Consider the following 115,343-nt stretch of genomic DNA (forward strand, 5'->3'; position numbering starts at 1 on the left):
TTCTACACTAGTTGAAAGGATTATAAAACGGATTTTATCCAATCTTCCGCAGATGCCAGCGCCTCTTCCAATTTTTCAGGCTGCTTTCCGCCGGCCTGCGCCATGTCCGGACGGCCTCCGCCTCCGCCTCCGCAGACTTCAGCAGCTTGTTTGACCATTTTGCCGGCATGAAGGCCTTTTTCGATCAGGTCTTTCGTCACGCCTGCTGAAAGGTTGACTTTCTCGTTTTGCACGGCGCCGAGAATAATGACCGCAGAACCGAGCTTCGCTTTCAGATCATCCACCATAGTGCGAAGGTGGTTCATGTCTTTCGCATTTACTTTTTCAGCCAGCACTTTTACGCCGCCGATGTCTTTTACTTTAGACAAAATGGCTCCGGCTTCCACATTGCCAAGTTTGCTGAGCAATGATTCATTTTCTCTTTGCGCTTCCTTCAGCTCTGCTTGAAGAGACTGAATTCGCTTCGGTACGTCTCTTACGTTTGATTTCAGCTCGTCCGCAGCGTGCTGCAGAAGGCTGAGCTGGCTGTTCATTTCCTGATAAGCGCCTTTTCCTGTTACGGCTTCGATTCTTCGCGTCCCTGCGCCGATCCCTGATTCGGATACGATTTTAAACAGGCCGATTTCTGCCGTATTCGTGACATGGCATCCGCCGCAAAGCTCAAGGCTGTAATCTCCGACTTGTACGACGCGGACGATATCGCCGTATTTCTCGCCGAACAGGGCCATCGCGCCCATTTCTTTCGCTTCATTGATCGGTTTCAAATCAATCGCTACCGGAATGCTCTCCCAGATTTTTTCGTTGACGATTCCTTCAATGCGTTCAAGTTCTTCTTTCGTCACTTGACCGAAATGAGAGAAGTCAAAACGCAGGCGATTTTCGGTAACGAGTGAACCCGCTTGGTTGACATGTGTGCCGAGAACGTCTTTCAGCGCCTGGTGCAGAAGGTGGGTTGCCGTATGGTTTTTCACCACGCCGCTTCTCATTTGATCTTCAACTTCAGCCGTCACGCTTGCGCCTTTTTGAATCGTGCCGCTATCCACCGTGCCTTCGTGTACATGCTGACCGTTCGGAGCTTTTTTCACGTCCTTAATGGTTACGACAGCCTGCTCGCTTCTCAGCACTCCTCTGTCACCGATCTGTCCGCCGCTTTCAGCATAGAAAGGCGTTTTGTCGAGAAGGATTTGGACGGTATCCCCTTCATGCGCCTCGCTGATTAATTGCCCGTCATGAAGAAGCTCGATCACCTTCGCTTCAGCTTTTACGGCACTGTAGCCGACAAATGTGCTTTCTGCGGTAATGTCGCGCAATGCGCCGCCCTGCACCTGCATGCTTCCTACATCTTGGCGCGCATTTCTCGCCCGTTCACGCTGTTTTTCCATTTCGGCTTCAAAGCCTTTATGGTCAACTTTCATTTGCTCATCTTCCGCGTATTCCTCCGTTAATTCAACCGGGAATCCGTACGTATCGTACAGTTTGAATACGTCTTTTCCGGAGATGATGCCGCTGCCTTTTTCCTTCTCTTTCTTTATCACGTCGGATAAAATGGCCAGACCTTCGTTTAATGTTTCGTGGAAGCGCTCTTCCTCCGTTTTGATGACTTTGGCTATAAACTCTTGCTTTTCTTTCACCTCCGGATAGAAAGCGTCCATAATTCCTGCAACAGTCGGTACCAGCTCGTACATAAACGGACGGCTGATCCCGATGGTTTTCGCGTATCGCACTGCCCGGCGCAAGAGGCGTCTCAGTACATACCCGCGCCCTTCATTTGACGGCAGAGCTCCGTCGCTTACCGCAAATGCGACCGTTCTGATATGATCGGCGATCACTTTAAAGGCCGTATCCTTCACTGCATCCTTTCCGTAAGCATCTCCGGAAATGCGCTCTGTTGCTTCAATAATCGGCATAAACAAATCAGTGTCAAAGTTTGTCGGGACATCCTGAATCACGGAGACCATCCGTTCAAGCCCCATGCCCGTATCAATGTTTTTCTTCGGAAGCGGTGTGTATGTGCCGTCCGGGTTGTGGTTGAACTCTGAGAATACCAGATTCCATACTTCAAGATAACGATCATTTTCGCCGCCCGGATACAATTCAGAATCTGACGGGTCATTGCCGTATTTCTCGCCGCGGTCATAGAAAATTTCCGTATTCGGTCCGCTCGGGCCTTCGCCGATATCCCAGAAGTTCCCTTCCAGACGAATGATTCTTTCTTCCGGAACGCCGATTTTTTCCGCCCATAGCGTATAAGCTTCTTCATCCTCAGGGTGAACCGTTACAGACAGCAGCTCCGGATCAAAGCCGATCCACTTTTCGCTCGTTAAAAACTCCCATGCCCACGTGATGGCTTCTTCTTTAAAATAATCACCGATGGAAAAGTTTCCGAGCATCTCAAAGAACGTGTGGTGGCGCGCCGTTTTCCCCACATTTTCAATATCATTTGTTCGGATTGATTTTTGCGCGTTTACAATTCTCGGATTCTCCGGCACAACGCGGCCGTCAAAGTATTTTTTCAGCGTCGCAACGCCGCTGTTGATCCATAATAAAGACGGATCTTCATGCGGAACCAATGAGGCGCTCGGTTCAACGGCATGGCCTTTTTCTTTAAAGAAATCTAAAAACATTTGACGCACTTCAGCAGAAGTTAAGTGTTTCATCTATATTCCTCCTTATCACTACCCGAAATTCTCTTTTGCGACAGCAAAAAAGCTCTCTCCCTATGCAAACCATGCGTTCACACAGGGACGAGAGCTGTCTCGCGGTACCACCCTGATTACAGGCCGAAAAAGGCCTGTCACCTTTCATCCCGTAACGCAGGACTGCGGCAGCCTTTAACTGCACTCAGGATTAGCTTCCGCCGATCTTCTGCTGAAGCTCCTTTCAGCGTATCGGAGCTTCTCTCTTAAACAGGGCTTCGGCGTACTCATATCCGTCACTCGAGATTCGTATGTATTCTACTCGAAATTATAGACAAGCAGAACCCGAATGTCAATGTTCCGTCCTGATCCGCAAAAAGTGTATGGCCGTCACTTTTAAAACGGCTGCCGCCGGAACAGCGAGAATCATGCCGGGAATGCCCGCGAGCTCTCCTCCGGCAAGGAGCGCCAGCATGATCACGACGGGGTGCATTCTGAGACTGCGCCCGACAATAAGCGGGCTCAAAATGTTTCCTTCTATAAATTGCAGAATAAAAATGGTGACGATTACGATGATCACAGCTTTAGCAGAAATCGCCAGCGAAAGGAGCAGCGCCGGTACAGCGCCGATAAACGGACCGAAATACGGGATGACATTCGTAATCCCGATGGCAAGACCTAAGATCAGCGGATAAGGAAGCCCGAACAGCCAAAATGAAACGCCGGCTATTAACCCGAGCAAAAAACAAACGAGAAGCTGACCGCGGATGTAATCACCGAGAGAATCGTCCACATCCCGCAGAAATTCACTCCCCCTTTTCCTCCAGGACTTCGGCGTCAAATACCAGACTGTCTTTTTCATGACGTCTATATCCTTCACCATATAGAACACGAGAAAAGGAATCGTCGCCGCGATCAGGATATAATCAAGCACGAAACGGATGCTTCTGATCGTGCTTTCAATCGTGCCGGCAAGAAACGTTTCTGTCTGCTGAATCATTTTGTCCATCCGATGGTGCATGCCGTCAGGCCAATGATCCGTGTGATTGTGCAGATGCTTCAGTATACTGTTGTAGTTTTTGGCAAGACCGGGAATGCTCTCAGACAGATCCTGCAGCTGTTCAATTAAAACAGGAACCCCTTTATAAACCCCCCAGCCGATTCCGCCGAAAAACAGGCAATAAATCAGAAGCAGGCTTAAAGTTCTAGGCATCCCTTTTCTATGAAGCCATTCAGTAATCGGAAGTAAAAGATAAGCAATAAATACTGCGATGAATATAGGAATAAAGAGAGATTTTATAACAAGCCAAATGGGAGACCATAACATATCGAGCATGCAAAAGACATACACTGTTAACAAAACGAGCAGACATACAGCCGTCCACATTAAGAGCTGCAGCGGTTTTTGAAGCATGACGTTTCACCTCTTGCTTTATCTTTTGACAGAAAGCCGGAATTATTCCCGTTTCATAAACTCCGCCTTATGACGCAGACCTCTTGACGGAAATAATTATCAGAAATTACGAAATAATCTAAATAATATTCATAAAAATCTGTATAACCATCGTAATGTGTTAAAGGATTTCAAAAACTGTCCAGTCAATATGACTCATGTTTTTTTAAGGAGGATGGCCATGATTTCATTTCAGGATGTAAATAAGCACTACGGACATTTCCACGTGCTGAAAAACATTAATCTGCACATTAAAAAAGGGGAAGTCGTCGTTATCATCGGACCTTCAGGATCGGGAAAAAGCACGCTTCTCCGCTGCATTAATCAGCTGGAAACAGTTGATGGAGGCGCCTTAACGGTAAACGGCGTCTCCATCCATGACAAGAAAACGGATATAAATCAGGTCCGCCGCAATATCGGCATGGTGTTTCAGCATTTTCATCTGTACCCGCACAAAACCGTTCTGCAAAACATCATGCTCGCACCGATCAAAGTGCTAAAGCAATCAATAGAAGAAGCAAAAGAAACGGCCTTATACTATTTGAAAAAAGTCGGTATACCGGAAAAAGCGGACGCTTATCCTTCACAGCTTTCGGGCGGCCAGCAGCAGCGTGTCGCCATCGCCAGGGGGCTTGCGATGAAGCCCGAAATTATGCTGTTTGATGAACCCACATCCGCGCTTGATCCGGAAATGATCGGGGAAGTGCTGGATGTCATGAAAACACTCGCAAAGGAAGGCATGACCATGGCAGTCGTCACACATGAAATGGGATTCGCAAAAGAAGTGGCGGACCGCATCGTGTTTATCGACGGCGGAGCCATCTTAGAAGAAGCTGCACCGGCTGAATTTTACGAAAGCCCCCGTGAAGAGAGGGCGCGTTTATTCTTAAGCCGTATTTTAAATCACTGAAAAGAAACGGAGGAGCGCTTATGTCACGCGTAACAAAATGGTTGTCATTCGGATTAATATCACTGCTGGCCGTCTTTATGCTGGCAGCCTGCGGAGGGAAAGAAACGTCCGGGGATTCAAAAGGAACGGGAAAAGACACGTTAGCCTCTATTAAAGACAGAGACAAAATCATCTTCGGCGTCAAAACCGACACGAGGTTATTCGGGCTGAAAAACCCAAGCTCCGGTGATATTGAAGGCTTCGATATTGATATCTCAAAACAGCTCGCAAAAGATATTCTGGGGGATGAGAAGAAAGCGGAATTTAAAGAAGTGACGTCAAAAACGAGAATTCCGATGCTGCAAAACGGCGATATCGATGCCATCACCGCCACGATGACGATAACGGATGAGCGGAAAAAAGAAGTTGATTTCTCGGATGTTTATTTTGAAGCCGGGCAATCCCTGCTCGTCAAAAAAGGAAGCAGCATCAAAAGCACCGAAGACCTGGGAAAAGGCTCAAAAGTATTGGCGGTAAAAGGCTCTACTTCCTCACAAAACATCAGAGAAAAAGCGCCTGACGCCTCAGTGCTGGAATTTGAAAATTACGCCGAAGCGTTCACTGCGCTTAAAGCGGGACAGGGAGATGCGCTCACAACCGATAATGCGATTTTATACGGCATGGCAGATGAAAATAAACAATATCAGCTGACAGGCGAAACCTTCACCGATGAACCTTACGGAATCGCCGTCAAAAAAGGCCAATCCGGACTCATCAAGGAAATCAACGCCTCTTTGAAAAAAATGAAAGCCGACGGCAGGTACGAAAAAATCTATAAAAAATGGATTAAAGAAGAACCGGCAAAATAGAAAGGACCGCGGGATGAGCAGCCATGCTCATCCCCGTTTTATAAGGAGTGACATAGATGAACTTTTCAATTTTAACGGAAAACTTCGATATGTATATGGACGGTTTCCTGCACACATTGCTTGCGAGCTTCGTCGCGCTGGCAGGCAGTTTTGCGCTGGGCGTTCTGATCGCAGTCATGAGAATCACGGCTTTCAAACCCCTTCAATGGATCGGCACTGCGTATGTGGAATTTATCCGGAACATCCCGCTTCTCCTCATCACATTCGTTTTTTATTTCGGACTTCCGAACGCCGGGCTGAGACTGGACGGCTTTCAGGCGGGAACGATTGCGCTTACGATTTATACGTCCGCCTTTATCGCAGAAGCCATCAGAGCCGGAATTCAGACTGTCTCCAAAGGGCAGATGGAAGCGGCCAGATCGTCAGGCTTCACCTACAGTCAGGCGATGAGATACGTCATTCTTCCTCAGGCCGTAAAAATCGTGATTCCCCCGCTCGGAAACCAATTTCTCAACCTTGTCAAAAACTCATCAATACTCGGAGTGGTGGCGGGACTCGATTTGATGTATCAGGCGGATCTCGTTTCCTCAAGCACTCTTGTCGTGTTTGATGTCTATATTTTCGTCGCGCTTTTTTATTTGGTATTAACGATCCCGCTCAGCATCGGGGTTCACTATTTGGAAAGACGTCTCGGAAAGAGTTATTAGAAAAGGAGAGTGAAAAACATGGATTTTAGCGGCGCCTATACACCTGACCATCTGCTGTTTTTATGGGACGGCTTTTTGGTCACACTTTATGTTGCGCTGATCTCCATTGTCCTGAGTTTTATTTTCGGGCTTGCCGCCGGCACTTTGCGCTATGCGAAAATTCCTATCGTTTCGGGCAGTATAGCGGCCATTGTGGAAACCATCCGCAACCTGCCGCTGTTATTAATCATTTTCTTTACGTTTTTTGCCCTTCCGGAAATCGGGATCAAACTGGAAATTACCGCGGCCGCCATTACGGCGCTTACGATTTTTGAATCGGCCATGCTGTCAGAAATCATCAGAAGCGGTTTGCAATCCGTTGACAAAGGACAGATTGAAGCGGCGCGTTCTTCAGGACTGACGTACACGCAGACTCTTTTTCTCGTCGTCATGCCGCAGGCGCTCAGGCGTATGGTTCCTCCGATTGTGAGCCAGTTTATTTCTTTATTAAAGGATACGTCACTTGCGGTCGTCATCGCTCTGCCCGAACTGATTCATAACGCGCAGATTTTAAACGGACAAAGCGCTGACGGAGGGTATTTTTTCCCGATCTTTCTGCTGGCGGCCCTGATGTATTTCGCGGTCAATTACAGCCTGTCTCTCGCGGCCAGACGGCTGGAAGCGAGACAAACGTAAAAAGGATACTTCCGGAGAAGTATCCTTTTTTCTGCTTAAAACATTTTCATGACTCGTCTTCTCATCCGTTTCATACCTTTTTTATTCAGCATATCGGACTGAGAAGCCATACGATACATAACGGCTCCAGCTCCTAAAGCCAACAGAGAGGTCATTGTTCTGCCCATCGCGCGTATCTCCTTTCAACTTTAAAAATTGATACTGCGTTCGTCTTCAGAAAACAAATCATCAAGACTGCTTAATGTACCGTCTTCCTCTACTTGATGTGTTGCAATTTTGCCTTTGGCCACCGTCAGCTCAATGAAGCAGCCCCAGCAATAGTATTGGTTTACGCCGATTTTGCCGATATCTTTACTTTTGCAGTTCGGACATACAAGCACAGACTACACCTCTTATCCGTTCAGGACGATGCCTTCTTTCCCCGCTTCAATAAGCGTATCGGCGGCGCGGCGCACTTGGCGTCTGCCAGCCAGATCTGAAAAGAAGCCGTCCGAGAGTTCATATGCTACGATTATGCCCTTGTCCAAACAAAAGTATACATCTTCCAGTAAACCGAACATTTCACCATCAGGCGATTTCACCGGCTGCATCTTAATCTGTTCAAAGGTGAAACAGCTCTTCGGCAAAGGCTGCAAATGAGCATGACCGGAAGCTACGGCTTCTTGTTCCATCTCTTTTATATCACTTGCCTCTAAAAAAAGATGGCGGTTGTGAAACAGGCGTTTCTGCTCCAGAACGAAACCGAGAAACCGGCCGTCCAGAGAGAAACATACATCCGATATCATCCCGAGACTGCGCCCGTTTTCGTCATATACTGTTCGTCCTTCAGCTGCATGGCATGTTCTCAAAGTGTGATCAACCACCTTTTGTTGAACACGTATAGGTTTTGCCAAGAAGCCGGGCAGCATACTTTGAAATGACTTCCACAGGCGAAAACCCGGCGCATGTTTATGCTCCGGGTTTTATTTACGCTTTTTCTTCCATAAAGTCAAACGGCGTGATGCCTTCCATTCCGATGTTCGCATCATGTACACTGAACGGCAGCTCTTTTTGCAGGGCGGCCAGTTCTGCATCCATCTCTTCAGTCTGCTCTGTGAGCCTGTTTTTAAGCGACGTCTGTCTGACGGTGGCATCATTGTTTTTGACGCCCCATTCAAGCGCTTCTTCTTCTCCGCAAAGAATCAGAAATTTTTTCGCTCTTGTTATGGCGGTATAAAGCAGATTTCTCCTGAGCATTCGATAGTAGCCTTTGACGACAGGCAGGACGACAATAGGGAATTCGCTTCCCTGCGACTTATGAATGGAACAGCAGTAAGCGTGGGTAAACTGGCTGAAATCCTTTTTCGTAAAGGTGATTTCGTTGCCGTCAAACGAGACGACGACCATGTCTTCTTTTTCCGTATTTTCTTTGGCATAAAAAATGGACACGATTTCGCCGATATCGCCGTTAAACACATTGTTTTCCGGCTGGTTGACAAGCTGTAATATTTTATCGCCCGTCCTGTAGACGACATCACCGAATTTCAGCTCCCGCCTTTTTTCTTTCGGCGGATTCATGATGTCTTGAAGAAGCATATTCAGCTCGTTAATTCCCGCTTTTCCCCTGTACATCGGGGCAAGCACTTGAATATCCCTGGAGGTATACCCCTTTTTTAACGCGTTCGAAACGACCTGATCCACGACTTCTTTAATCTGTGAAGAATTACAGCGGATAAATGAGCGGTCCTTTGTCGGCGCGGTCAGCCCCTTTGGAAGCAGTCCTTTTTTCATATCATGCGCAAGTTCCACAATGGATGATCCTTCAGCCTGACGGTAAATATCTGTCAGGCGCACGGTCGGCAGCACCTCAGAAGCCAAAAGGTCTCTGAGCACCTGCCCCGGTCCGACTGAAGGAAGCTGGTCTTCATCACCGACGACAATGAGCTGAATGTGCTTAGGAAGCGCCTTAAACAAATGGCTGGCGAGCCAGATATCGAGCATACTCGCTTCGTCTATAATAATCAGTTTCCCTTCAATCGGCTGATCTTCATTGTAGGTAAAGCCTTCAGCGCCATTCCAGCCGAGCAGCCTGTGAATCGTAACAGCCGGCAGACCCGTAGATTCGCTCATCCGTTTTGCGGCTCTTCCCGTCGGCGCGGCAAGCAGCAGCGGAAACGCCTCGTCTTTTTTATAATCACCGGGGTCAAGCGATACTCCGTGCAGTTCACTGTATAATTCCACGATTCCTTTAATAACGGTCGTTTTCCCCGTCCCGGGTCCTCCGGTCAATAAAAGCATCGGTGAAGACAGCGCTTTTTGAATGGCATCCTTTTGGCTTGGTGCGTATTGAACATTCATCCGTTCTTCCAGTTCACCGAGTGCAAGCAGAAATTCCGATTCAGGAAATTGATCGGCATACTCCGTCTGAGCCGCAATGTCGAGCACGCGTTTTGCGACATTTTGTTCGGCGTAAAACAAGGACGGAAAATAGCAGCGCTCTCCTTCAATGACGATATCCTTACTCTCCCCGAGGGCGATGATGCCGTCAGCCGCATCCATTTCTGTGACGCGGCCGCCTTCAGCTGACTGATTCAGGAGCGTTTGCGTATTGATAATCAGCTGCTTTGTCTCTATGTACGTATGGCCTTCTGAAAGACAGGTCGATTCAATCGTATATAAGATTGCCGCTTTGATCCGCTCCGGGTGGTTTCCTGACAGACCCATTTTTCCGCCCAGCTCGTCAGCTTTCACAAAGCCGATGCCTTCAACGTCTTTTACAAGCTGATAAGGATTTTCCTGAATTTTCTCCAGGGTTTCCGTTTCGTAGGCCTGATATATTTTCATTGATAGCTGGGGCCCGAAACCGTATTGGTTCAGAGAGATCATAATCTGCTCCAGCCCCTGATGCCGCTGCAGCTCTCCGGCAAGCTTATCCGCTTTCTTTTTCGACATTTTCGGCACATCGTAAAGCACCGACGCATCCGTCAGAATTTTATTGAGCGCGCCGTCTCCGAGCTTTTTGACGATTTCTTCCGCCGTTTTTTTTCCGATTCCTTCAAACAGATCACTTGATAAGTAGTGAATGATCCCTTCTTTTGTGGTCGGAATTTCTTTTTTAAAGTGTTCAGCCTGAAATTGCAGGCCGAACTTAGGATGCGTGGCGGTTTTTCCATAAAATGTGTAGGTCTCATCTTCTTGCAGCAGAGGGAAGTAGCCCGTTACGGATACGACCTTGTCTTCGATCGCCTCAGACGTTTCTGCAACTTTGACTTTCAGCACTGTATACAGGTTGGTGTCATTATGATAAATGACCGTATGAATGATGCCTTTTACATACGGCTGTTCTTCGATGTTCAGCTGATCCACGAGCCTTCCCTCCTTTTGTTACGACTGGGTGATAAGCTGTTTCGCATGAAGCGCAAGCATATGATCAGGCTGTATGCCGATTGCGCCTTCCAGCATCTCAAGCGCCTTTTCACGATTTTCTTTGTACGCGTAAGCGACTCCGGCATTATAAAATGCGTCCGCGTGGCTTGGGTCCTGCTCGATCACCGTCTCAAACTGCGTCAGAGCTTCATCCAGCATTTCTTCATTTGCGAGACACATTCCGAACTGGAAGCGTGCTTCCGTGTCATTTTCGTTTAATTCAACGGCACGCTGCAAATACGGCAGTGCAAGCTTCGGCCGCTCTAATTTAACGAGAACGGTCCCCAGCATATAAAACAAATCTCCGTTTTCCATTCCGGAGCGAAGCGCTTTTTCAAACATATCCTTCGCTTCGGAAAACGATTCTTTCATCACATATACGTTTCCCGCACCGTAATAAGCGGCTGCCGCCGAATTGTCCAATTCGAGCGCTCTGTTATAGAATGCAAGCGCCCGTTCGAGTTCGTTCACAGAAGAAAGCAGATTTGCGAAGTTGATATACGGCACCGGATCTTGCCCGTTTTCCTCAATCGCTTTCGTAAAAGCCTCTGCCGCTTTTTCAAAATCGCCCTCCTGCATGGCGTCAATCCCGATTTTATTATAATCCATTTTTAACTTCCTTTCGCTAAAAAACCCCAACATGCGAGTTGAGGTTTTTTACATGTGTTATACGTACCACAGTTTTGTTCCGTCTTTATAAACGTCATCTATCGTTCCGCCGCCGAGGCACTCTTCTCCGTCATAAAAAACGACGGCTTGTCCCGGCGTAACGGCGCGTACCTGCCCGTCAAAAATGACTTCCGCTTCATCATCACCCGTCATTTTCACCGTTACTTTGTGATCTTCCTGACGGTAGCGGAATTTCGCCGTGCATGTCATTTCGCCGCCGTCCATCAGACCGGGACGCGTCCAGCTGACATTTGTCGCCGTGATCTTATCGGAATACAGAAGCGGATTATGGAATCCTTGATCAACATACAGAATGTTTTTTTCAAGATCTTTACCGACGGCGAACCACGGCTCGCCGCTTCCGCCGATTCCAAGACCGTGGCGCTGTCCGATTGTATAATACATCAGACCGTCATGACGCCCTTTTACTTCTCCGTCCATTGTCATCATATCGCCCGGCTGAGCGGGGAGATATTGGCTGAGAAACGTTTTAAAGTTGCGTTCGCCGATAAAGCAGATTCCCGTGCTGTCTTTTTTCGCAGCTGTCGCAAGTTCCGCTTCTTTGGCGATTTCCCGCACGCGGCTTTTTTGCAGATCACCGATCGGGAACATGACTTTGCTGAGCTGTTCCTGATTGAGCTGATTCAGAAAATAAGTCTGGTCCTTGTTTTCATCCAGGCCGCGGAGCATGCGCACTGTACCTGCGCTTCTGTCCACGCGGGCGTAATGGCCCGTCGCAAGATAATCCGCGCCGAGTGACAGAGCATGATCCAAGAAAGCCTTAAACTTAATTTCTTTATTGCACATGACATCCGGATTGGGGGTTCTTCCGGCTTTATATTCATCAAGGAAATATTGAAATACCTTTTCCCAATATTGCTTTTCAAAATTGACGGCATAATACGGAATTCCGATCTGGTTGCAGACCCGGATGACGTCTTCATAATCTTCCGTCGCCGTGCAAAAACCGTTTTCGTCCGTATCATCCCAGTTTTTCATAAAGATTCCGATTACATCGTAGCCCTGCTCCTTCAGCAGAAGGGCCGCCACGGAAGAGTCCACGCCGCCGGACATGCCGACTACGACTCTTGTATCCTCCGGCCGTTTTTCCATTTGCATTCACTCCATTAAAAACGTAAGTCCGCCGTTTTAAGCAAGCCGTTTAACGACGGCGGCAAGCTTTTCGGCGGCTGTTTCGATTTGTTCCGCCGTATTGCCGAGGCCGAAGCTGAGACGGATTGACGAAGTCAGCCTGCCGCTCTCACTTCCGAACATGGCCGTAAGCACATGGGACGGAAGAACGGATCCCGCTGTACAAGCAGATCCGCTGGAGACGGCAATGCCTTCCATGTCAAGATTGACCAGCAGCGCTTCCACCGGCACACCGGGAAAGTAAAGGTTTAAAATATGAGGCAGGCATTTCTCGGCATCTCCGTTCACCTCCGCTGTTACGCCGGATTTTTCCAGCGTGCTCATGATAATGTTCTTAAACTCCTTATACTTCGCTGTTTTCTCTTCCCTCTCACGGTTTGAAAGGACGACCGCTTCTTTTAAGCCGGCGATGCCCGGTACATTTTCCGTCCCCGCGCGGCGCTTTCGTTCCTGCTCTCCCCCGAGAAGAATCGGTGACAGCTTCACCTCTTGATTTACATATAAAAAGCCTGTCCCTTTAGGCCCGTTAAGCTTGTGACCTGAAACAGACAGCATGTCAATTCTGCTTTTTTTCACGTCAATCGACATATAACCGAATGCCTGGACGGCATCTGTGTGAAAATAGGCCTGATGCCCGCTTAACAGCTCTCCGATTTCGTCAATCGGCTGAATGGTTCCGACTTCGTTATTGCCATACATGACGGTAACAAGGATTGTATCATCACGGAGCGCTTCTTTCACCTGATTTGCACTGATCCGTCCTGAAGGGCCGGGGATGAGGTATGTCACCTCAAAGCCGTCTTCTTCCAGCTTTTCGCAGGCGTGCAACACAGCATGATGCTCAACAGCGGTCGTAATGATATGCTTTCCTTCATTCTTCCGGGCGGCAGCCGTTCCGAAAATCGCTAAATTATCAGCCTCCGTGCCGCCGCTTGTAAAAATAATTTCCTGTTCTTTCGCACTGATTTCGCGCGCGATGTCCGCTCTCGCTTCATCGACCCATTTCCGGGATTCTCTCCCGAATGAATGAATGCTTGACGGGTTGCCGAAACTGCCGAAGAAATGGGGCTTCATCTCTTCGAGCACACGCTCATCCATCGGGGAAGTCGCGGCATGATCTAAATAAATCCGTTCCATTGTCTGTACACCTCTGGTTTAAATATAGAACATATAAGCTTCCTGCTCGCCGTCCGTGTAGCTCGCAAGGTCTTCTAACGTCGTGCTGTCCAGCACGTCTTTTACAGCGTCGCGGATGCGGATCCATAACTCCCGCTTGGCAGGCTCTTCATCCTCAAGCACTTCTACCGGGCTGATCGGCCCTTCCAGCACTCTGATAATATCTCCGGCCGTTATCTCTTCAGGCTGGCCCCCGAGCACGTAACCCCCGTAAGCGCCTCTGATGCTTTTTACGAGTCCGGCGTTTCTGAGCGGTGATACAAGCTGTTCCAAGTAATGCTCAGAAAGGCTGTTTGTTTGGGCGATGCTTTTGAGCGACGTCGGACCGTCTCCGTGCTTTTTCGCCAATTCAATCATAATGGTGAGCCCGTATCTTCCCTTTGTCGATATTTTCAATATGAACACCCCAGTCAATTCTAATTGTTAATTTATACAAGTAAATGGATATGAATAATCTGTTTAGTATCTTATAGACCAACTGTTATTATAACATAACTTATCCTAATTTTCATTGAAACACGGGGCCCGCCGCAATTCGCTTTTCTAATCGTCCGTTTTCCGTTACCCTGTATATGTAAGGAGAGATGTTCATGAAACCACTGGCGTATCGGATGCGGCCTGCCAATATTGAAGACATTATCGGCCAGGAACATTTGGTCAAAGAAGATAAAATCATCGGCAGAATGGTGCGTGCAAAGCACTTATCATCCATGATCCTGTACGGACCGCCGGGCATCGGAAAAACATCCATCGCCACAGCGATCGCAGGATCGACAAGCATCGCATTCAGGAAATTGAATGCCGTCATTCATAATAAAAAAGACATGGAGATTGTCGTACAGGAAGCGAAAATGTCAGGCCAGGTCATTTTAATCCTTGACGAAGTGCACAGGCTTGATAAGGGAAAGCAGGATTTTCTGCTGCCCTATTTAGAAAACGGCATGATTATTTTAATCGGCGCGACGACCGCCAACCCTTATCATGCCATTAACCCGGCCATCAGAAGCCGTACCCAGATATTTGAGCTTGAACCGTTAACACCCGATCTGATCAAGCAGGCATTGAAAAGAGCGCTCACAGATGAACACCGGGGACTCGGTTCTTACAGCGTTTCGGTGGACGACGACGCGATGGATCATTTCGCACAAGGGTGCGGGGGAGACGTCCGCTCCGCTTTGAACGCACTGGAGCTTGCCGTGCTCTCCACAAAGGAATCAAGCGACGGCACGGTCCGGATTACACGGGAAACGGCGGAAGAATGTCTGCAGAAAAAAAGCTATACTCATGATAAAAACGGCGATGCGCATTATGACGTCTTATCCGCCTTCCAAAAATCGATCCGAGGCTCGGACGCAAACGCCGCCCTTCATTATCTGGCCCGTCTGATCGAAGCCGGAGACCTTGAAAGCATATCAAGAAGGCTTCTCGTGATCGCCTATGAAGATATCGGCCTCGCAAGCCCGCAGGCAGGCCCCCGGGTGCTGAGCGCGATTCAGACCGCAGAACGGATCGGCTTTCCGGAAGCGAGAATTCCGCTGGCCAATGCGGTAATCGAATTATGCCTCTCGCCAAAATCAAACTCCGCCATCTCAGCCGTTGATGAGGCGCTCAAAGACATCAGAACGGGTAAAATCGGCGATGTGCCGAAACATCTAAAAGACGCCCACTATAAAGGGGCCCAAGAGCTCGGACGCGGGATCGGCTATCAATATCCTCACGATTTCGAAAACGGATGGGTCGAACAGCAATATTTGCCCGATCCGTTAAAAAACAAGCAATACTATAAACCGAAACAAACGGGGAAATTTGAAGCCGCCATAAAGCAAGTGTATGAAAAACTGATGAAGCAGAAAAAATAACCGGACAAGGACATCCTATGTGTTCTTGTCTTTTTTGATACCGGCCAAAATCTTTCGTGTAAACGGCGGATTCAAATAAAAAACAGCCTTTCCTGAAGAAGGCTGTTTTTCTTTTTATTTATCTTTAACCCGTTTAATGTCGATGTCCTTTAAGAGCTCCATGACAACATGTCCGCCCATAATCAGGCCGGCCACTGACGGAACCCAGGCGTTGGAAGACGGCGGCATTTGCGCTTTGCGGATTTTCGCTTCATCATTCCCGACTTCTTTTCTGACGTCTTCACGGATGACGATCGGGCTTTCATCAGAAAAAATGACCTGTACGCCTTTTTTAATGCCCTCTTTGCGAAGCCTTATGCGGACGACTTTGGCAATCGGATCGGTATGGGTTTTTGAAATATCAGCAATCTGAAAGCGTGTCGGGTCTGTTTTATTCGCCGCTCCCATGCTTGAAATCAGCGGAACATTCCGTTTCAGACATTCTTTCATCAGATGAATTTTATAATGAATCGTATCCGACGCGTCAATGACGTAATCAAGCGGATACTCAAAGAACTGCTCATATGTCTCTTCTGTATAAAACATTTTTAAGGCAACGACATCGCAATCCGGATTAATATCCGCGATCCGCGCTTTCATCAAGTCTGTTTTCGGCTGTCCCACCGTCGACAAGAGCGCATGCAGCTGGCGGTTTACGTTTGTAATGTCAACATCATCTTTATCGACAAGCACGATCCGCCCCACTCCGGACCTCGCCAATGCTTCGGCTGCGAATGAACCGACTCCGCCGACGCCGAGAACGGCCACCGTGCTGTTTTTTAACGTGTCCAGCCCTTCTTTTCCAATCGCTAGCTCATTTCTGGAAAACTGATGTAACAAGAACCTCACTCCACATTCTGGTTTTATAAACTCGGCTTGTCAAAAAGCCGCTGGTTTTAGCGCACAAAAAATAAAGTCCCAATTGTGCCGTTGCAGCTTTCCTTCGTTTTGAACCCGCTCTCAGCAGGTGGGTGCCCTTTTTTAAATCTTGTAAGTCCTCTTAACGAATGAAAAGAGGCATGTACGCCATTTAAAAATGCGGGCTCCCAAATCAAAAAAATGTTCGGTCAAAACTAGGTGTACAACTAACACATCAGGACTTTATTTAACTTGTCAAAATCATATCACAGCAGATTTTGATTTTCAAGAAACAAACTGCTGATCTTTACTGTTTCACTTTTCTTTTGACAGAAAGGTGAAGTTCTTCAAGCTGGGCCTCGCTCACTTCGCCGGGCGCTTCCGTAAGAAGGCAGCTTGCGCTTGCCGTTTTCGGGAAAGCGATCGTATCTCTTAAGTTTGTGCGGCCTGCAAGAAGCATAACCAAACGGTCTAAGCCGAGCGCGATTCCGCCGTGCGGAGGGGCGCCGTATTCAAAGGCTTCAAGAAGGTATCCGAATTCCTCCTCCGCTTCTTCTTTTGTAAAGCCGAGAAGCCCGAACATTTTTTCCTGAACGTCTTTTTCAAAAATACGGATTGAGCCTCCGCCGAGTTCATAGCCGTTTAAGACAAGGTCATAAGCCTGCGCTTTCATATCTTCAGGCGCCGTTTCAATCAGGTCAAGATCTTCACGGACAGGCATTGTAAACGGGTGGTGAGCCGCATAGAAACGGCCTTCTTCCTCGTCATGCTCCAGTAACGGCCAGTCCACAACCCACAGGAAGTTGAAGAGGCTTTCGTCAATCAGGCCGCGTTCTTTGCCGAGCTTTAAGCGAAGCGCGCCGAGGGATTGAGCCACAACCTCAAACTTATCAGCGCCGAACAGGAGCAGATCGCCTTCAGAAGCATCAAGCGCTTCAGCCAGTTTTGCCTGCTTCTCTTCATCAAAGAATTTCGCAATCGGGCCTTTTACGCCGTCAGCTTCAACTTTCACCCAAGCGAGACCTTTCGCGCCGTAATTTCCGGCAAAAACGCCGAGCGCATCGATATCTTTTCTGGAATAGTCGCCGGCAGCGCCTTTGACATTGATCGCTTTTACAACACCGCCGTTTGCCACGGCTGATGAGAACACCTTAAATTCAGTATCTTTCACTATGTCTGACACGTCCGTCAGCAGCATGCCGAAGCGGGTATCGGGTTTGTCGGAACCGTAGCTGTTCATCGCTTCTTCATATGTCATTCGCGGAAGCGGCAGCGGTACTTCAACACCTTTTGTTTCAAGCATGACTTTCGCCATCATCTCTTCCGCCAGAGCCATGATGTCCTCTTGACTCATAAAGGACATTTCGATATCAATCTGCGTAAATTCCGGCTGGCGGTCGGCACGCAAGTCTTCATCGCGGAAGCAGCGGGCCACTTGATAATACCGTTCAAAACCCGACACCATCAGAAGCTGTTTAAAAATCTGCGGCGATTGCGGAAGGGCGTAAAATTCTCCTTCATGCACCCGGCTCGGCACTAAGTAATCACGGGCGCCTTCGGGAGAGCTTTTTGTTAAAATCGGTGTTTCAATATCAAGAAATCCGTTTTCATCCAAGAAATGGCGGATGGATTTTGTGACTTGATGGCGCATTTGCAATGTTTGAAACATCGCGGGGCGGCGCAAATCCAAATAGCGGTGTTTTAACCGGACGTCTTCAGAAACGTCAGCCGCCTGGTCACTGATCGGAAACGGAGGCGTTTTCGCCGTACTGAGCACCGTCACCGCTTCAGCTTTGATTTCAATTTTACCGGTTTTCAGGTTGGGATTCACCGTGCCTTCTTCACGGGCAGAAACCGTGCCTTCGATATCAAGCACATATTCGTTTCTGATTGCTTCCGCTGCGGCAAGGGCTTCCTTCGATACGTCAGGGTTGAACACGACTTGCACAATACCCGAGCGGTCACGCAAATCAATGAAAATCAAGCCGCCGAGATCGCGCCGCTTCTGCACCCACCCTTTCAGTTTGACGGTTTCGCCAATCGCTTTTTCAGTTATCTCGCCACAATAATATGTTCTTCCAAACATAGCGTTCCTCTCCTTCACTGCTTTTGATCTGCCTTTAACACTTGTATCAGCTCGTCTAACACCACTTCACGCTGCTCTCCTGTTTCCGCATCTTTTACATTGATTTTATTCTGGGCAAGCTCATCTTCCCCTAAAATCGCAATAAAACGTGCGCCGAGACGGTCAGCCGTTTTGAATTGGCCCTTCATCTTTTTATTTTCATAATCGATTTCACTTGAGATGCCCGCTTCTCTCAGTTTGTACACGAGGGAAACGGAATAATCCTTCGCTTTTTCTCCGAGCGTCACGATGTAGCAGTCAATCCCCTGATTGACGGGAAGCTCTGTTTTCTCAGCGTCAATGGCTGCCAGCAGACGTTCGATGCTCATCGCAAATCCGATACCCGGCGCTTCAGGTCCGCCGATCTGTTCAACAAGCCCGTCATAGCGGCCCCCGCCGGCAAGTGTTGTAATCGCTCCGAATCCTTCGGCATTGCTCATAATTTCAAAAGCGGTATGGTTATAATAATCAAGCCCTCTGACAAGGTTCGGATCTATTTCGAACGGGATGCCGAGATCGTTTAAGTATTGTTTTACTTTCTCAAAATAAGCGGCTGATTCTTCATTTAAGTAATCAAGAATGGACGGAGCCGTTTTCATCAGTTCATGCTCTCTGTCTTTCTTGCAGTCAAGAATTCTGAGCGGGTTCGTGTGCAGACGCGACTGGCAGTCCGAGCAAAATTCTCCGATGCGCGGTTCAAAATGTTTGACGAGCGCTTCCCGATAGGATTTGCGGCTCTCCTGGTCACCAAGGCTGTTCAGCACAAGCTTGACATGTTTCAAACCGGCTTTACAGTAAATACTCATCGCAAGCGCAATGACTTCTGCATCCACGGCCGGATCTTTGGAGCCGATCGCTTCAATTCCGAATTGATAGAATTGGCGGAAACGCCCCGTCTGCGGACGTTCGTAACGGAACATCGGTCCGACATAATAAAGCTTCGTCGGCTGCACCGGGTTCGCAAATAATTTATTTTCATTGAACGCGCGGACTGCGGCAGCCGTTCCTTCCGGCCGAAGCGTCAGGCTTCTCCCTTTACGGTCTTCAAACGTGTACATTTCTTTCTGCACGATATCTGTAGACTCACCGACGCCTCTTGCGAACAATTCCGTATGTTCGAAGATCGGCGTGCGGATTTCTTTATATTGATAAGTGCGGCACGTCTCCCTCATAATTTGTTCGACGAACTGCCATCTGTCTGATTCACCCGGCAGTATGTCCTGTGTGCCTCTTGGAATGTGATATGCCATGTTACAGGCCTCCTTAATGTCTTTCTTCAAATAAAAAAACTCCCGCTCCTACTATACATGTATAGTAGGGACGAGAGTTATACCCGTGGTGCCACCCTAGTTGGAATGCCGAAGCATCCCCGCTCTGACCTTTAACGCAGGTTCACGTCCGCTGCCTAATGACTTGCTAAAGCGTTCAGCAGGGAACCTCCGGAGTGTTGTTTCGAGAAAGATGCAGTGCGGATCCGCTTTCAGCCCGGGACGGTTCCTCTCTTCTCCATGCATTCTGACCTACTCTTCTCCATTATCGGTTCAAAATCGTTATCATGACTTATGTACATCAATTTCTATTATAATAATGGGATTGCACTCCCCTGTCAAGTTTTATTCCGTCTGTTTTTCCTTGCGACCGCTTCTTTCGATAAGAGACCGAACTCCGTCGCCGTCTCTTCAAGAAAACCCGTCTTTTCTCTATCGCTCTGATCACTGAAATGCAGATTTCCTTCCGCATCGTGCAGCGCGCGTCCCATTTTTGGTTGATATTTCATGATTTGCACACCTTTTCGCTGTATTTATGACTAGTATAAACAAACCATTTTATTTTTATTTAACATTCAGCAAGGAAAATACGATATTATACAAGAATGTATTTTAGTTAGTTCAGAAAGGAGGACAGCCATGAAGAAGAGAACTCTTGCTCTTATTTTATGCGGCGTCATCATCACAGCGCTTCTTCCGTCATTCCACACCGCAATCGCCGCAGAGGGAGAAGCGGTCATCGCGACAGACAAGATCAATGTCAGAGGCGGTCCCGGCCTGAGCTATGGAATTAAGGCTGAAGTAAAAAAAGGGGAAAGATACCCGATCGCTAAAGAAGAGGGAGACTGGGTGCAGCTTCAGCTGAGCCCCGGTAAAACCGGATGGGTCGTTTCCTGGCTGATATCAAAAACAGCCGGGGGAGCAGACAATTCATCCGCAACAAGCGGAACGGTCACTTCGACCGATCCTGACCTCCGCATCAGAAAAGGCCCGGGGACATCATATGAAGTCATCGGCAAACTTCCGCAAGGTGCACATGCATCCGTGCTGGACAAGAACAGCGGATGGGTGAACATTTCTTATCAAGGCACAACCGGATGGGTTTCTTCCGAATACGTCACCGCGGACAGCGGCGGATCGGATACGAAAGCAACTTCGGCCCGAAGCGGGTCAAAAAGCGGAACGGTCGGCGTTTCTTCATTGAATGTCAGAAGTGCAGCGTCACATGATTCAGCGATTATGACTAAATTATCACGCGGAACAAAGGTTTCCATTTTAAGTGAAGACCACGGCTGGCTGAAAATTGAAGCAAACGGGCAAAAAGGCTGGGCAGCAAGCCACTACATCATAAAGGATTCTGACTCATCGGACAGCGCATCCAGCTCGGGAGACGGTTCTGCGGGCTCAGGCTCCTCGAAAAAAGCGTATATTGTTTACGGCGGCACCAACTTAAGGAGCTCGGCCTCGACTTCCGCTTCTATCGTAAAAAGAGCAGATAAAGGCGCAGCCTACCCGATTGTCGGCTCAAGCGGCAAATGGTATGAAGTCCGGCTTGAAAACGGACAAACTGCATACGTGGCAAACTGGGTCGTACAAACGTCAAAAAGCGGTGAGGTAACAGGCGAAGCACCTTCTCCCAACACGTCAGGCGGCAGCGGCTCACTTAAAAACAAAACGATTGTCGTTGATCCCGGACACGGAGGAAAAGACAGCGGAACGATCGGCTACTCCGGAAAGTTTGAAAAAAACGTAACCATTAAAACCGCTAAGCTGCTGGCCCAAAAATTGCGGGCATCCGGTGCAAACGTGTATATCACCAGACAGGATGATACTTTTATCAGCCTGCAGGCCAGGGTTTCAACCTCTCATTACCGGAATGCGGATGCCTTTATCAGCATTCACTATGACAGCTATGCCGATACGTCAACGCGGGGAAGCACGGCTTATTATTACAGTCCGTCTAAGGATCGCCAGCTTGCCTCAGACGTCCATTCTGAAGTAGTGAAGCGTTCCCCTATCCCGGATCGCGGCGTTCTGTTTGGCGATTATTACGTCCTGAGGGAAAATAAACGGCCTGCCATGCTGTATGAGCTCGGCTATCTCAGCCAACCGCAAGAAGAAACAATCATACATAGCGGCTCTTATCAGGAAAAAGTGACAGACGGAATTGAAAGCGGATTGGAACATTATTTTCAATCATAAAAAAAGCTGCCGAACGGCAGCTTTTTTATTGTTTAGAATCCATAATCAATGTAATCGGCCCGGAATTCGTCAGCTGAACATCCATCATGGCTCCGAATATTCCGGTTTCCACTTTGACTCCTTTTTCCCGAAGGAGCTCGTTCCACTTTTCATAAAGGAGCACTGCCTGATCCGGTTTAGCCGCATTCATAAAATTCGGGCGTCTCCCTTTCTTCGTTTCGCCGTAAAGCGTAAACTGGGAAACGGATAAAATCTCCCCGCCCGTATCCAAAAGCGATAAATTCATCTTGCCGCTTTCATCATCAAAAATCCGGAGATTCACGATTTTATCCGCCAAGTAAACGGCATCTTCTTCTGTATCTTCATGAGTGATGCCGACAAGCGCCATAATGCCGGGTCCGATCCGGCCGGCGACAGCGCCGTCAACCGTCACACTTGCTTCTGTTACACGCTGAACAACTAATTTCATAGCAAGCTCCTTTTAGTTCATTACCCGCCGGACTGAATAGATGTCTCTGATCTGCTTAATCCGCTCGACCACTTTATGCAGATGGTTGATGTTTTGAATAAAAATCGCCATATGAATCGTAGCGACTTTATTGCGGTCGGATTTGCCGGAGACAGAGGAGATGTTGGTTTTCGTCTCATTTACGGCTTGGAGCACCTCATTTAAAAGCCCGAGACGGTCATACCCCAAAATCTCAATCTCAACGTTATATTCTTTGCGTCTTTGAACCTGTGATTCATGCTCCCATTCAACAGGGATCAGACGTTCCTGCGCTTCATTCGTTTTGACGTTCGGACAGTCATCCCGGTGAACGGATACACCGCGGCCTTTTGTAATAAAACCGACAATATGGTCGCCAGGCACCGGGTTGCAGCATTTCGACAAGCGGACGAGAAGGTTGTCAATGCCTTTTACGCGCACACCCGCTTCCCGTTTTCTCCCTTGCGGATAATGTTTCGGCTCTGAAGTGACTTCCTGAACGATTTTTTCCTGCTCTTCCTGATCACGCAGCTTCCGTTCTTTTTCGGTGAGCCTGTTGGCCACCTGAAGAGCGGTAATGCCGTTATACCCGACCGCCGCATACATATCCTCTTCATTAGAGAAATTGAACTTGTCGGCAACTTTTTGAAGATTTTCGAGTGTTAAAACATCTTTCACTTCAAAATCAAGATTTTTAATTTCTTTCTCGACAAGCTCACGGCCTTTTTCGACGTTTTCTTCACGGCGCTGTTTCTTAAAGAATTGGCGGATTTTGTGTTTCGCCTGGGACGTCTGCGCCAGTTTGACCCAGTCTTGACTCGGACCGTATGAATGCTTGGACGTCAGAATCTCGACGATGTCGCCCGTCCGGAGCTTATGGTCAAGCGTCACCATTTTTCCGTTCACTTTCGCCCCGATTGTTTTGTTGCCGATCTCCGAGTGGATCCTGTAGGAAAAATCAATCGGCACAGAGCCTGACGGCAGTTCAATGACATCGCCTTTTGGCGTAAATACGTATACCATGTCAGAAAACAGATCGATTTTCAGCGATTCCATAAATTCTTCCGCATCGGTAGACTCGTTTTGAAATTCCAGAATTTCACGGAACCAGGACAGTTTTTTCTCAAATGTCGCTTCTTCGTTTGCAGCCTTGCCTTCTTTATATGCCCAGTGTGCAGCCACCCCGTATTCAGCGATCTCATGCATCTCAAACGTTCTGATCTGCACTTCCAGCGGATCGCCTTTAGGCCCGATTACGGTCGTATGCAGCGACTGATACATATTCGGCTTAGGCATCGCAATATAATCTTTGAATCTGCCCGGCATCGGCTTCCAGCACGTATGAATAATGCCGAGTACGGCGTAGCAGTCTTTAATGCTTCCGACAAGAATACGGACGGCGAGCAGATCATATATTTCATTGAACTGTTTATTTTGCAGCGCCATCTTGCGGTAAATGCTGTAGATGTGCTTCGGACGTCCTGAAAAGTCCGCTTTGATATTCACTTCTTCGACGCGTTTTTTCACTTCATTGACAACCTCTTCGACATAAAGTTCGCGTTCCGCGCGCTTTTTCTTCATGAGGTTGACGATTCTGTAATATTGCTGAGGATTCAAATAACGGAGAGCGGTGTCTTCCAGCTCCCATTTGATTTTAGAAATCCCGAGCCGATGGGCCAGCGGAGCGAAAATTTCCAGCGTCTCATTTGAAATTCTCCGCTGCTTTTCCTGCGGAAGATGCTTTAACGTCCGCATATTGTGAAGGCGATCCGCCAGCTTGATCAATATGACTCTGATATCCTGAGCCATAGCGACAAACATTTTTCGATGGTTTTCCGCCTGCTGCTCCTCTTGAGATTTATACTTAATTTTACCGAGCTTCGTCACGCCGTCGACAAGCATCGCCACTTCTTCAGAAAATGCTTCCTTCAGGTCGTCGAGGGTGACATCCGTGTCCTCTACCACGTCATGCAGAAATCCGCCCGCAATTGTGGAAGGGTCCATTTCCAGATCGACGAGGATCCCCGCCACCTGAATCGGATGAATGATGTACGGCTCACCTGATTTGCGGTACTGTTCGCGATGCGCGTTTTGCGCATACAGGTAAGCTTTCTCAACAAACGCAATCTGCTCCTCCGGCAGATAAGTGCGCGCTTTATCTATTACTTGCTCGGCAGTCAATACTTGTTCGTTCGCCATGGAATCACCTTTTTTAAATGTAAACTGTATTAGTTTATTATCAAGAAAAAAACGAGAGATGTAAAGGGCAGAAGTTCAAAACACCTAAAGAATCTGTCAGGATGATGAAATAATAGGAAAAAAGCACCCTGACACGAGTGCTTTTTTCCATATGCGGTTAATATTTCATTAATGTTAAAATATCGTAATCGTCAAGCTTGTCTCTGCCATCAAGGTAAGAAAGCTCGATTAAGAACGCAATACCGGCTACGACGCCGCCCAGTTCTTCGACTAGCTTAATCGTTGCTTCGATCGTGCCGCCTGTTGCAAGCAAGTCATCAGTAATCAGCACGCGCTGTCCCGGCAGAATCGCATCTTTATGAATTGTCAGTACGTCTTTTCCGTACTCCAAACCGTAATCGACTTTAATGACCTCACGCGGAAGTTTTCCTTCTTTCCGAACCGGCGCAAAGCCGACTCCGAGAGCGTATGCAACCGGACAGCCGATAATAAAGCCGCGCGCTTCAGGCCCGACAACTAAATCAATTTCTTTTTCTTTTGCATATTCAACAATCTGGTCAGTGGCGTAACGGTATACGTCGCCTTTGTCCATCAATGTCGTAATATCTTTAAATTGTACGCCTTCTTTCGGGTAATCGGGCACAATTGTTACGTATTTTTTAAGATCCATCTGTTCTATGTCCTCCTCGTACTTTCATAAGCTTCTGAACCTTGGTTCATCAGCTTATTCAGCCATTCCTTCAGCTCATGGGCTGCGGAATAATTGAGCTTCTGGTCTAATTCCATCAGCTGCTGTTTTACCTGATAGGTTTGCGAATCTGCCAGGTCGCGTTTTTTCGCGCCGCTCACGACAGACAGCACACCATCTTCTATTTTAACAAAACCGAGATCAAAAAACACCTTTGTCATGAAATTGATTGTGTCAATTGACCATCCTCTGTGTCTCGCAAGCTCTGAACCATGCTTGCCGAAGTCAAAAGCGCCCCTTTTCAAGAGAAATGCGTAAAACCACTTGAAATCATTCCGCGATGGAAATGAGGACAGGAAATGTTCTTCATGATTGATAAAAACAAAATAAATCCGTTCCGGCTTCTTTCCGTCAAGCAAATGCTGCAGGCGATCCGCTGACGGCGGCACATCCAGAAAAACGGCATATTTTCCGTCAAGCTGGAGAGCTTTCGCCTCGGATTCCGATGTGATCCCGGCAAACTCGCCCGACAGCTCTTTTTCACGGAGCTTCTGAGCGGTTTTTTCGTTAAAGCTGATGAGCACCCGTTTTTCCTTCGGCAGCGCGGTGACCGTGTCTTCCCACGTCCGCTTGCCCCTGATATCAAAAAGCTGCCATTCCGGCACCGCAGCATCTTTAATCATCAGCTGGGGCTTCTTTCTGTTGTTCCATTCATTAATGGACATTTCGCCGACAATGGAAATCGTTGATCCGGGGACAACTCCGGCTTCAAGCTCTCCTTTGTTAAAGCCGACGCAGTCAAGGACGGCGGAATCACTTTTCACCGTCATTTTCACGTGGTTTTTATTCGCTCCGATCAGGCGCACATCATCAAGCACCGCATTTTTCACCATCACATGCGGTTTAGGGTTAAGCATGCCGAACGGCGACAGCATATTCAATTCTGTAATGCTTTCAACGGTTATGTCTTCAACGCCGCAGACAAGATCAACCTCCTGAACGGGAATAAAATCCTCTTCCGTAAGGGTTTCTTCAGCCATTTGATTCAGCCTGTCCCTTAATTCCGCCACATCTTCAGCCTTCAACGTCATTCCTGCCGCCATCGGATGCCCGCCAAAATGAGGAAGAATGTCTCTGCACTGTGAAAGGCTCGTAAACAGGTTGAAGCCTCTGATGCTTCGCGCCGACCCTTTAGCGATTCCCTGCTCCTCATCTATCCCAAGCACAACAGCGGGCCGGTAAAAACGTTCAGCCAGCTTCGATGCGACAATACCGACGACTCCCGGATTCCAGCCGGCTTTTGCCACTACAATGGCAGACGGGTTTCCGCCTTGCTGCTGAACCATTTCAACAGCCTCTTCGGTCATGGTTTTCACCATTTTCTGCCGCTCTTTATTCAGCCGGTCAATATCCGAAGCCAGTTCCTCCGCTTCAAACTGATCTTCAGTCATCAGCAGGTGCACGGCGGGATCGGCCTGTTCTATTCTTCCGACGGCATTGAGCCTCGGCGCGACCTGAAATCCGATCGTTTCCTCATCAGCTTGTCCGATATCTCCGCCGGAAAGCTTAATCAGAGCTTTGAGGCCCGGCCGATTTGTCGTCCTAAGCCTTTCGATTCCGAGTGACGCAATTAATCTGTTTTCATCATGAAGAGGCACCAGATCTGCAACCGTACCGATTGCCGCCAAGTCCAGCATAGCTTCCGGCAAAGAACCCGTAAGCGCGTGGGCAAGCTTAAACGCCACACCGACGCCGGCCAATTCTTTAAACGGATAGCCGCATCCCGGCTGCTTCGGGTGGATGATCGCAAATACGTCAGGAAGCTCGGGTCCCGGCTCATGGTGGTCGGTAATAATGACGTCTAAGCCCAGCTCTTTTGCGACTTCAGCTTCATGGACGGCGGCGATTCCCGTATCCACTGTAATGATTAGCGAAAATCCCCGCTCTTTTATGGAGCGGAAAGCTTGTTCATTCGGGCCGTAGCCTTCTGTGAAACGGTCGGGAATATAAAAGTCAACGTCCGCCGACAGCTGTCTGAGTGCCGTCAGCATCACCGACGTGCTTGTAACGCCGTCTGCATCGTAATCTCCGTAAATCATAATCGGTTCCCCTTGAGAAACCGCCAGTTTTATCCGATCAACTGCTTCCCGCATTCCCTTTAATTCATACGGGTCATAAAAGTCTGCATCCTTTGTATGTAAAAACAGCCTTGCGCTTTCGGCAGTATCAAAACCTCTTTTTACAAGCAGTGATGCCACAAGAGGTGTTATGTCCAATTGTTCTGTGAGTGATTTGACTTTTTCCTGATCCGGCTGCTGGATTTCCCAGCGCATTTTTGACGCTAACATAAATTCACCCCTCAACCACCCTATTATACTAGAGCGGACTGAGGGGTTTCAAATGTTATTCTGATCCTTTTTTCTCTTCAAGCATTTCTTCCGGCGGCGCGGCTGTTTTTTGGCCGTCCGAATCAGCCGTCAATTCACCTGCGGATCTGTTTTCTTTCCGCAGCATTTTAATTTCGCGCTTCAGTTTCATCACTTGAAAGATACCGGCTGAAAACACGATCAGCGCTCCCATTAACACAGAGCCTAAAATGACTAAAATCAGCGGCCATTCAGCGGTTCCGAACAGATAATCAACCTCAACCGCCCGCACGTTAATGACAGCAAAGATGGCGACAATCAAAGTAAATAGTAAAGCGAATATAATAGTCCATTGTTTATTCATGCGTCTGCCCCCAATTGTTCATTCTTATCTTTTCCCCCATTTTCCCGGGAGTAAACCCCGGTCTCAGAAAATCCGGGCCGTTAACTGCTCGCGGATCAGCTTTTTCAGTCCGCTTCTTTCTCCCGATATAACGAGGGTGTCCCCTGCTTCAATTACGGTATCAATGCCGGGGCTCAGCTGTTTTTGCCGGTTTTTCTTTACGATCGCAATAATCTGGACGTTGTAATGTTTCTTGATCTCCAAATCTCCGATTGTACGGCTGACAGCCGGTGCATGAGATTCGGCTTTAAACCACTCAATGACGAGGTCATCAAGCGCAACTTCCACAGATTCCAGCGCTTTCGGCTTATACGTCATCCCGCCTAAAATAGCGGAAATCTGTCTCGCCTCTTCGTCGTTAAATTCAACGGATGCCAAGCATTCGTCATGATCATTCTCATCGAAGTAATAGAGCTCTTTTCTGCCGTCATCATGAAGAATAATACTGATTTTATCGTGATTTTTCGTAATGACTTCTACTTTCTGGCCGATGCCCGGAAGCTCCGACTCACGAACGTTCATAAGAACCCTCCTACATGTTTTTACAATGATGATTGATTATGTAAGCGTATGTCATTATAGCAAATGCAGGTTTTAAGTTCAATGCGGCCTGAAAAAACAGGCTGCCTTCTGCAAGACAGCCTGTTCCCATTTTACTCTTCGATTGATTTTTTCCCTTTAAATTCTTTACCTTTCCATACAAGCCACAGCTGCGCGGCGATGTAAAGAGAGGAATAAACGCCCGTCAATAAACCGACCAATAAAGCGACGGAGAAGTTTGTAATTGACGATGAGCCCAAAATGAGCAGCACGACGACAACAATCACAACGGTCAAGACCGTATTGATCGAACGTGTAAAGGTTTGCTGCAAGCTCAGATTCACGATATGTTCCAGATCGGCAAATGACTTCGGCTTACGTTTTTTCATCTGCTCACGTATCCGGTCAAATGTAACGATCGTATCATTTATCGAGTAACCGATTATGGTGAGAATTGCGGCGATAAAGGTGACATCGACCTCCAGCCTGGTAATGCTGAAAAACGCGACGATAAAGAAAGCGTCATACAGCAGGGATACAATTGCGGCGACAGCCATTCTGTACTCGAAACGGATTGACACGTAAATAATAATGCCGATTGATGCAATGGCGACGGCATATAAGGCATTACGGGCCAGTTCTTTTCCGACTGTCGGCGATACCGTGCTGACGTTCGGTTCAGATCCGTATTTGTCCTTAAAGTACGTTTTGATTTCAGCGATTTTTTCTTTAGATGGCTCTCCGACAAACCGGGCCGCGGCAACATGGTTCTCTTTACCAGAAAGCACGATGTTTTCCGGTTCCATGCCGAGAGAGTCAAAGTCTTTTTCAACCTGCTGCGCCGTCAATGCATGATTGCTCTGCACGTCAATCCGCGCGCCGCTTGCAAAATCGATTCCCAGGTTGAGCTTAAAGACCAGTAAGATGATAATTCCCGCAATGGTTACAGCGCTTGAGAAAATAAAGAAATATTTTCGCTTGCTCGTGAAATCCCATTTTTGGAATGCCGTATGCGGTTCAGTATTTTCATCCGTTTTTTGAATGTCCATAATATGTTTTTTCTTGACGCCGAACCAGCCTTTTTTCCGGTCAAGCCATCTGCTTTCCACGAGAAGGGAGAGCAGGAATCTTGAAAGGAAGACAGCTGTAATAAAGCTTGTCAGAATTGACAGAATCAGCATCGTCGCAAACCCTTTTACAGAGCTTGTCCCGAAAATAAAGAGCACGACCGCTGCGATGATCGTTGTGATGTTCGCATCGAAAATCGTCGCGAATGACCGTCTGTTCCCTGAACGGAAAGCTGAGCGGACGGATTTGCCGAGTTTCAGTTCTTCTTTTATCCGTTCATAGGTGATGATGTTGGCGTCAACCGCCATCCCGACACCCAAAATGAGCGCCGCAATACCCGGAAGCGTCAGCACCGCCTGCATCCAGTCGAACACTTGAAGCGTAATATATACGTATACAGAAAGCGTAATTACCGCTATGAGTCCAGGCAGTCTGTAATAAAGCAGCATAAATAAGAAAACAATTGCAATACCGATGATGCCGGCCTCTACCGTATCATGCAAAGCCTGCTGTCCGAATTGCGCCCCTACTGAAGTAGAGTATTTTTCGGTCAGCTTCACAGGCAGCGCGCCCGCGTTTAAAATATTGGCCAAGTCCTTCGCTTTTTGAACGGTGAATTGGCCTTCAATCGTGACATCCTTCGTGTTTAATTCCTGGCTCACATTCGGAGCGGATACATATTTCGGATGTTTTTTGCCGACTTCTTTTTTAAATGAATCGCCTTTTTGGTAATCAAGCCAGATCACAAGCTGATTATTAGGCGCCATTTTCTTGACTTTTTTCGTCACTTCTCCGAACTTATCCGCATCCTTCAGCTTAACGCTGACAATCGGTTCGTTCGTCGTCGGATCAAAGGTTTGCTTCGCGCCGTTTTCCACGAGATCAGAGCCGTTTAACAGCTCTTTATCATTCGTATCCCTGAACGAGAGCTGCGCTTCCGTTGACAGAATTTCGCGCGCCCTGTTCTGATTCGTGACGCCCGCCAGCTGTACGCGGATGCGGTTATTTCCTTCAATCTGAATGTTCGGCTCGCTTACGCCGAGAACGTTAGCCCGGCGGTTCAGCGCCTGCACCGTGCTGACGAGCACGTCTTTTGTGATTTTATCGCCTTTTTTGACGGGCTGCACATCGTACAGAACTTCAAACCCGCCGCGTAAATCCAATCCTAACGTAATATTATTGGCAGCCGGTTTTGTAAAATACCCCAGCCCTGTGCCGATCAATAATACGATCAGGAAAAACGCAATCAAGCGTCCTTTTTTCATTATGTATTTCCTCCTTAAACCTATGCCGTCAAATCATTATCTCAGCAGTTCATCTAAAGCTTCCTGACCCTCATCGCTTTCCAGCCAATTAGACGACTTAAAAGCTTCAACGGTTGCATAGTTCATAAAATCGCCAATTTTAACTGATAAAATATGACCGGCCAATTCATGCAGCGGCAGTTCCTTTTTCTGTTTCCACTTTTTATGTATTAAGTATGACCATAAACTCTCGTGCTCAACATCATCGTATCCGAGGATTTTGAACTCTTCAAGTTTACTGTACAAGAAAGGCCGCAAATGATCTTTGTACATTTCGGCGGGATGTTTCTCCACTGGGCGCTCGCTCCTTTTTCCATTTTTCTCGAAGACTTGTCATGCTCGGACGACATCGGCGCATATCTTTATTGTATATGATTCCAGGTAGTTTGAGAAGGCAGGGGTTTATAAAATGGCAAAACAGACTTTTTTAAGGGGCACTCTTATTCTCATCGCAGCCGGGATGATTACGAGAATGCTCGGCTTTGTCAACCGGGTGGTTATCGCCCGGTTTATCGGTGAAGAAGGGGTCGGTTTATACATGATGGCTGCCCCGACATTTTTCTTGGCCACCACTTTGACTCAATTCGGCCTCCCCGTTGCCATCAGCAAACTTGTCGCTGAAGCAAGCGCGCGGGGGGACCGGCAGAAAATGAAACACATTTTAGTGATGTCGCTTACCGTCACCGGGATATTAAGTCTCATCTTCACGCCGCTGTTTTTATGCTTTGCGCCGATTATGTCCGAAACGATGCTGACAGATCAGCGCACGGTTTACCCGCTTCTGGCGATTACGCCTGTCGTACCGATTATCGCGATCTCCAGCGTGCTGCGCGGTTACTTTCAGGGCAGGCAGAATATGAACCCGCTGGCGTTTTCCCAAGTGCTTGAGCAGATCGTGCGGATTTCACTTGTCGCAGTCTGCACGACGGTGTTTCTGCCGTACGGGATTGAATATGCCGCAGCCGGAGCCATGATTTCGTCTGTCATCGGGGAGCTTGCCTCTCTTATTTATTTATTCATTTGTTTTAAAGCAAATAAAACAATCAGAATCAGAAAACAATTTTTCAAGTCGATTGCAAATGGAAAAGAAACCTTCCGCCAGCTGATGAGCGTGTCGCTCCCGACAACCGGAAGCCGCTTCATCGGAAATTTATCTTGGTTTTTTGAACCTATTGTCGTCGCGCAGAGCCTTGCGATTGCAGGAGTGGCCACCGCTGCCGCCACCAGCCAGTACGGGGAGCTGACCGGATTTGCCATGACGGTTTTGACGCTGCCCAGCTTTATAACCTATTCTCTGTCAACGGCGCTTGTTCCTGCGATCAGTGAAGGGATGGAGCAAAAAAAGCTGCAAGTTGTCGAATACCGTCTGGAACAGGCGATGAGGCTGTGTCTTTTAAGCGGAGGCATTTCGGTGGTTATTTTATTCTCTTTCGCTGATGAACTGATGTCCGTCATGTACGGATCAACTAATGCGGCGGTATTTGTTAAAGTGATGGCGCCATTTTTTCTGCTTTACTATTTTCAGGGGCCACTTCAGGCGGTGCTGCAGGCTCTCAATTTAGCCGGGGCCGCCATGATGAACAGTTTTATCGGCGCCGCTGTCAAAACCGGCCTAATTTTTGTTTTGGCGACCAGGCCTTCCTTGGGCATCATGGGCGCCGCACTTGCGATTGTAACGGGGATGGTCCTTGTCACCCTGCTACATGCGGCCACCGTAAGCAAGGTGCTTCCGATCAGCATTAAAATAAAAGAATACGCGCTCTGTTTTGCCGTCATATTCATTTGCGGTTATGTCAGCCGCATCATCAAACACGCCGTTCATTTTTCAGGGTCAGAGGCTGTTAATCTCACAGGCTGGATTGCAATGACCGCGATTTTGTACATAGCGCTTCTTCTGTTATTCAGGCTGATTAAAAGGGAAGAGCTGATCCGGATTCCGGTCATCGGCAAGTTCGTGACGCGGTAAAACCCATTTATGGCTCCCCTTTTTCATCTTTAAGATCAATAAAAAAAGCGCCGTCCGTAAACGTGCAGAATGATATAACCGAAAGATCGCGATATCCTCTTTTTGCTAAATTTTTTTCGAGCCAGTGTTTATCTTTCCCGATTCTGTCCAGATGCTCGTTCTGAATGACCCCGTCAACGATAAGCGATGTTTCCATCTGCTTATCCTTATTGTTTTTCTTTTTGACGATCGACAGTTTGCCTGAAGACTCCAAAATGGCGTATGACACGTCAGAGATTCTATCGATGTTATTTTCCCTCAGCTGCATAAGAAGATCGTCAAAATTGTAGCGCTGCGATCTCATCGCCCGTTCATCAATTTTTCCCTGTTTTATAATAATGGTGGGTTTTCCGTCAAGCAGCTGCCGTATTTTTTGGCTTTTGAGCGAAATAAAAGCAAGGCTTACTTGAATAATCATTAAAACGACAATCGGCACAATTGTATGCAAAAGCTTATCTTTTACATTTTCAATTGCCAATACGGCAATCTCGGCAATCATAATGGAGACGACAAGGTCTAAAATGCTCAGTTCTCCGATTTCCCGTTTTCCCATCAGTCTGAAAATCACAAGAATGATAAAATAAAGCACAATCGTACGAAACGTAATAATGATAATATCTTCCATATCGCACCTCCAACGGTCATAGCATTTGCCATCGGCTCTGAATTATGTAAGAAACGGGCTGAACATCATGCATTTACGTCTAATTCGAACATTCAGAGAATACATTTAGAAAAAGACGGGCTCCGGCTTGTCATATATCAGGCCGCAGGGCGGAGAGGAGATAAAAATGGAAGAAACGAAACAAGTGGGAAGAGGCGTCTTGTATGGCTTAGTGGCTATCTTTGCGGTGATGCTTCTTACGAGTTTGGCGATTTCGCTTTTACTGACGGTTACCTCAATGGAAGAATCATCTTTCAGCTGGCTGATCACCGCGCTTTCCTTTCTTTCTTTATTTGCGGGCGGTTTTATATCGGGCGGCAAAGCGAAGGAAAAAGGCTGGATGATCGGAGCGTTAACCGCCGTCTGTTTTTCATTAATCATCTTGCTGTTTCAATATTTAGGGTTCGGAAAAACGTTTACATCCGGTCAGCTTTTGTTTCATCTCGGCTTTTTGGGAGTCAGCATGCTGGGCGGCATTTTCGGAGTGAATTTGAAAGGAAGCAGATCAGCGTAATAAAAAAAGAGCGGATTCTCCGCTCTTTTTTTGTATGTATGAGCTTCGCTGTTATTCAGCGGAAGCTTCTCTGATTGCGCGGCGGTCAAATGTTAAACGGGTGTTATCACCTGTTTTAATGACGACCTTGCTTTCATCAATTGAATCAACAGTGCCGTGCAATCCTCCGATTGTCACCACTGTATCCCCTTTTTTCAGTTCTTCCTGCATCTGGCGTACGGCCTTCTGCTGCTTTTGCTGCGGACGGATGAGCAGGAAATAAAGCACTGCAAACATTAAAATAATAGGAACGATTGTGCCTAAAGTACCCATCTATTTCCCTCCTTTCAAGAATGGTTTTATTTAGAAGCTTTTCGCATTTGGCTTATTATAGCCGTAACGCTCAAAGAACTCTTCTCGGAAATCACCAAGACGATCCTCCCGGATGGCTTGTCTGACCTGCTCCATTAAGTGTAACAGAAAATGAAGGTTATGGTAAGTTGTTAATCGAATTCCAAACGTTTCATTACAGCGGATCAAATGTCTGATGTAAGCGCGGGAGTAATTTTGGCATGTATGGCAGCTGCACTCTTCGTCAATCGGACGGAAATCACGCTCATATTTGGCGTTTTTCATATTCAGACGCCCTTCATTCGTAAACACCGTGCCGTTTCGGGCAATCCGGGTCGGCAGTACGCAGTCAAACATATCCACGCCGCGGATGGCGCCGTCAATTAAGGCATCCGGTGAACCCACACCCATTAAATATCTCGGCTTGTCCTTCGGTAAAAGCGGAGTTGTAAACTCAAGCACTCGGTTCATGACGTGCTTCGGCTCGCCGACAGATAATCCGCCTATGGCATAACCCGGAAAATCAAGCGAAACCAAGTCTTTTGCACTTTGTGTCCGCAGATCTTCGTATTCTCCACCCTGTACGATTCCGAACAGCCCCTGCTCATCTGAGCGCCCGTGCGCCTCCAGGCAGCGTTCCGCCCAGCGGCTGGTCCGTTCAACAGAGCGTTTCATGTAATCATACTCTGCCGGATACGGCGGACACTCATCAAACGCCATCATGATATCAGAGCCGAGGGCGTTTTGAATTTCCATCGCTTTTTCCGGAGATAAAAACAGCTTGTCTCCGTTTAAGTGATTGCGGAAATGAACGCCTTCTTCTTCTATATTACGAAACTTGCTCAATGAAAAGACCTGAAAACCGCCGGAATCCGTTAAAATCGCGCGGTCCCAGTTCATAAACTTATGAAGCCCGCCCGCTTCTTTTACAATGTCATGTCCCGGGCGGAGCCATAAATGGTACGTATTGCTTAAAATAATGCCCGCATCCATAGATTTCAGCTCGTCCGGAGACATCGTCTTTACCGTAGCAAGCGTGCCGACCGGCATAAATACAGGCGTCTCAAAGGAGCCGTGGGGCGTATGGACTCTGCCCAGTCGCGCTCCCGTTTGTTTGCATTCCTTTATAAATTCATAACGTATCGGTTGTTCAGCCACTTTGTATGAGGCCTCCTGTCATTCAAATTAGATAATCAGCATGGCGTCGCCAAAGCTGAAGAAACGATATTCCTCTTCTACCGCATGACGGTAGGCGGAAAGAACATGCTCTCTGCCGGCAAGCGCAGAAACGAGCATGATAAGCGAAGATTTCGGCAAATGAAAATTGGTGATCATGCCGTCAATCGCTTTAAATTCATATCCCGGATAAATGAAGATGGACGTCCAGCCGCTTGAAGCTGTAAATACGCCGTCATGCTCGCCGGCAATGGTTTCCAGGGTGCGCGTTGATGTCGTCCCGACCGACACAATGCGCCCTCCCGCCTTTCTGACCTCGTTTAAAGAGGCGGCGGTTTCTTCCGTCATTTCATAAAATTCCGCGTGCATGTTATGTTCTTCCACATCATCCGCACTGACCGGGCGGAATGTGCCGAGTCCCACATGAAGTGTGATAAATTCAATCCGCACACCCTTTTGCTTCAGCTCGTCCAGAATCTCTTCCGTAAAATGAAGTCCGGCCGTCGGAGCTGCGGCAGATCCGATTTCTTTTGAAAAGACGGTCTGATACCGTTCTTTATCATCAAGCTGCTCTTTAATATAAGGAGGCAGCGGCATTTCACCGAGTGATTCAAGCACTTCGTAAAAAATCCCGTCATACCGGAATTCTATTTTTCTGCCTCCGTGATCAAGCTCCTCCGTGCAGACCGCTGTCAGCCGGCCGTCGCCAAATGTCAGGACCGTTCCTTTTTTTACGCGTTTCGCCGGCTTTACGAGCGTTTCCCATGTATCATTTTCTTCCTGTTTTAATAACAGAAGCTCCACTTTCGCTCCCGTATCTTCTTTTGTGCCGAATAATCTTGCAGGCAGCACACGGGTATTGTTCAAGACGAGGCAATCCCCTTCATTAAAAAAGCTTACAATCTCTTTAAATGAACTGTCCGTCAGCCCGCCCGTCTGTTTGTCGAGCACCATCAGCCGCGATGCGTCACGCTCTTTCAGCGGCACTTGGGCAATGAGGCGTTCAGGCAGTTCAAAATCAAATAAATCGACTTTCATCATTTCACCTTAATTCTGTCTATTGTTATTTCATTCTGCCGAAAAAATTAAGCAGAATGGATAGTATCACACTGATCACAATACAAGTGACAACGGGAAAGAAAAACGTAACATTTCCCTTCTTAACGAAAATATCTCCGGGCAGCCTTCCGACAAAGTGCCAGACTGCGCCGGCAAGAAGCAAAACGGCACCGAGAACCATGAGAACCTTCGGAAAGTCAGTCACGGGCGGGCGCCTCCAATCGAAAATGTTCATACACAGCCGGAGTCACGACCCGTCCCCTCGGCGTCCTCTGGAGAAATCCGATCTGCAGCAGATACGGTTCGTACACATCCTCTATTGTATGCGGTTCTTCGCCGATTGTCGCGGAAATCGTATCAAGGCCGACGGGACCGCCGCTGAATTTTTCGATCATGCCCATCAGCAGCTTATGGTCGATATGATCGAGGCCGAGCGCATCGACTTGAAGACGTTCGAGCGCATCGTGAGCGATTTCTTCCGTGATGCGGCTGTCGCCGAGCACCTGGGCAAAATCTCTCACCCTTCTGAGCAGCCGGTTTGCAACCCGCGGTGTTCCCCTTGACCGTCTGGCGATTTCCAGAGCCGGAGCTTCTTCGATATCCACTTCAAAAACGTCAGCCGTTCTTGACACGATATCTGTCAGCTCTTCCTGCGTATAGTATTCAAGGCGCGACAGCACCCCGAACCGGTCTCTGAGCGGTGCGGTCAATAATCCGACCCTTGTCGTAGCTCCTACAAGCGTAAAAGGGGGAAGGTCGAGACGGACGGAGCGGGCGGACGGGCCTTTTCCAATGACGATATCAAGGCAGAAATCCTCCATCGCCGGGTACAGAACTTCCTCAATTGAGCGGTTCAGCCTGTGAATTTCGTCTATAAACAGCACATCCCCTGGTTCGAGCGCCGTCAAAATGGCTGCCAAATCTCCCGGTCTTTCGATGGCGGGACCTGACGTCGTCCGCATCTCCACACCCATCTCATTGGCCACGATAGACGCAAGCGTTGTTTTCCCGAGACCCGGAGGCCCGTATAAAAGAACGTGGTCCAGCGTTTCCTGCCTCATTTTCGCCGCATCGATAAACACGCGCAGATTTTCTTTCACCTTCTTTTGGCCGATATACTGGGCGAGATTCTGCGGCCTGAGGCTTTGCTCGATTATTGATTCATGGCTGTCTGCTTCACTTGAAACGAGCCGTTCATCCATGAACATCACCTTACTTTAATAATTTTTGCAATGCTTTTTTCACATATTGATCTGTTGAAAGCGCCGTTTCCTCTTTTAAGTGAGGAAGCACTTTTTTAATTTCTTTTTCGGCGTAGCCGAGAACCCGGAGCGCTTCAAGCGCCTCGTCAAGCGCCGTTTCAGCCTCTTGTTTTTCAATGCGCGCTTCATGATTGAACAGGTTGTCAATCATTTCAGGCACGACGTCGGCCAGTTTGCCTTTCAGATCAAGAATAATCTGCCGCGCCGTTTTTTTGCCCACACCCGGAAATTTCACCAAAAAGGCCTCATCTTCCTGTTCGATCGCTTCGATGACGGCTCCGGGATCACCGGAACCGAGGATGGCGAGGGCCCCTTTAGGCCCGATGCCGGTGACGTTCAGCAGCTTTGTGAAAAGCGCTTTTTCTTCCCGGGTTGAAAAACCGTACAAAGAAAAGGCGTCTTCTTTTATATGATGATACGTAAAAATGGTCTCTTGATTGCTTACCTTATAAATAAACGGATTCGGAGTGAAGACCTGATAGCCGATTCCGCCGTTTTCAATCACGATGTATTGGGGAGATACATAATCAATCGTCCCCTTCACGAATTCAATCACACCTATTCACCTCTTTGACTGCTTATCATTGTAACACAAAAACAGCCAAAGTCTTATAGAAAAGTTAACGTATGTTCGCTTTGACACCTTCCATTCAGAAAAAAAAGACATGTGTCACATGTCTTGCGTCAAAGTCAGCCGCTGTAAGTCTTAATATGATCGATCACGCTCTCAAACTCCGCTTTTGTCCTGTACGGTATACCGTGTTCCAAATGCTTTTGCAATCGGCTTTCCAGCCGCTCTATATCAATCTGGAAGAAAGACTGAATCGGCTCAGCCAGCGATCCGGGACGGCCGTGAAATGTGGAGATGACGCCTCCGTCCGTGACGCCGATATAACCGTTAACCTTACTGAGCGGGGAAATGTCATCAACATGCTTACGGAAAAGGACGAAGCCTTTTTTCTGCTCAACGAGCGTCCAGCCGGCGTATGCGGCCCAAAAATCCTCCATCGCTAAAACGGTTTCATCCGTATGTTCAATGCCGACATCACCGTCAAGATAGACCTTTTCCAGCTGGACATGCACCCGAAGCGGCCCGTAATGCTCGACCTCCGCCCCGTATGCGCCTTTTCCTCCGCAAATCAGGGCCGCAGCCGATAAGATAAGCATAAACAATAGACGCGCACCGCAAATTCGTTTCACCAATAACACCTCTTTATTCAATCAAACTCTTGATGCTAGTTTGACCAAAGATGCCGGTGCTTAATCGTTTTCTTTCATTTGTCTGTTTCAGGCCGAAAAAAAGCAGCCTCTATATGAGGGCTGCCTCGATGATTATGCCCGGCCGGCTGAAATCAGTTTCATTTGTCCGGGCGTCAGTTTGAGCCGGTATCCCCTTACGGTCAGATACACAGTTTTTGCTCCGCGGCTTTTGTCATGCTCCGTTTTTTTCATCCCGGCCCTCCGTTACGTTTTATTACTTTTATGTTAACACCGCAATATAAAGAGCGTTTTAAGAATATGTAAAGAAATGATGAAGATTTATCCATAAAAATACTGCCGGATGAAATCATCCGGCAGTCCGTTTAACGGCTGTTTCTGTTCATGTCTTGCAGCTTTGTAAAAGTAGCGTTGTCGGTAAACACTTGAATTGTACGGCCGTCCGCGAATTTTTTGGCCGCATGTTTGACATGTTTATCATCATTTTTCGTAAAAGGATGATTTGTTCTGACGGCAATGACGACTCTCGTGTCAGTCACGATGACCTGACTATCCTGTACGCCTTTTACTTTTTTCACGCGGTTTGCAACTTTTGCTGCCAACCTGATGTTTTCGGCGTTGTCATACCCATTATAAGACATTGCTGCCGGCGGCGTATTGACATTTCGGCCGTTATATGTGCCGTCCGTCGTTAACGGAACCCCGTCATTAGGCGCGTACTGGTCGGACACGTTTGTCGTATTATGACGGCCGTTTCGGTTTTCCATCATTTCAGAAACGGGTCCTTGATGGTCCATTCCGTACTGGCCTCTGCCGTTACCATTATCATTCGAATAATATCCGACCGGACGTGTTGACTGATTGTAGCGTCCGTCATTCATGGCATTATTTGCTCCGCATGCCGTTAAGCTTGCCGTCACGGCTAAAACGCCCGCGATCGTCATCAGTTTTTTACCCAATGGAAAAACCCCCCGTGGATTCATCGCTGTTTGAGCGTTTTCCGCTCATGTTTAGGATGTGCGGCGGGCGGCGGGTTTAAGCTTGTCAGTTATGTCCATTCCTCAGTTGGACATAAAAAAAGGAACGACATACATCGTCCCGAAACATTAATCTTCTTCTTCCTCCGGCCGTCCGAATACTTGATTTGGACTCGGCTGATTCGGCGCGACATTGGGATTTCCTCCGCCGTAAGGCATAAAATGTCCTGCGTTTGCATCCATATTCGGATACGGCTGCACAGGCATATTTGCGTGATGGTGATGTGAACCGTGGTGGTGATGATGGTGATGATGTGAATCATGGCAGCCGCAATCATCATCCTTATATTTTCCATCATGATGAGGTGCGTTTGCGTAATGTGACGAATATCCGCCGTAATACGGCATTTGACCGTAAGGAGCACCGCCGAAACCAGATGCAGAACCATCATAATGCTCTGCATTTTCATGGGCCTGGTTTTCATATTCACCGTAACCCGCGTGCGGCCCAAATCCCGGATGATGGAATCCGTACGGTAACGGCATCGGCATTACCGGAAAGCCTCCAAAACCTCCTCCAAAACCGCCGAAACCTCCGCCTACCGGGAAGCAAGGGTGGCATAATCCAGAACCCGGCAGCATCGGTGTCACCGGAACCGGACAAGGACAAGGCATGCACGGCATCGGGTAATGCATAAAAGGCGGTTCAACGGCCGGCATATTCGGAAACGGGACATTCGGAATGTTTGGCATATTCGGCAGATGATAAGCGGCGTTTTCTTCTTCCATCTTTCCGGCTTCAGGCGCCTTTGGCATATTCGGGTAATTCGCGTTTTCCATGTTGATCATTTCCTCCTGTTGTGGAATGTTATTGTCATGCTCTTTTTCTTTCGGCTCGACAAAATGTGTCACCGGTTCCTCCGGCTTAGGAGGCGACCACGGCTGAAACAGCTGATTGGACGGGTAATATTGGTTCATATCAGCTTCCGGCAGCACATTTTCATGCTTTTCAGGGATTGGCGGCACATACGGAATTGACGGCTTTGGTTCTTCCGGTATTGTGTCTTCAATGTCCACAACTGATTTCGGTTTTTCTTTGGCATATGGATGCTCATGCTTATGCGCAGACGTTCCGAAGCCGGCCTTAGGTTCTTTTCTGACCGGAACGGCTTCTGAAGGCACCTTTATCTTCATTCCAGGCATAATTAAGTCTGGATTGCTAAGCTGATGATTCAGTTTTTTTAGCTCTTCAAGATCAACTCCGTATTTTTCAGCTATTTTCCAGAGCGAATCGCCTTTTTGAACGATATGAATTTTCAACGTTTTCCCCTCCTATGCACAAAACGTGAACGGTACATTTGTCATTACAATACGTTTCTTCACACTATATGCCGGTGGACTGGGCATGATGATAAAAAATTTTGGGAAGGAGGGGAAATTTTTATAATTACGTATGACTCAGCATTCTGTTCAAAGCACGAAGCGCATCTGTCCGAACCGCTTCCGGAACTTTAATGACACCCTTCGGCTCGCCTTTTTCAAGCTGCTCAAGCGACCACAATAAATGCGGCAGGTCGATTCTGTTCATTGTCAGACACGGACACATATCGGGATTCAATGATTCAATCTGTTTATCCGGATGCGATTGAATGAGGCGCTGAACAAGATTCATTTCCGTGCCGATCGCCCATTTGCTTCCCGGTTCAGCCTGTTCGATCGTATCAATAATGTATTTGGTAGACCCGCTGTCGTCACTGAGCGAGACCACTTCCCGCGAACATTCCGGATGAACAATAATGCGGATGCCGGAATCCCTCTGCCGCAGCTGAGAAATATTTTCCGCTGTAAACTTTTCGTGTACGGAGCAATGCCCTTTCCAAAGGATAACCTTAATGTTTTCCGGATGGTCAGTAAGCAATCGGTTCTGCACCGGGTCCCATACAGCCATTTCTGTCAGCGGAATGCCGAGGTCATAGGCCGTATTTCTGCCTAAATGCTGATCCGGCAAAAATAAAATTCTCTCTTTTTGTTTAAAAGCCCATTTCAGCACACTCCGGGCATTCGAAGAGGTGACGGTCGCTCCCCCGTGCCGTCCGACGAATGCTTTAATTTCCGCCGTCGAGTTAACATATGTTAACGGAATGATGGTGTTACCGTACAGTTCTTGAAGCTCTTGCCATGCTTTGTCCGTCTGCTGAATATCTGCCATATCAGCCATCGAGCATCCGGCGCGCATGTCGGGCAAAATGACGGTTTGGTTATCATCAGTCAGCATATCAGCGGTTTCCGCCATAAAATGCACGCCGCAAAACACAATATATTCCGCCTCTTTATTTTTTTCTGCCACTTGAGCAAGCTGCAGGGAGTCACCTGCCGTATCGGCGAATTGTATTACTTCGTCTTTTTGATAGTGATGCCCCGGAATGAACAGACGCTTTCCGAAAGCCCGTTTAATGGCGGCGACCCGCTTTTCCATTTCTCCGGTGCTCATGTCTTTATAATGGCTCGGCATCATTTCGGCTGATGCAGTTAGCACGTCAAAAATAGACATCTTAAAAATCCCCCTGTTCCGCAGCCTCAACATCCATGCTGATGTCGGCGCTTTTTACTGAATGAGTCAGAAATCCGAGTGAAATATATTGGACGCCCGTTCCTTTATAAGCGGGCAATGTGTCGAGCGTTATGCCTCCGGATGCTTCCGTTTTGATATGGCCAGGTGTCATGTCTGCAAAACGCCGGACGGACTCAGGCGGACAGTTGTCAAACATAATAACGTCTGCGCCCGCTTCTATTGCCTCAAGCAGCTGCTGTTCGGATTCGATTTCGACTTCCACCGCAAGCATCTGCCCCGCCGTTTTTCTTGCCCGCTCCACGGCCGCCTTTATCGATCCGCAGGCGGCAATATGATTATCTTTTATCATGATGCCGTCATATAAGCCGAAGCGATGATTAAAGCCGCCTCCGACCCGAACGGCGTATTTTTCCAGCATTCTGAGCCCGGGTGTCGTTTTTCTCGTATCACAAATCTTAATGGACGGATCATCAAGACGCCTTTTGGCCTCATCCGTCATTGTCGCAATGCCTGACATTCTTTGTATGAGATTCAGAATGACCCGCTCCCCCGTAAGAAGAGCCGCCGTCTGGCCTTCCATTTCAGCGAGCACGTCTCCTTTTTTCATCCGTTCTCCGTCTTTTTTCAGGGAGCGGATGCGGATGTCATCGTGTAAAAGCTTCCATCCTTCACGGATAACGGCTTCTCCGGCAAACACGCCGTCTGTTTTTGCGATGATTCGCGCTTTACATTGCTGATCAGAAAAAATCGCTTGTGACGTCGCATCACCCGTTCCGATATCTTCCTGAAAAAAATAAGTCAGCATTTGTTTCAGCTGCAGAATGTCCATAGTTCCCCAATCCTTTCGTTTTTTCTGATAACTGTTCCAGATGTTGAATGAATGATTTGTTTTCCGTGCCACTCTTTCTCCGTCCCGGGAAAATCAGCGCGAAAATGAGCGCCCCTGCTTTCTTCCCGAATAAGGGCTGAGGTCACAACAAGTTGCGCAGTCTTCCATAGGCAGGATAGCTCGGCTTGTTCTATTGTGATATCCTTCACATTTATATGACGCACAGATACGTTGTTAAGCCAGGATGCCAGCGCCTGCATGTTTTCTTTATCCCTGACGATGCCCGCTCCGGTTGTCATTTTGGCTTGGAGCACATGAAGCGATGTGTCCGGCACTTCTAAGATGACGTCAGATTTCTTCGGGGTTTTTTTATATCTTCCGTTTAACGGCGTTTGAGTGATATGTTCAGCACATCGTTGCCCGCTTGCCAGCGCTTCCAGCAGTGAGTTGCTCGCAAGGCGGTTCGCCCCGTGCAATCCTGTGCAGGCGGTCTCGCCTATGGCGTACAAATCAGGCACGGACGTTTTCCCCCAGGTATCGGCTTTTACTCCGCCCATTAAAAAATGCATTCCGGGTGCTACAGGAATCCCGCTTTCAAGATCAACACCGGCTGTTTGACAAATACCTGTTATGGTCGGAAAACGTTTCTTAAAATCGGCTATTCTGCTGCAATTTATAAAAACAGGATTTTCTTTCATCATTTCTTCATAAATCGCCCGTGAAACCACATCCCGGGGCGCCAAATCTTCTAGCGCGTGTCTGCAAGCCATGATCCTGCGCCCGAAGCGATCCGCTAAATATCCGCCTTCTCCTCTCACTGCTTCAGAAATCAGGCCGTACACAGTCCCGTTTTTCACAAGGAGGGTCGGGTGGAACTGGGTGAACTCCATATCCGTGATCTCAGCTCCAGCGCGGAAGGCAAGAGCGATGCCGTCTCCCGTTATGGCGGAATCATTTGTGTGATATTGGTACAAACTGCCGCAGCCGCCTGATGCAAGCACTACACAATCCGCTCTTCTGTAAGAAACAGCGCCTGAAGCATCCATTACGGCAACGCCTGCGCATCGTCCGTGTTCAATCAGAAGATCAACAACCGTCTCGTGTTCAATGATCCGTATGCCGTCCCTCAGCTGCTGAACCAGAAACTCAACCAACATCCGTCCGGTCGCATCTCCCCCGGCGTGCAGAATCCTCCTTTTCGAATGAGCGCCTTCCCTGCCGAGACAAAACGTTCCGTCCGACTTCGTATCAAAAGGGAAATGGCCTTCTATCAGCCTGTTTATCATGCTCTGTCCGCTTTTCAGCAAATGCCGCACGGCTGTCACGTCATTGTGTCCGCATCCCGCATACAGTGTATCGTTCACATGGGATTCTAAAGAGTCATCTTTTGCGTATGAAACAGCAATCCCGCCTTGAGCATAATGCGAATTGCTGTTCGTTACGCTTCTCTTTGTGATGACGGTCACTTGGTATGACGGAGGAAATGAGGAAGCACAGGCAAGGGCCGCCGTCCCCGAACCAATGACGATAATTGTTTTTTCAGACATACATCACCCTCCTGTTATTTACACCTGTCTTGACACATATATTTACACAACGATAAAATAAACTCAAGCTTTTTTTTAACATAAACGGATAGGAGACGGGCTGTATGATTTATCTTGATTACGCGGCGGGAGCGCCTTTAAGCAAAGAAGCCGCGAAAGTCTTTCAGCATCTCAGCACAGAGGTATACGGCAATGCAAGCAGCCTTCATGACGCCGGAGGAAGAGCGGCGGACGTGCTGGAATATTGCAGACATTCTGCAGGAAAATTGATCGGCGGAGCGGCAGACGGCATTTACTTTACAAGCGGCGGAACGGAAGCGAACATCTTGGCCGTCCAATCATTGCTGCACGGTCTGCCCGATCACAAAAAACATTTTATTACGACCGCAATGGAACACCATTCGATCCATAATGCCGCGGCGTTTTTAGCTGACCGGGGAATTGATGTCACCATCATATATCCCGACGAAAACGGCCTTATAACCGAAGACATACTGGCGGCTCATATCCGTCCTGACACGGGGCTCGTTTCCATACAGCACGCCAATTCAGAAACCGGCCTCATCCAGCCTGTGAATCGTCTGGCCGCTTTTCTTCACCAGAGAAACATTTTGCTTCATTGCGATTGTGTTCAAAGTTTCGGCAAACTGCCGATTGATGCGGATCAGGCGGGAATCGACGCCCTTTCCGTCTCCGGTCATAAAGTATACGGCCCGACAGGCACCGGGGCTGTTTACATTCGGCCCGGTGTCAGCTGGAACCCGGTTTATCCGCATACCGTGCATGAAAACGGGTTCAGGCCCGGTACGGTGAATGTACCGGCAATCGGCGCTTTTACCGCTGCTGCGGAGTATGCAGTGAAACATATGGAGGAACACCGTGAGCATGCTGACAGGCTGAGGAATTATTTGTATGACCAAATTCGGCGTCAAGGCCTCCCCATTTCATTTTCAGAGGAAGAAACCGGCGGTGAATGCCTGCCCCACATTGTCGGGTGTTTTTTTCAATCCTTTGAAGGACAATATATTATGTTAGAATGTAATCGTAACGATATTTGCATCTCAACCGGGAGCGCATGTTCCGCCGGCAGCCACGGCCCTTCTTCAGCTATGAAGGCGCTGAGAAAAACCGAACGGGAAGCGCGGCAGTTTTTCCGGATCTCATTCGGAAACGAAACAACATGTGAACAGCTCGATATGCTGATACATACATTTACGGCGCTATGGGAGCAAAAGAAAGGAGAATCAGCAATTTGACAGAAGGAACGAAGCTTACAGGGGCGAAAAGACGCGACATGCTGCTTCATTGGCTGAAAGAAGCCGGCTCGCCATTAACAGGAGGCGAATTGGCCAAAAAAGCAAATGTCTCAAGACAGGTGATCGTGCAGGACATATCACTCTTGAAAGCAAAAAACGAGCCGATCATCGCGACGAGCCAAGGCTACTTATACATCAGCATGAATGCCGGCGGCGGAAATAACGCCGAACGGATTGTCGCCTGTCTGCATGGCCCGGAGCGGACGGAAGAAGAGCTTGAACTCATTGTCGATGAAGGCGTCACCATAAAGGACGTAATTATTGAACACCCCGTGTACGGCGATTTAACCGCCGCCATAAGAGTCAGCACACGGAAAGAAGTCAAACAATTCATGGATCACATTAACTCGACAAATGCCGCTTACCTTTCACAGCTGACCGGAGGCGTGCACCTTCATACGTTAAGCGCCCCGACAAAAGAGCGGATTGACCAAGCCTGCCAAGCGCTGAACGACGCGGGTATTTTAATAAAAGATTAAAAAAAAGCCCCCTGAAGGGCTTTTTTTATATCGAATAGGATTGATATGTTCCCAGAAGCTTGACCCGGCAGCCGAGGGCTTCCATCTCTTGAACGGCACCGGGAATGAGAACCTGATCCATCGCCTGTTCAATATCAATAATAAAGAAATAGTTGCCGAGACCGGTTTTTGTCGGGCGCGATTCGATCTTTGATAAATTCAGGTTTCTCCATGAAAAAGCGGACAGCACCCTGTGCAGCGCACCTGATTGGTCATCTTGGGGAAGCGTTACCATCATCGTCGTTTTCGGCCGTGAAGACAGTTTCGCATTCACTTCGAATGAGACGTCTTTTTCAGGTGAAAGAATGACAAATCTCGTGTGGTTGTCCTGATAATCCTGAATATCCCGCTTCACGATGCTCAATCCGTATGTAGCGGCGGCCATTTCATTTGCAATCACGCCGATCGGAAGGTCCGAATGCTCACTGACATACTTGGCAGCCGCACCTGTTGACTTCGCATACTCATAAGGAACGGACGAAAAATGCCGGTGAAGAAATTTGTGGCATTGCGCAATCGCATGGGAATGAGAATAAATTTTCTCAAGCTTTTTCCACTCATTTTCTCTCGAAGGGTGAACGAGCAGATGCTGGTGAATCGGCAGCGTCATTTCCCCCACAATCGCAAGAGGCTGCTCATGAATCAAATAGTCAATCGTTAAGTTAACCGAGCCCTCCAGCGCGTTTTCCAAAGGAACAAATGCAAGATCAACTTCTCCCGCAACCGCCGCATCCATGCATGCCGGTATTGTTTGATAAGGTGCTTGTGTCACGCTGTTTTGAAAGCAGGAACTGACTGCTAGATGTGTAAATGTGGCTTCTGGCCCTAAATAACCGACTTTCATGTCTCTTCTCTCCTTACGCGCCTGACCCTAAGATCTCAACTTTTTCTATAAAATCAAATTTTCTCAGTTTATTCATTAACGTATGAATGTTTTCTTCCATTGCGGACGTACTGATTGAGAGCGTGACATTCGCCCTGCCCTGAAGCGGAATCGTCTGGTGAATGGAAAGCACGTTGCTTCCTGAGTCAGCCACCGCCTGCAAAAGCTGGGATAACGCGCCTGACCGATCCTCCAAATGAAAGAAAAGTGTGATTATTTGTTCTTTAACCATCGTGTAAAAAGGGAAAACCGCATCTCGGTATTTGTAAAAAGCACTTCTGCTTAAATCAACTTTCTGCACGGCATCTGCAACCGATTCAGCCTTTTTTCTGTCCAGCAGCTTTTTGACTTCAAGGGTTTTCCGCATCGCATCAGGCAGAACGTCTTCACGCACTAAATAAAATGTCTCTTCTTTCACCTGCACCCCTCCCTTTTACATCAGAGAGCCTGCAATGCAAGCTCTCCGTTTTTTTAATCAATAAATTCAAATTCAAATTCCAGAAGCCGGATGATATCGCCGTCTTTAGCACCGCGTTCTCTGAGCGCTTCATCAACGCCCATACCGCGCATCTGTCTTGCAAAACGCTTGACGGATTCGTCACGGGAGAAGTCAGTCATTTTAAAGAGGCGTTCCAGACTGTCACCTGAAAGCACAAACGCACCGTCCGGATCACGGGTAATGTTAAATGGAATTTCTTCGTCTTCCATCGTGTACATTACGCGGTTTTCCGCCAGTTCTTCTTCATCATACAGCGGGAATTCAGGCGTTGTTTCCAGCTGGTTGGCGACTTCAAACAGAAGATCGCGGAGCCCTTCTCTCGTCACCGCGCTGATCGGGAAGACAGGATGGTCATCCTGAAGCTTTTCTTTAAACGCTTTAAGATTTTCAGCCGCTTCGGGCATGTCCATTTTATTCGCAACGATAATTTGCGGACGCTCCGTCAGCCGCAGATTATATTCACTGAGCTCCTGATTAATGGTCACATAATCCTCATACGGATCGCGGCCTTCGATCGCTGACATGTCAATGACGTGAACGATGACACGCGTCCGTTCGATATGGCGGAGAAATTGGTGGCCTAAGCCGACTCCTTCATGCGCTCCTTCAATCAAACCGGGCAGATCCGCCATGACGAAGCTTCTTCCGTCATCCGTTTCCACCATGCCCAGATTCGGAACAAGCGTTGTAAAATGATAATCGGCGATTTTCGGCTTTGCCGATGAAACGACAGACAGAAGCGTAGATTTTCCGACGCTCGGGAAGCCGACGAGACCTACGTCTGCAAGCACTTTCAGTTCAAGCACGATATAGCGCTCTTTTCCGGGCTCTCCGTGCTCTGACAGCTGCGGTGCCGGGTTGGCCGGTGTCGCAAAGCGGGTATTTCCGCGTCCGCCGCGTCCGCCTTTTGCGATGACGGCGCGCTGCCCGTGCTCAGTCAGATCGGCAATGACCTGTTTTGTATCGTCATCCGTTACGACTGTGCCGGGCGGAACTTTAACAACCATATCGTCCGCATTTCTGCCGTGCTGGTTTTTAGACATGCCGTGCTCGCCGCGTATCGCTTTGAAATGCCGCTGGTACCGGAAGTCCATGAGCGTGCGCAGTCCTTCATCAACCTCAAAAACGACGTCGCCTCCATTACCTCCGTCACCGCCGGCAGGCCCGCCTTTCGGGACATATTTTTCACGGCGGAACGCAACCATTCCGTTACCGCCGTCGCCGCCTTTTACATATACTTTCACCTGATCTACAAACATAATATCCTCCGTTCTAAACCGTAAAAAACCGCTAGTTCATTCCAATTTCGGCCACACATTCATGGCCGGTCAGCTCAAATTGCATGACATCAAAGTCCTCATACCGGGATTTGCGAAATTCATCAAACACATCTGCATTTGCAATCGTTCCATGAAAATCGAGATATACAATAAGCTGTCTGTCAGGGTGATCCGTCTGCAGCGATACGGTCAGATGATTTTCACTTTCATTGCTTACTGCCAGACCGAACAGATGAAACAGTTTTCTCATCAGGTTCGACAGCTTTTGATCATATGCCGATAAATCTTTAATTTCTCCGAGCACTTCGTATTCGAGTCTCATATAACGGGACTTCCAATTAAATGTAAGAAAGTCAAACGCCAAGTGCGGGGCTTTCAGGTTTGAGAGCTTTGATTCGTGCTTTGCATCTATGACCATTTCGTCAATAATTTCAACGACCCTGTCATACTTCTGCAAACTTAAGTTTCCTTTTATCAGCTGCAGCTTATTCATCCAATCATGACGGAAATGGCCCATTAATTGGATCAGCTCATTGATCAGAGCCGCATCGCTTACAGGTTCTTCTTGTTTCTTCGATACATCCTTCATTTTCGCACTCCCAATCGTTTAATTTCTTTTTAGGAGTCTTGATAAGTGTGTACTATGAATTATAACAGAGAAGGCTTTGTTAAAAAAACACTTGTTTTTCCTGGTTCATCATGTTCCTTTTTCGGATCGCATACAATGCGGATGCCAGGCAGAAACATTTTTGGTATCACTGCTTGGGGAACATATCCAGTGGGTATGGGAAGCTGATGTCCTCATTCAAGGCGGGGTTCACTCACGCATCCTCTGCTTTTCATTCTTGATGTTACTCCGCTTACTGCAAAAAAAACTCCAGTCAACGACCGGAGTTTTTTGTGTCATTATTGAGCTACAGGATATACGCTCACTTTTTTGCGGTCACGGCCGAAACGTTCGAATTTAACAGTTCCGTCGATTTTAGCAAAAAGAGTGTCATCTCCTCCGCGGCCCACGTTTTCACCTGGGTAGATTTTCGTTCCGCGTTGACGGTAAAGGATAGATCCGCCTGTTACGAATTGACCGTCTGCACGTTTAGCGCCTAAACGTTTAGATTCAGAGTCACGTCCGTTCTTTGTAGAACCTACACCTTTTTTAGAAGCGAAAAACTGAAGATCTAATCTAAGCATGTAACTCACCTCCTATATTTGGTTTGCAGTCAACCGTAAGTGTTCACTGTAATCCCGCTCGATCGTTTCAAGAGAAACAATCATGCCTTCAATCAGCAGCTGCGCTTTTTGCAAAGCTTCCTGATCAGCGGCTTCAGGGAATTCAAAGTAGAAATAACCCCCGTCCTCGCCTATATCAAGAATCGGTTCGAGAGGAGCCAGCGCGATAACCGCATTGACCGCTCCGAAAACGACAGCTGTGACCCCGGCACATACGAGATCTCGTCCATGTTCAGCAAAATCGGCATGTCCCGTCATTTCAAAGGACAAAATGCCCCCGTCATTCCGGGATCTTCGAATTGTTGCCTCAATCATGCTTACGCGTTGATTTTTTCGATTGTCAATTTAGTATAAGGCTGACGATGACCTTGTTTTTTATGAACATTTTTCTTTGGCTTGTAACGGAAAACAGTGATTTTTTTCGCACGGCCTTGTTTTTCAACTTTAGCTGTAACTGTCGCGCCTGCAACTGTTGGGTTGCCGACTTTCACGCTGTCTCCGCCAACAAACAATACGTCTTCAAACGTCACTGTTTCACCTGCTTCAGCAGCAAGTTTTTCGATGTAAACAGTTTGACCTTCTTCAACTTTGATTTGTTTTCCGCCTGTTTTAATGATTGCGTACATTCTCTGCACCTCCTATTAGACTAAGACTCGCCAGCAACAGGGGGCTTTAAAGCTCTTATCACCTGTCCCGAGCGGTTGTAGCATTGGTGCTACATCCATAACATTAAAAAATATATCAGAACCAAAAGGATATGTCAATCTATTTCTAGTAAGGCAGCAGCAGGTCTTCCATAGAGGAATCTGTCCGTTTATCGGCAAAATACGCATGAAGCACTTCATTTTCATCGAGCTGGCTGAGCTTTTCGCCGGCTTTTTCAATGATAATGGGGTGCTTGCATCCCCGTTTGAATTCGGCCATGACATGCTTTACTTTGGCATCGGCCGCGACCGTCAAAGGATGCAGCATGGCGACATCACGGTTTTTGCCGTAGTATCTCTCCAAAAGAAACCTCAGCTGAATATAGTGCCGCTTCCGGTATTCATCCCATAAAGAAGCGGTGAGAAAGACGAACAGCACCCATGCGCTGACCTGAAGGGGGACGGCCAGCACAATCCAGCAGCAGAGCAAAAGCGCGGAAACGGCCGATGTCTGCAGGCTGAGGAGATGCGCTTTTTGAAAAGCCATTTGTTTAGAAAAGTATAAAAACACAAACTTTCCGCCGTCAAGCGGCCAGATCGGCAAAAGATTGATGAAAAGAATGGAGAGATTATAAAAGGTAAACATCTCAAATGTCTGCTCACTTGCAAAACCTGACATGAAAAAGAGCCAGGCTGCCGCCTGAAGCCACACATGCTGAAGCGGGCCCGCCAGAATGACCGCGAATTCCTCTTTAAGCGGCCGGTTTCCATGCTCCTCCACCTCAACCGTCCCGCCGAAAGGGAGCAGAAAGATTCGTTTAATGCGCCACGAAAAAAACACAGCCAGAGCAGCATGCCCCAGCTCATGAACGGATACGACCAGCAAAAGACACAGCAGCGCTTTGATGTGCCCCGTCATAAGACCAAGCCCCATGATAATCCAAAGAAAAGGATGGACATGAACTTTGAAAAGGAGGCTGAGCCATTTATTCATCAAAAGTGATCACCTGGATCGGATCTATGAATTTATCGCCATCCTGGATCGCGAAATAGTACTGGCCTTTACTTTTATCGTTGAGCTTGATCGAACCGATCTTTTTCCCTTTATCGACAAAGTCGTACAATGAAACGTTAACATCTTTTAGCCGGCCGTAAATGCTGCTTGTATTGTCGGCGTGCTGCACCTTCACCGTCAGTCCTGTTTTTTTATCTTTGCTCACTTCCATAATGTAGCCTTCTTTTACGCTGTCAATGGCTTCACTGGCAGTTTCGACGACGACGCCCTCTCCGTTATTTTGAAAGTCCTGCTGGATTTTCCCCGCGGCAGGAACAGCCATATCCTGACTGACCGCCACCTGACCGTCCTTCTTTTTCGTTCCCGGCGTAAGAAAAGCGAGCGGGTTTCCGAAGGAAGATACGAACCAATTGCTTACGGCAGCAAACTGAAATTCTTTTTGAAAGGTTTGTGCGATCGCCGGTTTGATCTGACTCAGCGGCTGTTTGTCAGTTTTATAGGCAATAGCGGAGATCAGTACGAGACAGGCGGCCAGCAGGCATTTTAAAATAATAGAATGAGCGCTGATCAATGGATGCCGTCCGTTAAATTCGGGCGGGTGTTCCGTTTGATATTCGTAGTCCGGTAGAAGCTTGTGCTTTTCCTGCTCCTTGACCGTCTGCCACGCGGGAAAATTCTGCGTTTGGGCGTTTTGAACGAAAGTCCGTTTTGATTCAGGCCGCTGTTTTCTTCTTTTGGCCAGTCTTTTTCTAATTTCATCAGCTCTGTGACTCATCGCCATCATCCTTTGCAATCGTTGGGTTTGTACATCCTATGTCTTGTCCATTGCAAATATGCGCTCTTGAAAAACAAAAAAGACCTGATAAGCTGGGCTTCATCAGATCTTTGTATTCTGGTATATATTATGAACGCACGCCGAAAAATGACTTGATTTTCGCCATCATCCCTTTTTGCTGCTCTTCAAGCACCTGCAAAGGAACGGATTCTCCTAAAATGCGCCGGGCGATATTGCGGTACGCAATGCTGGCGCGGTTTTTGGAATTCATGGCAATCGGTTCGCCGATATTTGAAGCCCTGATCACTTCATCATCGTCAGCAACGATTCCGAGGAGATCAATAGACAGATGATGAACAACTTCATCCACATCCATCGTGTCACCGTTTTTCACCAGGTGATTTCTGATGCGGTTCACGATAAGGCGCGGCGGTTCGATATCTTCCTGCTCCAAAAGTCCGATAATGCGGTCAGCGTCCCGCACCGCTGATATTTCCGGCGTCGTCACAACAATCGCCTTATCAGCTCCGGAGACGGCATTTTTATAGCCTTGTTCAATTCCGGCCGGACAATCAATAATGACATAATCAAATTCCTGCTTAAGCTCCTGCACAAGCGATTTGATCTGCTCAGGGACAACAGCCGTCTTGTCGCTTGTCTGGGCAGCCGGCATTAAATGAAGCAGATCATCAAAACGTTTGTCTTTGACAAGCGCCTGATGCGTCTTGCATCTGCCTTCAATTACATCTACTAAGTCGTAAATAATTCTGTTTTCAAGACCCATTACGACATCAAGGTTGCGCAGTCCTATATCTGTGTCTACCAAACAGACGCGCTTCCCTAAAATGGCTAAGGCGGTACCGAGGTTTGCAGATGTTGTTGTTTTACCTACTCCGCCTTTTCCCGAAGTTATTACGATAGCCTCACCCAATTTCACATTCCTCCCTCAAGCCTTGTTAGATCAGGTCTTAAATGAGCCAATTGCTGAAGGCGTTCAATGACCATATTTCCGTCAGTATCTAAATAAGCACATTCCATGTCGTTCCCTTTTTGAATGTGGTCTGGGGAGCGATTTAACACGTGATTGATCCTCAATTGTGTCGGCATCATTTCGGATGCGGCGATCACAGCCCGGTTATTTCCGTTATAACCCGCGTGGGCAATCCCTTTTAATGAACCGAGAACAAATATATTTCCTCCGGCTCTGATCGTACCGCCGGGATTCACATCTCCGATTAAAAGCAAATCTCCCGTCACGTGAAGCACCTGGCCCGAACGGACGATTTTGCAAACAGAAACAATTTCCTGCTCCTCTATCATCCGCTGCGCTTCTTCTTTGGCGATGACTTCACTGTCAATTGAATGCACGACTAAATCTTTCTTTGACGCGATCAGATCAGTCAGCTGCTCTGCCTGTTCCTGATACAGATACCGATGCCCGAGTTTAATATGAACACTGATTTTTTGGCCTTTGCCATCAGTATATTGTTCAATCGACAGCATGTTTTGAAGACCATCGAGAAGCTCATCAAAAGAACACGCATCATCCAGATGCAATGTTAAGCCGTTTTTTGTTCCTTTTATTGTTACATATTGCTGCTTTTTGGTCTTCATCAATGTTCACCTCAACAACATACTCTTTTCGTCAAAAAAAGATAAAATCCTTTTTACTCATCTCTTAATTCTTTCTTCAGACTTATATAAAACAGCCTGAAGGGCAGGACTAATATAACGGCTCCCGCAATATTCAGCAAAGCGGTGGGCAAGAACCGCTGAATGACAAAATCGTTAAACGTCATTGTGCCGCTGCGGATTAACGTCTGAATGCCGTAAACGTAAAATTCAAGCACGCATACGCTCAGCACCGCGACCAAAATGACCATCAGGGCGTTTGTCTGAAGCACTTTAAACGCTTTGGCCGCCAGATAGCATAAACCGGCAAAACCAAACATATAAACGCCTAAAACACCCGTATAATTAATGTCATAAAGAAATCCGAAAATCAAACCGTAGATCACCGCATGCTTTTGGTTGATATAAGCGGACATAAAAATCAGCGCAAGCAAAAGAAAATGCGGAACGACCTGCTGCTCGACGGAAACGAAAGGAAAACGCACCAGATCGGTATAGATGCTTTCCGCACAAAAGACCAAAATCATAATCAAAGGGAGAAGGAAACGTTTCACGATCCTTCCTCCCCTGTTGCTACGCTTCGGTTCACGACGATGACATGGTCAAGATCGTACAGGTCGGCAGCCGGTTTCACGTAAGCGATTTTCGTCAGGCCGTAAGCATCTGATTCTACATCGGTCACTTCCCCGACCGTCAGCCCTTGAGGAAATACGCCGCCCGTCCCGGATGTCTCCACGAGGTCGCCTTTTTTCACTTCACGTTTTTCATCCGGCTCAAGAATGGTCATTTTCAGAGTCTGTTTCTTTTTATCATACCCTTCAATTAAACCGTAGCCTTTGCTTCCCTTTTTGCCGGAGATTTTGGTGGCCACTCTGTTATTGCGGTCAACATCGCTCAGCAGCTGAACGGCGGATGTGAAACTGTTGAGTCCGCTGCTTTTGATCTTCCCGACCAGCGCACCCTTTTCGTTCGTGACAGCCATGTCTTTGGCCACTTTCTGCTTCGTTCCCTTATTGATCATGATCTGCTTGTACCATTGATCAGGGTTTCTGGCGATAACGGTCGCTAAAATCGGATCATAGTCGGAAATTGATTTGACATGCCCGAGTTCATCACGCAGCTTCTTGTTTTCATCTTTGAGTTCTTGGAGCTTCGCTTCATATTGTGTCTGTCCGTCCAGCTTTTGTCTTAAGCGTTCGTTTTCCTTGTACGTGTTTTTCAGGTCTTTTATGTCCCCGAAGAACCCTGCAAAATATTCGGCAGGCGTGTGAAAAATGTTTTGAAATACTCCCGTCGTATCACCGATCAGCTTTTCAGGCCAGGTGGTATTACGGCCGTTCTTCAGCGAGAATCCAATCATAGCCACCAATATGATAATACACAGAAGTAATAGCATTAACCGTTTGTTCGGCATCGTGATACACCTCTTCTATTTAACTCCTGATTATCTTGTTTTTCCTTTGAAAAGATGGATGTGCTCCAGTGCTTTTCCAGTGCCGATCGCAACACAATCCAGCGGATCTTCAGCGATAAGAACAGGCATTTTCGTTTCGTCACTGATGACTTTGTCGAGATTGCGGAGCAGGGCGCCTCCCCCTGTTAATACAATACCTCTGTCCATAATATCAGCGGCCAGCTCAGGCGGTGTTTTTTCAAGCGTGCTCTTCACCGCGTCAACGATTGAGAGAACTGTATCACGCAGTGCATTTGCAATTTCCGTTCCCGTGATTTCGATCGTTTTCGGCAGACCTGTCAGAAGATCGCGGCCGCGGATTTCCATTGACGCATTTTCTTCACCGGTTTCTGCTGAACCGATTTCCATTTTAATAGCTTCCGCCGTACGGTCACCGATCATCAGATTATATGTTTTTCTGATATAGCTGATGATTGAGTCGTCCATTTCGTCACCGGCTACGCGGATTGACTGAGACGTAACAATGCCGCCTAAAGAAATGATCGCCACTTCAGTTGTTCCGCCGCCGATATCAACGACCATGCTGCCCGTCGGCTCCCATACCGGAAGATTCGCGCCGATTGCTGCCGCAAACGGTTCTTCAATCGGATAAGCGTCACGTGCGCCCGCTTGTCTTGTCGCGTCGATGACCGCCCGTTCTTCAACGGCCGTAATACCTGACGGCACACACACCATAACGTAAGGCTTTCTCGCAAACAATCCTTTATTTTTCACAGCCTGATTAATGTAGTATTTCATCATTGTCGCAGTTGTTTCATAGTCAGCGATAACGCCGTCTTTCATCGGACGGAGCGCAACCACATTGCCCGGAGTTCTTCCGATCATGTTTTTCGCATCGTTACCGACCGCAACGATGGACTTCGTATCCGTTTGCAGAGCAACGACAGACGGCTCTCTCACTACGATTCCTTTTCCTTTAACAAACACAAGCGTATTCGCGGTTCCCAAATCTATACCAAGGTCTCTTGTACCAATTCCGAACATATGTATGTATCTTCCTTTCTTAAAGCAAAAATACCCTAAAGGGAAAAACTCATAAAATCTATTATATCTTAAATCAACGAAAAAAAAAGTGTTACAAATATCCTTTTTCCTTTAAACTCACAAATTTTTTGTCACCAATGACCAAATGATCCAGCAGCTCGATGCCGATTAAATTTCCGCACTCAAAAAGCCGCCTGGTTACCTCTATATCTTCCCTGCTCGGTGTAGGATCTCCTGAAGGATGATTGTGAACACAAATGAAGGACGCGGCGGATCGTTTGAAAGCTTCTTTAAACACCTCCCGCGGGTGGACAATAGATGAATTCAGACTTCCGATAAAAACGGTGCGTTTATGAATGACTTGATTTTTGGTATTTAAATATAAACAGACAAAATGCTCCTGGGATAAAAAGCGCATATCCTCCATCACATACTTCGCCCCGTCTTCCGGAGAGCGGATGACGCAATGCTCCCCGGCGGATGTCTTATGAATGCGGCTCCCCAGCTCAATTGCGGCAAGAATCTGAACGGCTTTCACCGTGCCGATTCCGGGAATGCTGGAAAGCTCCTGGGCAGAGGCGCCTTTTAACAGTCGCAGCCCGTCAAACGTCCGCAGCAGCCGGTGAGCGAGGTTCATGACGGACTCATGTTTCGTTCCCGTCCGCAGCAGGATGGCGAGCAATTCATTGTTAGAGAGATGTTCGGCTCCGAAGTGCAGAAGCCGCTCTCTCGGTTTTTCTTTTTCGGGGAAATCTCTTAATTTTAACGGCAGATCACGGATGATCAACCCCTCCTTGTTCCCCTTCCCGGTTTGAACATCAAGCTTTTATATTAAATTCTTTCAAGGCTCTCATTGTTTTAGCGACAGGAAGCCCGACGACAGAATAAAAATCACCGTCTATTTTTTTCACTAAAAGCGCGCCTTTTCCTTGGATGCCGTATGCACCTGCTTTATCCATCGGTTCTTTTGTTTCAATGTAGAGCTGTATGTCGTCTTCACTGAGCGGCCAAAACGTCACTTCCGTCGTGTCACAGAACGTTTCTTTCCGGTCATGCGTCTGAATGCTGACCGCCGTAATGACTTGATGGCTTCGGCCGGAAAGCCTCCGCAGCATGTGTGCCGCTTCTTCTCTGTCATGCGGTTTGCCGAGGCATTCGCCGTCTATGCACACCATCGTGTCAGCCCCGATAACGACTGCATCGAGATTTTCGGCCAATACAGCACCGGCTTTTTGCTCGGCCAAACATTGGACGTTTTCTTCCGGCGAAAGGTTTCGATTTAATTTTTCTTCTGTGCGGCTTGCAATAATGCTGTAAGGAATCTGAAGAAGATTAAGGAGTTCTTTTCTTCGCGGAGATTGTGATGCGAGTATTAAGCGTTTTGTCATGGTTGTCATCCTTTCAGGGTTTGCTTAAGAAAAAAAGATACTTGTCTATCCTACCAAATCTAACGGGCAACCACAATTTCAGAAAAATAACTTTTTGATGACAAAATAAAAAATCCCGCCGGATGACGGGAAATAAGATACTATTTTACAACACTTAAAAGCTCTTTTTGGGCTTTCCAGCCGGATTCTGAACCCGACGTTTCCAGTTCTTTCAGCGCTTGGAGCACGGCCTCTTTCTGCTTTTTGTCAGCGGCGTCTGCGCCGTCTGCCGCTTTTGCCGCTTCAGCTACTTCCGTTTTTGAAAGATCTTTGCCGGTAATCGCTTTGGCGGAGAGCTCAGATGCTTGTTTAAAAGAGTCTTTCAGCCCTGAATCGACCGCAAAGCTGAGCTCTTTTCCGCCCCAAGCCTCAAAATCATGGTCTATCAGCGTCTGGCCCAATTGCTGTGATAAGCTTTTTTCCGCGGCAAGCCCGGCGATCACATAAGTGTACCCGTCTTCTTTTGCCAAAGAAACGGCCGAGTATCCTTTTTCAGTCAGCTGGTCAACAAGCGTCTTCGCTCCTTTTTCTGATGAAAATTTTCCGGCCTGCACCGCATATGTTTTATAGTTTCCCTCTGAAGATTCCGCATCTCCTGTGCCGGCTGTTTCAGATTTGTCTTTAGAAACATCTCCCGCTTTCACCGTCTGCCCTTGTGAACCTTTGTCAGCTGATGCTGGAGCGGCGGCTTCTTTACTTCCCGACATATTTAAGGCGACAAGGCCGAGCCCGGTGCCTAAAACAGCCGCAACGGCAATTGTCGTGACCGCTTTTTTAACTGGAGAAGACGGCTGCTTTTTTTGCGGAAAATGAGGGCCTGTTTTTTTCTTCTGGTATGGCGGCACGACTTTCGGGTCATCTTCAAATACCTCAGAATTCTTCTCATGATCCCAATTGAAATCTTCTTCTTTCGGATCTTCATGGGAGGCGGCGGTCTCCTGCTCCGCCTTTTTTGTTTCTTCCCAATTGGAAAATGTGACGGTCTTCTCCCCGCCTTCATTCACATCTTCTTGTCCATACATCGTTTCTTCTTGTCCGTTAATGGTTACTTTAAGGGCATTGTTTTTGGCTTTGCTGTGCTTTTTGCTCTTCCTTTTTTTCAACGTCTCTTCCCCCTTGCATTCGTCTTGGCCGTACCTTGAACTGATCATGGTTCACACTTTAGCATAGGCGTAAAAAAAAAGAACAAGACTTTTGTCGTCTTGTCCAAAAAACGTTCGCCAAATTTTTTAAGCTCCGCCTGAAGCGAGCTTGATGTAAAACGAAAACAGCTCTTCACCGTATAAATAACTCAAAGCGCTCCCGGCTGAGATGGCCGGCGCAAACGGAAATGGCTGCTTTTTACCAAGCCTGCCCCGGGCTGCGGCGCACATGCCGTATACGGCTCCGATCATAACGGAAAGAAAGAATGCAATGAGCACGAGCTTCACGCCGAGCGTCAGGCCGATCACCCCAAACAGTTTCACATCACCTGCGCCGATGCCTCCTTTACTGACAAACATGATAAAAACAAGCAGAAAAAATCCGCAAACGGCTCCGGCAAACCCTGCATACCATGAATCCAGCGGAGAAAACATGCGGCCGGCGATGAAAAGCGGAAGAAAAAACAGCAGAACTTTGTCAGGAATCAGCATATATTGCAGATCCGTCATAGTAACAATCATGAGCAGAGACAGAAATAACAGCGCGACTAACAGTTCTTTTGAGAAACCGAAATGAATGCCTGCAGCCGTGAATAAACACGCCGTCCAGCATTCCGCCGCCGGATACATAACCGACAGCTTTGCACGGCAGTTTCTGCATCTGCCTCTTTGCAGAATATAAGAAACGACGGGCACAAGCTCCCCCCAGGAGAGCGGCAAGCGGCAAAACGAACAGGCTGAACGCGGCGAAATAACCGAGATTCGAAGCGGGATACGGCACGCTGCTGTATAAAAAAAAGAACCGAAAATCAAACCGAGAAAAAACAGAATCAAAAGCACTCAGACCACACCTTTACTATCAATCTGGCTCAGATTATAGCAAAGAAAAACACCATGACTGAAATGGCTGAAAATATATTTTCAGCATAAAAACACCCGGCAAAACCTAAAAAGGGTCTGCCGGGCATCCGAGGGGCTGTCAGATAAGCCGCTTTCTCATTTCTGAAATAAAATATAAGGAACCGGTAATGATGATGACATCATCCGCCCCGTCTTTTTGTTCTATCCATTCTTTCACACTGTCCGGGTTCTCATCGAAGCTCTTATCCGCTAGACTGCTTGCGTTATAAAGGGCTTCGGCGCTTGAAGCACGCGGAAAGTCAAATGATACAAAGTGAATGGAGTCCGTTTCGGTTTCCAGCTTTTTAATCATTTCCTGATACGGTTTGTCTTTTAATGCGCTGAATACGACATGAACGTTTTTATCGGCAAAGCGCTGCCTGATCGTTTCTGTCAGTGTGTCAACACCTTCTTCGTTATGTGCGCCGTCCGCAAACACTAAAGGGCGGTTTTGAAGACGTTCAAACCGGCCCGGCCATGATGCTTTTTTCAGTCCGTTTCGCATTGCTTCTTCAGAAATCGCTGCGGCTCCCAGACGATTCATCCATTCAGCGGCCAATATCGCCAATGCCGCATTCTGCCTTTGGTGAATGCCGATCAGCGACGTTTGAATGTTTTCATAGCATTTCGTTTCCGTTTCCAGCGAAAAGCTTTCACCGGACGGAAGCGCCGCTTCATTAAACAGTCTGCACGTTTTATATAGTGACTGATACGGAGCCTGCTTTTTTTCGGCTTCCGCTTCAATAACGCCGAGTGCTTCCGGCTGATTGACGCCCGTAATGACCGGAATGGAATTTTTAATGATACCGGCTTTCTGCCCGGCGATCTCCTCGATGGTATTGCCTAAAATCGCCATATGGTCATGTCCGATACTTGTAATGACCGACAGGAGCGGATTCACAATATTGGTTGAATCAAATGTGCCGCCGAGCCCCGCTTCAAAAATGACAAAATCGATATCAGCCCGCTTCGCAAAATATAAAAATGCACACGCTGTAATGATTTCAAATTCTGTCACCGTTCCGGCATCGGTCTTATCAAGCTCATCGACTATCGGTTTTATGTCATTAACGAGTGTTCTCCATTCCTCATCAGAAATCGGCGTGCCGTTGACGCTGATACGCTCATTAAACGTAATAATGTAAGGCGATGTAAACGTGCCGACCGTATAACCGGCTTCTTGAAGCACGGAACGGATAAAAGCGACGGTCGATCCTTTGCCGTTTGTGCCCGCCACATGAATAGCGCGAATGTTCTTTTCCGGGTGTTCCAGTTTTTCCATCAGCTTTTCCATACGGAGAAGGCCCGGCTTAACGCCGAACTTGAGTCTGCCGTGAATCCAGCTGATCGCTTCTTTGTACGTATTAAACAATGAAATCCCCTCTTTTATACGACAAGGCGGTTTCTTAGGAAACCGCCCCGCTGTTTTATCAGCCTTTCAGCTCTGCAATCCGCTGCCGGACAGCTTCGCGTTTTGCCGTGTAGTCTTTCTCTTTTCCGCGTTCTTCTTCAATGACATGCTCAGGAGCTTTTTTAATGAATCCTTCGTTGCCGAGTTTTTTCTGAACGCGTTCGACTTCTTTTGTCAGCTTGTCGAATTCTTTTTGCAGACGGGCGATCTCCTCATCAATGTTAATCAGCCCTTCAAGCGGCAGAATGACTTCCGCTCCGGTGACGACCGCTGTCATCGCTTTGTCTGCTGCAGTGATATCCGTCCCGATTTTCAGCGTGCTCGGATTCGTAAAGCGTTCAACGTAAGAACGGTTCTTCTCAAGGCGGCCGGCAATGTCTTCGGTAGCTGTTTTAATGTAAAGCTCAACCTGCTTGCTCATCGGCGTGTTGACTTCGCTCCGGATATTGCGGACAGAACGGATTAATTCAACGAGCAGTTTCATATCCGCCGCTGCCTCTTTATCCGTATGCTCCGGCACCGGAACCGGCCAAGAGCTGATCGTGATTGACTCGCCTTCATGAGGAAGGTGCTGCCAGATTTCTTCCGTTAAGAATGGCATAAACGGGTGAAGAAGACGCATCGTCTGGTCAAGCACGTATGCCAGAACAGAACGGGTTGTTTTCTTCGCCGCTTCATCTTCCCCGTACAGCGGAAGCTTCGCCATTTCGATATACCAGTCGCACACATCGTCCCAGATAAAGTTGTACAGGTGGCGTCCGACTTCACCGAATTCATAACGATCCGCAAGCTGTGTTACGTCTTCTATCGTTTCATTCAGTCTTGTGAGGATCCACTTATCAGCAACTGATTTTTCACCGGACAGATCAAGCTCGTCATACGTCATGCCGTCCATGTTCATTAATGCAAAACGGGAGGCGTTCCAAATTTTATTTGCGAAGTTCCATGTGGATTCCACTTTTTCATAGCTGAAACGGAGATCCTGTCCCGGTGAACTTCCGGTTGCCAGGAAATAGCGCAGGGAATCCGCTCCGTACTTGTCGATGACATCCATCGGATCCACGCCGTTCCCAAGGGATTTACTCATTTTTCTGCCCTGCTCGTCACGGATTAAGCCGTGAATCAGCACGTCTTTGAACGGACGCTCGCCGGTAAACTCAAGGCCTTGGAAAATCATCCGGGATACCCAGAAGAAAATGATGTCATATCCCGTTACAAGAACATCGGTTGAGTAATACCGCATAAAGTCTTCAGCGTTTTCATCAGGCCAGCCCATTGTAGAAAACGGCCAAAGCGCGGAGCTGAACCATGTATCAAGCACATCTGAATCCTGTTCCCAATTTTCGCTGTCTTCAGGCGCCTCAAGGCCGACGTACACTTCTTTTGTTTCTTTGTGATACCAAGCCGGGATGCGGTGGCCCCACCACAGCTGACGGGAAATACACCAATCACGGATATTTTCCATCCAGTGCAGGTACGTTTTCTCGAACCGGTCAGGAACGAAGTGAACTTTCTCTTCTTTTGACTGAAGGTCAACCGCAGCATCGGCCAGCGGCTGCATTTTGACAAACCATTGTGTGGACAGGTACGGCTCAACAACGGCGCCGCTTCTCTCACTGTGGCCGACAGAATGCATATGGTCTTCGATTTTAAAGAGAACGCCGGATTCCTGAAGATCTTTGACGAGTTTTTTGCGGCATTCAAACCGGTCCATGCCGTTATATTGCAGCGCTTTTTCATTCATTGTTCCGTCTTCATTCATGACGAGAATCCGCTCTAAATTGTGGCGGTTTCCGAGTTCAAAGTCATTCGGATCATGGGCAGGCGTGATTTTAACGGCGCCTGATCCGAATTCCATATCAACATAATCATCGCCGACGATCGGAATTTCGCGGTTTGTAATCGGCAGAATCACCGTTTTGCCGATTAAGTGCTTGTAGCGCTCATCTTCAGGATGAACCGCGACAGCCGTGTCGCCAAGCATCGTTTCCGGACGGGTGGTCGCGATTTCAATTGAGCCTGAACCGTCTGCTAACGGGTAGCGCAAATGATAAAACGCGCCCTGTACGTCTTTGTAAATCACTTCAATATCGGATAAAGCCGTTTTTGTGGCAGGGTCCCAGTTGATGATATATTCGCCTCTGTAAATCAAGCCTTTCTCGTACAACTTGACGAATACTTCCCGCACGGCTTTGTTCAGCCCTTCATCAAGAGTGAAACGTTCACGTGAATAATCGAGTCCAAGTCCCATCTTGGCCCATTGGCTGCGGATGAAATCAGCATACTCTTCCTTCCACTTCCACGTTTCTTCCAGAAACTTTTCACGGCCGAGGTCATAACGGCTTGTGCCCTGTTCGCGGAGTTTCGCTTCGACTTTTGCCTGAGTGGCGATGCCGGCGTGATCCATGCCCGGAAGCCAGAGCACGTCATAGCCCTGCATGCGTTTCATACGCGTAACGATATCTTGCAGCGTCGTATCCCACGCATGTCCGAGGTGCAGCCTGCCCGTCACATTCGGCGGCGGAATGACGACAGAATACGGCTGTTTCGTTTGATCGCCGCCCGCTTCAAAATATTTTCCTTTCAGCCAAAAATCATAGCGGCCTTTTTCAATCGCAGACGGATCATATTTTGTCGGCATTGTTTGTTCATTTGTATCCATGATAACCCTCCAGCATGTTTAGAAATGGCTGAGCAACTAAAAAAGAGCCTTCATCCTGATAAAGGACGAAAAGCTCTTTCGCGGTACCACCTTTTTTCATGAACAGATTTGTTCATGCACTTAAACGGATAACGGGTGCGGCCCGAATTTCTCTACTGTATGTTCAAGAAATTATGCTCCCGGGCGACCTTCCAATGAGACGGCATAAGAAGCCTTTCAGCACAGTAGCTTCTCTCTCTTCATGCGTCTTTCTTGTACTCTTCCCGTTCAAAGCAGGTGTATTTATATCAGCTCATGATCTTATTTATTATGTTCTTTATTATAGTAAAAGTGTTTTTGATTCGTCAATCATCTTTTCCAAAAACCGCTGCCGTCATACATAAATGGGCATGCACCCCGCCCTTTCCCTTACATACGATACATAGAAAGGCGAATGTGAGGAGGAATTGCCCGTGAGAAAAAAATTCAATTCTTATTCGCTCCCCCAGTGGGCCAGACAGGTCCGCCTTGTATCCGCGCAAGTCATAATCCCGATTACGATCTTTCAGGGGATCAGGACGATTTTCTTTCCGACCACTTTTGATGTCCTGCTGCTTGCCATCCTGCTGTTTTTAGCGTGCGCCCTGCATTTGGAATGGATATAAAAAAACGAGTCCCGTTATGAAGAGGACTCGTTTTCCGCTTTTATTTTTTTCTCCCGTTCAATCTGATGAACCTTCATGAGAAAAGGCTCAACATTTTTCATCTGCCAAAACGCTCTTAATAATTGCGTGCACTCTTCTTTTTCAGAGCCCCTTTGGCCGGTCTGATACCGTTTCAGCACTTTGTACATGGCGGATGGATAAGCCATATAGCTGAGAAACAGGCTGATTTCCGCTTCACGGAGCGGGAATGATTTGTGATACGTATAAAACCAGTCCAGACATTCCGGGCATGCTTTCGGATAGCTTCTGAACATTCTGGAGTAAAAGCCGAGCAGGTCATTTTGCGGAGGGCCCAGCGCAGCTTTCTCGAAATTCGTGAAAAAGCCCGATCCCGCATCATTATACAGAAAGTGGCGGCTCGATAAGCTGCCGTGGTTGATCACCGCTCTCGTCTTGTCATGATCCTTTGCCGCGTCAAACCATTCTTCCAGACGTTCCAGAGCAAAATTGACGGCGGAAACCGTTTCTGTAAGATACGTAACAGCCTGCAGTTCAAAAGGTGAAAGATACCACTCTTTTTCCGCCCGGTCGGCGAATTGTTCATAGACAAGCTTATCATTTTCCCAATCTCTTTTCGTTGCTTCATAAAAGCCGCTGATATCTTCAGTCCGGATTTGGATGTCCCGCACAGTCGCAGAATGGAGCTTCGCGACCTCTTTAAAAAGGTAAACATGTTTTTGATCCCGTTCCTCTTCCTGATCGTACTGAAGCCAAGGCATTAAATAATAAGAATTCTCCGTCTGTCTTCCCGCAAAAAAATCGCCGGCATACGTGCGGCAGATCGGCACAAATGATCGGTAGCCTTTCTCCTCAATCTCAATCATAAGATCCGTAAATTCACTGCTGCGGGCCGGCTTGAGCTGTTTCAAAGCAAAAATGCCGTAGTTTGAGTAGACCTTCCAAACATGCGGGCTGACAGGCTCAATATACTCAGCCGCCAGCCCGTATTCCTGAAGCACTGATTGGACTGCTTCCATTCCATTCACCACATTTTTACGGCCTCTTTGTGCTTACGCATGGCTGTTATTATATTCAGGTATATACAGAAGCTGACCTTCTTCAAGCTCGTCATCAAACGATAAAGCATTCGTTCTGATGAGCTGCTGGGATGTTATGTCATATCGTTCACACACCCGGTCGATAGTATCTTGCTGCTGTACGATACAAATTTTCATTCTTGAAAACTTTTCTTCTTCCCTTGTAAATAATTTTGTCAAGTAATGAGAGTTGTCATTTTCCTTCTGCTCGGTTCCCGGTGCCGCTTCTTCATTCTTTCTTTCAGGCTTAAGCGGCTCAGGCTGTTCAGCTTGCGCCGGCTCCTCAGGCGGCAGTTTGGAAAACTGAAATGACAAATCGAGAGGCTTCCCGGTTTCCTCCTCCGGCGGCGCCATCTTCCTTACCTCAATTTCAAACCCTTCTTCATCCTGAGCCTCTTCTTCAAGCAGCTTAGGAGCGCTGTAAAACTCCTCTTCCTGCTGTTCCGGAACGAACTCGCGATAAACGGGCGCCTGCTCTTCTTGAAAAACCGCAGGCTCATCTTCGTCTTCTGCCGCCTCATGATCGCTCTGACGGAGAAGCGGCTCGGCCTCTGGCTGCTCTTCTTTTTGAAGGAAGGGCTGTTCCGCAATTTTTGGTTTTTCCGCATGCGGAGTCAGAGTGAACGCAGGGAAAACCGGTTCGATATCATCTTTTGGCTCTTCCTGGACTTCTGCTGAATCATCCTCAAATACAGGTTCATTCCTCACAGCCGACATGATTGCAGGCTCCTCAGCTTCTTCCGGCTCTTCTTCGTGTTGGAAGGAAACAGGAGGAGGAGGCTCAGTAAAGGAAACAGGTTTCGGCACCTCTTCCTGCTCCCTCAGAATCGGGGCAGTTTCTTGCTCTTCTTCTTCCTGCTCTCTCAAAATCGGGGCTGCTTCCTGTTCTTCTTCTTCCCGCTCCCTCAGAATCAGGGCTGCTTCCTGCTCTTCTTCTTCCCGTTCCCTCAGAATCGGGGCAGCTTCTTCCTCTTCTTCTTCCCGTTCCCTCAGAATCGGGGCTGCTTCCTGCTCTTCTTCCCGCTCCCTCAGAATCGGGGCTGCTTCCTGCTCTTCTTCTTCCCGTTCCCTCAGAATCGGGGCAGTTTCCTGCTCTTCTTCTTCCCGCTCCCTCAGAATCGGGGCAGTTTCCTGCTCTTCTTCCCGCTCCCTCAGAATCGGGGCTGCTTCCTGCTCTTCTTCCTCCCGTTCCCTCAGAATCGGGGCAGTTTCCTGCTCTTCTTCTTCCCGTTCCCTCAGAATCGGGACTGCTTCCTGCTCTTCTTCCCGCTCCCTCAGAATCGGGGCTGCTTCCTGCTCTTCTTCCTCCAGCCTGATTAAAGGCGGGATTTCTTCCTCGTTCTTCTCGGTTTCTTGTGCTGCTTCTTCTGATACAGTCAAAGGTATTTCAGGCTCATGGCGTATCATTAATTCTGGTTCGTTTTCGCCCTCAGAATGATGTCCGGCAAGATTGATCATTTCTTCTCTGGCAAATTCAGGCGCCACGTACAAAGGGATCTCCGGCTCTTTTGGCTCGGATTCCTCAAGCAGCCCTTCAATTGCCAAATCAGCTTGAATGGTTAAGATCCTTGAATCCGTCAGCTGATAATCAAAGGCATCAATAAATACGAAAACATCATTGAGGTGGCTCACTTTATTTTTCGGAATCGTAATGTCCACCGGGAAACAATGAATGAGCTCGGCCGTGCCATCCTCCCTCGCCCTCACTTCCTCTACATGCCTCAGCTCCCTATCAAGCTCTTCAAAATGACTGCTGTGATCTATGTTGTACTCGCCAGTAAGTTCTAGTGATCCTTTAATTGAGACATAATCATTTACTTCCTGCACCCTGATGTCAGGGTCTAATGAAATCGAAAGTAATTCAGAAACTTCCTGTCCTTTTTGGAAACAGATTGATTCTTCAACAGAAAATTGCAATCGGTGATTATGCGGCAAGTTCATATCCTCCTTTCATCTAATCCATACAATTAGATGTCACTAAAGGTGTATGCCGCAATCCGGGGAAATATGATAATGGAGGCATTGAAAAAAGCCGATACAAGTCTTGCTTGCATCGGCTTTTCTGTATCAGCGGCTGATCGCCTGGAACACTTTCTCAGCGGCTTGAATGGTATTTTCAATATCCTCCATTGTATGCGCAGTGGAGAGAAACAATCCTTCAAATTGAGACGGCGGCAGAAATACGCCTGCGTCAGCCATCCCTTTATAATATTTGGCGAACAGCTTTAAATCAGAAGATTTGGCTGCTTCATAGTTAATGACAGGCTCATTTGTGAAAAAGAAGCCGATCATTGAACCCGCCCGGTTAAACGTGTGCGGAATGCCATGTGCTTCAGCTGCTTTTGAAATGCCTTCTTCAAGCATATCGCCTTTTTTCACAAATTCTTGGTAAGATTCAGGTGTGAGCTGCTGTAACGTCTCAAGTCCCGCTGTCATGGCAAGAGGATTTCCTGACAATGTTCCCGCCTGGTAGATCGGACCGCTCGGCGCGATTCGTTCCATAATATCAGCTTTTCCGCCATACGCACCGACAGGAAGACCGCCGCCAATGACTTTGCCGAGACACGTTAAGTCAGGCGTCACGCCGAAATACCCTTGCGCACAGTTATAATCCACGCGAAAACCGGTCATGACCTCGTCAAAAATGAGCAGCGCGCCATACTGTTCCGTAATGTCGCGAAGTCCTTGTAAAAAGCCTTCCTGCGGCGGAACAACGCCCATATTGCCTGCTACCGGTTCAACAATGACCCCGGCAATATCTTCACCGTACTCCCGGAATGCGAGTGCAACGCTTTCCAAGTCGTTGTATGGAACAGTAATCGTATTCATTGCTATTCCTTCCGGCACGCCCGGGCTGTCCGGAAGGCCGAGTGTCGCCACTCCGGATCCCGCTTTGATCAGCAGCGAATCACCATGGCCGTGGTAACAGCCTTCGAATTTCAAAATTTTGTTGCGTCCGGTATATCCTCTTGCAAGACGCAGGGCGCTCATTGTCGCCTCTGTGCCGGAGCTGACCATCCGCACGATTTCAACAGACGGCACACGGTCAATGACCAATTTGGCCAGTTCGTTTTCCACTTCAGTAGATGCCCCGAAACTTGTCCCGTTCTCGGCTACTTTTTTCAGGCTTTCAACGACCCGGTCGTTCGTGTGGCCCAAAATGAGCGGCCCCCAGCTCAGGACGTAGTCGATATATTCATTGCCGTCAATATCAAAAATTTTCGATCCTTTTCCGCGCTGCATAAAGATCGGGTCCATATCAACTGATTTAAACGCGCGCACCGGGCTGTTCACTCCGCCCGGCATCAGTTTCTGCGCTTCTTTAAAAGCGGCTTTTGATTTTTCATAGCTTCTCATCTGCCTCAGCTCCCGTCAAATGAAATCGTTACTCAGCAAGCCATTTTGCTGCGTCTTTTGCATGATACGTCATAATCAGATCGGCTCCTGCACGTTTCATGCTCGTTAAAATTTCCAGCACCATTTCTTTTTCTTTAATCCAGCCGTTTTGGGCTGCCGCTTTCACCATGGAATACTCCCCGCTCACATTATATGCGACCAGCGGCAGGTGATGGCGGTTTTTCACATCACGCATAATATCTAAGTATGACATAGACGGTTTGACGATTAAAAAGTCAGCGCCTTCTGCCGCGTCTGATTCAGCCTCACGGAGCGCTTCCAAGCGGTTGGCCGGATCCATCTGATATGTTTTTCGGTCTCCGAACTGCGGCGTGCTGTCAGCCGCGTCGCGGAACGGACCGTAAAATTCACTTGAATATTTCACGGCATAAGACATGATCGGAATATTCGTGAATCCTTCTTTGTCGAGCGCTTCCCTGATCACTGTGACAAAACCGTCCATCATATTTGAAGGAGCGATGATGTCAGCGCCGGCTTTGGCCTGGCTGACGGCTGTCTGCGCCAGCAGCTCAAGCGACTCGTCATTTAAGATTTCTCCGTCTCTCACGACGCCGCAATGGCCGTGATCCGTGTATTCACAGAGGCATGTATCAGCGATTACGATCATTTCAGGATAATGCTTTTTAATTTCAGCAATCCCTTTCTGCACAATGCCGTGATCATGAAAAGCCTGGGTTCCGCAGGCGTCTTTTTCTTCCGGCACGCCGAAAACGATGACCGACTTAATGCCGAGCGATATCAGCTCAGCCATTTCATCCTTTAACAAATCGAGTGATACATGATAAACCCCCGGCATGGAAGGAACTTCTTTTTTTCCTTCGAGTCCTTCAACGACAAATAACGGGTAAATAAAATCTGAAGGGTGAAGACGTGTTTCTTTTACTAAATCTCTCATCGCAGCGTTCGCGCGCAAACGGCGGTGTCTGTTAAATGTTTGATTCATCATTATCAATCCTTTCCCGACATGCTGCACATGACGTCCAGCATGCCTTCAATCGTATAAGTGACAGGCACATGGGATGAGATCCCGTATTCCAAGAGCGCTTTCTCTGTCAAAGGGCCGATGCTGATATAGCTCGCACCGCTGTTTTCCCACGCTTTTTCCCCGTCTCCGACCGCGTGCATAAACGTATGCACCGCCGATGAGCTGGTAAACGTAATAAAATCAAAATGAGAGCGGGATGCAGCCAGTCTCAGCTCGTCCATGCCTTTTTCATCCTGAATGGTATTGTATAACACCCATTCCCTTATTTGATAGCCAAGCGGCTCAAGCTCCGCTTTTATGACATCGCGTGATAAATTGCCCTTTATCACTGAAATGGGTTCGGCAGCTGATGCGTGCCGTTTTAAAGTATCAGCCAGACATTCCGCCACATACTCGTCAGGCATCGCATCCGTCCGGGCTCCCCGCTCTTTCAGGGCGCGCGCAGTCTTTTCACCGACGGCTGCGATTTTTTTCCGTCCCGAAAGCGCAAGACCGTGACGATCAAGATAGGAAAAAAAGAACCGGACACCGTTTACGCTTGTAAACACAAGCCATCCCGGCTCAGAAAGGTCTTCCCGGAGACTGTCCGCACATTCATCCGGGAGTGCTTCCTGAAAAGCGATCAGCGAAGCGGAAACAGCCGTTCCGCCGAGCGCCTCTACTTTTTTTCGGAACGGTGCGGCCTGTCTTTTGTTCCGGGTGACAAGCACGGTCTTTCCTTGTAAAGGAAGGTCATTTGCCATCCTGATCGAGCTCCTGTTTTACACTGTCGATTAATGCTTTGGCTCCTTTTTCAGACATCATCGCCGCACAGCGTTTTCCGATTTCTTCCGGATCATGTCCCGCCGCTGTTTCTTTATAAATCGTCTTTCCGTCCGGAGACGCGACAAGACCGACCAATTCAACCTCATCCCGGTCATTGACGGACGCATACCCGGCTATCGGCACTTGGCAGCCGCCTTCCATCGCGTGTAAGAAAGCCCGTTCGGCTGCCACCGTGCGCTGCGTATACTCATCGGTAAATTGCGCAAACAGCTTCAAAAGCTCCTCATCCGACTCTCTGCATTCAATGGCAAGAGCGCCTTGGCCGACCGCAGGCAGACAGCGGTCCGGTTCGAGAAATTCAGATACGACATCATCTTTCCAGCCCATTCTCGAAAGCCCCGCAGCCGCTAAAATAATAGCATCGTAATCTTCCGTTTCAAGCTTTTGAAGTCTCGTATCGATATTGCCTCTGATCCACTTAATTGTAAGGTCAGGGCGTTCAGCAAGAATCTGGGCGCTTCTTCTTAAACTGCTGGTGCCGATGATGCCCCCTTCTTTTATGTCGTCCAGCTTTTGATGCCCCTTTGAAATCAGCGCATCACGCGGATCCTCACGTTTCGGTATGCAGCCTATGACAAGACCCTCAGGCAAAACGGCGGGCATGTCTTTCATGCTGTGAACCGCCATATCAATCTCCTGATGCAGCAGCGCCTGTTCAATCTCTTTGACAAACAAACCTTTGCCGCCCACTTTTGACAGCGTAACATCGAGGATGCGGTCGCCTTTTGTGACAATCTCCCGGATTTCAAAGTTATAGGAAGGGTTCAATTCCTTCAATTTGTTAATCACCCATTTTGTCTGGGTCATAGCCAGTTTGCTCCGTCTGGAACCTACCTTAATCGTTCTCATTTTCTTTCCTCCCGAATCTGTTTGGGCGCGTGCGTTAACTGAACCAATGGAATTGCGACAGGCTTCCGAGCAGGAAGTAATTAATCATCAGCACGAGAAAACATGCTGAATTCCATAACGCCGCCACTTTTCCCTGCAGTTCCTTAATCATTCTGATATATAAATAGTAGCTGTATAAAAGCAGCACAATAAACGAACCGAGCACTTTTGAATCAAACCAGTACAGCGTTTCCAGCGACACATACGCCCAGATCACGCCTAATATCAGGCTCAACAGCAGCATCGGAACCCCGATGACATTTAAAACGTAAGCCATATAATCAAGTTTTGACAAATCTTCAATTCTCAACAGCCATTTTCCCCACTTTTTCTTCTTTAATAAAGAATATTGAAACTGATAAAGAAGCGAAAAAACAAAAGAAAGGGAAAAAGCGCCGTAAGACAGAATCGCCATTGTAATATGAATGACCAAAAGCTCTGAGACCAGCTGGCCGGAAAAAGCGGCCGAATGCTGATCCGTCGGTGAAAACGTATGGATCGCAATCATCGAGAAACCGATGACATTCGTGAAAAACACGATAAAATCAACGCGCAGAATCTGCGTGACCACAAGTGAGAGCGTGACAAGCACCCACGCATAAAAGTAAAGGGCCTCCGTAATATTCAAGACCGGAAATCTGCCCGTCTGCCACATGAAATAAGAAAGATAGACGGTTTGCAGAGTCCAGACAATAGAAAGCAACCAGAAGGCCATTTTCCCAGCCTTCCGGTTGTGTTGAAGAAAATCTATAAAGTAAAAAAGGACGCTGACTGCATAAATAACAATTGTCGCTTCATTAAGTCTTGCCATTGCTGTATCAATCATACAGCCCTCACTCACTTACAAGCGGACGTAAGCCCGTTTTTGCTTCTGCCTTTTGAAACGAATGAACCGTCTGGCGGTTATCCAGGCTTTTGTCCAGCTGGCGGCCGGCCTCTTCCTCAATATCGAAAATCTGCATAAACAGCTTCAGCTTTTCATCTGAATCCGCTTCAGCCGCAAGCTCTTTCGCTTTCAGAATCGGGTCGCGCAACATTTGGTTAATGATGCTTTTCGTATGTTTGCTGAGAAGTTTTTTCTCTCTTACCGTCAGATGAGGCAGCTTACGCTCAATGCTCTGCATCGTATCGGACTGGATGGACAGCGCCTTTTCACGCAGCGCCGAAATGACCGGCACAACGCCGAGCGTATTAAGCCACTGCTTAAACTCAACAATTGCCGCTTCAATAAACAGCTCGACTTTTTCAGCGGTTTCACGGCGTTCTTGTAAGTTGGCTTCAACGATTCCTTCAAGGTCATCAATATCATACAGAAAAACACCTTCAAGATCGTTCAGCGCCGGATCGAGGTCCCTCGGCACAGCGATATCCACCATAAATAACGGGCGGCCTTTCCGCTGTCTGCCCGCTCTCTCCATCATTTCTTTAGACACGACGAAATCACTTGCGCCTGTCGAACTGATTAAAATATCAGCTTCAGCAAGTGCATGTTCAAGCTGGTTTAAGCTGCGCGCTTCTCCGGAGAAACGGTCAGCAAGCGCTTTTGCCTTCAAAAACGTTCTGTTGATGACCGTTACTTTGCCGATACCCTGACCGTGCAGGTTTTCTGCGGCGAGCTCGCCCATTTTTCCCGCACCGAGAATCAAAATGTGCTTATTTGACAATGAGCCGAAGATTTTTTTCGCGAGTTCAACGGCGGCGTAACTGACGGAAACGGCATTGGCGCCAATATCGGTTTCGGCATGCGTGCGTTTGCCGACGGTCACCGCCTGTTTAAACAGCTCATTGAAAATGGTGCCGATCGTCTTTTCTGCCTGCGCCGTTTTAAAGCTCGAGCGGACCTGGCCGAGTATTTGCGTTTCTCCGATGACCATGGAATCCAAACCGCACGCCACACGGAATAAATGCTCGATCGCCGCGTCGCTCTCATAAAATTTCAGAAACGGAGACAGCTCTTCTTTCGGCAGCGAGAACCATTCGGATAAAAATGTCTTTATATAATAACGGCCGGTATGAAGCTGGTCGACCACCGCATATATTTCGGTGCGGTTGCAGGTTGACACGATAATGTTTTCAAGAACGCTTTTTTCTTCTTTTAAACGGAGCATCGCTTCTGCAAGCTCATCCGGCTGAAAACTTATTTTTTCGCGTATTTCAATAGGGGCGGATTTATAATCTACTCCCACAACAAGAATATGCATCGCTTTCATGCACCCCCGTACATCGCAATTTATTTATAATCATTCTAACATAGAATTTATTATTTAGAATGATTATAACATAGTTTCTTCGGAAAAAATGTGAACAGATTTCAAAAATGTTGTGCTATAGTATAAAAAGCTCGTTTCCACTGTAATCATCATACTAAAAATCCTTTACTGCGGGTAGGTGACAGGATGAAAAAAACATCAATTTTATTACCGGGACTTCTGCTTGCCGCTTCATTATTCGCATGGCTTCAGAGCGGACAGGTTCACCTGTTTGCGAATCAGGGGGAATGGCCGGTGCTCCTTATGCTCTTGGGCGCCATGCTCTCGTACCAGGGCAAAAAGGAAGCGGCCGGGCCTCACGTCCTGATCGGCATGCTTCTTTTCGGCATAGGTTTACACTTTTTCGCCAAACCTGAGCTCTCATGGTGGCCGGGAGATTTTGAAATGATTCTCTTCGTCTTCGGATTCTCCTTATTTGCGGCAGCCAGAAAAGAATATGTATACGAAGCGGTTGCCATGATTGGTTTTTCCCTCTTTTTATACTTCTTTAAACAAATTACGGCATGGCTGGAGTCCGTCCATATTCCGACGGAACACTTCAAAACATACTGGCCGTATGTTTTCATCGGAATCAGCCTTTTATTATTGTTTATCAAGCGGAACAAAACTATACGATAAAACCCAAAACGCACTGCGTTTTGGGTTTTTCATTACCGGCTGATCATTTTTTTAATGGCTCCCCATGCTTCATCTTTGCCTTTTTTCGTTTCAGAGGAAAATAAAATCAGCTCATCTTCAGGATCCATATCAAGCGTCTGTTTGACAACCTTTAAGTGCTTGTCCCATTTTCCTTTTGGAATCTTATCCGCTTTTGTCGCGATAACGATGACGGGAATGCCGTAATACTTCAGGAATTCATACATGTTCACGTCTTCAGCAGACGGCGCGTGCCTGAGGTCGACAATCTGCACGCAGGCTTTCAGCTCTTCACGGGTCGTCATATAGGTTTCAATCATTCTCCCCCATGCTTCCCGCTCGCTTTTGGAAACTTTCGCAAATCCGTACCCGGGAACGTCGACAAAATGCAATTCATCATTGATGATGTAAAAGTTTAAGGTCTGTGTTTTCCCCGGTTTTGATGACGTTCTGGCCAAGTTTTTCCGATTGATTAATGAATTGATAAAAGATGACTTTCCTACATTTGATCTTCCCGCCAGCGCGATTTCCGGAAGCCCCCCATTAGGGTACTGTTCGGGTTTGACCGCGCTGATCACGATTTCTGACTTTGTGACTTTCATTTCTTCTCTCCTACTAAGGCATGTTCCAAAACGTCATCCAGGTGAGAAACGAATATAAACTTCAGTCCTTCTCTGACGCTTTCCGGAATATCCTCTATATCTTTTTCGTTATCTTTAGGCGCAATAATAGTAGTCAGGCCCGCTCTGTGCGCACCGAGCGCCTTTTCTTTCAGTCCGCCGATCGGAAGCACGCGGCCCCGCAGCGTGATTTCTCCCGTCATACCGACTTCGCGTTTTACCGCACGGTCCGTTAATGCTGAAACGAGCGCCGTGGCCATCGTAATTCCGGCAGAAGGGCCGTCTTTCGGCACCGCTCCTTCAGGGACATGGATATGAATGTCATACTTCTCATGGAATTTCGGGTCGATTCCGAACTGTTCCGCTTTCGAGCGGACATAACTGAAAGCGGCCTGCGCTGATTCCCGCATGACATCTCCTAGCTTCCCGGTCAGAATCAGCTTTCCTTTTCCCGGCGACAATGACACTTCGATTGACAGCGTATCTCCGCCGACCGTCGTATACGCGAGCCCCGTGACAACCCCGATTTGATCTTCGGTTTCCGCCTGTCCGTATCTGAATATCCGTTTTCCGAGATAGTCGGCCAGATTTTTCTCTGTAACGGTAATGCGTTTTCTCTCCTCAGACACAATGGCTTTTGCAGCCTTTCGGCAAATGGCGGCAATCTGGCGTTCAAGCGTTCTCACGCCGGCTTCCCTCGTATAGTAGCGGATGATGTCCGTAATCGCCTGATCCCGAATCTGCAGGTTGCTCTTTGTGAGCCCGTGCTCTTTGATTTGTTTCGGAAGCAGGTGGTCTTTCACGATCTCCAGCTTTTCGTTTTCAGTGTAGCCTGACAGGCTGATAATCTCCATTCTGTCTCTGAGAGGTCCCGGTATGGAAGCAAGGTTATTCGCAGTCGCGATAAACAGCACTTTCGATAAATCGAACGTCTCTTCAATATAGTGGTCGCTGAATGTGCTGTTTTGTTCCGGATCCAGCACCTCAAGCATCGCTGAAGACGGATCGCCTCTGAAATCAGACGACATTTTGTCGATCTCATCCAGGAGAAAGACCGGATTTTGTTTGCCGGCTTTTTTCATCCCCTGTATAATACGGCCCGGCATCGCTCCGACGTATGTGCGCCGGTGCCCGCGGATTTCAGACTCATCGCGCACTCCGCCCAGTGAAATTCTCACAAAACGGCGCCCCATGCTCGTACTGATTGATTTTGCAAGAGATGTTTTACCGACTCCCGGAGGTCCGGCCAGACAAAGAATCGGCCCTTTCAGCGTTTTCGTCAGCTGTTTCACGGCCAAATACTCCAAAATCCGCTCTTTCACTTTCTCTAAGCCGTGGTGCTCTTTATCTAAGATTTCCCCGGCTTTTTTAATATCAAGTTTATCTTCTGTTTCATCCGACCACGGAAGGGCGATGAGCCAGTCAATATAGTTGCGGATAACAGAGCTTTCCGCTGAGCTTGACGGCACTTTTTCGTAACGGCTTAATTCCTTAAGCGCCGTTTCTTTGACACGCTCAGGCATGCCTGCTTCTTCTATCTTTTCCGTGAGCGACTGAACTTCGCCGGTTTTTCCTTCTTTGTCGCCAAGCTCCTTCTGAATGGCTTTCATCTGTTCACGCAAGTAGTATTCCTTTTGAGTGCGTTCCATCGAACGTTTGACGCGCTGACCGATTTTTTTCTCAATCTCCAGCACTTCTTTTTCGTTATGAATGGAACGGATGACCTTATTCAGACGTTCTTTAATATCCGCCGTTTCTAAAATGTCCTGCTTGTCCTTTAATTTCAGCGGGAGATGAGAAGCGACGATATCCGCCATTCTGCCGGGCTCTTCAATATCAGTCACAGCCGCATACGTTTCTGCGGAGATTTTTTTAGAAATTTTTATGTACTGGTCAAAATGGTCCAGCAGCGTCCGCATAAGCGCTTCGTCTTCCACGTCTTTTGAATCATCCTCATGCATCAGCTGTATATCGACCGAAGTATAATCTTCGAGCTCGGTGTATTCAAGGATCTGCGCCCGCTGAATTCCTTCTACAAGCACTCTGATCGTACCGTTGGGCAGCTTCAGCATCTGTTTAATTTTTGTATAAGTGCCGACGGCGAAAATATCCTCTTCACCCGGTTCGTCTATCGAAATATCCTGCTGAGTGGCTAAAAAAATCATATGATCATGCATCATTGCCTGTTCAAGAGCCTGAACCGACTTGTCACGGCCTACATCTAAATGTAAAACCATTGTCGGGTATACCAATAAGCCTCTTAAAGGGAGGAGCGGGATGCTGCGTTTTGTATCTTCTGCCATGTGACTGACACCTCCGTGACTTTAGTATGAACCATTATAATACAACTTTTTCATCGTTGTACAATTCCGGGATCGGGCAAAATCGGCTTATCCGCCTGCCCTGTATATAAAACAGTCTCTTCGTAGTATACCCTTTCTTTCTGTTCTGAAAAAGGAAAAGATGTCCTCCATAAAAAAACCCCATTATAAAAATGGGGTTTATACGGATTCTTTATTCATTTGGATATCAAACGGTTTTTGTTCAGAAGGAGGGTCAACCAATATGACGTCCAGCACTTCCTGGAACGTTTTTACCGCTTTAATGGTGATTCCGTCTATTCGTTTCAGAATGGACTGCTGATTTTCATATGGGATAATGACCGTTTTTGCTCCGGCCTGTTTTGCGGCTTTAATTTTCGGAATGACGCCGCCGATCGGTTTGACAAGCCCCGTCAGGCTGATTTCTCCCGTCATCGCCACCGTATGGTCGATCGGGATGCGGTGAATCGCGGAAAAAATCCCCGCGGCCATCGCGATACCTGCTGAAGGTCCGTCAATCGGGCCTCCGCCCGGAAAATTGACGTGAATGTCATAGTCTGAAGGTTTGATGCCCATTGTGCGCAGAACCGTCAGAACATTTTCCACAGATCCCTTCGCCATGCTTTTGCGGCGGATCGACTTCGATTGGCTGCCGATGCTTTCTTCCTCTGCAATTCCCGTGATATTCAGGCTTCCTTTGTCCTGCGCAGGTGTGACATTCACTTCGATTTCCAGCAATGCGCCGCTGTTCGGCCCGTAGACAGCAAGTCCGTTCACGATGCCGACTTGCGGTTCATCGGCGATTTTCTGCTCATTTTTAGGTGTAAGCTGACTGGAATGAACAACCCATTCTATATCTTCTGTCGTAATTTCTTGTCTGTCCTCAGTCACCGCCATGCCGGCGGCGATCTGGATCATATTGACGGCTTCACGTCCGTTTCTCGTATATGTGGTCAGCACACTGAGAGCTTCGTCAGAAATCTCTTTCTGAATTTTGTCGGCTGCTTTTTTCGCAACGATTTTAAGTTCATCCTTTTCCAGCTCGCGGAAAAATACTTCAAGACAGCGCGAACGGATGGCCGGCGGAATTTCATTCGGCATTCTCGTTGTCGCTCCGATCAAACGGAAATCTGCCGGAAGCCCATTTTGAAAAATATCATGAATGTGATTCGGTATTTGCGTATTTTCTTCACTGTAATACGCACTGTCTAAAAATACTTTTCGATCTTCAAGCACCTTCAGCATTTTATTCATCTGAATCGGATGAAGCTCACCGATTTCATCAATAAACAATACCCCGCCGTGAGCATGGGTCACAGCCCCCTGTTTCGGCTGCGGAATGCCTGCTTGGCCCATCGCACCCGCTCCCTGATAAATCGGATCATGCACTGAACCGATAAGCGGATCGGCAATCCCCCGTTCATCAAACCGCGCGGTCGTCGCATCAAGTTCAACAAAAACAGCCTGCTTTTGAAACGGTGACTGTTTATGTTTTTTCGCTTCTTCCAATACCAGCCGCGCCGCAGCCGTTTTTCCGACTCCCGGAGGACCGTAAATAATGACGTGCTGCGGGTTCGGTCCGCAAAGCGCTGCTTTTAACGCTTTAATTCCGTCTTCCTGGCCGACAATGTCCTGAAAGCTTTTCGGCCGCACCTTTTCTGATAAAGGTTCTGATAAACTGATGGCGCGCATTTTGCGCAGCTGTTCCATTTCTTTTTTTGATTCTTTATCTATCGTCACTTTTTGTGTACGCTGGTTTTTGAGCAGATTCCAAAAATATAATCCGATGACTATCCCGAAAAACAGCTGTACAAATAATGCGATCCCTGTCCAACTCATGCTGGTCCCTCCTGAAAAAACAATTTATGTATCCAATTCATTCCTCTGTCCGCTAGTATCTCCCAGCAAAGCCCGGAATAAACATTTTCAGAAGGGTCAGGACAAGAAAAAAACCTCCTGATCAATTCGAGTCAGGAGGTTTTGTCATGTTATGCTGATGTTTTATCTTGGCCGACAACTGTGCCGTCTTTTAATACAAGACGCGGTGCTTCACCGTCTGCGACTGTCGCTCCGGTAATGACACATTTTTCAATATCATCGCGGGACGGCAGATCAAACATCACGTCAAGCATGATGCCTTCAATGATAGAACGCAGGCCGCGTGCGCCTGTTTTACGCTCGATCGCTTTTTTCGCAATTTCAGATAATGCCTCGTCTTCAAATTCAAGCTCGACATCATCAAGTTCTAACATTTTCTTGTATTGTTTGACGAGTGCGTTTTTCGGTTTAGTCAGAATTTCAACCAGTGCCGTTTCGTCAAGCTGCTCAAGGCTTGCAATGACAGGAAGACGGCCGATGAATTCAGGAATCAGACCGAAACGGAGCAAGTCTTCCGGAAGAACTTTAGAAAGCAGTTCTTCTTTTTCCAGGTCTGCCGCTTTATTATCTGAGCCGAAACCGATGACTTTTTGTCCGAGACGGCGTTTGATAATTTGTTCAATGCCGTCAAATGCACCGCCGCAAATGAACAGAATATTCGTCGTATCGATCTGGATGAATTCCTGATGTGGATGTTTGCGTCCTCCTTGAGGCGGCACGCTTGCAACCGTTCCTTCAAGAATTTTCAGCAGCGCCTGCTGAACGCCTTCGCCTGATACGTCGCGTGTAATGGACGGGTTTTCAGATTTTCGCGCTACTTTATCGATTTCATCGATATAAATAATGCCTTTTTCTGCTTTTTCCACATCATAGTCTGCTGCCTGAATCAGCTTGAGGAGGATGTTTTCTACGTCCTCACCGACATATCCGGCTTCAGTCAGAGATGTAGCGTCCGCGATCGCAAACGGCACGTTCAGAATACGCGCAAGCGTCTGGGCAAGAAGTGTTTTCCCGCTTCCAGTCGGTCCGATTAAAGAAATATTACTTTTAGAAAGCTCGACATCATCCACTTTACTGTTGGAATTGATGCGTTTGTAATGGTTGTATACCGCAACCGCAAGTGATTTCTTCGCCTGATCCTGTCCGATGACATATTCATTCAGAATCTCACGGATTTCCTGCGGCTTCGGAACGTCTTTAAATTCGACTTCTTCTTCCGTACCAAGCTCTTCCTCTACGATTTCTGTACAGAGCTCAATACATTCGTCGCATATATATACACCCGGTCCTGCAACCAGCTTACGAACCTGATCTTGCGTTTTTCCGCAGAACGAGCATTTCAATTGTCCTTTTTCCTCGTTGAATTTAAACATTCTTTCACCCCTTAATCTTGTCTCACTTTTTCTTTTACCTGAAGGGCAAAAGAAAACGGTTCTTGCTACGATCGAGTATGTATTGCATTTTACCATACTTTCCAGTAAGACGGTAACAATGTGTTTCGCACTTGCACATTCTATATGTATGACGAAAAACAGCCCGGCAATGACTATCTTGCCCCAAGAAAAAGAGTTATATCATAATTGTACAAAACAAGGCACGAATTAATCGCGCCCTGTTTTATTATGTCTATTATTATGAACCATATTAACGGTTTTCTACAAGAAAATCAATTGCTTTTCGAACTTTTAAATCTTCTTTCATCGCGTCAGTTGAACCGATTGCCTGCTTGATGTTTTCAACCGGCATGTTGTAAGCTTCAGCCATTTTAGTCAGCTCAGCTTCAACTTCTTCGTCTGTTACTTCAAGGTTTTCAGCTTGAGCGATCGCTTCAAGAGTCAGGTTTGATTTTACGCGTTTTGCGGCATCTTCTTTCATTTGCTCTTTTAACGCGTTTTCGTCTTGGCCTGAGAATTGAGTGTAAAGCTCAAGGTTCATGCCTTGCATTTGCAGACGCTGTTCGAATTCTTTCAGCATGCGGTCAAGCTCAGTGTCGATCATCGCTTGAGGAACATCAGCTTCAGCGTTTTCAGATGCTTTCAGAACAAGCTCTTCACGCAATTTAGCGTCAGCTTCGTTTTCTTTTGCTTCTTCAAGGCGTTTTTTTGTTTTCTCAGTTAATTCAGCAAGCGTTTCAACTTCTTCGTCAATGTCTTTTGCGAATTCGTCGTTAAGCTCAGGAAGCTCTTTCGCTTTGATTTCATGAATTTTCACTTTGAAAACAGCCGGTTTTCCAGCAAGCTCTTCAGCGTGGTACTCTTCAGGGAATGTTACTTCAACATCCTTTTCAGCTCCTGCTTCAAGGCCTGTTAACTGCTCTTCGAAGCCCGGGATGAATGAACCTGATCCTACTTCAAGTGAGTAGTTCTCAGCTTTTCCGCCTTCAAACGCTTCGCCGTCAACAAAACCTTCGAAGTCAAGAACGACTGTATCGCCGTTTTCAACAGCGCCTTCTTCTTTCACGACAAGCTCAGCCTGACGCTCTTGAAGCGCTTTAAGTTCGTTTTGTACATCTTCGTCAGTAACGGCAGTGTCATCTTTTTCGATTCCTAAGCCTTTGTAGTCGCCAAGTTTCACTTCCGGTTTTACAGTCACTTTTGCAGTGAAAATCAAGCTTTCGCCTTTTTCGATTTTTTCAACATCGATTTCAGGGCGGTCTACAGGTTCAATGCCGGCTTCTTCAACCGCTTTAGGGTATTCTACAGGAAGTAAAATATCTAAAGCATCCTGGTAAAGAGCTTCAACGCCGAAACGCTGTTCGAATAAACCGCGGGGAACTTTCCCTTTACGGAATCCAGGAATAGAAACCTGTTTTACTACTTTTTTAAATGCATCATCAAGAGCTGTTTTGAACGTATCCGCATCAACTTCAACCGTTAATACGCCTTCGTTGCCTTCTTGTTTTTCCCATTTTACAGACATGTGTTTCCCTCCAAAAATCTATTCAGGTTGTGTCGGTCTTCCATTCTAAAGCAATCCGCGGCTTTGTCAAAGAAAAAACCGCTTTGAATCAGAATCATTATGTAATGAACTGGCAGCCTGTCCAACCGTAATTCTCATTTCAGTTAAACCGCTATACATAAATACAACCACTATATTATAACATAACGCCTACCGCTTTCAACTATATGGTGTGATTTACAAATAAGAAATTTCTTCAATATCCTTAATCATCGTGCAGGCTTCTTCAAGTTCGCGGCTGTCAAACTCGTACATCATATGAAGTTCCTCCGGCTCAATGTCAATACCGTGCATCTCGTAACCGACCTTATGAAGCGCCGCCGCCCATAAATCTGCGTTCAAAAACTTCGGCATAAAAGGGTGCAGGACGTACAGATGCCTTCTCCACAGCTCCTCGACGGCAGCGTATAATGTAGGGTTTTCATTGCCGAGCGTTTCATCAAGCACCCGTAGAACGCGATGCAAAACCGGAGCCGCATCAGGCTGAACCGTTTCACTCGGAACCGCGGTCATTGAATCGCCGAATTTTGTAATATGAACCGGCTTGCTGTAGTCATGCTCCGCCATCAGCGTCAAAATCATCGTCTTGATAAGCGGATGTGCGCCCGGATCTTGAAGAATCGTTTTTAAGAGACCCGTGTATTTTGCAATATTGCGGTCTTTGAGAGAATGAATCAGATTCATTTGTTCAGCGGGGCTGTTCAGCACTTTTTCCGCATCAAGAATGTCCTCGTATTCCTCCTCCCACGCTTCATCCTGCTGGTCGGGATCGGTCATTTTGCGGCTGAATTCGAGCAGCCGGTAGAATTGCTCCGCACTTTCTGCGGGCAGCTGGTTTTCTTCCAGCACAGCTTCAATCGTGCTTTTGACTTCTTCATATTGTTTCAGCTGAATTAAAATGGTCATGTACACCTGCAGTACGGTGAAATAATGGCCGTACCCTTCATTCAGCATTTTCTCGCAAACTTGTTTTGCTTCTTCCAATTCCCCGAGTTCCAGAAAACAAATCGCCATGCCTAAATGTACGTCGGACTCGGTATCGCCGTGGCTTACCGCCTCTGAGAACAGTTCGAGGGCCTCCTGATACTGTTTATCCTTCATGGCGGCCATCCCTTTATCAACCAAGCGTTCTTTCAGACGGGGGAAAGGAATGATATCAGCTTTTTTCTTGTCATGCGTCATACTTTATTTCCTTTCAGGCGCTATTTTTTTCAAGTGTATCAACACGCGTCAGGAAACACAAGAAAGGATGGCGCGCACGGTAAAAAAAGCCGCCGGACAGATGCCGGTCGGCTTTTTTCAGGCTTGAAGCCAAGAACTTCTTTTCGATTCAAACTGCTGAATGTCGTCCTCCAGCAGAAGCGTTAATGAAATTTCATCATAACCGTTGATCAGCATTTCCTTCCAGTGAGGATCGACTTCAAATGAAATCTCTTTTCCTTCACTGTCGTGAATGAGCTGGTTTTCCAAATCAACCGTCATGTTAAGAGACTGATTTTCATATTGACCGGCGAGTTTTTTCCACTGATCATACGGCATACGGATGGGAAGCATACCGTTTTTAAAACAGTTTTGATGAAAAATATCGGCAAATGACGGAGCAATGATGATTTTGAAGCCGTAATCATCCAGCGCCCAAGGAGCGTGCTCACGGGATGATCCGCAGCCGAAATTCTCTCCGGCAATTAATATGGACGTGCCTTCATAGACTTTGCGGTTTAATTCAAATTCAGGATCAGGCTCACCGTTCTCAAGGTATCTCCAATCAAAAAACGCGAATCTGCCGTATCCTGTTCTTTCAATTCTTTTCAAAAACTGTTTCGGAATAATCTGGTCCGTATCGACGTTGATCCGGTTTAAGACAGCCGCTTTTCCCGTATGCGTTTTTAAAGGTTCCATCTTTTTGCGCACTCCTTACACAACTGTTTTTTCTTGATAAAACTTTCTTACATCGACGAAATGCCCGTGAATGGCTGCCATTGCCGCCATCGCCGGACTGACAAGGTGTGTTCTCGCGCCTTTTCCCTGTCTGCCTTCGAAGTTGCGGTTGGAAGTGGAAGCGCATCGTTCCCCTTCAGGCACGACATCATTGTTCATACTGAGGCACATGCTGCAGCCTGATTCTCTCCATTCAAATCCGGCCTCGAGAAACACGCGGTGCAGCCCTTCTTCTTCGGCCTGCTGTTTCACGCTTTGAGAACCCGGCACTACAATGGCTCTGACGCTGTCGGCGACTTTTCGGCCTTTGATCATATCCGCAGCCTGGCGAAGATCGGTCATCCGCGAATTTGTACAGGAGCCGATAAACACATGCTCGACTTTAATATCTTCAATTTTTTGATTCGGTGAGATTCCCATGTATTCGTACGCGCGGATGGCTTCTTTTTTACCGTCTTCAGAATCAATCGTTTCCGGCGCCGGTATTTGGGCATCGACCGGGAGAACCATGCCGGGATTGACGCCCCATGTTACCATTGGAGAAATCTCGCTGCCGTCTAACACGATGGAATGATCGTATACGGCGCCCGGATCGGTTTTTAACGCTTTCCATTCTGCGGCGGCTTTGTCAAACTCTTCGCCTTTTGGCGCGTATTTACGGTTTTTACAGTATTCAATCGTCGTGTCATCAGGAGCGATCAGTCCCGCCCGTGCTCCCGCTTCTATTGACATATTGCAGACGGTCATGCGTTCGTCCATAGACATGTTTCTGAATACTTCCCCGGTGTATTCAATAACATATCCGGTACCGAATCTCACCCCGTATTTTCCGATGACCGACAAGATGACATCCTTCGCGGTCACTCCTTTTTGGAGCGTTCCGTCAACGCGGATTTCAAGCGTTTTCGGCCGCTGCTGCCATAATGTCTGTGTGGAAAGAACATGTTCCACCTCACTTGTGCCGATACCGAAGGCAAGCGCTCCGAACGCGCCGTGAGTCGATGTATGGCTGTCTCCGCAAACGATCGTTTTCCCCGGTAGTGTCAGACCAAGCTCAGGTCCGACTACGTGAACGATCCCCTGGTCTGCGCTGTGAAGATCCGCAAGACGGACGCCGAACTCCTCGCAATTCCGTTCAAGCGCGGTTACTTGGCGCTTTGCGACTTCATCTTTAATGTCAAAACGGTTGACGGTCGGAATATTGTGGTCCATCGTCGCGAATGTGTTCTGCGGCCGTCTGACCTTTCTTCCCTTCTGCCTTAACCCTTCAAACGCCTGAGGAGACGTCACCTCATGAATTAGATGCAGATCAATATAGAGAAGGTCGGGTTTTCCTTCACCGCTTTTTACAACATGCCGATCCCAAATCTTTTCGATGATTGTTCGAGGCATCATCTTTGTTTCCTCCCTCTACCTATGAACTAAGACCGCTTTCTTTAAAGCGTCACACTATAGATTTTGTATTCGAGCCGGCTAATGCGGCTTTTACTTTTTCAGTAATGTCATGCGTTCCGGCATATTGGCCGTCCCGGGCGATATCACGTGTACGGCTGCCGTCTGCAAGCACCTTTGCGACCGCCTTTTCCACCGCCTGAGCTTCGTTTTCAAGCCCGAAAGATGTTCTCAAAAGCATCGCCGCTGATAAAATCGCCGCAAACGGATTGGCCATCCCTTTACCGGCGATGTCAGGCGCAGATCCATGCACGGGTTCAAACAAGTGAAGACCTGAACTTGATAAACTGGCTGACGGCAGCATGCCGAGCGAGCCTGTCAGCATGGAGGCTTCATCGCTTAAAATATCGCCGAACATATTCTCAGTTACGATGACGTCAAATTGGCTCGGAGCGTAGATGAGCTGCATCGCGGCATTATCGACAAGCATATGTTCAAGCGTCACATCAGGAAATTCTTTTGCGATTTCATCCGCTGTTTCACGCCACAGCCTGCTTGAAGAAAGCACATTCGCCTTATCAACGGACGTCACTTTTCCTTTTCTGTCGGCAGCCATCTTAAAAGCTTCTCTGACAACACGTGCGATTTCTTCTTTCTTATAAAAAAGGGTATCGACCGCTTCCTTTTCTCCCGCTTCATTGACATACTGTCTGCTCGGTTCTCCGAAGTAGAGGCCGCCCGTCAGTTCCCTGACGATTACAAAGTCGACGCCGCTGATATATTCTTTTTTCAGCGGAGATGCCTCAGACAAGCTTTCAAATACGGTCACGGGACGCAGATTGGCAAACAGGCCGAGTTTTTTTCTGATGCCGAGCAGGCCTTTTTCCGGTCTGAGCTCCGGAGGATTTTGGTCCCATTTCGGTCCGCCGACTGCCCCGAGCAGGATGGCGTCGGATCTTTCACAAAGAGCCACCGTCTCCTCAGGAAGGGGGTTTTGATGGGCGTCAATGGCCGCTCCCCCGATCAGTCCGTTTTCAAATTCAAATTCATGTCCGAATTGTTCGGCAACGCTTTTCAATACATCTGCCGCTGATTCCGCCACTTCCGGTCCGATTCCGTCACCGGGAAGCAAAGCAATGCGTTTTTTCAAATCAAACGTTCTCCTTTCTATTACGAGCCGACCGCAGTCTGTCTCTTTAATCCGTCTATATTGCAATCCAGCACCAATTGCCGGTTCACAGCGTTCAGATAAGCTTTTGCAGAAGCTTCCAGAACATCCTGCGCGATTCCCCGCCCTGATGATTCTTTTCCGTTCACGGTCACTCTGACGTAAACTTGAGCCAGCGCGTCTTCGCCTTTTCGGTTGGATTGGATGCGGTAGTCTGTCAGTTCAATATTTTTATCGATGCAGCGCCCGAGCGTATTATAAACGGCTTCTACGCTGCCCGCCCCCGTTGCCGCCTCTTGCATCAGCTGTTCGTTTTCCTGATTTTTTAAAGAGACTGTTGCAGTCGGCACCTGAGACGTCCCGTAATGCACTTGCAGAGACAAAAATTCATAGCCGATTTTTTTGTCCGTCACTTTTTCTTCTAAAATAAGAGAAATCAAGTCATCATCGGTGATTTCTTTTTTCTTTTCGGTCAGTTCTTTAAACATCGTAAAATATTTATTGATTTCATCACTATCAAACTGGAATCCAAGCGTATTCAGGCGGTCTTTGAACGCGTGGCGCCCGGAATGCTTTCCGAGTACGAGCGCATCAGCAGTCACGCCGACAAGTTCCGGTGAAATGATTTCATATGTTGATTTTTCTTTCAGGAAACCGTCTTGGTGAATGCCGGACTCATGTGCGAAAGCGTTATCTCCGACGATTGCTTTGTTGCGGGGAACGGCCATTCCCGTCAGTTTGCTGACAAGATCACTCGTCCGCTTCAATTCATGAAGATTGAGAGATGAATCGGCTTGATGCGCGTCATTTCTGACATGAAGCGCAACGGCGATTTCCTCTAGCGCGGCGTTCCCGGCTCTTTCTCCTATGCCGTTAATGGCGCATTCAATTTGATCAGCGCCGTTCTCAATTGCCGAAAGTGAGTTGGCAACCGCCATTCCGAGATCATCGTGGCAATGGGCTGAGAGCTTTACCCGGCTGATATTCGGAACGTGTTCCTTCATATATTTAAAGATGTTTCCGTATTCAGCCGGCGTCAGGTAACCTACAGTGTCCGGCAGGTTGATGACGCTCGCGCCGGCATCAATCACTTTTTCTACGATTTCAGCCAGAAACGGAAGTTCTGTGCGGCATGCGTCTTCTGCTGACCATTGAACGATCGGAAAGCGTTCTTTTGCATACTTCACCATTTCAACCGCTTTTTCCTTAACCTCTTCCCGCGTCATTTTCAGCTTATGCTTCAGATGAATGTCAGAGGTGGCGATAAAGATGTGAATCCGCGGGCTGGCCCCGTCTTTCAGCGCTTCCCAGGCTGCGTCGATGTCACCTTTGACAGATCGGGCAAGCCCTGTTACCGAACAATTTTTAATTGTTCTTGCGATTTCCTGCACGGCTAAAAAATCACCTCGGGATGAAGCGGGAAATCCCGCTTCAATAATGTCCACCCCGAGTCTTTCAAGCTGCTTGGCTATCGCCAGTTTCTCCCGGGAATTGAGGTTGACCCCGGGGGATTGTTCACCGTCACGAAGGGTCGTGTCGAAAACATTAATTTTGCGCAACGGAGACCACCGCTTCCTTCTTTTTGCCTTGTTTGACAAACGGCATCATTTCACGAAGCTGTCTGCCGACCTTTTCAATCTGATGCTCGTTTTCACTTGCATTGATCGCATTGAAACGAGGACGGTTCACTTGGTTTTCCACGATCCATTCTTTTGCGAATGTACCGTTTTGAATATCTGTTAATACTTGTTTCATCGATTCTTTTACCTTCGCATCGACTACACGCGGTCCTGATACAAAATCTCCCCATTGAGCCGTATCGGAGATAGAGTATCTCATGCCCGCCAAGCCTTCTTCATACATCAAGTCTACGATCAGCTTCAGTTCGTGCAGACACTCGAAGTATGCGAGTTCGGGCTGGTAGCCGGCTTCTGTCAGCGTTTCAAAACCCGCTTTGACAAGCGCCGTTAAACCTCCGCACAGAACAGCCTGCTCACCGAACAAATCCGTTTCCGTTTCTTCCTTAAATGTTGTTTCAAGAACGCCCGCACGCGCTCCGCCGATTCCTTTTGCATAAGCAAGAGCCGTATCTTTCGCTTCTCCTGATACATCCTGGTAGATGGCAAACAATGCCGGTACGCCTGCGCCTTGTTCATATGTTCTTCTGACAAGGTGTCCCGGTCCTTTAGGAGCGACAAGGAAGACATCTACATCAGCTGGAGGCACGATCTGATGGAAATGGACGTTAAATCCGTGTGCGAATACCAATGACTTGCCAGCCGTCAATTCATCTTTGATTTCAGCTTCATATACTTTTTGCTGCTGTTCATCCGGAAGAAGAACCATAATGATATCAGCCTGGGCAGCCGCTTCTCTTACCGAAAAGACTTTATGACCGTCTTCTTGGGCCTGTGTAAATGATTTTCCTTGTCTGACGCCGACAATGACATCAATTCCGCTTTCTTTTAAGTTCAGCGCGTGTGCATGACCTTGTGAACCGTAACCGATAATCGCTACTTTTTTACCCGCCAATACGTTCTCTTTGATATCACCGTTATAATATACTTTTACCATTTTAATCTCTCCCTTTTTTGTGTTATACAATTGAAATTGTTTTATTGGATGACGCCTTCTGCTGGGTTCCCCTCGCAAAAGCCGTTGTGCCCGTTCTCGCGATTTCTTTAATGCCGTAAGGTTTGAGAAGCTCTATAAGGGCTTCGATTTTATTAGATTCGCCGGTAACCTGAACGACGATGCTGTCTCTTGAGACATCAACGACGGAAGCTCTGAACGGCTCAATGATTCCATTGATTTCCGTTCTGGCCGACGGTGCGGAAACAACTTTAATCAGTGCAAGCTCACGCTGTACAATCGATTGGTTTGTAATATCCGTCACTTTAAGGACGTCAATTTGTTTGTTAAGCTGCTTTGTCAGCTGCTCTACGTCATTTTCGCCTTCCACATGGACGACAAATGTAATCCTTGAAACACCGCTTGTTTCCGTGTGGCCTACAGTGATGCTTTCGATATTATAGTGTCTTTTTGTAAACAGGCCGGTGATCCGGTTTAATACTCCCGAGCGATTGACCACCGTTAATGTGATAATGCGTTTCAAGGTTTCACCCCCACCATTTCATGAAGTCCTTTACCCGGCGCAATCATCGGGAATACTTTCTCGCTTTTGGCGACCCGGACGTCAATAACGACCGGTTCTTTTGATGAAAGCGCCTTTTTAAGCTCTTCTTCCGCCTCTTCTTCCGATGAAATCCGGACGCCTTTAATGCCGTAGGCTTCTGACAATTTGACAAAGTCAGGCTGCGCCGAGAATTTGGATTCAGAATAGCGTTCTTCATAGAAGATTTCCTGCCACTGTCTGACCATGCCCAGACATTCGTTGTTCAAGATAACCACTTTGACAGGAAGATTCAGCTGCCGGATGACATCTAATTCCTGAAGGGTCATCTGAAAACCGCCGTCTCCGAGGATGGCAACGACCGTGGCGTTACGGTCAGCCAGCTGTGCTCCGATAGCCGCCGGAAGGCCGAAGCCCATTGTGCCGAGTCCCCCCGAGGTCACCCACTTATCAGCCTTTCGGAAAGGATAAAACTGAGCCGCCCACATCTGGTGCTGGCCGACATCCGTCGCCACAATCGCCTCTCCGTTTGTGAATTGGTGAATATACTCAATCAGCTTTTGGGGTTTCAAGCCCTCTTCTCTGTTGTCTGTATACCAAAGCGGATATTCTTCTTTCCATTCTGAAAGCTGCTGTTTCCATTCCTCTGTCTGTCCCTGTTTTCCGTTTTGCTTCAATAATTCCTGAAGGACGATTTTACTGTCGCCGACCACCGGAATCTGCGTTTCAATAATTTTTCCGATTTCAGCAGGATCAATATCGATATGCGCTACTTTGGCCGATTTTGCAAAATGCTGCAGATTTCCGGTCACACGATCATCGAACCGCGCTCCGATGCTGATCAACAAGTCACAGTGGTAAAGCGCCATATTCGCTGTGTATGTGCCGTGCATCCCCGCCATTCCCAGAAATAGAGGATGGTCTGCCGGGAAACCGCCCAGACCGAGGAGCGTGTGCGCTACCGGTATTTGCTGCTGTTCGACATAATTTTTTAAATCTTCTGAAGCTTTACCGTGCAAAACACCCGCTCCGGCTAAAATAACCGGCTTTTTCGCACTGCTTACAGCTTCCACGAGCTTTCGGATCTGCAGATAGTTAGGCTCTTTTACCGGCTGATAACCCGGAAGGCTGATCTCATGATCATATCTGAACTCTCCTTCAAATGCTGCGACATCCTTCGGTATATCAATTAATACCGGACCAGGTCTTCCCGTCGTGGCGATATGGAACGCCTCTTTAATCACACGGGGGAGATCTTCCGGACGGCGGACTTGGTAGCTGTGTTTCGTAATCGGCATCGTAATTCCTAAAATGTCGGCTTCCTGGAAAGCGTCGCTGCCGATGACCGAAGTGGCCACCTGCCCGGTAAATACTACGAGCGGCAGTGAATCAATCATCGCATCCGCAAGACCGGTAACTAAATTTGTCGCGCCGGGCCCTGAAGTAGCAATCACAACCCCCGGCTTTCCGGAGACTCTCGCATACCCTTCTGCCGCATGAATCGCGCCTTGCTCGTGGCGGGGCAGGATGTGAACCAATCCTGATTGATACAGTTTATCGTAAATCGGAAGGACGGCTCCCCCCGGATAGCCGAAGATCATCTCGACATTTTCTTTCTTTAATGATTCAATCAGCATCAGAGCCCCGTTCATTGTTTTTGTACATTCGGCAGACAAAGAATCCGCCTGTACATTTGTGCCCATTTTCAGTTCCTCCTTTTCAATGTTCCCTTCTAAAATCCAATTCATAAAACGCAGCGCCGGCTGACGCAAATAAAAAAGCCTTCCCACCCACATTCAGCCAAGCATTTCATGCGATAGCCAAAAGGGGCGAAAAGGCTTTGCTCTCCGCGGTACCACCCTTGTTTACGGTCATATGCAGACCGTCTCATGGATAATGATTATCCGTTTTGATAACGAGTAAACATTGCGTTCACTCGGCCGAGTCCTACTCTTTACATTTCAGACCGGCACTCTGAGGGGAGTTCACTTTGATTTGTTTTACCGGCTCTCAGCGTTACCGGCTCTCTGTGAAAAACTTCAGCAAAGCTACTTATCCTCTTCTGCGCTTTTTATTATGGCAGCTCTTTTATTAAAAAAGAACCTTCATTTGTTTGTTTTTTCAGTGTTTTATGATTTTTCTTTTTAGCGTGAATCATTTATTTATTTTTGTTTGAACTCATATTACGCCCGTTTGCAGGCAGTGTCAACAGCATTTTTATAATTATTAGACAATTTAGATTAATCAATCTACTTTGTATACGCTTTCATTACTGGTACAAAGGGATCTGTAAATATTAAAAGTTTTTATCATTTTTTTATTAATCTCTCAAGATTACATGAAATTTTTCCGTTCATATACGAATATGTCACATTTTATTACACGATTTTTCTCTGTCCTTCCGGCATGCTTGTCAGATATTCCGTTCGATTGAACAGGCTCTTTATACAGACATACGCATACACTGTTCTTATCTCGTAAGAAATGAGTGATGTCATGAATAAGATGTTATCAGGCATGCAGGGCCTGCCTCCTGGATTTCCGCCTTTACCGGTCTTACCGCCGCAGTCTTATTATCCCCCGGCCCCGATGCATACAGCTCCATATCAAGGCGGCCCTTCTTTTCAGCAGGGATTCCCGTCATCTGGATACGGACAGCAGACCCCGCAAAGCACGCTGTCATTCGCCGGACAGCAATTCGTTCCGTACCCTTATACATCCGGGTACTACGGCCAAACCTTCAGTGACGTCGGCGGAAGCCTCGGCGCCGGGGCACATCCCGGCGCGCTCGGAGGCGGTTTCAGCGGCCATGCAGGAAGCTTCAGTGCTCCGAGCGGATTCAGATGATACAAAAACCGGTCTCACACGGCCGGTTTCTTTTCATATTCACAAAGTATAACGGTCATTCCATTGATTCATTTCCTGCTCCGTATAGTAATCAGCCCTTGAAACCTCAACAATGATTAAACCGCATTGAGTGATTAAAAATTGCTTCAGTTCCTCAAACAGCTTGTCTTTTCCGCAAAAGATCGTTTCTATATTGTGATTTTTATATGCAAATGCGTACTTCAAAAGCTAATTCCTCCCGCTGTCTTTCTATCGATTATTGACAAAATGCATGATAGAAATTAGATAATTTATTACTCAAGGGCGCCTTAAGTATCTTTATACATATATTTATCACGGTAAATATTACATTAAGTTTCATTTATATTAAAATTACTTTACAATTTTCATCAAATACGGAACTTTTGTTTCGTAAAATAAAAAATAAAATACAAAAAAACCTCAAACCCATTGTCAGGGCTTGAGGTTTTTTTATACGTCCCAGGAGAGATTCGAACTCCCGACCGACGGCTTAGAAGGCCGTTGCTCTATCCGGCTGAGCTACTGGGACATGAAAATCAAATTGTTCTGCTGATCATTTTACCATGATATCAGCGAATTGACAATATAGTCATCCGATAAAAAAGGCCAGCGGCATCAGTTTTCACTCTGATGTCACCAGCTCTTTTTTTGTACGTCCCAGGAGAGATTCGAACTCCCGACCGACGGCTTAGAAGGCCGTTGCTCTATCCAGCTGAGCTACTGGGACAGCTTTTGCTTTATGTATCAGCGACAAGATTTATTATATACAGGTTCAAATCATAAGTCAATATTTTTTTAAAAACTTTTGATGGGGAAGAATGAAATCTCCCCCATCACTTGTTAAAAACTGATTGTATTCCCCAAGTCCTTCAATTCCCGACCCGTTTCGTCGTAAAATGTCACGGCGCCTTCTCTTTCTGTAAGAGTAAGAATGGCATAGCTTTTCACATTGCGGACTCTCGGAAGATGGATGCTGCCCGGATTAATCAAAAGCTTGCCCCGGAGCACTTCACTCCCGGCAATATGTGAATGGCCGAAGCAGACGATATCCGCCCCAAGCTCTTCCGCCCGGTAAAAAACAGTTAAAAGTGACTGTTTAATGCCGTGAAGATGCCCATGAACGGCCAGAATTTTCTTTGAACCGGCGTCCAGAAGGAGTTCATCCTGAAACCCGCCGCCAAAGTCGCAATTGCCTTTTACCGTGTGATATGGCGTAAGCGCCGGATGTGCGGCGTCAAGCTCTGAATCACCGCAATGAATCATCAGATCCGCTTCGTCTTCGTGCCGCTTTGCAATCGTCTCCAGCTCGTCTTCAAGGCCGTGACTGTCACTTATTATCAGCACTTTCATTGCATACGCTCCCCCTTATGAATCAAGCAGCTTTGACAGTTTCTTGAGCGCCTCAGCCCTGTGGCTGATTTTGTTTTTCTCAGCGCTTGTCAGCTGGGCCATGGTTTTATCTTTATCTTTCACAATAAAAATGGGGTCATAGCCGAACCCGTTATCCCCCTCGGGTCCTTCCGCAATATACCCTTCAACATGACCTTCGACCGTTTTTGTTTCCTGCCCCGGCATGCTGACGGCAAGGGCGCAGCGGAAACGGGCCGTGCGCTGCTCTTTTTCGATGCCTTTTAATTCTGACAGCACCTTGTCCATATTCGCCTTATCATCTTTTGCTTCTCCGGCATAACGGGCTGAATAAACGCCCGGTCTGCCTCCAAGGTTGTCCACCGATAAACCGGAGTCGTCTGCAATGACCATTTTGTTTACGGCTTTTGCCACGGCTTCCGCTTTTAAGATGGCGTTTTCTTCAAAGGTATGTCCGGTTTCTTCAATTTCTTCCGTAAATCCGATTTCCGCCAAAGAAGAGACGCTGTAGCCTTTCGGTTCGAGTATTTCCTTGAATTCTTTCACTTTTCCCTGATTATGTGTCGCAATAATGGCTTCTTTCACGGTGATCAGGCCTCTCTTTCTTATTTCAGTTCAGGCAATATTTCTCCCAGCACTTCTTTTTGCTTTTGAATAAGCGTCTGGATTCCTTTTTCGGCAAGACTTAACAGTCCGTTTAAATCTTCACGGGAGAATGTGGCTTCTTCGCCCGTCCCTTGAAGCTCTACAAAACGTCCGCTTCCCGTCATGATAATATTCATGTCGACTTCAGCTGCCGAATCCTCTTCATAATTCAGATCCAAAAGAAGGCCTTCTTCTTTATCCATCCCGACAGAAATGGCCGCGAGATAATCTGTCACAGGAGAGGTTTTGATAACGCCGCTTTTTACGAGTTTGCCGATCGCAATGGCCATTGCCAAGAAGGCGCCCGTAATGGAAGCCGTTCTTGTTCCGCCGTCAGCTTGAATGACGTCACAGTCGATCCAGATCGTCCGTTCGCCGAGCTTCTCCAAATCAACGACGGCCCGGAGCGCGCGCCCGATCAGCCGCTGAATTTCCATCGTTCTGCCGGAGACCTTTCCTTTTGAAGATTCTCTTATCGTTCTTTGATTCGTCGCGCGGGGAAGCATGCTGTATTCCGCGGTGATCCAGCCTTTTCCTCCGCCGCGTAAAAATGGCGGCACCCGGTCTTCCACAGATGCATTACAGATGACCTTCGTATTTCCCGCTGTAATTAAAACAGAGCCTTCCGGGTGAGTGATAAAATCCAAATCAAATGTGATAGGGCGCAGCTCATCGTGCTGTCTTCCGTCGTGTCTCATATTTTACCTCCGATTATATGTACATAAACCTTTTGTTCCGGATTGTGAATAAAGAAAGAGGCAGCCGGAACGCTAACCTCTTTTTTACTAGTATATCAAAAATCGCAAATTAAAAACTACCCGTATTCACTTGTGACGGCCTCGAAACAGGTTTTGAAAGGGATTCTCCTTTTTCATTCACCAGTTCTGATTTTCCGTTTACTTTTATAGAAACACTTTTGATCGACGGCTGTTCGGTTAACGTGAGGACGATGCTGTCCAGTACGCCCGATGATACCATTTTTGTTTTTTCGTCGGCGCTTCCGTAAATGGAGCTGTTAAAGTCCAGTGTAACCTGGCCGTCTTTCACTTTCGGCTTGCTGAGAAGTTTAACATCGTTATTAAAGTCCGTCAAAAGCCCGCTTGCTTTGCCCGGTCCGTCGGCGAGCCGTTCAACGGCAGCGGTGATGTCATTTGTTTCCGAATTGTCAATCCGCTTTGTGACAGGCACGTAGTATTCGCTCGTCTCTGTTTCCGCCAGATAATATACAGTCAGCGGGTGGGTGTCTGTCAGATCATTCACTCCGGCCGTTTCAATATTAATCCCGTCTTTTCTGCTTAAGTCGCCCGTAATCGGCGTGCCGCCCACCGGCATTTCTTTCAGCTCGTGCCCGTTGATTCTGATTTTGACTTTATCTATTGAGCTGAATTGGGTAAGCGTCCATGTAATCGATTGCAGGATTTTTTGTTCGTCTTCTTTTTTATAGTTTTTAAATTCCTTCGAAAAATCAGCGACGGCAGTGCCGTCTTTTTTAATATCGACATTTACCGTCGTATCAACAGGAAGCACCGCTCTGAAGCCGTTCGGCAGGATTTCTGACACAGGCCCTCCCTGAACCAAATACTCAAGGGCCTGCTTTGCGGTTCCCTCACTGTTCGGAAGAGGCAGTGTCTGTGCTGCGACATAGCCGTTTTTATCAATCAGATACAGCTCTCGCATGACTGTATTGGCCGGCTGGTCGGCTTTAGAAGTGCCGTTTTTCTCTGACTGCTTTGGTTTTGCCTGAATTCCCGCTTCATCCTTTACATATGAAATGTCTTGAGGCGGGTCAATTTCCCCGGCTGTTTTATCGGATTGAAACAAACCGCATCCAGATAACACAAAAGCCGAAGTAAGACATGTTGCAGCAATGACTGCAGGTCCTTTTTTCAGCATACTTTTCCCTCCTAAGGCTGTTTGTACTATGATGTATACGAGCCCTGTCCGGGAAATAGACCGGGAAGCGTAAAAAAACCCGCCGTAAACAGCGGGTTTTTTGATTTATTTTCTGACCGGCTCTTGAAGGGAGATGCACTCGACATGGCCGATTTCGTGGCCGAACCAGTCTTCGGCAATTTTTGCGAAGCCGTTCCGCTCTCCCGTTGTAAGAAATTGATGCTCCGGTGCATGTTTCGATTGGTTTAACAAACCTTTATAAGACAAGATGGTGCTCACTTCTCTCGCCGTCTCGTCTCCGGAGGAAATGATTTTCACATGCTCTCCCATATAGTTCTGAATCGGATCTTTTAAAATCGGATAATGCGTACATCCTAAAATCAAGGTGTCAATTGATGTACCTTTTAAAGGCTCAAGCGATGCTTCAACCGCTTCCTCCGCTGATTCCTGAAGAAACCGTCCGCTTTCCACAAACGGTACGAGCAGCGGACAAGCCGTGTTCTCAACTTGAAGTTCTGCGTTTAATCCGAGCAGCGCCTGCTCATACGCTCTGCTTTTAATGGTATTGACCGTGCCGATGACGCCGATATGCTGGTTTTTCGTGACCTTTATCGCCGTTCTCGCACCCGGCTGAATGACGCCGACAACCGGAATATCCGTTTTGCGCTGAATATCCTCCAAGGCAATGGCCGTGGCCGTATTGCAGGCGATCACGAGCATTTTGATATGGTGGTTTTCCAGCAGGTAATCGGTCATTTCCCACGTGTATTGAAGAACTTCTTCTTCAGGACGCGGGCCGTACGGGCAGCGTTTTGTATCTCCCACATAGATGATATTTTCCTTCGGTAGCTGTCTCATAATTTCCTTAGCAACGGTTAACCCGCCAACCCCGGAATCAATGACTCCTATCGGCTGTTCCAACAAAATCGCCTCATTTTCTTTTCATTTCATGCTGCAGTTTCAATAATGATTTTTCGAAAGCGGCTGTTTCTTCTTCGGAAAATGTCGCAAACATATCCCGCAAATAAGCCTGTCTTTTCAAAATCACTTCTTGGATAATGCGCTCTCCTTCAGCGAGAAGATGAATTCTGACGACCCGTCTGTCAGCCGGGTCTTTGACCCGCTCGACAAGCTTATTTTTTTCCATGCGGTCTATCAGATCCGTCGTCGTGCTGCAAGCCAAATACATTTTGCCTGATAATTCGCCTATTGTCATATCCCCCAATTCATAAAGCCATTGAAGCCCCACGAATTGCGGCGGTGTAATTGCATATTGGTTAAGGATTTCTCTTCCTTTTTGTTTAATGATCGCAGCGATATGGCGGAGTGATTTTTCGATATCCGCAACATGCTCTACAGATTTTGATGTCATTTGTCCATCCCTCACTCAAGGATCTTTCTGGGCTATGCGCTCCGTGTCTATTTTCCTTCTTTTTTTAAGAAAATGCAAGACTGACGGAGAAAAAGGAAAAACGGGATTTTCACCGCATGCCCATCAGCCCGGGCGCCAACGCAAATAACCGGCTCCTTCTCGAAAAGAAGGAAAACCGGCAAGAATCAGAGCTCTAGCTCACCCATTCTAAGAAGCTCGACAACAGCTTGCGAACGCCCTTTCACACCTAACTTCTGCATGGCATTTGTTATGCATATCTTTTGCAAACATAAATGAGAATGATCACTGGAATTTATAATGGAAATCAACGGTTCCATCTTCATGAATGACTAACTTTTCAATAAGCGCATGAAACGCCTCATACAAATCCTGGTCCTTTTTCTTCAGGAGACTGAAGGCTATTTTAATGTTTGTTATGTCAATTGATTCTTCTTCTTCACGCTCAAGCAGAAACAGCTTATCGTTTAACTGTTCCAATTGATCCTCGATCTCTTTCCGCTTTGCCTGAAATTCGGCTTTAGAAATCATTTGATCTTCGAGAAATAGTTCCAGCAGCCGTTTATGTTTTTTCTCAGCAGCTTCAATTTGAATTTTTGTTTCTCTGATCCGCCGTTTCTTTTTCTCTTCATAATCTGATTTCACATTCAGTTTTAATTTACGGCCTTTCTCCTTGAGCTTTTCAATAACTATTTCGCGTAAATCTTTATACTGGATGGGCGGGTGAGAAATACACATGTTTTTCCCTCCGCGTCGGTAGGCGCTGCACTTCACATAATTATGCTCCACTTTTACGCCGTCTTTTTTCCTGCGTCTATAACTGAACAGGATGACCATGTTCGCGCCGCAAACACCGCACTTCATTAAGCCGCGAAGTTCGTTCTTCGGATTGAAACGCCGTTTTTTCAGAACATGCTTTTTGTTATTCGCCTTTTCGTAATCTTCCAGTGTAATGATCTTCGGCGCCCAATCTTTATAAATCGTCCATTTTTCCTCTGGGTTACGGATGAATTTTTTTCGCCCCCCGATTTTCACTTGAGTATACCGGTTTGCAATGAACACACCGCAATAGATCGGATTTTGTAAAATCCTCTGAACAGTTGATAGTTGCCATCGCTCATTCTGCTGAGGCTTGGGAATATTGCCGAGCAGCAATTCTTCATTTAATTTGTGCACAACTCTCTTTTGGCCGTAACCGTGATTATTGTATAAATCAAAAATCATGCGAATCACTTTTGCTTGTTCTTCGTAAATTTCAAGAAACTTGCCGTTTTTCTTATACCCATACGGAACCCGGCCTGAATGTTCCCCGCGCCTTGCTTTCGCTGCGAGCGCGCTACTTGCTGAAACCGATATTGTCTGTGGGTATTGAGCAGCAAACATGGAAAACATTTCGAACTTCATTGAGTTTTTTCCTTCATATAAACTGTCATATCCCTCTTCCAGCGTAACTACACGAACGCCGTGCGCCAGCAAAACCTCTTTTATATCTAGCGCATCCTTCAGATCCCTTGCAAGCCGGCTGATGGATTTAAATACAACCATTTTCAATTTGTGATTCTTGGCCTTGTTTAAAATTAACTGCATGGCTTTACGGTCGAGAAGAATTGTTCCACTTATACCATCGTCCAGCTGGATAGCCTCGTCTTTCCATTCATAGTTGTTTTTTTCAATCCAGTGATGGCATATGTCTATCTGGTTTTGTATGGATGTTGTTTGGCTATCCTTTTCAGACGAAACCCTGGCATAAACCGCGTAGGGATAATCTTCATATCTGATCAATTCCTCTGTGTTTTTTTCCTCAAAAAACAAAATATCACCCCGTTTGCAAAAGGTACATTTTTCAAAATTATATCATAATGGTTGCGGGCAGCCTACAACTTTCACGAACGTCAGTTCTTGTCCAATTTTATGCTGGCGCGGAAAAAGTGCAGTCAATAGAAAAAGAGCTTCAGAATTGCTGAGCTCTTTTTTCTAATTTCAGCGTACGCGGGCAACCATTCTGCCACGTGATGTAATTCTTCTCCTTTAATTTGTCGAGATGCCCCTTCACTGTGCTCGTAGAGCTTAAACCAAGGTGTTTCATTAACTCCCTATAAGTCGGAGCCACACCGTGTTCATTAATGAAATGAATAATCGCTTGCAATGTTTCGGATTGCCTTTTCGTCATATCACGCATGATTCCTTACCCCTTTTTTATAGTTGACCGGGGCAACGGCAAGAATATTGTCTATCCTAAATGTTTTTGTCTGCCTACTCTTAAAACAAAATGCCCGGATAAAATTCTGTTTTACCTGATGCACTATGATGGTTCTTTTCGAGACTGTCCCATCAGCTTTTATATAGATCATGTCCAGTGCTGACTTTTCATTTAACGAACGATTTAACAATGCTTTCATGCTGCTGCCCCTCCTTATTTACTATCATCATATACGAACTTTTGTTCTATTTCAAGTTGAAAAGGGAATGTTTGTTCTGGTATTATTCTCTTCAGGAGGTAATTCAAATGAATGACTTTGAGAGGAAAGTATATAGGATCATCTTAAACATGACCCGCTTTGGAAAAAATCCCTCCATGGAACAATTGAAAAGGAAAACCGGGAAAGATGAACAGACGATCCGTGATGCGGTGAAAAATTTGATGAGGCAGCGCATTTTGAAGTGGGATAAGCTAAAGAAAAAGTGGATAATATAAAAAAGCCCTAAAAGGGCTTTAAATTGTTACACCAAAAAACTTTGCAATGGTTGTTAGCGACCCAATTGTCCCAATAGCTCCTTGTATTAACGGAATTATCTTCTTTCCTTTTTCTGAATCCTTTTTATCGATTGCTTCTTTTAATTGTTGTGTCATAAACTCTATAGTATCTCGTTTGTTCTCATCCTGAATTTTTTTGACTTCAGTTAAGAGTTCTTCATATGCTTTATCAATCTCTTGTTTTTCTGTAATAGTTACTTTATTGAATTGGTTATGATCTCCCATTACATTTACATTGTCTCCGTTAACACTAACATCGCCGATATTTCTATGATCATTCATATGATTTCCTCCAAAATACATAGTAATGTGTGGCAATAGCCCTTTGTCTAAAGTCTTCTCAAAATTTGGTGACATTTCCTTAAGAATATTCACTGCGTCTTGATCAAACAATCCATTATCTATGATAGACACGGGACCAGAACTTTGTCCTCTATTTCTGTTTCTTTCCTTGGTTTTAGTGCCACTGCTTTTTTTTTTATCGATGTTTTGTATTCCGGAGAAAATTCAAAAACCGGAAAAATGCAATCTGCTGTTATTTCATGCTCTTCATGACAAAGTTCATTACAATAAACAGTCTTTCCATTAACTAAATCAGGGAAATCATCAAGTGTGGCTATCGTATAATAGCATTCAGGGCACCTTATTTCCCATTTTAAGTTCAACTTGTTATCCCTCGATAACTCTAATAGCCTACCGAAAACCACTGAAAGGGGTATATCTGTGTCCCTAGATACAATAGTGGGGTAAAAGCTCTTTATCATTGATCTGGCTTTATCTTCAATCCAATAATCAACTTCCCATTTATCCGACACAACAGATCCCTCCTTCAGTTTAAAAGCTGTGTTAATAATATCATATAATTATTCTTTCGCGCACATAATTCATTACATTTTCTGTAGCCGGTGTAACGAAATAAATGCTGTTCACTCTTAAGCCTACCCTAATAGTATATTCCTCAACAGTACCAGTTTCCGGTTCTCTGAAAGGGAAGCGAATAAATCCAGTCTGGTGTTGCAAATAAGGTCTTAAAAAATCATAAAGGGGCTGACCTCTTAACTCTTTATGAGACCCCATAGATACCTTTTGAAGTCCTGTTAGGATTATTGCCGTAAAAGGCGTTTCCAATAAGTTTTCTCCGAAAATTTTCTGGGCCTGTTCTAAATTTTGTCTTAATTGCTCTAAATCATTTTCTCCAAAAAATTCATCCAAAGCTGCTAAAATGTTGACTGTCGCTTCTGCTTGCTCGTCTGAAAATTCTTCCAACAAATATTCAGGCTTAGATATTGTATCAATTACTGCTCCGTTAAGTGCGTCTGCAAGTTTTTCAACATCATTACCAAAAGGAGCTAAGACACGTTGTTGCTCCATGAATTTTTCTTGTCTTAGCATTCTAAAAAGTACTGAAGTGATTTCTTTTGCAGCTTTATGATCCGTTCTTATTTCGACAATTCCCTTTTCTTCATTCACATAAACTGTGCACATTTTAGTTAAAGGTCTTGTTTCAACCTCACTATAGTAGTCCCTAACGTCTCCTGATTTATAAATAAACCTTAAGTAATATTCGCCCTCATTATTGCCATCAGCAGCAGCAAATAAAACTGGTTCATTTGTAAGTTCATTACGATCAGGTAAATTAACTGTATGAAATGGATTAAAACTCAGACTTTTGATTATAAGATTTCTTGCACCTACAAGGGAATCCTGAGCTTTATACCACGTTACAGTCGTTTTTCCCGAAAGAATTCTTGACTTTACAACGCTTAATGCCTCATCTTGAACGTCTCTATCTCCCTTTATTTTTTCCCAAATTCTACTGGATAGGTCGTTTATAGTTCCGTCAGTTGGCAAACCAGCTTGTTTACAAATATCAACTAATGAATCCTTCGGTAATGTTACGATATCTTTTATAAGTGATATATTCTGAATTGATTGCAATTATACCCCTCTTTTTTGTTTTTAATGCAATTATACACCAAAACAAAGAAAAATTTGGATATTTTTTAAAGGTTTTTTAGTTAAGTGGCAAACGTACGACAAACACAAACCCTTCTCATCTCGAGAAGGGCTTCATTCATCATACGGTCGGTATTACTTCCGGCCGGCTTCTAATTCTTTTTTAGGGCTTGTAATGTCCAAACAAAAACAATGTGACTTTTCGAACCTTTTAACGGCTAGAGCTTTCCAAAAGTCATAAGAGTGCTCAACGGCTACCGAGTGATTTCAGGCAGCTCTTCCGCTGCAGTCAAAACTTTTTCCTGGATAAAGTTAACTTTTGCGCTTTCTTTCATGTCGTTTTTCTGAACAAATCATAATAAGACCTTTAAAAATTGTGAGGATCACAGCCAAATATAAAATTACACTCGCTATCATTCCCGAAAGCGACAAGTTTTTAGAATCAATAGCGACAAGGCCAAATAACATTATTAGAAGTATGGCCATATCTGATGTGCTGTACTTGCTGAAATAATCTTTCATCATACAAAAAATGGATGAGTTACAGTATACCGCAATACGCTTTTGCGGCATACCGCAATCACTTTTGATGTATACTGAGTGTATATTCGAGGAAACAGGGGGTTTCCCCCCTTAAAAACCTTGAAACCTGCAGTTGCGCTTCTAGCTTTGGCGGCGGAAGCGCTTTTTCTCCTTTTCTCCTCGCTGCTTCTTTTCATTTTGGAATATGTCATAAAGCTGTTTGCCAATTGTGACAATCCCTGCAATGGAAAGTACCCAGTCTTTAAACTCATCCACTTAACCACCTCCTAACACAAGAATTATACCATTTTTATCCGAGACACCAATATATTTCATAAAAAAACCACTCTAAAGAGACGGATGCTCCGCTAGTCATTTTTACCCAGCCACATCAAATCTGCTTTCTCTTATCTCTATTCAAGAGCAACACAAGGAATAAAGACGCAGACCAAATGATTCATTTTTTCCTTTTCAATCGTACAGCGACCATTTTCTTCATTCTTCCATGGTAATATCTTGTTGAAGCTTTTTAAAAGAAAGGATATGGTCATGAAAGTTTTTGAAGCAAACAGCTTGTTGACCGCTGCCAAACAGCGTGCGAGTGAATACAAAGAACTGCGCGGCCAGATGGTCAATCTAAAAAAAGCGTTTCAAGGTATGGCTGACCTCGGTGACAGCGACTTTTCAGGCCGGGGCGCTGACAACATCAAAGCCTTTTTCCAAGACCACGCCGGCGTCATAGACAGCTGGCTTGATCTGATCGATATGAAAATCGCATTTCTCACAAGCCTTCCCGGTAAGGTCGAAGATGCCGGACTTTCCAATTCGCATGTGGAGGAATCATTTCTGGAGCATGAGCTCACCCACGCCCTCAGTAAATCAAAGGCGATTATGGAAGAGCAGAAAAAGGACATGCGCTCCATCCTCGGAGAGATCGAAGACATCATCTCGCTTGATCTGTTTTCAACCGAAAACACGGATCAGAAGCTCTCTTCAGCTGACAAAAAAAGAAGCGAAACAATACATAAGCTCGGCAAGCTTGATCACGATCTAACGAAAGAATACGCAGAAACCGAAGCGAACGAACAGTTTATCCAAGCCGACTTTCAGCAGCTCCAAAACGCCACAGGCAAAGGAAAAAGCGCCACGCCGCTTCACTACAACGCCAAAGCGTACCGTGAAAGCGACATCCATAAGAAAAAAGGCGATATCGCAAGACATTCGGATGCTTATTTGACGATTAAAAAGGAAGAAGCGAAAGAGCGTGAAATCAAGGATCTGAAGAAAAAGCTGGCTGATGGCGTAACCGACCCGGATGAATACTTAGAAATCGCCAAAAAGGTTGGCTATGAGAATCTCACCCCTGAACAGCTTGAATTTGTTTCATTTCTGGAACAGCGTAAAGCTTTCATGGATAACGGAAAAGAAGCATTGCAAATCATAGGTGATGGCGCCAAAGGTCTGCTTGTTGGTGTATACGATCTTGCCAAGGATACCGGTGAAGGAGCACTTCAACTCGGACGGAATATCGGTTGGACAATTGACAACTTAAACAAAGATCCTCAAAAAGTTCTGGATACTGTTCTGGAATACGACTATCTAGGTGTCTTTCAAAGTATGGTTGACACATTGAAGGATGATTGGGATAAAAAGATGATTCACGGGGATGCATATACACGGATGCACTATGTTACTTACTTGGGCGGAAGTCTTCTGTTATTGAAAGGCGGAAAGTCCTCTGTCTCAACAGGATCAAAAGATCTTGCTAAAGTTGGGAAGGCGGCTAGCGAAAAGATTAAAAATGGCAATCCATCTGTCAAGCCTTATGCCGATAGATATACCCCTGCATTAGAAGGGATTTTACAAGACGCCGGGAATACTATTAATGTTAAAAATACGCCGCTTTTAAAGAGATTAGTTCAATCAAAGGATGATTTGTTTACTAAAGCCGCACCTTATACTTACAGAGATGAATACGGAAACATCAAAACAGTTAACTTAAAAATGGGCCATCTTAAAAACCAAAAACATCCTAAAACTGGAGTTCCATATAATAAAGACGGTTTCCCAATTTTCAAAGCAAAATTTGATACGAAGATTGATTCTAAACTTTATAAGGAAAGCGATTATTTACAATTTAAAGATGCAACCTTAAAATTAAAAGAAAAAATTGAAAAAGATCCTTTACTTAGAAATCAATTCAATGACCTTCAAATCGAAATGATAAAAGCTGGTGAAACACCAGACGGATATACTTGGCATCATCACCAAGATTCAGGGAGAATGCAATTAGTTGACCAGAAGGTGCATCGGCAAACAGGTCATACAGGAGGTCGGCACCTTTGGGGTGGTGGAAGTAAGAACAGATAGGAGTTGGTCAATATGACAGAGTGGAGATTCGCCGAAGAACCCATCGGGGAAACAACTGTTAAAAAAATCGAAAAGGCTTTAGATATTAAGTTTCCAAACGACTACATTTCAACTATATTAAACAACAATGGAGCACGCCCAAGTAAAAAGATTTTTGACTATGAAAATACAAAAGGCGCGGTTTTTAATCGATTACATGGTCTAACTGAGGGTAGTTCAAGTTTTATTTTAGAGGTTTTAGAAGATTATCAGGATGGAAGAATGCTTTCAGGGATAGTCCCTTTCGCCTGTGATCCTTTCGGTAATGAAATCTGTTTCGATTATCGTCAGAATAAAGAGAATCCCACGGTGGTATTCTGGGATCATGAAATTGCATATGAAGATCCTGATGGAGCTTTGAGTCATATATCTGATTCATTTACTGATTTGGTTAATAAACTATACGATGAATAAAAATATAAATCCCTTCTCATAACGAGAAGGGATTCTCTTATGTTAGTAGAGCTTCAAGCTTCACTTTTGTTTTCGGCCCATAACTGCCATCAGCAGTCAGGCCATACATTGACTTAAAAAACAAAAAAACCTTCTCGTCATAAGAAGGGATTCATTCATTATACGGACGATACTTCTTAACGCTCTGGATCTTTTTTTTCAGAGCTTATACATTCACCAAGAGGAAAATCAGGCATTTACCTGCTTTTAGAACAACAATAGATTAATAGCATAATAAACACCATCAGCAATTATTTTGGCCGATCCCCCGCCAATCTTACCCTTCAAAGCCTTAAATAGCTTGTCCGAAATCATATGTGCAGTAACATCGGGAAGTTCAGCTATTTCATCTATCTTATCTGCTATGTAGCCTGAATTCTTTTTAAATGCTTTTGCTGCTTTAGCGTCGGCATGTTTTAATATTTGGCCAACCGCTGCTCCACCATGTCTAATTCCTAAGGAGACTGTATTTGCAGCTAATTTGACTAGATAGCCTTTAATGCCGGTAGTGTGGAACACTGGCTCCTCACTCTGTTCCTCAGCCAAATTGTTCACAGTGTTAGTTTGAACATTAACACTCTGTGTTGTTCCTTTAGTCTCAGTTTGACTATTAGGAGTTGCGGCACTTGCAACGCTTGGTAATAGTGTTGATACTAAAAGTAAGCCTGTGAGAGAAAGAATAATTACGCTTGACATAATCTTTTTCATTTTACCACCTCCTTCCAATATAGTATTATATACTAAAATTTATAATTTTTGTTTAAAATTAGTTAAAAAAGGAGAATTATCATGAGAAAAATTTACAATCATATGAACGTTGACCAAAAAAAGACTGCTATTAAATTGTTTAAAGAGGATTTAGAAGAACTGAAGAAGGAGCAGAAACAAGAAAGTGAAAAGGGTTATCCTCGTGTTGTAAGGGATGCCATTGAGGAAACTATACAACGGTACATACAAGATATAGAATACCTAACAAATGACTTAAAACAGAATGAGCAGGCCTAATGCCTGCTCATTTTCATTTCAAAAGCGCTTCGATCTTCACTTTGGTCTTCGGCCCATAGATGCCGTCAGCAGTTAACCCGTACATAGATTGAAATCGTTTGACCGCGTTTGCTGTTTTCGGGCCATATGCGCCATCAATTCCGAAGTTCTTTGCGCTCTTATCGGGATAATAATGAAGAGCCGCCAGCGCCGTTTGAATCTGTTTTACGGCCTCTCCTCGGGTCAATGGGCTTGTGACTTTAAAAGTACCCGCAGGCAGGCTGAATTTTGATTTCTGAGTGTTTTTAGGCTTTGAGGCTGTTACCTTCTTCTTGCCGCCGCTTTTCAGCTCGTTATCACTTTTGATATAGGAGACATTCACATACCCGTGGAATGTCTGGCCTTTTGAATTGGTGTATTCAACATATCCCCATCCGTTGACAGTTGATCCAAGCTGATATTTTACAACCGTACCATTCGGCAGGTTAAGCACCATGGAAGAAGAGGCGTTCCGTTGCGTACGTAAAACAAGGCCGTCACTTGAAACCACCGTGTTTTTGATAAAACGGCCTTTATTCGAATCGGTGTTGGTTTTCGATTTGTTGTTAGTTGGTTTGTTAATTACTACCCCACCTAATCGCGCTTTTACTCCATTCTTGAAATCAGTAAACCCTTGGGATCTGCTTACCCATGGGGCCGGACAGATTTTGTGTGTAATGTCATAGTGCCGCACGATGTCATTGATCGGATCAAGTTTAAACTTCTTGCATAGCTCAGCGCAGACTTGTTCTGCACGGGCAATGGTATCCGGATGGAAAGTGCCGTTCTTTTCAATGCAAAGCTCCACGCCGATAGATAAGAAATTCGCATTCGGCTTCAGCGCCGCGACACCCCGGTAAGGCTGCCCGTTAACAATCTGTTGGACATCATTCGCATGATAAGCCACCTCATTCAACGGAATGATACAAATAGCCTCTGTACGATCGACAAAGATATGTGCAGAAGCAAACGTCTGTTTCTTCTCAGACAGATTTCTGTTCTGTGCGGGGAGCGTTTGACCAAAGTATCTATAATGATTGGCAGCGGGCGCGCCGGGGTTTGCCGTGTAATGCACCACCAGTTTCTTCACGCCGTTGTTTTTGATTCCCGGCCGCGTCCATTTGTTAATATCAATATATTGGTTTCTGTATGCTGACATAAAAATCTCTCCTATTCTGTTTTTGGATTCAAAAAAAAAGCAGCCGGATTAACCAGCTGCCTGATCGTCTTTTTCTGTTTTCTGATCGTTGTCGCTTTCAATTACATGAAGCCTGTCGGTGATAACGGCTGGTATCTTAACCCCGATCTGCGCCAAATTTTCCGTGATGGACAGGCCCTCATTTGCGATATAAAAAAGAACGGTTCCAAAGGTCAGGACACCGTTCAAATTTGTTATCGTATCAATAATGTTTGCGACAATGACCACCATAAAACTGAGCATCTTCCGGACATATCCAAACCACGCGCTACGGCTCCGAAGCTGCTTCATTTTCCACGCTTTGATAATGCCGGTGATGACATCCAAGATGCTGAGGATCAGAAGCAAGTCAAGGTATTTCACCTCCCCGAAAAGATATGTTCTTGCGATCTGTAAGCTTTCAAAATTCATCCACACATGTATTCCCTCCATTTTGATCACCTCCTTCGAGGCAAAATAAAAAAGCCTTATTTATTGGCTTCTGTTTGTTCCTCGTAAGGTTGCCCTGTTACTTCCTGAAACTGATCCGGTGTAACATACGCCGCATCCACACCCTCTTTCATATCGTCGATGGTACAATCGTTAAAACCCATTGCCTGCTTTACCATTGCGGTTGTCGCCCACTTGTAGAACAAGGCATAAACCCAGAAATTAAGATTCACTGGTCACCCCTCCTTCCAATTCCAATACTTTAAGCTTTAAGGCAGCAAGCTGTTTACCCATTGAAACATTTACTGCTTCCGCCTGCTTTCGTGCTATGATTTCATTTGTAAGCTGCATCCCAAGAGCTTGCTGGCCTTCTTCAGCTTGCTTTCTTGCAAGCTCTTCGACCGAAAGTTGTTGCCCGATCTTGTAAAGCTGATCTTTAACTGGATCGGGATCGGTAACTATCTCTTTTTTCAAGCTGTCTTTATATTCTTGATCAGCCGTTTCGATCCAAGTATTCTTTTCTTTATCAAATTTAGGCCGCCACATTCCCGCACCATCAGCCGATAATGGTGGGATGTCCGTAGCGTTATCAGGCATCTTATACTCTCCGGTTTCCGGATCGAGTGATAATTCAGCCGGCTTTCCAATATAAATATTGTCGCTTCCGTAAGGGAATATCAGTTTCATGAAATCACCTTCCTTTCTTTAAGTTAGTGGAATATTTATGTCGATATAGTAACCGTTGGCCTTTGATTCGGTTGTTGCCATAATACCAGTAATTTTCATGTCGCCTGAAGCGTATACAATTATCTTGCTGTACCCAGTTGTTCCGCTGGTTGCAACCAATTTCACCACACCTTTACTTGGAGCGCAGGAAGTGGGTATGCTGCCGAAGACAATTTCCCTGTCAGTAAGAACATGACCATTTAAGTGAAGCGTATTCCCTACTTTTCGATATTGAACAGGTCGATCCCCTGTTTTGGCACCGTTTTTGTACGTCACATCTAACCAAGGAATATCAATGTCAGTAATAAGCTCCCGCCAACCCGTAAACTCACCTTCCTTGTGAATTGTTGAAATCCATGTACGGTTATCATAAGAGCGTGTGGCTACTATTTTTTTTAATCCTTGTGGCGGAGCCAAGTCAGCAGGCACATCCGATATATCATAATAATACCAAGCTGCATCATCATCACCAGGATGGTTTACAACGCCGGCACCAAAATAAAAGCCTGTCGGATAATCAAAAAGATTCTGCCCTTTCATTATTTTTATTCGTTGCCCGTCTTGTGTTGTCAGGGGATAGAGTTGCCCGCCATTCCATTTGTCCCTTTCCACTTGAGAAATATGGCGAATGCCGTTGTTATCGTGTTGGCGAAACGCATAATAGTCGGCCTGTTTCACATTATCAACGTTGCTAAGCCCGATCTGCTCCTTTGTAACCTCATGTGGATTATCTCTCCGGGCAGCCAGTTCATCAGTATATGCTTTAGCGTTTTCTTCAGCAGCATCAGCTTTGTTTTGGGCTCCTGTTGTCGTTTCCTTCGCGTTCCAGTTAGTACGCTCTGTGGCTGTAATATGCCGGTCATTATCCTTTGTATGGGCGTCAAAATCGGCTTTGGAAGCCTGCAGTACATTGTCAACGTTACCGAGTCCTACTTGTGCTTTGGTTGTCTTGTGTGGGTTGTCAATTCGTTTTTCGTGCTTGTCAGTATAAGCTTTGGCATCAGATACAGCAGAAGAAACATCTTCCTTCGTTGCTCCGATCGTTTGCAGCTCTTTCAAAGCCTGATAGGCCGTATATTGATACCAGTTAAACCAATCGGCCGGCGGGTGGTCCATCGGCTTATACCCTTGATCAATGGAGGTTTGTGGCGGCCGCTGACCGGGGTTCCCCCATTCTGGTAATTCTTTTGTAAAAGGCATCTGCTTCACACTCCTTAAATTGGTAACGGATAATCATCTTCTGGCCGGAAGATGCCCCCCAGGGTCCCGCCGTCTTTTCCATCAGAAGAAAACCCATATTCGCTTGTTTCTATGGTGCTGGCTGATGATGAAAAACAGAAAGTCCCGTTTAAATCTACATAAGCAACTCGAACACCCGCAGCCACCGTTTTTTGAACAATATTCGAAAATTGCGTTTCGCTCATTCCTACCCTACTTAATGCTTCGATCGGCGCCTTTTTCACAATGATTGCAGCTGGTTCATCCTGATTGTTCTCTTTGCTGCTCACAATGTTTATTTCACTCTGCTTGCAGTTCAATGTTTTCGCCAGCGCTTCAATAATCCGATTCGTTGTCCCGTCTGAGGCATTCCGGGCTACCTTTCCACGAATGAGCACACGGTATATTTCATCAGTGGCCCGGCCCCGATCCTGGGCAACGTTATCGCCGAGAAGGTCCAGCGATTTCCCGCGCGCCGCGTCAATATCCCGCCATTGTTCTGCCGTTGTCAGTGAATTTTTTAATGCTGTCAATTGTTCATCGACTATTAAAAAAAGCTTTCCGATATTGCTCTTTTCATCTTTCAAGAACGCATCAGTCAGCTTTCCTATTAAATCTTTGATCATATCAGATTCACCACTATTTCAGAGTAGTGAACTTGCGCAACTTCTCTCGGTTCAATTGTAATATTTGACTGAGCGAGAGCCGCCGTATCCTTCCCGATTTGTATAGTCACATCTGAAACCCCATTCACCTGATATACAGCGTTAAAAAGTTGCGACAGAATAACGTCGTCACCCATCTGCGAGCCGGTAAAAGATGAACCATTTTCATCAATCCCGCCAATTTTATATACGAGATTGTTTTTGATTTGACTCACACCGTCGGCAGGGAATGAAGCGTTTGTTTTTAAATCAAGCTGCACATAAATTTTCACTTCTTTTGCAAAATCAAATTTCACATCATGATCCAAACCGCTTGCATCCGTAATGACGACCGATTGTTCTCCAACTGTTTCAATACCGGCTGCTACGCTGTCAAATAGAGCTTGAGCCACGTCTACTTTTGTTCCCCCGAGAACATAAGCATGAATGCTTTTCGGTGGATTGCCGTCTGCATCCGTTTGCATGGTATTATTCGCGACTATATTCGCTGAACGAACACCCGAAACGGCAAGCAATGCCGAAATGATGCCGCTATTCGTAGAAGCAGAACTGCCTTCAACTGATTTTTTAATTCGCGCCCGAAATTCCGGATCAGATTCTTCGTCAGTGCCGCCGGAAGCAGCTTCCGGATTATTCACTGAATAAACTCCCTCTAACGTCTCAGCCTGTTCAGTAATGGTATTGGCCGCGACATTGTTAATAATCCCTTTAGACAGCGATACAGCCGCCCCTGTGCCCGTTCCATCATCCCCGATTACAACATCTTCGATTAGTTCAAAATAAATACCGGATTCCGTTGTATATTGGGTTTGTTCTTCTATGACGAATCCGGGTTCCCCGGTAAAAAACAGAGTAGTGACCGCCTCGGCCGCCGGCTCCCGGCTTATACCGAAATTACTTCCCAACCTGTCCAACTGAACACCCTCCGACTTACTGACAAAACCGCTATTATAAACCCGCTCTGCAATGTCCCAAATTCCCGCCAAAAACCAAGCAAAAATACGTAGGATAATGCCTAATGGCGTTTTGCTTGACGTGTTTATATCTTCGCCAAACAGCTCCTTCGCTTTGTCCTCCATGCCGTCAAGAAGCTCCGAATAGGTCTGCCGTTGGAATCCTGTTTCATTAAGCAAGATCAACACCCCCAAGCTCGATTGTTTGATCATCCTCTTTCTTCATTTTCAAGTGGACAGATAGATTTCGTGTCTCTTTATCATGAGAAAACTCAACTGATTCAACGCTAGCAATTCGCTCGTCTTGTGTTACAGCATTAATAATGTCGTATTGCGCCTCTTCTTGGTCAAAGCCTTTCCCGAGAATGTTACTCCGATCCAAGCCGAAATGTTCATCCAGAGTAAATTCCCCTAACCGTGTTTTTAATGTTAATTCGACTGATTGAGCAATTTCCTCGTTACCCTCGACCATCTGAAGAGTGCCGTTTTCAAAACATAGATCACCATCTACAAGCTTGAGCGTTTTCATCCTTCCCACACTCCTATGACCACCGGATCATTGATACTGTGCGTTCGTCGAGAATCAGGATCAAACGTTTTGTTTCCATCCAAGTTATCAAGGGATCTTTCAGCGAATGAAACAAAGACCGAGGAACCAACCTTTATATCAGGCTCAACATGCTTTAAAACTGGAGCGTGTTCGATCAACGGGTATTCATGAAGGTATTCACCATCATTCATAAGGAACAACAATTGCAGATCAGCAGTATGCTTTTCCGCATTGTATTTCACAACGCGAGCCGGGGCCAGTGTATGGATAGATAGTTTGATTCTTTTCTCAAAAACATCGAAAAACCTGGTCGCTTTACTCATTACATCACCTTGCATTCTGTGAAAAAGTCTCTTCCATCAAACGAATGGGTGCCTTCTTTCACTCGATATTTTCCTTTTGCTGTTTTGCTGTTGATTTCAATAATTGAAGCAACAGCGATACGGTGCTGAAGAAGACACTTCGCCTTATAACCTTTGAAATTATCTTCCTCAACCTGCTCAGGTGTCTCAATTAATCCGGTGGCCTCTTCTAATTTGAAACGCTCATCATCGCCCTGATTAAGTGGGCGAATAACCGGTTTCCCTCGTCGATAGTACATAACGGCTCCGGCATCATGTATGACTTCTTCTAAATTATTTTCTATTAAGCCAGTCACCCGGTAACCCTTTTTGTACACCTTATTTTTCGGCAGGATAATATTTTTCACTTTAATTCCGAGAACGCGCAGCAGTTTATCTACAATTTGCCTCGATGTGGTTCCTGCTTTAAAAGTAATCTTCATGTATCGTTTGCGATACCTAACCTCTTCCCGCGTCCCGTAATTCCTGACAGTCTTGTACGTTCGGCCGTTTTTGTCTTTCCTGACAGTAACAACCGGTTTTGCAAGCTTATATCTTTTTTTGACATAATATTTCTCAGCAGGATCAGCATTGGCGGTTGTCACTTTCATATGGGTATAATCGTCGCCGTCTTTTGAATAGATCGACGTCACCTTGTCCAAGCCGCTCCAGTTATTCAGAACCTTTGTCACTTTGCCAATCGTCAAAACGCCGTAGTCGTCTCGATAACCCGCCTGAACCGTTATCGTGCTGCCTTTTTTTATCTTGTTGATCGAATCTTTGCTGAGATTGTAAATCTCAACTTTTGTTTCATTAGGTTTGAAATCAT

119 protein-coding genes, 2 tRNA genes, 1 other RNA gene, 2 pseudogenes and 5 other annotated features (1 of these 129 only partly in view) are annotated in these 115,343 nt (G+C 46.6%); of the genes and pseudogenes, 17 read left to right on the forward strand and 107 right to left on the reverse strand.

The window, feature by feature from the left end; translation table 11 throughout:
- Nucleotides 1-20 precede the first annotated feature (20 nt).
- The gene (gene alaS, locus G4O42_RS12520; RefSeq protein WP_032873881.1) at nt 21-2,657 is read right to left on the reverse strand and encodes an alanine--tRNA ligase; all 2,637 of its coding nucleotides are present in this window, start codon (nt 2,655-2,657) and stop codon (nt 21-23) included.
- An 80-nt stretch (nt 2,658-2,737) separates the two neighbouring features.
- Nucleotides 2,738-2,945: a binding site (T-box leader), on the reverse strand.
- Nucleotides 2,946-2,988: 43 nt separating this feature from the next.
- On the reverse strand, nt 2,989-4,050 hold the full coding sequence (locus tag G4O42_RS12525) for an AI-2E family transporter (protein ID WP_032873878.1): 1,062 nt from the start codon (nt 4,048-4,050) through the stop codon (nt 2,989-2,991).
- Between the two features lie 220 nt (nt 4,051-4,270).
- Between G4O42_RS12525 and G4O42_RS12530 the strand changes: the two genes are divergently transcribed.
- Genes G4O42_RS12530 through G4O42_RS12545 form a run of 4 tightly spaced genes read left to right on the forward strand, consistent with a single transcriptional unit; the run spans nt 4,271 to nt 7,229 of the window.
- A complete protein-coding gene (locus tag G4O42_RS12530) occupies nt 4,271-4,999 on the forward strand; it encodes an amino acid ABC transporter ATP-binding protein (RefSeq protein WP_032873875.1) in 729 nt (242 codons plus the stop codon).
- 20 nt (nt 5,000-5,019) lie between these two features.
- Complete coding sequence (locus G4O42_RS12535) at nt 5,020-5,847, forward strand: transporter substrate-binding domain-containing protein (RefSeq protein WP_007408208.1); 828 nt, start codon at nt 5,020-5,022, stop codon at nt 5,845-5,847.
- Nucleotides 5,848-5,903: 56 nt separating this feature from the next.
- Nucleotides 5,904-6,554: an amino acid ABC transporter permease gene (locus tag G4O42_RS12540; protein WP_032873872.1), complete on the forward strand. Its 651-nt coding sequence runs from the start codon at nt 5,904-5,906 to the stop codon at nt 6,552-6,554.
- Nucleotides 6,555-6,572: 18 nt separating this feature from the next.
- Nucleotides 6,573-7,229 carry an amino acid ABC transporter permease gene (locus G4O42_RS12545; protein WP_032873869.1) on the forward strand — a complete coding sequence of 219 codons (657 nt, stop codon included), beginning with the start codon at nt 6,573-6,575 and terminating at the stop codon, nt 7,227-7,229.
- A 35-nt stretch (nt 7,230-7,264) separates the two neighbouring features.
- On the opposite strand, the gene G4O42_RS12550 is transcribed toward G4O42_RS12545, so the two are convergent.
- The 8 genes from G4O42_RS12550 to cymR form a co-directional block, all read right to left on the reverse strand.
- On the reverse strand, nt 7,265-7,396 hold the full coding sequence (locus G4O42_RS12550; RefSeq protein WP_003152741.1) for a YrzQ family protein: 132 nt from the start codon (nt 7,394-7,396) through the stop codon (nt 7,265-7,267).
- Between the two features lie 21 nt (nt 7,397-7,417).
- Entirely contained in the window at nt 7,418-7,609 is a 192-nt protein-coding gene (locus G4O42_RS12555; RefSeq protein ID WP_003152738.1) for a hypothetical protein, read from the reverse strand.
- A 12-nt stretch (nt 7,610-7,621) separates the two neighbouring features.
- Nucleotides 7,622-8,077: a PRC-barrel domain-containing protein gene (locus G4O42_RS12560; protein WP_032873866.1), complete on the reverse strand. Its 456-nt coding sequence runs from the start codon at nt 8,075-8,077 to the stop codon at nt 7,622-7,624.
- Between the two features lie 118 nt (nt 8,078-8,195).
- The gene (gene recD2 / locus G4O42_RS12565) at nt 8,196-10,574 is read right to left on the reverse strand and encodes an SF1B family DNA helicase RecD2 (protein ID WP_032873862.1); all 2,379 of its coding nucleotides are present in this window, start codon (nt 10,572-10,574) and stop codon (nt 8,196-8,198) included.
- An 18-nt stretch (nt 10,575-10,592) separates the two neighbouring features.
- Complete coding sequence (locus G4O42_RS12570) at nt 10,593-11,213, reverse strand: tetratricopeptide repeat protein (RefSeq protein ID WP_087920803.1); 621 nt, start codon at nt 11,211-11,213, stop codon at nt 10,593-10,595.
- An 87-nt stretch (nt 11,214-11,300) separates the two neighbouring features.
- Nucleotides 11,301-12,416 (reverse strand): tRNA 2-thiouridine(34) synthase MnmA, encoded by a 1,116-nt coding sequence (mnmA, locus tag G4O42_RS12575; protein WP_012118077.1) that lies wholly within the window; start codon nt 12,414-12,416, stop codon nt 11,301-11,303.
- A gap of 36 nt (nt 12,417-12,452) precedes the next feature.
- Nucleotides 12,453-13,592, reverse strand: a complete 1,140-nt coding sequence (locus G4O42_RS12580; protein ID WP_032873857.1) for a cysteine desulfurase family protein — start codon at nt 13,590-13,592, stop codon at nt 12,453-12,455.
- A gap of 18 nt (nt 13,593-13,610) precedes the next feature.
- On the reverse strand, nt 13,611-14,027 hold the full coding sequence (gene cymR / locus G4O42_RS12585; RefSeq protein WP_003152730.1) for a cysteine metabolism transcriptional regulator CymR: 417 nt from the start codon (nt 14,025-14,027) through the stop codon (nt 13,611-13,613).
- 194 nt (nt 14,028-14,221) lie between these two features.
- On the opposite strand from cymR, the gene G4O42_RS12590 reads away from it, so the two are divergent.
- Nucleotides 14,222-15,490 carry a replication-associated recombination protein A gene (locus tag G4O42_RS12590; protein ID WP_029326053.1) on the forward strand — a complete coding sequence of 423 codons (1,269 nt, stop codon included), beginning with the start codon at nt 14,222-14,224 and terminating at the stop codon, nt 15,488-15,490.
- A gap of 114 nt (nt 15,491-15,604) precedes the next feature.
- Here the strand turns inward: G4O42_RS12590 and G4O42_RS12595 are convergent, their stop codons facing one another.
- The 5 genes from G4O42_RS12595 to G4O42_RS12615 form a co-directional block, all read right to left on the reverse strand.
- Entirely contained in the window at nt 15,605-16,369 is a 765-nt protein-coding gene (locus G4O42_RS12595; protein ID WP_032873855.1) for a tRNA threonylcarbamoyladenosine dehydratase, read from the reverse strand.
- A 71-nt stretch (nt 16,370-16,440) separates the two neighbouring features.
- Nucleotides 16,441-16,632, reverse strand: a non-coding RNA gene (ssrS, locus tag G4O42_RS12600) — 6S RNA.
- 62 nt (nt 16,633-16,694) lie between these two features.
- Complete coding sequence (gene aspS / locus G4O42_RS12605) at nt 16,695-18,473, reverse strand: aspartate--tRNA ligase (protein ID WP_032873853.1); 1,779 nt, start codon at nt 18,471-18,473, stop codon at nt 16,695-16,697.
- Nucleotides 18,474-18,487: 14 nt separating this feature from the next.
- Nucleotides 18,488-19,762: a histidine--tRNA ligase gene (hisS, locus tag G4O42_RS12610; protein WP_032873851.1), complete on the reverse strand. Its 1,275-nt coding sequence runs from the start codon at nt 19,760-19,762 to the stop codon at nt 18,488-18,490.
- A 63-nt stretch (nt 19,763-19,825) separates the two neighbouring features.
- Nucleotides 19,826-20,058 (reverse strand) — a binding site (T-box leader).
- Between the two features lie 60 nt (nt 20,059-20,118).
- Nucleotides 20,119-20,289: a YrzK family protein gene (locus G4O42_RS12615; protein ID WP_087920774.1), complete on the reverse strand. Its 171-nt coding sequence runs from the start codon at nt 20,287-20,289 to the stop codon at nt 20,119-20,121.
- A 130-nt stretch (nt 20,290-20,419) separates the two neighbouring features.
- Between G4O42_RS12615 and G4O42_RS12620 the strand changes: the two genes are divergently transcribed.
- Nucleotides 20,420-21,982, forward strand: a complete 1,563-nt coding sequence (locus tag G4O42_RS12620; RefSeq protein ID WP_032873849.1) for an N-acetylmuramoyl-L-alanine amidase family protein — start codon at nt 20,420-20,422, stop codon at nt 21,980-21,982.
- 25 nt (nt 21,983-22,007) lie between these two features.
- On the opposite strand, the gene dtd is transcribed toward G4O42_RS12620, so the two are convergent.
- The 8 genes from dtd to G4O42_RS12660 form a co-directional block, all read right to left on the reverse strand.
- The gene (gene dtd, locus G4O42_RS12625) at nt 22,008-22,451 is read right to left on the reverse strand and encodes a D-aminoacyl-tRNA deacylase (protein WP_032873847.1); all 444 of its coding nucleotides are present in this window, start codon (nt 22,449-22,451) and stop codon (nt 22,008-22,010) included.
- Between the two features lie 12 nt (nt 22,452-22,463).
- Nucleotides 22,464-24,668, reverse strand: coding sequence for a GTP diphosphokinase (gene relA, locus G4O42_RS12630; protein ID WP_003152716.1), 2,205 nt, complete (start codon nt 24,666-24,668; stop codon nt 22,464-22,466).
- 157 nt (nt 24,669-24,825) lie between these two features.
- Entirely contained in the window at nt 24,826-25,338 is a 513-nt protein-coding gene (locus G4O42_RS12635; protein WP_003152714.1) for an adenine phosphoribosyltransferase, read from the reverse strand.
- Nucleotides 25,339-25,343: 5 nt separating this feature from the next.
- Nucleotides 25,344-27,704, reverse strand: a complete 2,361-nt coding sequence (gene recJ, locus G4O42_RS12640) for a single-stranded-DNA-specific exonuclease RecJ (protein ID WP_032873845.1) — start codon at nt 27,702-27,704, stop codon at nt 25,344-25,346.
- A gap of 55 nt (nt 27,705-27,759) precedes the next feature.
- The gene (locus G4O42_RS12645) at nt 27,760-28,086 is read right to left on the reverse strand and encodes a LapA family protein (RefSeq protein WP_014418528.1); all 327 of its coding nucleotides are present in this window, start codon (nt 28,084-28,086) and stop codon (nt 27,760-27,762) included.
- A gap of 63 nt (nt 28,087-28,149) precedes the next feature.
- Nucleotides 28,150-28,647: a cation:proton antiporter regulatory subunit gene (locus G4O42_RS12650; protein ID WP_032873843.1), complete on the reverse strand. Its 498-nt coding sequence runs from the start codon at nt 28,645-28,647 to the stop codon at nt 28,150-28,152.
- A gap of 131 nt (nt 28,648-28,778) precedes the next feature.
- Nucleotides 28,779-30,998, reverse strand: a complete 2,220-nt coding sequence (secDF, locus tag G4O42_RS12655; protein ID WP_032873841.1) for a protein translocase subunit SecDF — start codon at nt 30,996-30,998, stop codon at nt 28,779-28,781.
- Nucleotides 30,999-31,034: 36 nt separating this feature from the next.
- Entirely contained in the window at nt 31,035-31,331 is a 297-nt protein-coding gene (locus G4O42_RS12660; RefSeq protein WP_007408189.1) for a post-transcriptional regulator, read from the reverse strand.
- Nucleotides 31,332-31,446: 115 nt separating this feature from the next.
- Between G4O42_RS12660 and spoVB the strand changes: the two genes are divergently transcribed.
- Entirely contained in the window at nt 31,447-33,003 is a 1,557-nt protein-coding gene (gene spoVB / locus G4O42_RS12665; protein ID WP_007408188.1) for a stage V sporulation protein B, read from the forward strand.
- A gap of 7 nt (nt 33,004-33,010) precedes the next feature.
- Here spoVB and G4O42_RS12670 read toward each other — a convergent pair whose 3' ends face one another.
- Nucleotides 33,011-33,667, reverse strand: a complete 657-nt coding sequence (locus G4O42_RS12670) for a DUF421 domain-containing protein (protein WP_032873839.1) — start codon at nt 33,665-33,667, stop codon at nt 33,011-33,013.
- 166 nt (nt 33,668-33,833) lie between these two features.
- Between G4O42_RS12670 and G4O42_RS12675 the strand changes: the two genes are divergently transcribed.
- Entirely contained in the window at nt 33,834-34,220 is a 387-nt protein-coding gene (locus G4O42_RS12675) for a TIGR04086 family membrane protein (protein ID WP_003152697.1), read from the forward strand.
- Nucleotides 34,221-34,271: 51 nt separating this feature from the next.
- On the opposite strand, the gene yajC is transcribed toward G4O42_RS12675, so the two are convergent.
- From yajC to nadB, 13 genes are all read right to left on the reverse strand, one after another.
- Nucleotides 34,272-34,532, reverse strand: coding sequence for a preprotein translocase subunit YajC (gene yajC, locus G4O42_RS12680; protein ID WP_007408187.1), 261 nt, complete (start codon nt 34,530-34,532; stop codon nt 34,272-34,274).
- A 30-nt stretch (nt 34,533-34,562) separates the two neighbouring features.
- Nucleotides 34,563-35,708: a tRNA guanosine(34) transglycosylase Tgt gene (tgt, locus tag G4O42_RS12685; RefSeq protein ID WP_014305500.1), complete on the reverse strand. Its 1,146-nt coding sequence runs from the start codon at nt 35,706-35,708 to the stop codon at nt 34,563-34,565.
- A gap of 27 nt (nt 35,709-35,735) precedes the next feature.
- Nucleotides 35,736-36,764, reverse strand: a complete 1,029-nt coding sequence (gene queA, locus G4O42_RS12690) for a tRNA preQ1(34) S-adenosylmethionine ribosyltransferase-isomerase QueA (RefSeq protein ID WP_003152692.1) — start codon at nt 36,762-36,764, stop codon at nt 35,736-35,738.
- 25 nt (nt 36,765-36,789) lie between these two features.
- A complete protein-coding gene (locus G4O42_RS12695) occupies nt 36,790-36,990 on the reverse strand; it encodes a DUF2905 domain-containing protein (RefSeq protein ID WP_032873837.1) in 201 nt (66 codons plus the stop codon).
- On the reverse strand, nt 36,983-37,987 hold the full coding sequence (gene ruvB, locus G4O42_RS12700) for a Holliday junction branch migration DNA helicase RuvB (protein ID WP_003152685.1): 1,005 nt from the start codon (nt 37,985-37,987) through the stop codon (nt 36,983-36,985). The genes G4O42_RS12695 and ruvB overlap by 8 nt, the downstream gene beginning before the upstream one ends.
- A 10-nt stretch (nt 37,988-37,997) precedes the next feature.
- Complete coding sequence (gene ruvA / locus G4O42_RS12705) at nt 37,998-38,603, reverse strand: Holliday junction branch migration protein RuvA (RefSeq protein WP_003152683.1); 606 nt, start codon at nt 38,601-38,603, stop codon at nt 37,998-38,000.
- A 134-nt stretch (nt 38,604-38,737) separates the two neighbouring features.
- Entirely contained in the window at nt 38,738-39,247 is a 510-nt protein-coding gene (locus G4O42_RS12710) for an intercompartmental signaling factor BofC (protein WP_007408184.1), read from the reverse strand.
- Nucleotides 39,248-39,379: 132 nt separating this feature from the next.
- Nucleotides 39,380-39,499, reverse strand: coding sequence for a hypothetical protein (locus G4O42_RS20260; protein WP_007612850.1), 120 nt, complete (start codon nt 39,497-39,499; stop codon nt 39,380-39,382).
- 131 nt (nt 39,500-39,630) lie between these two features.
- A complete protein-coding gene (locus G4O42_RS12715; RefSeq protein WP_014721606.1) occupies nt 39,631-40,224 on the reverse strand; it encodes a YhcN/YlaJ family sporulation lipoprotein in 594 nt (197 codons plus the stop codon).
- A gap of 147 nt (nt 40,225-40,371) precedes the next feature.
- Entirely contained in the window at nt 40,372-41,562 is a 1,191-nt protein-coding gene (safA, locus tag G4O42_RS12720) for a SafA/ExsA family spore coat assembly protein (protein WP_032873835.1), read from the reverse strand.
- 127 nt (nt 41,563-41,689) lie between these two features.
- Nucleotides 41,690-42,793 carry a quinolinate synthase NadA gene (gene nadA, locus G4O42_RS12725; RefSeq protein ID WP_032873833.1) on the reverse strand — a complete coding sequence of 368 codons (1,104 nt, stop codon included), beginning with the start codon at nt 42,791-42,793 and terminating at the stop codon, nt 41,690-41,692.
- Between the two features lies 1 nt (nt 42,794).
- Nucleotides 42,795-43,643, reverse strand: a complete 849-nt coding sequence (nadC, locus tag G4O42_RS12730; protein WP_032873830.1) for a carboxylating nicotinate-nucleotide diphosphorylase — start codon at nt 43,641-43,643, stop codon at nt 42,795-42,797.
- Entirely contained in the window at nt 43,625-45,190 is a 1,566-nt protein-coding gene (gene nadB, locus G4O42_RS12735; protein WP_032873827.1) for an L-aspartate oxidase, read from the reverse strand. Before nadB ends, nadC begins: the two co-directional genes overlap by 19 nt.
- A gap of 104 nt (nt 45,191-45,294) precedes the next feature.
- On the opposite strand from nadB, the gene G4O42_RS12740 reads away from it, so the two are divergent.
- Nucleotides 45,295-46,446 carry an IscS subfamily cysteine desulfurase gene (locus tag G4O42_RS12740; protein WP_032873824.1) on the forward strand — a complete coding sequence of 384 codons (1,152 nt, stop codon included), beginning with the start codon at nt 45,295-45,297 and terminating at the stop codon, nt 46,444-46,446.
- On the forward strand, nt 46,443-46,985 hold the full coding sequence (locus G4O42_RS12745; protein ID WP_032873821.1) for a transcription repressor NadR: 543 nt from the start codon (nt 46,443-46,445) through the stop codon (nt 46,983-46,985). Before G4O42_RS12740 ends, G4O42_RS12745 begins: the two co-directional genes overlap by 4 nt.
- Nucleotides 46,986-47,010: 25 nt before the next feature.
- Here the strand turns inward: G4O42_RS12745 and pheA are convergent, their stop codons facing one another.
- The 20 genes from pheA to G4O42_RS12845 all read right to left on the reverse strand — a co-directional run bounded on the left by pheA (nt 47,011) and on the right by G4O42_RS12845 (nt 64,982).
- Nucleotides 47,011-47,868, reverse strand: coding sequence for a prephenate dehydratase (pheA, locus tag G4O42_RS12750; protein WP_003152668.1), 858 nt, complete (start codon nt 47,866-47,868; stop codon nt 47,011-47,013).
- A 13-nt stretch (nt 47,869-47,881) separates the two neighbouring features.
- Nucleotides 47,882-48,325, reverse strand: a complete 444-nt coding sequence (gene thrR / locus G4O42_RS12755) for a transcriptional regulator ThrR (RefSeq protein ID WP_007408173.1) — start codon at nt 48,323-48,325, stop codon at nt 47,882-47,884.
- Nucleotides 48,326-48,378: 53 nt separating this feature from the next.
- Nucleotides 48,379-49,665 (reverse strand): GTPase ObgE, encoded by a 1,287-nt coding sequence (obgE, locus tag G4O42_RS12760; protein WP_032873818.1) that lies wholly within the window; start codon nt 49,663-49,665, stop codon nt 48,379-48,381.
- Between the two features lie 31 nt (nt 49,666-49,696).
- Nucleotides 49,697-50,275 (reverse strand): sporulation initiation phosphotransferase B, encoded by a 579-nt coding sequence (locus tag G4O42_RS12765; protein ID WP_032873815.1) that lies wholly within the window; start codon nt 50,273-50,275, stop codon nt 49,697-49,699.
- Nucleotides 50,276-50,592: 317 nt separating this feature from the next.
- On the reverse strand, nt 50,593-50,877 hold the full coding sequence (rpmA, locus tag G4O42_RS12770) for a 50S ribosomal protein L27 (RefSeq protein ID WP_003152662.1): 285 nt from the start codon (nt 50,875-50,877) through the stop codon (nt 50,593-50,595).
- 12 nt (nt 50,878-50,889) lie between these two features.
- Complete coding sequence (locus G4O42_RS12775; RefSeq protein WP_012118103.1) at nt 50,890-51,231, reverse strand: ribosomal-processing cysteine protease Prp; 342 nt, start codon at nt 51,229-51,231, stop codon at nt 50,890-50,892.
- A 2-nt stretch (nt 51,232-51,233) separates the two neighbouring features.
- Nucleotides 51,234-51,542: a 50S ribosomal protein L21 gene (gene rplU / locus G4O42_RS12780; protein ID WP_003152660.1), complete on the reverse strand. Its 309-nt coding sequence runs from the start codon at nt 51,540-51,542 to the stop codon at nt 51,234-51,236.
- Between the two features lie 13 nt (nt 51,543-51,555).
- Nucleotides 51,556-51,629: a sequence feature (ribosomal protein L21 leader region), on the reverse strand.
- 58 nt (nt 51,630-51,687) lie between these two features.
- Nucleotides 51,688-52,554, reverse strand: a complete 867-nt coding sequence (locus tag G4O42_RS12785) for a M50 family metallopeptidase (RefSeq protein ID WP_007612866.1) — start codon at nt 52,552-52,554, stop codon at nt 51,688-51,690.
- Nucleotides 52,547-53,350: a M23 family metallopeptidase gene (locus G4O42_RS12790; RefSeq protein ID WP_007408168.1), complete on the reverse strand. Its 804-nt coding sequence runs from the start codon at nt 53,348-53,350 to the stop codon at nt 52,547-52,549. The genes G4O42_RS12785 and G4O42_RS12790 overlap by 8 nt, the downstream gene beginning before the upstream one ends.
- 127 nt (nt 53,351-53,477) lie before the next feature.
- On the reverse strand, nt 53,478-54,281 hold the full coding sequence (gene minD, locus G4O42_RS12795; RefSeq protein ID WP_003152655.1) for a septum site-determining protein MinD: 804 nt from the start codon (nt 54,279-54,281) through the stop codon (nt 53,478-53,480).
- A 2-nt stretch (nt 54,282-54,283) separates the two neighbouring features.
- Nucleotides 54,284-54,964: a septum site-determining protein MinC gene (gene minC, locus G4O42_RS12800; RefSeq protein WP_032873813.1), complete on the reverse strand. Its 681-nt coding sequence runs from the start codon at nt 54,962-54,964 to the stop codon at nt 54,284-54,286.
- Nucleotides 54,965-55,017: 53 nt separating this feature from the next.
- On the reverse strand, nt 55,018-55,536 hold the full coding sequence (mreD, locus tag G4O42_RS12805) for a rod shape-determining protein MreD (RefSeq protein ID WP_007408167.1): 519 nt from the start codon (nt 55,534-55,536) through the stop codon (nt 55,018-55,020).
- Nucleotides 55,533-56,396 carry a rod shape-determining protein MreC gene (gene mreC, locus G4O42_RS12810; RefSeq protein WP_007408166.1) on the reverse strand — a complete coding sequence of 288 codons (864 nt, stop codon included), beginning with the start codon at nt 56,394-56,396 and terminating at the stop codon, nt 55,533-55,535. Before mreC ends, mreD begins: the two co-directional genes overlap by 4 nt.
- Before the next feature lie 30 nt (nt 56,397-56,426).
- A complete protein-coding gene (mreB, locus tag G4O42_RS12815) occupies nt 56,427-57,440 on the reverse strand; it encodes a cell shape-determining protein MreB (protein WP_003152647.1) in 1,014 nt (337 codons plus the stop codon).
- Between the two features lie 91 nt (nt 57,441-57,531).
- Complete coding sequence (gene radC / locus G4O42_RS12820; RefSeq protein WP_007408165.1) at nt 57,532-58,227, reverse strand: RadC family protein; 696 nt, start codon at nt 58,225-58,227, stop codon at nt 57,532-57,534.
- Between the two features lie 31 nt (nt 58,228-58,258).
- Nucleotides 58,259-58,828 carry a Maf family protein gene (locus G4O42_RS12825; RefSeq protein ID WP_032873810.1) on the reverse strand — a complete coding sequence of 190 codons (570 nt, stop codon included), beginning with the start codon at nt 58,826-58,828 and terminating at the stop codon, nt 58,259-58,261.
- Nucleotides 58,829-58,968: 140 nt separating this feature from the next.
- Nucleotides 58,969-59,970: an SPOR domain-containing protein gene (locus G4O42_RS12830; RefSeq protein WP_032873809.1), complete on the reverse strand. Its 1,002-nt coding sequence runs from the start codon at nt 59,968-59,970 to the stop codon at nt 58,969-58,971.
- Between the two features lie 126 nt (nt 59,971-60,096).
- Nucleotides 60,097-60,849, reverse strand: coding sequence for a prepilin peptidase (locus tag G4O42_RS12835; protein WP_012118107.1), 753 nt, complete (start codon nt 60,847-60,849; stop codon nt 60,097-60,099).
- A gap of 139 nt (nt 60,850-60,988) precedes the next feature.
- Nucleotides 60,989-62,281 (reverse strand): bifunctional folylpolyglutamate synthase/dihydrofolate synthase, encoded by a 1,293-nt coding sequence (locus G4O42_RS12840; RefSeq protein ID WP_032873806.1) that lies wholly within the window; start codon nt 62,279-62,281, stop codon nt 60,989-60,991.
- A 58-nt stretch (nt 62,282-62,339) separates the two neighbouring features.
- Nucleotides 62,340-64,982, reverse strand: a complete 2,643-nt coding sequence (locus G4O42_RS12845) for a valine--tRNA ligase (RefSeq protein ID WP_032873804.1) — start codon at nt 64,980-64,982, stop codon at nt 62,340-62,342.
- A 58-nt stretch (nt 64,983-65,040) separates the two neighbouring features.
- Nucleotides 65,041-65,262, reverse strand: a binding site (T-box leader).
- A gap of 172 nt (nt 65,263-65,434) precedes the next feature.
- Between G4O42_RS12845 and G4O42_RS12850 the strand changes: the two genes are divergently transcribed.
- Nucleotides 65,435-65,626, forward strand: coding sequence for a hypothetical protein (locus tag G4O42_RS12850; protein WP_007612879.1), 192 nt, complete (start codon nt 65,435-65,437; stop codon nt 65,624-65,626).
- 14 nt (nt 65,627-65,640) lie between these two features.
- Here G4O42_RS12850 and ysxE read toward each other — a convergent pair whose 3' ends face one another.
- From ysxE to hemA, 8 genes are all read right to left on the reverse strand, one after another.
- Nucleotides 65,641-66,663: a spore coat protein YsxE gene (ysxE, locus tag G4O42_RS12855; RefSeq protein ID WP_012118110.1), complete on the reverse strand. Its 1,023-nt coding sequence runs from the start codon at nt 66,661-66,663 to the stop codon at nt 65,641-65,643.
- Between the two features lie 33 nt (nt 66,664-66,696).
- Nucleotides 66,697-68,658: a LysM peptidoglycan-binding domain-containing protein gene (locus G4O42_RS12860; protein ID WP_032873802.1), complete on the reverse strand. Its 1,962-nt coding sequence runs from the start codon at nt 68,656-68,658 to the stop codon at nt 66,697-66,699.
- Between the two features lie 132 nt (nt 68,659-68,790).
- Complete coding sequence (gene hemL, locus G4O42_RS12865; protein WP_032873800.1) at nt 68,791-70,080, reverse strand: glutamate-1-semialdehyde 2,1-aminomutase; 1,290 nt, start codon at nt 70,078-70,080, stop codon at nt 68,791-68,793.
- 28 nt (nt 70,081-70,108) lie between these two features.
- The gene (gene hemB, locus G4O42_RS12870; protein WP_029326045.1) at nt 70,109-71,083 is read right to left on the reverse strand and encodes a porphobilinogen synthase; all 975 of its coding nucleotides are present in this window, start codon (nt 71,081-71,083) and stop codon (nt 70,109-70,111) included.
- A 5-nt stretch (nt 71,084-71,088) separates the two neighbouring features.
- Entirely contained in the window at nt 71,089-71,868 is a 780-nt protein-coding gene (locus tag G4O42_RS12875) for a uroporphyrinogen-III synthase (protein ID WP_032873798.1), read from the reverse strand.
- Nucleotides 71,858-72,799, reverse strand: a complete 942-nt coding sequence (gene hemC / locus G4O42_RS12880) for a hydroxymethylbilane synthase (RefSeq protein ID WP_007408155.1) — start codon at nt 72,797-72,799, stop codon at nt 71,858-71,860. Before hemC ends, G4O42_RS12875 begins: the two co-directional genes overlap by 11 nt.
- Nucleotides 72,800-72,833: 34 nt before the next feature.
- Nucleotides 72,834-73,664, reverse strand: coding sequence for a cytochrome c biogenesis protein (locus G4O42_RS12885; RefSeq protein WP_007408154.1), 831 nt, complete (start codon nt 73,662-73,664; stop codon nt 72,834-72,836).
- Between the two features lie 7 nt (nt 73,665-73,671).
- The gene (hemA, locus tag G4O42_RS12890; RefSeq protein WP_003152628.1) at nt 73,672-75,039 is read right to left on the reverse strand and encodes a glutamyl-tRNA reductase; all 1,368 of its coding nucleotides are present in this window, start codon (nt 75,037-75,039) and stop codon (nt 73,672-73,674) included.
- A gap of 195 nt (nt 75,040-75,234) precedes the next feature.
- Here hemA and G4O42_RS12895 point away from each other — a divergent pair, with 195 nt between their 5' ends.
- A complete protein-coding gene (locus G4O42_RS12895; RefSeq protein WP_032873795.1) occupies nt 75,235-75,726 on the forward strand; it encodes a hypothetical protein in 492 nt (163 codons plus the stop codon).
- Nucleotides 75,727-75,758: 32 nt separating this feature from the next.
- On the opposite strand, the gene yihA is transcribed toward G4O42_RS12895, so the two are convergent.
- The 13 genes from yihA to ilvB all read right to left on the reverse strand — a co-directional run bounded on the left by yihA (nt 75,759) and on the right by ilvB (nt 92,855).
- Nucleotides 75,759-76,346, reverse strand: a complete 588-nt coding sequence (gene yihA, locus G4O42_RS12900; RefSeq protein ID WP_007612895.1) for a ribosome biogenesis GTP-binding protein YihA/YsxC — start codon at nt 76,344-76,346, stop codon at nt 75,759-75,761.
- Nucleotides 76,343-78,667, reverse strand: a complete 2,325-nt coding sequence (lon, locus tag G4O42_RS12905) for an endopeptidase La (RefSeq protein WP_007612896.1) — start codon at nt 78,665-78,667, stop codon at nt 76,343-76,345. The genes yihA and lon overlap by 4 nt, the downstream gene beginning before the upstream one ends.
- A gap of 198 nt (nt 78,668-78,865) precedes the next feature.
- Nucleotides 78,866-80,524, reverse strand: a complete 1,659-nt coding sequence (gene lonB, locus G4O42_RS12910) for an ATP-dependent protease LonB (protein ID WP_007612897.1) — start codon at nt 80,522-80,524, stop codon at nt 78,866-78,868.
- 149 nt (nt 80,525-80,673) lie between these two features.
- A complete protein-coding gene (clpX, locus tag G4O42_RS12915) occupies nt 80,674-81,936 on the reverse strand; it encodes an ATP-dependent protease ATP-binding subunit ClpX (protein WP_007408149.1) in 1,263 nt (420 codons plus the stop codon).
- Between the two features lie 271 nt (nt 81,937-82,207).
- Nucleotides 82,208-83,482 carry a trigger factor gene (tig, locus tag G4O42_RS12920; protein WP_003152618.1) on the reverse strand — a complete coding sequence of 425 codons (1,275 nt, stop codon included), beginning with the start codon at nt 83,480-83,482 and terminating at the stop codon, nt 82,208-82,210.
- 216 nt (nt 83,483-83,698) lie between these two features.
- Entirely contained in the window at nt 83,699-84,703 is a 1,005-nt protein-coding gene (gene ddcA, locus G4O42_RS12925) for a DNA damage checkpoint antagonist DdcA (protein WP_025285063.1), read from the reverse strand.
- A gap of 117 nt (nt 84,704-84,820) precedes the next feature.
- Nucleotides 84,821-85,420, reverse strand: coding sequence for a 3-isopropylmalate dehydratase small subunit (gene leuD / locus G4O42_RS12930; RefSeq protein WP_032873792.1), 600 nt, complete (start codon nt 85,418-85,420; stop codon nt 84,821-84,823).
- 15 nt (nt 85,421-85,435) lie between these two features.
- The gene (leuC, locus tag G4O42_RS12935) at nt 85,436-86,854 is read right to left on the reverse strand and encodes a 3-isopropylmalate dehydratase large subunit (protein WP_007612904.1); all 1,419 of its coding nucleotides are present in this window, start codon (nt 86,852-86,854) and stop codon (nt 85,436-85,438) included.
- Between the two features lie 49 nt (nt 86,855-86,903).
- Entirely contained in the window at nt 86,904-88,001 is a 1,098-nt protein-coding gene (gene leuB / locus G4O42_RS12940) for a 3-isopropylmalate dehydrogenase (protein ID WP_032873788.1), read from the reverse strand.
- Between the two features lie 20 nt (nt 88,002-88,021).
- A complete protein-coding gene (locus tag G4O42_RS12945) occupies nt 88,022-89,578 on the reverse strand; it encodes a 2-isopropylmalate synthase (protein WP_007612906.1) in 1,557 nt (518 codons plus the stop codon).
- Entirely contained in the window at nt 89,565-90,593 is a 1,029-nt protein-coding gene (gene ilvC, locus G4O42_RS12950) for a ketol-acid reductoisomerase (protein WP_003152600.1), read from the reverse strand. The genes G4O42_RS12945 and ilvC overlap by 14 nt, the downstream gene beginning before the upstream one ends.
- 22 nt (nt 90,594-90,615) lie before the next feature.
- Complete coding sequence (gene ilvN, locus G4O42_RS12955; RefSeq protein WP_003152598.1) at nt 90,616-91,134, reverse strand: acetolactate synthase small subunit; 519 nt, start codon at nt 91,132-91,134, stop codon at nt 90,616-90,618.
- Nucleotides 91,131-92,855: an acetolactate synthase large subunit gene (ilvB, locus tag G4O42_RS12960; protein WP_032874141.1), complete on the reverse strand. Its 1,725-nt coding sequence runs from the start codon at nt 92,853-92,855 to the stop codon at nt 91,131-91,133. The genes ilvN and ilvB overlap by 4 nt, the downstream gene beginning before the upstream one ends.
- A 119-nt stretch (nt 92,856-92,974) precedes the next feature.
- Nucleotides 92,975-93,226: a binding site (T-box leader), on the reverse strand.
- Between the two features lie 422 nt (nt 93,227-93,648).
- Between ilvB and G4O42_RS12965 the strand changes: the two genes are divergently transcribed.
- Nucleotides 93,649-93,999, forward strand: a complete 351-nt coding sequence (locus G4O42_RS12965; RefSeq protein ID WP_032873786.1) for a hypothetical protein — start codon at nt 93,649-93,651, stop codon at nt 93,997-93,999.
- Between the two features lie 39 nt (nt 94,000-94,038).
- On the opposite strand, the gene G4O42_RS12970 is transcribed toward G4O42_RS12965, so the two are convergent.
- The 13 genes and pseudogenes from G4O42_RS12970 to G4O42_RS13030 form a co-directional block, all read right to left on the reverse strand.
- The gene (locus G4O42_RS12970; RefSeq protein WP_032873783.1) at nt 94,039-94,224 is read right to left on the reverse strand and encodes a hypothetical protein; all 186 of its coding nucleotides are present in this window, start codon (nt 94,222-94,224) and stop codon (nt 94,039-94,041) included.
- 251 nt (nt 94,225-94,475) lie between these two features.
- Nucleotides 94,476-94,549: transfer RNA gene (locus G4O42_RS12975), tRNA-Arg, on the reverse strand.
- 124 nt (nt 94,550-94,673) lie between these two features.
- Nucleotides 94,674-94,747, reverse strand: a tRNA-Arg gene (locus G4O42_RS12980).
- Nucleotides 94,748-94,860: 113 nt separating this feature from the next.
- The gene (locus G4O42_RS12985; RefSeq protein WP_032873780.1) at nt 94,861-95,370 is read right to left on the reverse strand and encodes a YfcE family phosphodiesterase; all 510 of its coding nucleotides are present in this window, start codon (nt 95,368-95,370) and stop codon (nt 94,861-94,863) included.
- A 15-nt stretch (nt 95,371-95,385) separates the two neighbouring features.
- Nucleotides 95,386-95,982 carry an XTP/dITP diphosphatase gene (locus G4O42_RS12990; RefSeq protein ID WP_087920775.1) on the reverse strand — a complete coding sequence of 199 codons (597 nt, stop codon included), beginning with the start codon at nt 95,980-95,982 and terminating at the stop codon, nt 95,386-95,388.
- An 11-nt stretch (nt 95,983-95,993) separates the two neighbouring features.
- Entirely contained in the window at nt 95,994-96,731 is a 738-nt protein-coding gene (rph, locus tag G4O42_RS12995; RefSeq protein ID WP_032873777.1) for a ribonuclease PH, read from the reverse strand.
- Nucleotides 96,732-96,840: 109 nt separating this feature from the next.
- Nucleotides 96,841-97,926 (reverse strand): GerMN domain-containing protein, encoded by a 1,086-nt coding sequence (locus G4O42_RS13000; protein ID WP_032873775.1) that lies wholly within the window; start codon nt 97,924-97,926, stop codon nt 96,841-96,843.
- Nucleotides 97,927-98,031: 105 nt separating this feature from the next.
- A complete protein-coding gene (gene racE / locus G4O42_RS13005; protein WP_012118125.1) occupies nt 98,032-98,850 on the reverse strand; it encodes a glutamate racemase in 819 nt (272 codons plus the stop codon).
- Nucleotides 98,851-98,857: 7 nt separating this feature from the next.
- A complete protein-coding gene (locus tag G4O42_RS13010; protein ID WP_003152580.1) occupies nt 98,858-99,298 on the reverse strand; it encodes a MarR family winged helix-turn-helix transcriptional regulator in 441 nt (146 codons plus the stop codon).
- Nucleotides 99,299-99,483: 185 nt separating this feature from the next.
- Nucleotides 99,484-99,570: pseudogene (gene gerE, locus G4O42_RS19995) on the reverse strand (spore germination transcription factor GerE); the annotation flags it as partial.
- Nucleotides 99,571-99,601: 31 nt separating this feature from the next.
- Entirely contained in the window at nt 99,602-101,128 is a 1,527-nt protein-coding gene (locus G4O42_RS13020) for a recombinase family protein (protein WP_118977646.1), read from the reverse strand.
- 139 nt (nt 101,129-101,267) lie between these two features.
- Nucleotides 101,268-101,495 carry a LexA family protein gene (locus G4O42_RS13025; protein ID WP_073982288.1) on the reverse strand — a complete coding sequence of 76 codons (228 nt, stop codon included), beginning with the start codon at nt 101,493-101,495 and terminating at the stop codon, nt 101,268-101,270.
- Nucleotides 101,488-101,715, reverse strand: coding sequence for a WYL domain-containing protein (locus G4O42_RS13030; protein ID WP_069013557.1), 228 nt, complete (start codon nt 101,713-101,715; stop codon nt 101,488-101,490). The genes G4O42_RS13025 and G4O42_RS13030 overlap by 8 nt, the downstream gene beginning before the upstream one ends.
- Nucleotides 101,716-101,822: 107 nt before the next feature.
- Between G4O42_RS13030 and G4O42_RS13035 the strand changes: the two genes are divergently transcribed.
- Entirely contained in the window at nt 101,823-102,011 is a 189-nt protein-coding gene (locus G4O42_RS13035; protein WP_073982289.1) for a hypothetical protein, read from the forward strand.
- 18 nt (nt 102,012-102,029) lie between these two features.
- On the opposite strand, the gene G4O42_RS13040 is transcribed toward G4O42_RS13035, so the two are convergent.
- The 4 genes from G4O42_RS13040 to G4O42_RS20100 all read right to left on the reverse strand — a co-directional run bounded on the left by G4O42_RS13040 (nt 102,030) and on the right by G4O42_RS20100 (nt 104,825).
- Nucleotides 102,030-102,353 carry a hypothetical protein gene (locus G4O42_RS13040; RefSeq protein ID WP_073982290.1) on the reverse strand — a complete coding sequence of 108 codons (324 nt, stop codon included), beginning with the start codon at nt 102,351-102,353 and terminating at the stop codon, nt 102,030-102,032.
- A 119-nt stretch (nt 102,354-102,472) separates the two neighbouring features.
- Nucleotides 102,473-102,886, reverse strand: a complete 414-nt coding sequence (locus tag G4O42_RS13045) for a hypothetical protein (protein ID WP_073982291.1) — start codon at nt 102,884-102,886, stop codon at nt 102,473-102,475.
- A gap of 40 nt (nt 102,887-102,926) precedes the next feature.
- On the reverse strand, nt 102,927-104,009 hold the full coding sequence (locus G4O42_RS13050; protein ID WP_073982292.1) for a hypothetical protein: 1,083 nt from the start codon (nt 104,007-104,009) through the stop codon (nt 102,927-102,929).
- Between the two features lie 681 nt (nt 104,010-104,690).
- A complete protein-coding gene (locus tag G4O42_RS20100; RefSeq protein ID WP_259347430.1) occupies nt 104,691-104,825 on the reverse strand; it encodes a hypothetical protein in 135 nt (44 codons plus the stop codon).
- 273 nt (nt 104,826-105,098) lie between these two features.
- Here G4O42_RS20100 and G4O42_RS13055 point away from each other — a divergent pair, with 273 nt between their 5' ends.
- Entirely contained in the window at nt 105,099-106,919 is a 1,821-nt protein-coding gene (locus G4O42_RS13055) for a T7SS effector LXG polymorphic toxin (protein WP_163263778.1), read from the forward strand.
- Nucleotides 106,920-106,931: 12 nt separating this feature from the next.
- Nucleotides 106,932-107,372, forward strand: coding sequence for an SMI1/KNR4 family protein (locus tag G4O42_RS13060; protein ID WP_163263779.1), 441 nt, complete (start codon nt 106,932-106,934; stop codon nt 107,370-107,372).
- Nucleotides 107,373-107,409: 37 nt separating this feature from the next.
- Here the strand turns inward: G4O42_RS13060 and G4O42_RS20000 are convergent.
- Nucleotides 107,410-107,490: pseudogene (locus G4O42_RS20000) on the reverse strand (hypothetical protein); the annotation flags it as partial.
- 128 nt (nt 107,491-107,618) lie between these two features.
- A complete protein-coding gene (locus G4O42_RS13065) occupies nt 107,619-108,119 on the reverse strand; it encodes a hypothetical protein (protein ID WP_163263780.1) in 501 nt (166 codons plus the stop codon).
- Nucleotides 108,120-108,200: 81 nt separating this feature from the next.
- Here G4O42_RS13065 and G4O42_RS13070 point away from each other — a divergent pair, with 81 nt between their 5' ends.
- Nucleotides 108,201-108,416: a hypothetical protein gene (locus G4O42_RS13070; protein ID WP_088612287.1), complete on the forward strand. Its 216-nt coding sequence runs from the start codon at nt 108,201-108,203 to the stop codon at nt 108,414-108,416.
- A gap of 13 nt (nt 108,417-108,429) precedes the next feature.
- Here G4O42_RS13070 and G4O42_RS13075 read toward each other — a convergent pair whose 3' ends face one another.
- The 10 genes in view from G4O42_RS13075 to G4O42_RS13120 are tightly spaced (at most 48 nt apart) and all read right to left on the reverse strand, a layout consistent with a single transcriptional unit that may run on beyond the window.
- Nucleotides 108,430-109,593: an N-acetylmuramoyl-L-alanine amidase gene (locus G4O42_RS13075; RefSeq protein ID WP_163263781.1), complete on the reverse strand. Its 1,164-nt coding sequence runs from the start codon at nt 109,591-109,593 to the stop codon at nt 108,430-108,432.
- 48 nt (nt 109,594-109,641) lie between these two features.
- Nucleotides 109,642-110,064: a phage holin family protein gene (locus G4O42_RS13080; protein WP_015239640.1), complete on the reverse strand. Its 423-nt coding sequence runs from the start codon at nt 110,062-110,064 to the stop codon at nt 109,642-109,644.
- Between the two features lie 35 nt (nt 110,065-110,099).
- Nucleotides 110,100-110,294 carry an XkdX family protein gene (locus tag G4O42_RS13085; RefSeq protein ID WP_103042016.1) on the reverse strand — a complete coding sequence of 65 codons (195 nt, stop codon included), beginning with the start codon at nt 110,292-110,294 and terminating at the stop codon, nt 110,100-110,102.
- Nucleotides 110,284-110,748 carry a hypothetical protein gene (locus G4O42_RS13090; RefSeq protein WP_014470542.1) on the reverse strand — a complete coding sequence of 155 codons (465 nt, stop codon included), beginning with the start codon at nt 110,746-110,748 and terminating at the stop codon, nt 110,284-110,286. Before G4O42_RS13090 ends, G4O42_RS13085 begins: the two co-directional genes overlap by 11 nt.
- 18 nt (nt 110,749-110,766) lie before the next feature.
- Entirely contained in the window at nt 110,767-111,987 is a 1,221-nt protein-coding gene (locus G4O42_RS13095; protein WP_073982174.1) for a hypothetical protein, read from the reverse strand.
- 14 nt (nt 111,988-112,001) lie between these two features.
- Nucleotides 112,002-112,631 (reverse strand): DUF2612 domain-containing protein, encoded by a 630-nt coding sequence (locus tag G4O42_RS13100; RefSeq protein ID WP_163263782.1) that lies wholly within the window; start codon nt 112,629-112,631, stop codon nt 112,002-112,004.
- Nucleotides 112,628-113,812, reverse strand: a complete 1,185-nt coding sequence (locus G4O42_RS13105) for a baseplate J/gp47 family protein (RefSeq protein WP_230113508.1) — start codon at nt 113,810-113,812, stop codon at nt 112,628-112,630. The genes G4O42_RS13100 and G4O42_RS13105 overlap by 4 nt, the downstream gene beginning before the upstream one ends.
- Nucleotides 113,796-114,152 (reverse strand): DUF2634 domain-containing protein, encoded by a 357-nt coding sequence (locus tag G4O42_RS13110; protein ID WP_073982177.1) that lies wholly within the window; start codon nt 114,150-114,152, stop codon nt 113,796-113,798. Before G4O42_RS13110 ends, G4O42_RS13105 begins: the two co-directional genes overlap by 17 nt.
- Nucleotides 114,149-114,496, reverse strand: coding sequence for a Gp138 family membrane-puncturing spike protein (locus G4O42_RS13115; protein ID WP_073982193.1), 348 nt, complete (start codon nt 114,494-114,496; stop codon nt 114,149-114,151). The genes G4O42_RS13110 and G4O42_RS13115 overlap by 4 nt, the downstream gene beginning before the upstream one ends.
- Nucleotides 114,496-115,343, reverse strand: partial view of a phage protein gene (locus G4O42_RS13120; RefSeq protein WP_016938719.1) — the 3' portion only. 121 nt of this gene lie beyond the right edge of the window; 848 of the gene's 969 nt are visible here — the last part of the coding sequence; its start codon lies beyond the right edge, outside the window; it ends in the stop codon at nt 114,496-114,498. The genes G4O42_RS13115 and G4O42_RS13120 overlap by 1 nt, the downstream gene beginning before the upstream one ends.

This window comes from Bacillus sp. LUNF1 (assembly GCF_011008975.1).
In the GTDB taxonomy this organism is placed as follows: Bacteria; Bacillota; Bacilli; order Bacillales; family Bacillaceae; genus Bacillus; species Bacillus velezensis.

What these genes read in the sequence shown, in the direction of transcription:
- clpX (WP_007408149.1), bottom strand. Translation starts at nt 81,936, where the DNA reads ATGTTTAAATTCAACGAGGAAAAAGGACAATTGAAATGCTCGTTCTGC.
- tig (WP_003152618.1), bottom strand. Translation starts at nt 83,482, where the DNA reads ATGTCTGTAAAATGGGAAAAACAAGAAGGCAACGAAGGCGTATTAACG.
- G4O42_RS12590 (WP_029326053.1), top strand. Translation starts at nt 14,222, where the DNA reads ATGAAACCACTGGCGTATCGGATGCGGCCTGCCAATATTGAAGACATT.
- G4O42_RS12620 (WP_032873849.1), top strand. Translation starts at nt 20,420, where the DNA reads ATGAAGAAGAGAACTCTTGCTCTTATTTTATGCGGCGTCATCATCACA.
- G4O42_RS12540 (WP_032873872.1), top strand. Translation starts at nt 5,904, where the DNA reads ATGAACTTTTCAATTTTAACGGAAAACTTCGATATGTATATGGACGGT.
- relA (WP_003152716.1), bottom strand. Translation starts at nt 24,668, where the DNA reads ATGGCGAACGAACAAGTATTGACTGCCGAGCAAGTAATAGATAAAGCG.
- rph (WP_032873777.1), bottom strand. Translation starts at nt 96,731, where the DNA reads ATGAGACACGACGGAAGACAGCACGATGAGCTGCGCCCTATCACATTT.
- G4O42_RS12885 (WP_007408154.1), bottom strand. Translation starts at nt 73,664, where the DNA reads ATGATTGATACAGCAATGGCAAGACTTAATGAAGCGACAATTGTTATT.
- secDF (WP_032873841.1), bottom strand. Translation starts at nt 30,998, where the DNA reads ATGAAAAAAGGACGCTTGATTGCGTTTTTCCTGATCGTATTATTGATC.
- spoVB (WP_007408188.1), top strand. Translation starts at nt 31,447, where the DNA reads ATGGCAAAACAGACTTTTTTAAGGGGCACTCTTATTCTCATCGCAGCC.
- G4O42_RS13115 (WP_073982193.1), bottom strand. Translation starts at nt 114,496, where the DNA reads ATGAGTAAAGCGACCAGGTTTTTCGATGTTTTTGAGAAAAGAATCAAA.
- leuC (WP_007612904.1), bottom strand. Translation starts at nt 86,854, where the DNA reads ATGATGCCTCGAACAATCATCGAAAAGATTTGGGATCGGCATGTTGTA.
- yajC (WP_007408187.1), bottom strand. Translation starts at nt 34,532, where the DNA reads ATGGGTACTTTAGGCACAATCGTTCCTATTATTTTAATGTTTGCAGTG.
- pheA (WP_003152668.1), bottom strand. Translation starts at nt 47,868, where the DNA reads ATGAAAGTCGGTTATTTAGGGCCAGAAGCCACATTTACACATCTAGCA.
- G4O42_RS13060 (WP_163263779.1), top strand. Translation starts at nt 106,932, where the DNA reads ATGACAGAGTGGAGATTCGCCGAAGAACCCATCGGGGAAACAACTGTT.
- lon (WP_007612896.1), bottom strand. Translation starts at nt 78,667, where the DNA reads ATGGCAGAAGATACAAAACGCAGCATCCCGCTCCTCCCTTTAAGAGGC.
- G4O42_RS12985 (WP_032873780.1), bottom strand. Translation starts at nt 95,370, where the DNA reads ATGAAAGTGCTGATAATAAGTGACAGTCACGGCCTTGAAGACGAGCTG.
- G4O42_RS13025 (WP_073982288.1), bottom strand. Translation starts at nt 101,495, where the DNA reads ATGCGTGATATGACGAAAAGGCAATCCGAAACATTGCAAGCGATTATT.
- aspS (WP_032873853.1), bottom strand. Translation starts at nt 18,473, where the DNA reads ATGTTTGGAAGAACATATTATTGTGGCGAGATAACTGAAAAAGCGATT.
- G4O42_RS13070 (WP_088612287.1), top strand. Translation starts at nt 108,201, where the DNA reads ATGAGAAAAATTTACAATCATATGAACGTTGACCAAAAAAAGACTGCT.
- G4O42_RS12740 (WP_032873824.1), top strand. Translation starts at nt 45,295, where the DNA reads ATGATTTATCTTGATTACGCGGCGGGAGCGCCTTTAAGCAAAGAAGCC.
- G4O42_RS12615 (WP_087920774.1), bottom strand. Translation starts at nt 20,289, where the DNA reads ATGAAATATCAACCAAAAATGGGACGCGCGCTGCACGATGCGGAAGGA.
- G4O42_RS13055 (WP_163263778.1), top strand. Translation starts at nt 105,099, where the DNA reads ATGAAAGTTTTTGAAGCAAACAGCTTGTTGACCGCTGCCAAACAGCGT.
- G4O42_RS13095 (WP_073982174.1), bottom strand. Translation starts at nt 111,987, where the DNA reads ATGCCTTTTACAAAAGAATTACCAGAATGGGGGAACCCCGGTCAGCGG.
- G4O42_RS13110 (WP_073982177.1), bottom strand. Translation starts at nt 114,152, where the DNA reads ATGAAAACGCTCAAGCTTGTAGATGGTGATCTATGTTTTGAAAACGGC.
- rpmA (WP_003152662.1), bottom strand. Translation starts at nt 50,877, where the DNA reads ATGCTTAGATTAGATCTTCAGTTTTTCGCTTCTAAAAAAGGTGTAGGT.
- G4O42_RS12875 (WP_032873798.1), bottom strand. Translation starts at nt 71,868, where the DNA reads ATGGCAAATGACCTTCCTTTACAAGGAAAGACCGTGCTTGTCACCCGG.
- G4O42_RS12580 (WP_032873857.1), bottom strand. Translation starts at nt 13,592, where the DNA reads ATGGAACGGATTTATTTAGATCATGCCGCGACTTCCCCGATGGATGAG.
- ilvC (WP_003152600.1), bottom strand. Translation starts at nt 90,593, where the DNA reads ATGGTAAAAGTATATTATAACGGTGATATCAAAGAGAACGTATTGGCG.
- G4O42_RS12670 (WP_032873839.1), bottom strand. Translation starts at nt 33,667, where the DNA reads ATGGAAGATATTATCATTATTACGTTTCGTACGATTGTGCTTTATTTT.
- ruvB (WP_003152685.1), bottom strand. Translation starts at nt 37,987, where the DNA reads ATGGATGAACGGCTCGTTTCAAGTGAAGCAGACAGCCATGAATCAATA.
- G4O42_RS12825 (WP_032873810.1), bottom strand. Translation starts at nt 58,828, where the DNA reads ATGACAAAACGCTTAATACTCGCATCACAATCTCCGCGAAGAAAAGAA.
- mreB (WP_003152647.1), bottom strand. Translation starts at nt 57,440, where the DNA reads ATGTTCGGAATTGGTACAAGAGACCTTGGTATAGATTTGGGAACCGCG.
- G4O42_RS12845 (WP_032873804.1), bottom strand. Translation starts at nt 64,982, where the DNA reads ATGGATACAAATGAACAAACAATGCCGACAAAATATGATCCGTCTGCG.
- G4O42_RS13100 (WP_163263782.1), bottom strand. Translation starts at nt 112,631, where the DNA reads ATGATCAAAGATTTAATAGGAAAGCTGACTGATGCGTTCTTGAAAGAT.
- G4O42_RS12550 (WP_003152741.1), bottom strand. Translation starts at nt 7,396, where the DNA reads ATGGGCAGAACAATGACCTCTCTGTTGGCTTTAGGAGCTGGAGCCGTT.
- hemB (WP_029326045.1), bottom strand. Translation starts at nt 71,083, where the DNA reads ATGAATCAAACATTTAACAGACACCGCCGTTTGCGCGCGAACGCTGCG.
- G4O42_RS12635 (WP_003152714.1), bottom strand. Translation starts at nt 25,338, where the DNA reads ATGGATCTTAAAAAATACGTAACAATTGTGCCCGATTACCCGAAAGAA.
- yihA (WP_007612895.1), bottom strand. Translation starts at nt 76,346, where the DNA reads ATGAAAGTCACAAAGTCAGAAATCGTGATCAGCGCGGTCAAACCCGAA.
- G4O42_RS13040 (WP_073982290.1), bottom strand. Translation starts at nt 102,353, where the DNA reads ATGAATGATCATAGAAATATCGGCGATGTTAGTGTTAACGGAGACAAT.
- G4O42_RS12775 (WP_012118103.1), bottom strand. Translation starts at nt 51,231, where the DNA reads ATGATTGAGGCAACAATTCGAAGATCCCGGAATGACGGGGGCATTTTG.
- dtd (WP_032873847.1), bottom strand. Translation starts at nt 22,451, where the DNA reads ATGAAATTAGTTGTTCAGCGTGTAACAGAAGCAAGTGTGACGGTTGAC.
- G4O42_RS13035 (WP_073982289.1), top strand. Translation starts at nt 101,823, where the DNA reads ATGAATGACTTTGAGAGGAAAGTATATAGGATCATCTTAAACATGACC.
- G4O42_RS12535 (WP_007408208.1), top strand. Translation starts at nt 5,020, where the DNA reads ATGTCACGCGTAACAAAATGGTTGTCATTCGGATTAATATCACTGCTG.
- mnmA (WP_012118077.1), bottom strand. Translation starts at nt 12,416, where the DNA reads ATGGAAAAACGGCCGGAGGATACAAGAGTCGTAGTCGGCATGTCCGGC.
- G4O42_RS12545 (WP_032873869.1), top strand. Translation starts at nt 6,573, where the DNA reads ATGGATTTTAGCGGCGCCTATACACCTGACCATCTGCTGTTTTTATGG.
- G4O42_RS12570 (WP_087920803.1), bottom strand. Translation starts at nt 11,213, where the DNA reads ATGCAGGAGGGCGATTTTGAAAAAGCGGCAGAGGCTTTTACGAAAGCG.
- G4O42_RS12965 (WP_032873786.1), top strand. Translation starts at nt 93,649, where the DNA reads ATGAATAAGATGTTATCAGGCATGCAGGGCCTGCCTCCTGGATTTCCG.
- lonB (WP_007612897.1), bottom strand. Translation starts at nt 80,524, where the DNA reads ATGAGTTGGACAGGGATCGCATTATTTGTACAGCTGTTTTTCGGGATA.
- ysxE (WP_012118110.1), bottom strand. Translation starts at nt 66,663, where the DNA reads ATGGAAGCAGTCCAATCAGTGCTTCAGGAATACGGGCTGGCGGCTGAG.
- queA (WP_003152692.1), bottom strand. Translation starts at nt 36,764, where the DNA reads ATGAAAGTCGATTTATTTGATTTTGAACTGCCTGAACGCCTCATTGCC.
- hemC (WP_007408155.1), bottom strand. Translation starts at nt 72,799, where the DNA reads ATGAGAACGATTAAGGTAGGTTCCAGACGGAGCAAACTGGCTATGACC.
- recJ (WP_032873845.1), bottom strand. Translation starts at nt 27,704, where the DNA reads ATGTTAGCGTCAAAAATGCGCTGGGAAATCCAGCAGCCGGATCAGGAA.
- G4O42_RS12895 (WP_032873795.1), top strand. Translation starts at nt 75,235, where the DNA reads ATGAAAAAAACATCAATTTTATTACCGGGACTTCTGCTTGCCGCTTCA.
- nadC (WP_032873830.1), bottom strand. Translation starts at nt 43,643, where the DNA reads ATGGACATTCTGCAGCTGAAACAAATGCTGACTTATTTTTTTCAGGAA.
- G4O42_RS12645 (WP_014418528.1), bottom strand. Translation starts at nt 28,086, where the DNA reads ATGAATAAACAATGGACTATTATATTCGCTTTACTATTTACTTTGATT.
- alaS (WP_032873881.1), bottom strand. Translation starts at nt 2,657, where the DNA reads ATGAAACACTTAACTTCTGCTGAAGTGCGTCAAATGTTTTTAGATTTC.
- G4O42_RS12785 (WP_007612866.1), bottom strand. Translation starts at nt 52,554, where the DNA reads ATGAATAAATGGCTCAGCCTCCTTTTCAAAGTTCATGTCCATCCTTTT.
- G4O42_RS13030 (WP_069013557.1), bottom strand. Translation starts at nt 101,715, where the DNA reads ATGAAAGCATTGTTAAATCGTTCGTTAAATGAAAAGTCAGCACTGGAC.
- G4O42_RS20260 (WP_007612850.1), bottom strand. Translation starts at nt 39,499, where the DNA reads ATGAAAAAAACGGAGCATGACAAAAGCCGCGGAGCAAAAACTGTGTAT.
- G4O42_RS13080 (WP_015239640.1), bottom strand. Translation starts at nt 110,064, where the DNA reads ATGGAGGGAATACATGTGTGGATGAATTTTGAAAGCTTACAGATCGCA.
- ilvB (WP_032874141.1), bottom strand. Translation starts at nt 92,855, where the DNA reads ATGGGCACAAATGTACAGGCGGATTCTTTGTCTGCCGAATGTACAAAA.
- nadA (WP_032873833.1), bottom strand. Translation starts at nt 42,793, where the DNA reads ATGTCTATTTTTGACGTGCTAACTGCATCAGCCGAAATGATGCCGAGC.
- minC (WP_032873813.1), bottom strand. Translation starts at nt 54,964, where the DNA reads ATGAAGACCAAAAAGCAGCAATATGTAACAATAAAAGGAACAAAAAAC.
- nadB (WP_032873827.1), bottom strand. Translation starts at nt 45,190, where the DNA reads ATGTCTGAAAAAACAATTATCGTCATTGGTTCGGGGACGGCGGCCCTT.
- G4O42_RS13075 (WP_163263781.1), bottom strand. Translation starts at nt 109,593, where the DNA reads ATGTCAGCATACAGAAACCAATATATTGATATTAACAAATGGACGCGG.
- G4O42_RS13010 (WP_003152580.1), bottom strand. Translation starts at nt 99,298, where the DNA reads ATGACATCAAAATCTGTAGAGCATGTTGCGGATATCGAAAAATCACTC.
- G4O42_RS12675 (WP_003152697.1), top strand. Translation starts at nt 33,834, where the DNA reads ATGGAAGAAACGAAACAAGTGGGAAGAGGCGTCTTGTATGGCTTAGTG.
- G4O42_RS13065 (WP_163263780.1), bottom strand. Translation starts at nt 108,119, where the DNA reads ATGAAAAAGATTATGTCAAGCGTAATTATTCTTTCTCTCACAGGCTTA.
- G4O42_RS12525 (WP_032873878.1), bottom strand. Translation starts at nt 4,050, where the DNA reads ATGCTTCAAAAACCGCTGCAGCTCTTAATGTGGACGGCTGTATGTCTG.
- ddcA (WP_025285063.1), bottom strand. Translation starts at nt 84,703, where the DNA reads ATGACGCATGACAAGAAAAAAGCTGATATCATTCCTTTCCCCCGTCTG.
- G4O42_RS12790 (WP_007408168.1), bottom strand. Translation starts at nt 53,350, where the DNA reads ATGAGTCACAGAGCTGATGAAATTAGAAAAAGACTGGCCAAAAGAAGA.
- leuD (WP_032873792.1), bottom strand. Translation starts at nt 85,420, where the DNA reads ATGGAACCTTTAAAAACGCATACGGGAAAAGCGGCTGTCTTAAACCGG.
- G4O42_RS12765 (WP_032873815.1), bottom strand. Translation starts at nt 50,275, where the DNA reads ATGAAGGATGTATCGAAGAAACAAGAAGAACCTGTAAGCGATGCGGCT.
- G4O42_RS13000 (WP_032873775.1), bottom strand. Translation starts at nt 97,926, where the DNA reads ATGCTGAAAAAAGGACCTGCAGTCATTGCTGCAACATGTCTTACTTCG.
- G4O42_RS13090 (WP_014470542.1), bottom strand. Translation starts at nt 110,748, where the DNA reads ATGAAACTGATATTCCCTTACGGAAGCGACAATATTTATATTGGAAAG.
- hemL (WP_032873800.1), bottom strand. Translation starts at nt 70,080, where the DNA reads ATGAGAAGCTATGAAAAATCAAAAGCCGCTTTTAAAGAAGCGCAGAAA.
- rplU (WP_003152660.1), bottom strand. Translation starts at nt 51,542, where the DNA reads ATGTACGCAATCATTAAAACAGGCGGAAAACAAATCAAAGTTGAAGAA.
- hemA (WP_003152628.1), bottom strand. Translation starts at nt 75,039, where the DNA reads ATGCATATTCTTGTTGTGGGAGTAGATTATAAATCCGCCCCTATTGAA.
- mreC (WP_007408166.1), bottom strand. Translation starts at nt 56,396, where the DNA reads ATGCCGAACAAACGGTTAATGCTATTACTTCTGTGTATTATCATATTG.
- obgE (WP_032873818.1), bottom strand. Translation starts at nt 49,665, where the DNA reads ATGTTTGTAGATCAGGTGAAAGTATATGTAAAAGGCGGCGACGGCGGT.
- hisS (WP_032873851.1), bottom strand. Translation starts at nt 19,762, where the DNA reads ATGGCATATCACATTCCAAGAGGCACACAGGACATACTGCCGGGTGAA.
- G4O42_RS12650 (WP_032873843.1), bottom strand. Translation starts at nt 28,647, where the DNA reads ATGAACGTTCGTGAGTCGGAGCTTCCGGGCATCGGCCAGAAAGTAGAA.
- G4O42_RS12530 (WP_032873875.1), top strand. Translation starts at nt 4,271, where the DNA reads ATGATTTCATTTCAGGATGTAAATAAGCACTACGGACATTTCCACGTG.